This window comes from Limnohabitans sp. TEGF002, assembly GCF_055395845.1.
The window spans coordinates 112,209-219,024 of sequence record NZ_AP029224.1 but is presented as its reverse complement, the minus strand read 5'-3'; the positions used below and the strand labels follow the sequence as shown (position 1 = coordinate 219,024).

The 106,816-nt window shown below is 59.4% G+C and carries 122 protein-coding genes and 1 tRNA gene (2 of these 123 only partly in view); 78 read left to right on the top strand and 45 right to left on the bottom strand.

Annotated elements, in window-relative coordinates; translation table 11 throughout:
* The 3 genes from ACZ5SR_RS01165 to ACZ5SR_RS01155 all read left to right on the top strand — a co-directional run.
* On the top strand, window positions 1–623 hold the end of the coding sequence (locus ACZ5SR_RS01165; protein ID WP_464451131.1) for a Fic family protein. Its footprint begins 823 nt before the window's first position; 623 of the gene's 1,446 nt are visible here — the last part of the coding sequence; the start codon falls outside the window, past its left edge; the stop codon is at window positions 621–623.
* 115 nt (window positions 624–738) lie between these two features.
* On the top strand, window positions 739–2,904 hold the full coding sequence (locus ACZ5SR_RS01160) for an FAD-dependent oxidoreductase (protein ID WP_464449764.1): 2,166 nt from the start codon (window positions 739–741) through the stop codon (window positions 2,902–2,904).
* A gap of 25 nt (window positions 2,905–2,929) precedes the next feature.
* Complete coding sequence (locus ACZ5SR_RS01155; protein ID WP_464449763.1) at window positions 2,930–3,679, top strand: DUF3047 domain-containing protein; 750 nt, start codon at window positions 2,930–2,932, stop codon at window positions 3,677–3,679.
* A gap of 16 nt (window positions 3,680–3,695) precedes the next feature.
* Here ACZ5SR_RS01155 and ACZ5SR_RS01150 read toward each other — a convergent pair whose 3' ends face one another.
* The 6 genes from ACZ5SR_RS01150 to senB all read right to left on the bottom strand — a co-directional run bounded on the left by ACZ5SR_RS01150 (window position 3,696) and on the right by senB (window position 11,094).
* Entirely contained in the window at window positions 3,696–4,676 is a 981-nt protein-coding gene (locus ACZ5SR_RS01150; RefSeq protein ID WP_464449762.1) for a tripartite tricarboxylate transporter substrate-binding protein, read from the bottom strand.
* A 129-nt stretch (window positions 4,677–4,805) separates the two neighbouring features.
* Window positions 4,806–5,651 (bottom strand): hypothetical protein, encoded by an 846-nt coding sequence (locus ACZ5SR_RS01145; protein WP_464449761.1) that lies wholly within the window; start codon window positions 5,649–5,651, stop codon window positions 4,806–4,808.
* A gap of 165 nt (window positions 5,652–5,816) precedes the next feature.
* Window positions 5,817–7,013: a CaiB/BaiF CoA transferase family protein gene (locus ACZ5SR_RS01140; protein ID WP_464449760.1), complete on the bottom strand. Its 1,197-nt coding sequence runs from the start codon at window positions 7,011–7,013 to the stop codon at window positions 5,817–5,819.
* Between the two features lie 29 nt (window positions 7,014–7,042).
* Window positions 7,043–7,723, bottom strand: coding sequence for a cupin domain-containing protein (locus tag ACZ5SR_RS01135; protein WP_464449759.1), 681 nt, complete (start codon window positions 7,721–7,723; stop codon window positions 7,043–7,045).
* 30 nt (window positions 7,724–7,753) lie between these two features.
* Window positions 7,754–10,120: a selenide, water dikinase SelD gene (gene selD, locus ACZ5SR_RS01130; protein WP_464449758.1), complete on the bottom strand. Its 2,367-nt coding sequence runs from the start codon at window positions 10,118–10,120 to the stop codon at window positions 7,754–7,756.
* Complete coding sequence (gene senB / locus ACZ5SR_RS01125) at window positions 10,120–11,094, bottom strand: selenoneine biosynthesis selenosugar synthase SenB (RefSeq protein WP_464449757.1); 975 nt, start codon at window positions 11,092–11,094, stop codon at window positions 10,120–10,122. Before senB ends, selD begins: the two co-directional genes overlap by 1 nt.
* A 13-nt stretch (window positions 11,095–11,107) precedes the next feature.
* Between senB and senA the strand changes: the two genes are divergently transcribed.
* Window positions 11,108–12,379 (top strand): selenoneine synthase SenA, encoded by a 1,272-nt coding sequence (senA, locus tag ACZ5SR_RS01120; RefSeq protein ID WP_464449756.1) that lies wholly within the window; start codon window positions 11,108–11,110, stop codon window positions 12,377–12,379.
* A gap of 32 nt (window positions 12,380–12,411) precedes the next feature.
* Here the strand turns inward: senA and egtD are convergent, their stop codons facing one another.
* Window positions 12,412–13,383 (bottom strand): L-histidine N(alpha)-methyltransferase, encoded by a 972-nt coding sequence (gene egtD, locus ACZ5SR_RS01115; protein ID WP_464449755.1) that lies wholly within the window; start codon window positions 13,381–13,383, stop codon window positions 12,412–12,414.
* Window positions 13,384–13,498: 115 nt separating this feature from the next.
* On the opposite strand from egtD, the gene ACZ5SR_RS01110 reads away from it, so the two are divergent.
* Genes ACZ5SR_RS01110 through phnE form a run of 4 tightly spaced genes read left to right on the top strand, consistent with a single transcriptional unit; the run spans window position 13,499 to window position 16,947 of the window.
* A complete protein-coding gene (locus ACZ5SR_RS01110; RefSeq protein ID WP_464449754.1) occupies window positions 13,499–14,368 on the top strand; it encodes a putative selenate ABC transporter substrate-binding protein in 870 nt (289 codons plus the stop codon).
* 19 nt (window positions 14,369–14,387) lie between these two features.
* Window positions 14,388–15,227 (top strand): phosphonate ABC transporter ATP-binding protein, encoded by an 840-nt coding sequence (locus ACZ5SR_RS01105; protein ID WP_464449753.1) that lies wholly within the window; start codon window positions 14,388–14,390, stop codon window positions 15,225–15,227.
* Between the two features lie 29 nt (window positions 15,228–15,256).
* Window positions 15,257–16,117: a PhnE/PtxC family ABC transporter permease gene (locus ACZ5SR_RS01100; RefSeq protein WP_464449752.1), complete on the top strand. Its 861-nt coding sequence runs from the start codon at window positions 15,257–15,259 to the stop codon at window positions 16,115–16,117.
* Window positions 16,114–16,947 carry a phosphonate ABC transporter, permease protein PhnE gene (gene phnE / locus ACZ5SR_RS01095; protein WP_464451081.1) on the top strand — a complete coding sequence of 278 codons (834 nt, stop codon included), beginning with the start codon at window positions 16,114–16,116 and terminating at the stop codon, window positions 16,945–16,947. Before ACZ5SR_RS01100 ends, phnE begins: the two co-directional genes overlap by 4 nt.
* 12 nt (window positions 16,948–16,959) lie before the next feature.
* Here phnE and ACZ5SR_RS01090 read toward each other — a convergent pair whose 3' ends face one another.
* The 5 genes from ACZ5SR_RS01090 to ACZ5SR_RS01070 form a co-directional block, all read right to left on the bottom strand.
* The gene (locus tag ACZ5SR_RS01090; RefSeq protein ID WP_464449751.1) at window positions 16,960–17,127 is read right to left on the bottom strand and encodes a hypothetical protein; all 168 of its coding nucleotides are present in this window, start codon (window positions 17,125–17,127) and stop codon (window positions 16,960–16,962) included.
* A 10-nt stretch (window positions 17,128–17,137) separates the two neighbouring features.
* Window positions 17,138–18,211: a YeeE/YedE thiosulfate transporter family protein gene (locus tag ACZ5SR_RS01085; protein WP_464449750.1), complete on the bottom strand. Its 1,074-nt coding sequence runs from the start codon at window positions 18,209–18,211 to the stop codon at window positions 17,138–17,140.
* 9 nt (window positions 18,212–18,220) lie between these two features.
* Complete coding sequence (locus tag ACZ5SR_RS01080; RefSeq protein WP_464449749.1) at window positions 18,221–19,171, bottom strand: sulfurtransferase; 951 nt, start codon at window positions 19,169–19,171, stop codon at window positions 18,221–18,223.
* Between the two features lie 124 nt (window positions 19,172–19,295).
* Window positions 19,296–20,546 carry an MFS transporter gene (locus tag ACZ5SR_RS01075; RefSeq protein ID WP_464449748.1) on the bottom strand — a complete coding sequence of 417 codons (1,251 nt, stop codon included), beginning with the start codon at window positions 20,544–20,546 and terminating at the stop codon, window positions 19,296–19,298.
* 124 nt (window positions 20,547–20,670) lie between these two features.
* Window positions 20,671–22,203, bottom strand: a complete 1,533-nt coding sequence (locus ACZ5SR_RS01070) for a YifB family Mg chelatase-like AAA ATPase (RefSeq protein ID WP_464449747.1) — start codon at window positions 22,201–22,203, stop codon at window positions 20,671–20,673.
* Between the two features lie 197 nt (window positions 22,204–22,400).
* On the opposite strand from ACZ5SR_RS01070, the gene ACZ5SR_RS01065 reads away from it, so the two are divergent.
* The 7 genes from ACZ5SR_RS01065 (at window position 22,401) to ACZ5SR_RS01035 (ending at window position 29,189) form a co-directional block, all read left to right on the top strand.
* Window positions 22,401–23,156, top strand: a complete 756-nt coding sequence (locus ACZ5SR_RS01065; RefSeq protein WP_464449746.1) for a TorF family putative porin — start codon at window positions 22,401–22,403, stop codon at window positions 23,154–23,156.
* 28 nt (window positions 23,157–23,184) lie between these two features.
* Window positions 23,185–23,523, top strand: a complete 339-nt coding sequence (glnK, locus tag ACZ5SR_RS01060) for a P-II family nitrogen regulator (protein ID WP_019426247.1) — start codon at window positions 23,185–23,187, stop codon at window positions 23,521–23,523.
* Between the two features lie 23 nt (window positions 23,524–23,546).
* Window positions 23,547–25,085: an ammonium transporter gene (locus tag ACZ5SR_RS01055; RefSeq protein WP_464449745.1), complete on the top strand. Its 1,539-nt coding sequence runs from the start codon at window positions 23,547–23,549 to the stop codon at window positions 25,083–25,085.
* A 129-nt stretch (window positions 25,086–25,214) separates the two neighbouring features.
* Window positions 25,215–26,189, top strand: coding sequence for an SMP-30/gluconolactonase/LRE family protein (locus tag ACZ5SR_RS01050; protein WP_464449744.1), 975 nt, complete (start codon window positions 25,215–25,217; stop codon window positions 26,187–26,189).
* A gap of 77 nt (window positions 26,190–26,266) precedes the next feature.
* The gene (gene glcE, locus ACZ5SR_RS01045; protein ID WP_464449743.1) at window positions 26,267–27,412 is read left to right on the top strand and encodes a glycolate oxidase subunit GlcE; all 1,146 of its coding nucleotides are present in this window, start codon (window positions 26,267–26,269) and stop codon (window positions 27,410–27,412) included.
* A gap of 17 nt (window positions 27,413–27,429) precedes the next feature.
* Entirely contained in the window at window positions 27,430–28,674 is a 1,245-nt protein-coding gene (glcF, locus tag ACZ5SR_RS01040) for a glycolate oxidase subunit GlcF (protein ID WP_464449742.1), read from the top strand.
* Window positions 28,675–28,802: 128 nt separating this feature from the next.
* Complete coding sequence (locus ACZ5SR_RS01035; protein ID WP_464449741.1) at window positions 28,803–29,189, top strand: hypothetical protein; 387 nt, start codon at window positions 28,803–28,805, stop codon at window positions 29,187–29,189.
* Between the two features lie 45 nt (window positions 29,190–29,234).
* On the opposite strand, the gene ACZ5SR_RS01030 is transcribed toward ACZ5SR_RS01035, so the two are convergent.
* The 3 genes from ACZ5SR_RS01030 to ACZ5SR_RS01020 all read right to left on the bottom strand — a co-directional run bounded on the left by ACZ5SR_RS01030 (window position 29,235) and on the right by ACZ5SR_RS01020 (window position 31,332).
* The gene (locus ACZ5SR_RS01030; RefSeq protein ID WP_464449740.1) at window positions 29,235–29,717 is read right to left on the bottom strand and encodes a glutathione peroxidase; all 483 of its coding nucleotides are present in this window, start codon (window positions 29,715–29,717) and stop codon (window positions 29,235–29,237) included.
* Window positions 29,718–29,787: 70 nt separating this feature from the next.
* A complete protein-coding gene (locus ACZ5SR_RS01025; RefSeq protein WP_464449739.1) occupies window positions 29,788–30,684 on the bottom strand; it encodes an EamA family transporter in 897 nt (298 codons plus the stop codon).
* Between the two features lie 12 nt (window positions 30,685–30,696).
* Window positions 30,697–31,332: a DedA family protein gene (locus ACZ5SR_RS01020; RefSeq protein ID WP_464449738.1), complete on the bottom strand. Its 636-nt coding sequence runs from the start codon at window positions 31,330–31,332 to the stop codon at window positions 30,697–30,699.
* Between the two features lie 190 nt (window positions 31,333–31,522).
* Between ACZ5SR_RS01020 and alr the strand changes: the two genes are divergently transcribed.
* Complete coding sequence (gene alr / locus ACZ5SR_RS01015) at window positions 31,523–32,617, top strand: alanine racemase (RefSeq protein ID WP_464449737.1); 1,095 nt, start codon at window positions 31,523–31,525, stop codon at window positions 32,615–32,617.
* A gap of 55 nt (window positions 32,618–32,672) precedes the next feature.
* A complete protein-coding gene (locus ACZ5SR_RS01010; RefSeq protein WP_464449736.1) occupies window positions 32,673–33,596 on the top strand; it encodes a DMT family transporter in 924 nt (307 codons plus the stop codon).
* Between the two features lie 6 nt (window positions 33,597–33,602).
* On the opposite strand, the gene ACZ5SR_RS01005 is transcribed toward ACZ5SR_RS01010, so the two are convergent.
* Both ACZ5SR_RS01005 and ACZ5SR_RS01000 read right to left on the bottom strand, forming a co-directional pair.
* Window positions 33,603–34,361, bottom strand: coding sequence for a sulfite exporter TauE/SafE family protein (locus ACZ5SR_RS01005; RefSeq protein WP_464449735.1), 759 nt, complete (start codon window positions 34,359–34,361; stop codon window positions 33,603–33,605).
* A 319-nt stretch (window positions 34,362–34,680) separates the two neighbouring features.
* Window positions 34,681–36,192 (bottom strand): CoA-acylating methylmalonate-semialdehyde dehydrogenase, encoded by a 1,512-nt coding sequence (locus tag ACZ5SR_RS01000; RefSeq protein ID WP_464449734.1) that lies wholly within the window; start codon window positions 36,190–36,192, stop codon window positions 34,681–34,683.
* A gap of 139 nt (window positions 36,193–36,331) precedes the next feature.
* Between ACZ5SR_RS01000 and ACZ5SR_RS00995 the strand changes: the two genes are divergently transcribed.
* Complete coding sequence (locus ACZ5SR_RS00995) at window positions 36,332–37,270, top strand: LysR family transcriptional regulator (RefSeq protein WP_464449733.1); 939 nt, start codon at window positions 36,332–36,334, stop codon at window positions 37,268–37,270.
* A 21-nt stretch (window positions 37,271–37,291) separates the two neighbouring features.
* On the opposite strand, the gene ACZ5SR_RS00990 is transcribed toward ACZ5SR_RS00995, so the two are convergent.
* Genes ACZ5SR_RS00990 through ACZ5SR_RS00980 form a run of 3 tightly spaced genes read right to left on the bottom strand, consistent with a single transcriptional unit; the run spans window position 37,292 to window position 39,164 of the window.
* Window positions 37,292–37,927 carry a MarC family protein gene (locus ACZ5SR_RS00990; RefSeq protein ID WP_100172782.1) on the bottom strand — a complete coding sequence of 212 codons (636 nt, stop codon included), beginning with the start codon at window positions 37,925–37,927 and terminating at the stop codon, window positions 37,292–37,294.
* Window positions 37,928–37,956: 29 nt separating this feature from the next.
* A complete protein-coding gene (locus ACZ5SR_RS00985; protein ID WP_464449732.1) occupies window positions 37,957–38,418 on the bottom strand; it encodes a MaoC family dehydratase in 462 nt (153 codons plus the stop codon).
* On the bottom strand, window positions 38,418–39,164 hold the full coding sequence (locus ACZ5SR_RS00980) for an SDR family oxidoreductase (RefSeq protein ID WP_464449731.1): 747 nt from the start codon (window positions 39,162–39,164) through the stop codon (window positions 38,418–38,420). The genes ACZ5SR_RS00985 and ACZ5SR_RS00980 overlap by 1 nt, the downstream gene beginning before the upstream one ends.
* Window positions 39,165–39,245: 81 nt before the next feature.
* Between ACZ5SR_RS00980 and ACZ5SR_RS00975 the strand changes: the two genes are divergently transcribed.
* Both ACZ5SR_RS00975 and ACZ5SR_RS00970 read left to right on the top strand, forming a co-directional pair.
* Complete coding sequence (locus ACZ5SR_RS00975; protein ID WP_464449730.1) at window positions 39,246–39,848, top strand: DsbA family protein; 603 nt, start codon at window positions 39,246–39,248, stop codon at window positions 39,846–39,848.
* Window positions 39,849–39,875: 27 nt separating this feature from the next.
* On the top strand, window positions 39,876–40,565 hold the full coding sequence (locus ACZ5SR_RS00970; protein WP_464449729.1) for a dienelactone hydrolase family protein: 690 nt from the start codon (window positions 39,876–39,878) through the stop codon (window positions 40,563–40,565).
* Window positions 40,566–40,574: 9 nt separating this feature from the next.
* On the opposite strand, the gene ACZ5SR_RS00965 is transcribed toward ACZ5SR_RS00970, so the two are convergent.
* Together ACZ5SR_RS00965 and hemB are read right to left on the bottom strand one after the other, a co-directional pair.
* A complete protein-coding gene (locus tag ACZ5SR_RS00965) occupies window positions 40,575–41,720 on the bottom strand; it encodes a magnesium transporter CorA family protein (protein WP_464451080.1) in 1,146 nt (381 codons plus the stop codon).
* A 32-nt stretch (window positions 41,721–41,752) separates the two neighbouring features.
* On the bottom strand, window positions 41,753–42,757 hold the full coding sequence (gene hemB / locus ACZ5SR_RS00960; protein ID WP_464449728.1) for a porphobilinogen synthase: 1,005 nt from the start codon (window positions 42,755–42,757) through the stop codon (window positions 41,753–41,755).
* A gap of 324 nt (window positions 42,758–43,081) precedes the next feature.
* Between hemB and ACZ5SR_RS00955 the strand changes: the two genes are divergently transcribed.
* From ACZ5SR_RS00955 to ACZ5SR_RS00855, 21 genes are all read left to right on the top strand, one after another.
* Complete coding sequence (locus ACZ5SR_RS00955) at window positions 43,082–43,510, top strand: CopD family protein (protein ID WP_464449727.1); 429 nt, start codon at window positions 43,082–43,084, stop codon at window positions 43,508–43,510.
* Between the two features lie 9 nt (window positions 43,511–43,519).
* Entirely contained in the window at window positions 43,520–44,635 is a 1,116-nt protein-coding gene (locus ACZ5SR_RS00950) for a VanZ family protein (protein WP_464449726.1), read from the top strand.
* Window positions 44,636–44,660: 25 nt separating this feature from the next.
* Window positions 44,661–45,008, top strand: a complete 348-nt coding sequence (locus ACZ5SR_RS00945) for a (2Fe-2S) ferredoxin domain-containing protein (protein WP_464449725.1) — start codon at window positions 44,661–44,663, stop codon at window positions 45,006–45,008.
* Window positions 45,008–45,634 carry an alpha/beta hydrolase gene (locus tag ACZ5SR_RS00940; protein ID WP_464449724.1) on the top strand — a complete coding sequence of 209 codons (627 nt, stop codon included), beginning with the start codon at window positions 45,008–45,010 and terminating at the stop codon, window positions 45,632–45,634. Before ACZ5SR_RS00945 ends, ACZ5SR_RS00940 begins: the two co-directional genes overlap by 1 nt.
* A 46-nt stretch (window positions 45,635–45,680) precedes the next feature.
* Window positions 45,681–46,838 carry a D-alanyl-D-alanine carboxypeptidase family protein gene (locus ACZ5SR_RS00935; RefSeq protein ID WP_464449723.1) on the top strand — a complete coding sequence of 386 codons (1,158 nt, stop codon included), beginning with the start codon at window positions 45,681–45,683 and terminating at the stop codon, window positions 46,836–46,838.
* A gap of 136 nt (window positions 46,839–46,974) precedes the next feature.
* Window positions 46,975–47,352 (top strand): 30S ribosomal protein S12, encoded by a 378-nt coding sequence (gene rpsL / locus ACZ5SR_RS00930; RefSeq protein WP_011466063.1) that lies wholly within the window; start codon window positions 46,975–46,977, stop codon window positions 47,350–47,352.
* Between the two features lie 164 nt (window positions 47,353–47,516).
* Window positions 47,517–47,987 (top strand): 30S ribosomal protein S7, encoded by a 471-nt coding sequence (gene rpsG, locus ACZ5SR_RS00925; protein ID WP_019426275.1) that lies wholly within the window; start codon window positions 47,517–47,519, stop codon window positions 47,985–47,987.
* Between the two features lie 99 nt (window positions 47,988–48,086).
* Entirely contained in the window at window positions 48,087–50,189 is a 2,103-nt protein-coding gene (gene fusA, locus ACZ5SR_RS00920; protein WP_464449722.1) for an elongation factor G, read from the top strand.
* Between the two features lie 204 nt (window positions 50,190–50,393).
* Window positions 50,394–51,584, top strand: a complete 1,191-nt coding sequence (gene tuf, locus ACZ5SR_RS00915) for an elongation factor Tu (protein WP_100174243.1) — start codon at window positions 50,394–50,396, stop codon at window positions 51,582–51,584.
* 76 nt (window positions 51,585–51,660) lie between these two features.
* A complete protein-coding gene (rpsJ, locus tag ACZ5SR_RS00910) occupies window positions 51,661–51,975 on the top strand; it encodes a 30S ribosomal protein S10 (RefSeq protein ID WP_019426908.1) in 315 nt (104 codons plus the stop codon).
* Window positions 51,976–52,158: 183 nt separating this feature from the next.
* The gene (gene rplC, locus ACZ5SR_RS00905; RefSeq protein WP_100120208.1) at window positions 52,159–52,824 is read left to right on the top strand and encodes a 50S ribosomal protein L3; all 666 of its coding nucleotides are present in this window, start codon (window positions 52,159–52,161) and stop codon (window positions 52,822–52,824) included.
* Window positions 52,824–53,444: a 50S ribosomal protein L4 gene (gene rplD, locus ACZ5SR_RS00900; RefSeq protein WP_019426906.1), complete on the top strand. Its 621-nt coding sequence runs from the start codon at window positions 52,824–52,826 to the stop codon at window positions 53,442–53,444. Before rplC ends, rplD begins: the two co-directional genes overlap by 1 nt.
* The gene (rplW, locus tag ACZ5SR_RS00895; RefSeq protein ID WP_053172819.1) at window positions 53,441–53,755 is read left to right on the top strand and encodes a 50S ribosomal protein L23; all 315 of its coding nucleotides are present in this window, start codon (window positions 53,441–53,443) and stop codon (window positions 53,753–53,755) included. The genes rplD and rplW overlap by 4 nt, the downstream gene beginning before the upstream one ends.
* A gap of 2 nt (window positions 53,756–53,757) precedes the next feature.
* Complete coding sequence (rplB, locus tag ACZ5SR_RS00890) at window positions 53,758–54,582, top strand: 50S ribosomal protein L2 (RefSeq protein WP_090044295.1); 825 nt, start codon at window positions 53,758–53,760, stop codon at window positions 54,580–54,582.
* 10 nt (window positions 54,583–54,592) lie between these two features.
* On the top strand, window positions 54,593–54,871 hold the full coding sequence (gene rpsS / locus ACZ5SR_RS00885) for a 30S ribosomal protein S19 (RefSeq protein ID WP_007847809.1): 279 nt from the start codon (window positions 54,593–54,595) through the stop codon (window positions 54,869–54,871).
* 9 nt (window positions 54,872–54,880) lie between these two features.
* Window positions 54,881–55,210 carry a 50S ribosomal protein L22 gene (gene rplV, locus ACZ5SR_RS00880; protein ID WP_019426902.1) on the top strand — a complete coding sequence of 110 codons (330 nt, stop codon included), beginning with the start codon at window positions 54,881–54,883 and terminating at the stop codon, window positions 55,208–55,210.
* Between the two features lie 14 nt (window positions 55,211–55,224).
* On the top strand, window positions 55,225–56,103 hold the full coding sequence (rpsC, locus tag ACZ5SR_RS00875; protein WP_089952292.1) for a 30S ribosomal protein S3: 879 nt from the start codon (window positions 55,225–55,227) through the stop codon (window positions 56,101–56,103).
* An 11-nt stretch (window positions 56,104–56,114) separates the two neighbouring features.
* Window positions 56,115–56,531, top strand: coding sequence for a 50S ribosomal protein L16 (rplP, locus tag ACZ5SR_RS00870; protein ID WP_019426900.1), 417 nt, complete (start codon window positions 56,115–56,117; stop codon window positions 56,529–56,531).
* A gap of 17 nt (window positions 56,532–56,548) precedes the next feature.
* Complete coding sequence (gene rpmC / locus ACZ5SR_RS00865; protein ID WP_053172813.1) at window positions 56,549–56,743, top strand: 50S ribosomal protein L29; 195 nt, start codon at window positions 56,549–56,551, stop codon at window positions 56,741–56,743.
* Window positions 56,744–56,752: 9 nt separating this feature from the next.
* Entirely contained in the window at window positions 56,753–57,022 is a 270-nt protein-coding gene (gene rpsQ / locus ACZ5SR_RS00860) for a 30S ribosomal protein S17 (RefSeq protein WP_100120205.1), read from the top strand.
* A gap of 103 nt (window positions 57,023–57,125) precedes the next feature.
* Window positions 57,126–57,632 (top strand): peroxiredoxin, encoded by a 507-nt coding sequence (locus ACZ5SR_RS00855; protein WP_090044307.1) that lies wholly within the window; start codon window positions 57,126–57,128, stop codon window positions 57,630–57,632.
* Window positions 57,633–57,713: 81 nt separating this feature from the next.
* Here the strand turns inward: ACZ5SR_RS00855 and ACZ5SR_RS00850 are convergent, their stop codons facing one another.
* Window positions 57,714–58,190, bottom strand: coding sequence for a GNAT family N-acetyltransferase (locus ACZ5SR_RS00850; protein WP_464451079.1), 477 nt, complete (start codon window positions 58,188–58,190; stop codon window positions 57,714–57,716).
* 66 nt (window positions 58,191–58,256) lie between these two features.
* On the bottom strand, window positions 58,257–58,919 hold the full coding sequence (locus ACZ5SR_RS00845) for a cytochrome b/b6 domain-containing protein (protein WP_464449721.1): 663 nt from the start codon (window positions 58,917–58,919) through the stop codon (window positions 58,257–58,259).
* Window positions 58,920–59,011: 92 nt separating this feature from the next.
* Between ACZ5SR_RS00845 and ACZ5SR_RS00840 the strand changes: the two genes are divergently transcribed.
* A complete protein-coding gene (locus ACZ5SR_RS00840; protein ID WP_464449720.1) occupies window positions 59,012–59,464 on the top strand; it encodes a c-type cytochrome in 453 nt (150 codons plus the stop codon).
* A gap of 79 nt (window positions 59,465–59,543) precedes the next feature.
* Here the strand turns inward: ACZ5SR_RS00840 and ACZ5SR_RS00835 are convergent, their stop codons facing one another.
* Entirely contained in the window at window positions 59,544–60,071 is a 528-nt protein-coding gene (locus ACZ5SR_RS00835; protein ID WP_464449719.1) for a TlpA disulfide reductase family protein, read from the bottom strand.
* Between ACZ5SR_RS00835 and ACZ5SR_RS00830 the strand changes: the two genes are divergently transcribed.
* Window positions 60,060–60,758 (top strand): DUF4197 domain-containing protein, encoded by a 699-nt coding sequence (locus ACZ5SR_RS00830; protein ID WP_464449718.1) that lies wholly within the window; start codon window positions 60,060–60,062, stop codon window positions 60,756–60,758. The two genes, ACZ5SR_RS00835 and ACZ5SR_RS00830, sit on opposite strands and share 12 nt — an antisense overlap.
* A 41-nt stretch (window positions 60,759–60,799) precedes the next feature.
* On the opposite strand, the gene ACZ5SR_RS00825 is transcribed toward ACZ5SR_RS00830, so the two are convergent.
* Both ACZ5SR_RS00825 and ACZ5SR_RS00820 read right to left on the bottom strand, forming a co-directional pair.
* Complete coding sequence (locus ACZ5SR_RS00825) at window positions 60,800–61,528, bottom strand: alpha/beta fold hydrolase (RefSeq protein ID WP_464449717.1); 729 nt, start codon at window positions 61,526–61,528, stop codon at window positions 60,800–60,802.
* Window positions 61,528–62,772, bottom strand: coding sequence for a CaiB/BaiF CoA transferase family protein (locus ACZ5SR_RS00820; protein ID WP_464449716.1), 1,245 nt, complete (start codon window positions 62,770–62,772; stop codon window positions 61,528–61,530). The genes ACZ5SR_RS00825 and ACZ5SR_RS00820 overlap by 1 nt, the downstream gene beginning before the upstream one ends.
* 53 nt (window positions 62,773–62,825) lie before the next feature.
* Between ACZ5SR_RS00820 and ACZ5SR_RS00815 the strand changes: the two genes are divergently transcribed.
* The 5 genes from ACZ5SR_RS00815 to ptsP are packed head-to-tail and all read left to right on the top strand — an operon-like array spanning window position 62,826 to window position 67,132.
* Entirely contained in the window at window positions 62,826–63,374 is a 549-nt protein-coding gene (locus ACZ5SR_RS00815) for a hypothetical protein (RefSeq protein ID WP_464449715.1), read from the top strand.
* Window positions 63,371–64,648, top strand: coding sequence for an MFS transporter (locus ACZ5SR_RS00810; RefSeq protein WP_464449714.1), 1,278 nt, complete (start codon window positions 63,371–63,373; stop codon window positions 64,646–64,648). Before ACZ5SR_RS00815 ends, ACZ5SR_RS00810 begins: the two co-directional genes overlap by 4 nt.
* Window positions 64,649–64,661: 13 nt before the next feature.
* Complete coding sequence (locus tag ACZ5SR_RS00805; protein ID WP_464449713.1) at window positions 64,662–65,105, top strand: PTS sugar transporter subunit IIA; 444 nt, start codon at window positions 64,662–64,664, stop codon at window positions 65,103–65,105.
* On the top strand, window positions 65,074–65,343 hold the full coding sequence (locus ACZ5SR_RS00800; RefSeq protein WP_464449712.1) for an HPr family phosphocarrier protein: 270 nt from the start codon (window positions 65,074–65,076) through the stop codon (window positions 65,341–65,343). Before ACZ5SR_RS00805 ends, ACZ5SR_RS00800 begins: the two co-directional genes overlap by 32 nt.
* 40 nt (window positions 65,344–65,383) lie before the next feature.
* Window positions 65,384–67,132, top strand: a complete 1,749-nt coding sequence (gene ptsP, locus ACZ5SR_RS00795) for a phosphoenolpyruvate--protein phosphotransferase (protein ID WP_464449711.1) — start codon at window positions 65,384–65,386, stop codon at window positions 67,130–67,132.
* 3 nt (window positions 67,133–67,135) lie between these two features.
* On the opposite strand, the gene yghU is transcribed toward ptsP, so the two are convergent.
* The 5 genes from yghU to ACZ5SR_RS00770 are packed head-to-tail and all read right to left on the bottom strand — an operon-like array spanning window position 67,136 to window position 70,539.
* Window positions 67,136–68,008, bottom strand: a complete 873-nt coding sequence (gene yghU, locus ACZ5SR_RS00790; RefSeq protein WP_464449710.1) for a glutathione-dependent disulfide-bond oxidoreductase — start codon at window positions 68,006–68,008, stop codon at window positions 67,136–67,138.
* A 33-nt stretch (window positions 68,009–68,041) separates the two neighbouring features.
* Window positions 68,042–69,055, bottom strand: coding sequence for a lipoyl synthase (gene lipA, locus ACZ5SR_RS00785; protein ID WP_464449709.1), 1,014 nt, complete (start codon window positions 69,053–69,055; stop codon window positions 68,042–68,044).
* A gap of 47 nt (window positions 69,056–69,102) precedes the next feature.
* Window positions 69,103–69,765, bottom strand: a complete 663-nt coding sequence (lipB, locus tag ACZ5SR_RS00780) for a lipoyl(octanoyl) transferase LipB (protein ID WP_464449708.1) — start codon at window positions 69,763–69,765, stop codon at window positions 69,103–69,105.
* Between the two features lie 2 nt (window positions 69,766–69,767).
* Window positions 69,768–70,067 carry a DUF493 family protein gene (locus ACZ5SR_RS00775; protein ID WP_464449707.1) on the bottom strand — a complete coding sequence of 100 codons (300 nt, stop codon included), beginning with the start codon at window positions 70,065–70,067 and terminating at the stop codon, window positions 69,768–69,770.
* A gap of 25 nt (window positions 70,068–70,092) precedes the next feature.
* Window positions 70,093–70,539 (bottom strand): CopD family protein, encoded by a 447-nt coding sequence (locus ACZ5SR_RS00770; RefSeq protein ID WP_464449706.1) that lies wholly within the window; start codon window positions 70,537–70,539, stop codon window positions 70,093–70,095.
* Between the two features lie 160 nt (window positions 70,540–70,699).
* Between ACZ5SR_RS00770 and ACZ5SR_RS00765 the strand changes: the two genes are divergently transcribed.
* The 12 genes from ACZ5SR_RS00765 to ACZ5SR_RS00710 all read left to right on the top strand — a co-directional run bounded on the left by ACZ5SR_RS00765 (window position 70,700) and on the right by ACZ5SR_RS00710 (window position 80,033).
* Window positions 70,700–71,218 carry an ATP synthase subunit I gene (locus tag ACZ5SR_RS00765; RefSeq protein WP_464449705.1) on the top strand — a complete coding sequence of 173 codons (519 nt, stop codon included), beginning with the start codon at window positions 70,700–70,702 and terminating at the stop codon, window positions 71,216–71,218.
* A gap of 15 nt (window positions 71,219–71,233) precedes the next feature.
* Window positions 71,234–72,112: a F0F1 ATP synthase subunit A gene (atpB, locus tag ACZ5SR_RS00760; RefSeq protein ID WP_464449704.1), complete on the top strand. Its 879-nt coding sequence runs from the start codon at window positions 71,234–71,236 to the stop codon at window positions 72,110–72,112.
* 57 nt (window positions 72,113–72,169) lie between these two features.
* The gene (atpE, locus tag ACZ5SR_RS00755) at window positions 72,170–72,418 is read left to right on the top strand and encodes a F0F1 ATP synthase subunit C (RefSeq protein ID WP_019429175.1); all 249 of its coding nucleotides are present in this window, start codon (window positions 72,170–72,172) and stop codon (window positions 72,416–72,418) included.
* Window positions 72,419–72,454: 36 nt separating this feature from the next.
* A complete protein-coding gene (locus tag ACZ5SR_RS00750; RefSeq protein WP_464449703.1) occupies window positions 72,455–72,925 on the top strand; it encodes a F0F1 ATP synthase subunit B in 471 nt (156 codons plus the stop codon).
* Window positions 72,926–72,947: 22 nt separating this feature from the next.
* A complete protein-coding gene (locus tag ACZ5SR_RS00745; RefSeq protein WP_464449702.1) occupies window positions 72,948–73,478 on the top strand; it encodes a F0F1 ATP synthase subunit delta in 531 nt (176 codons plus the stop codon).
* 44 nt (window positions 73,479–73,522) lie between these two features.
* Complete coding sequence (atpA, locus tag ACZ5SR_RS00740; RefSeq protein ID WP_464449701.1) at window positions 73,523–75,076, top strand: F0F1 ATP synthase subunit alpha; 1,554 nt, start codon at window positions 73,523–73,525, stop codon at window positions 75,074–75,076.
* 27 nt (window positions 75,077–75,103) lie between these two features.
* Window positions 75,104–75,988 carry a F0F1 ATP synthase subunit gamma gene (gene atpG / locus ACZ5SR_RS00735; protein ID WP_464449700.1) on the top strand — a complete coding sequence of 295 codons (885 nt, stop codon included), beginning with the start codon at window positions 75,104–75,106 and terminating at the stop codon, window positions 75,986–75,988.
* 38 nt (window positions 75,989–76,026) lie between these two features.
* Window positions 76,027–77,430, top strand: a complete 1,404-nt coding sequence (gene atpD / locus ACZ5SR_RS00730; RefSeq protein ID WP_291912528.1) for a F0F1 ATP synthase subunit beta — start codon at window positions 76,027–76,029, stop codon at window positions 77,428–77,430.
* A gap of 70 nt (window positions 77,431–77,500) precedes the next feature.
* The gene (locus ACZ5SR_RS00725; protein WP_090044366.1) at window positions 77,501–77,914 is read left to right on the top strand and encodes a F0F1 ATP synthase subunit epsilon; all 414 of its coding nucleotides are present in this window, start codon (window positions 77,501–77,503) and stop codon (window positions 77,912–77,914) included.
* Window positions 77,915–78,033: 119 nt separating this feature from the next.
* Window positions 78,034–78,483 carry a YybH family protein gene (locus ACZ5SR_RS00720; protein WP_464449699.1) on the top strand — a complete coding sequence of 150 codons (450 nt, stop codon included), beginning with the start codon at window positions 78,034–78,036 and terminating at the stop codon, window positions 78,481–78,483.
* A gap of 4 nt (window positions 78,484–78,487) precedes the next feature.
* Window positions 78,488–79,498: a YheT family hydrolase gene (locus ACZ5SR_RS00715; protein ID WP_464449698.1), complete on the top strand. Its 1,011-nt coding sequence runs from the start codon at window positions 78,488–78,490 to the stop codon at window positions 79,496–79,498.
* On the top strand, window positions 79,491–80,033 hold the full coding sequence (locus tag ACZ5SR_RS00710) for a DUF2946 family protein (protein ID WP_464449697.1): 543 nt from the start codon (window positions 79,491–79,493) through the stop codon (window positions 80,031–80,033). The genes ACZ5SR_RS00715 and ACZ5SR_RS00710 overlap by 8 nt, the downstream gene beginning before the upstream one ends.
* Window positions 80,034–80,092: 59 nt before the next feature.
* Here ACZ5SR_RS00710 and ACZ5SR_RS00705 read toward each other — a convergent pair whose 3' ends face one another.
* Window positions 80,093–80,617: a c-type cytochrome gene (locus ACZ5SR_RS00705; RefSeq protein ID WP_464449696.1), complete on the bottom strand. Its 525-nt coding sequence runs from the start codon at window positions 80,615–80,617 to the stop codon at window positions 80,093–80,095.
* A 141-nt stretch (window positions 80,618–80,758) separates the two neighbouring features.
* Between ACZ5SR_RS00705 and ACZ5SR_RS00700 the strand changes: the two genes are divergently transcribed.
* A tRNA-Arg gene (locus tag ACZ5SR_RS00700) sits at window positions 80,759–80,834 on the top strand.
* A 54-nt stretch (window positions 80,835–80,888) separates the two neighbouring features.
* Here ACZ5SR_RS00700 and ACZ5SR_RS00695 read toward each other — a convergent pair.
* A complete protein-coding gene (locus tag ACZ5SR_RS00695; RefSeq protein ID WP_464449695.1) occupies window positions 80,889–81,500 on the bottom strand; it encodes a C40 family peptidase in 612 nt (203 codons plus the stop codon).
* A gap of 92 nt (window positions 81,501–81,592) precedes the next feature.
* Window positions 81,593–82,297, bottom strand: coding sequence for an orotate phosphoribosyltransferase (gene pyrE / locus ACZ5SR_RS00690; protein WP_464449694.1), 705 nt, complete (start codon window positions 82,295–82,297; stop codon window positions 81,593–81,595).
* 10 nt (window positions 82,298–82,307) lie between these two features.
* Here pyrE and ACZ5SR_RS00685 point away from each other — a divergent pair, with 10 nt between their 5' ends.
* The gene (locus tag ACZ5SR_RS00685) at window positions 82,308–83,099 is read left to right on the top strand and encodes an exodeoxyribonuclease III (RefSeq protein WP_464451078.1); all 792 of its coding nucleotides are present in this window, start codon (window positions 82,308–82,310) and stop codon (window positions 83,097–83,099) included.
* A gap of 66 nt (window positions 83,100–83,165) precedes the next feature.
* On the top strand, window positions 83,166–84,290 hold the full coding sequence (locus tag ACZ5SR_RS00680) for an SMP-30/gluconolactonase/LRE family protein (RefSeq protein ID WP_464449693.1): 1,125 nt from the start codon (window positions 83,166–83,168) through the stop codon (window positions 84,288–84,290).
* 10 nt (window positions 84,291–84,300) lie between these two features.
* Here the strand turns inward: ACZ5SR_RS00680 and ACZ5SR_RS00675 are convergent, their stop codons facing one another.
* Window positions 84,301–85,017 carry a class I SAM-dependent methyltransferase gene (locus tag ACZ5SR_RS00675; RefSeq protein ID WP_464449692.1) on the bottom strand — a complete coding sequence of 239 codons (717 nt, stop codon included), beginning with the start codon at window positions 85,015–85,017 and terminating at the stop codon, window positions 84,301–84,303.
* 47 nt (window positions 85,018–85,064) lie between these two features.
* Between ACZ5SR_RS00675 and ACZ5SR_RS00670 the strand changes: the two genes are divergently transcribed.
* From ACZ5SR_RS00670 to ACZ5SR_RS00655, 4 genes are all read left to right on the top strand, one after another.
* Complete coding sequence (locus ACZ5SR_RS00670) at window positions 85,065–85,253, top strand: hypothetical protein (RefSeq protein WP_464449691.1); 189 nt, start codon at window positions 85,065–85,067, stop codon at window positions 85,251–85,253.
* A gap of 213 nt (window positions 85,254–85,466) precedes the next feature.
* Window positions 85,467–85,793, top strand: a complete 327-nt coding sequence (locus ACZ5SR_RS00665) for a hypothetical protein (RefSeq protein WP_464449689.1) — start codon at window positions 85,467–85,469, stop codon at window positions 85,791–85,793.
* Window positions 85,793–86,173, top strand: a complete 381-nt coding sequence (locus ACZ5SR_RS00660; RefSeq protein WP_464449688.1) for a hypothetical protein — start codon at window positions 85,793–85,795, stop codon at window positions 86,171–86,173. Before ACZ5SR_RS00665 ends, ACZ5SR_RS00660 begins: the two co-directional genes overlap by 1 nt.
* A gap of 201 nt (window positions 86,174–86,374) precedes the next feature.
* Window positions 86,375–87,577: an OmpA family protein gene (locus ACZ5SR_RS00655; RefSeq protein ID WP_464449687.1), complete on the top strand. Its 1,203-nt coding sequence runs from the start codon at window positions 86,375–86,377 to the stop codon at window positions 87,575–87,577.
* 86 nt (window positions 87,578–87,663) lie between these two features.
* On the opposite strand, the gene ACZ5SR_RS00650 is transcribed toward ACZ5SR_RS00655, so the two are convergent.
* From ACZ5SR_RS00650 to ACZ5SR_RS00640, 3 genes are all read right to left on the bottom strand, one after another.
* Complete coding sequence (locus ACZ5SR_RS00650) at window positions 87,664–87,810, bottom strand: lmo0937 family membrane protein (RefSeq protein WP_464449686.1); 147 nt, start codon at window positions 87,808–87,810, stop codon at window positions 87,664–87,666.
* A gap of 9 nt (window positions 87,811–87,819) precedes the next feature.
* The gene (locus tag ACZ5SR_RS00645) at window positions 87,820–88,053 is read right to left on the bottom strand and encodes a glycine zipper 2TM domain-containing protein (RefSeq protein WP_464449685.1); all 234 of its coding nucleotides are present in this window, start codon (window positions 88,051–88,053) and stop codon (window positions 87,820–87,822) included.
* 163 nt (window positions 88,054–88,216) lie between these two features.
* Window positions 88,217–88,921 (bottom strand): GntR family transcriptional regulator, encoded by a 705-nt coding sequence (locus ACZ5SR_RS00640; protein WP_090047705.1) that lies wholly within the window; start codon window positions 88,919–88,921, stop codon window positions 88,217–88,219.
* Between the two features lie 160 nt (window positions 88,922–89,081).
* Between ACZ5SR_RS00640 and ACZ5SR_RS00635 the strand changes: the two genes are divergently transcribed.
* The 8 genes from ACZ5SR_RS00635 (at window position 89,082) to ACZ5SR_RS00600 (ending at window position 98,119) form a co-directional block, all read left to right on the top strand.
* Window positions 89,082–90,335, top strand: a complete 1,254-nt coding sequence (locus ACZ5SR_RS00635; RefSeq protein ID WP_090044400.1) for an ABC transporter substrate-binding protein — start codon at window positions 89,082–89,084, stop codon at window positions 90,333–90,335.
* A gap of 52 nt (window positions 90,336–90,387) precedes the next feature.
* Window positions 90,388–91,275, top strand: coding sequence for a branched-chain amino acid ABC transporter permease (locus ACZ5SR_RS00630; RefSeq protein ID WP_464449684.1), 888 nt, complete (start codon window positions 90,388–90,390; stop codon window positions 91,273–91,275).
* Window positions 91,276–91,422: 147 nt separating this feature from the next.
* Window positions 91,423–93,852 carry a branched-chain amino acid ABC transporter ATP-binding protein/permease gene (locus ACZ5SR_RS00625; protein WP_464449683.1) on the top strand — a complete coding sequence of 810 codons (2,430 nt, stop codon included), beginning with the start codon at window positions 91,423–91,425 and terminating at the stop codon, window positions 93,850–93,852.
* A gap of 41 nt (window positions 93,853–93,893) precedes the next feature.
* On the top strand, window positions 93,894–94,676 hold the full coding sequence (locus tag ACZ5SR_RS00620) for an SDR family oxidoreductase (protein WP_090044405.1): 783 nt from the start codon (window positions 93,894–93,896) through the stop codon (window positions 94,674–94,676).
* Window positions 94,677–94,685: 9 nt separating this feature from the next.
* Window positions 94,686–95,630, top strand: a complete 945-nt coding sequence (locus ACZ5SR_RS00615) for a 3-hydroxyacyl-CoA dehydrogenase (RefSeq protein ID WP_464449682.1) — start codon at window positions 94,686–94,688, stop codon at window positions 95,628–95,630.
* Between the two features lie 14 nt (window positions 95,631–95,644).
* Window positions 95,645–96,577 (top strand): 3,5-dioxohexanoate:acetyl-CoA acetone transferase, encoded by a 933-nt coding sequence (gene kce, locus ACZ5SR_RS00610; RefSeq protein WP_464449681.1) that lies wholly within the window; start codon window positions 95,645–95,647, stop codon window positions 96,575–96,577.
* Entirely contained in the window at window positions 96,574–97,350 is a 777-nt protein-coding gene (locus tag ACZ5SR_RS00605) for an SDR family NAD(P)-dependent oxidoreductase (RefSeq protein ID WP_464449680.1), read from the top strand. The genes kce and ACZ5SR_RS00605 overlap by 4 nt, the downstream gene beginning before the upstream one ends.
* A gap of 127 nt (window positions 97,351–97,477) precedes the next feature.
* Window positions 97,478–98,119, top strand: coding sequence for an MBL fold metallo-hydrolase (locus ACZ5SR_RS00600; RefSeq protein WP_464449679.1), 642 nt, complete (start codon window positions 97,478–97,480; stop codon window positions 98,117–98,119).
* Between the two features lie 47 nt (window positions 98,120–98,166).
* Here the strand turns inward: ACZ5SR_RS00600 and ACZ5SR_RS00595 are convergent, their stop codons facing one another.
* Complete coding sequence (locus ACZ5SR_RS00595; protein ID WP_464449678.1) at window positions 98,167–99,039, bottom strand: M48 family metallopeptidase; 873 nt, start codon at window positions 99,037–99,039, stop codon at window positions 98,167–98,169.
* Window positions 99,040–99,111: 72 nt separating this feature from the next.
* Between ACZ5SR_RS00595 and ACZ5SR_RS00590 the strand changes: the two genes are divergently transcribed.
* The 3 genes from ACZ5SR_RS00590 to ACZ5SR_RS00580 all read left to right on the top strand — a co-directional run bounded on the left by ACZ5SR_RS00590 (window position 99,112) and on the right by ACZ5SR_RS00580 (window position 102,718).
* Window positions 99,112–100,506 (top strand): AmpG family muropeptide MFS transporter, encoded by a 1,395-nt coding sequence (locus ACZ5SR_RS00590; RefSeq protein WP_464449677.1) that lies wholly within the window; start codon window positions 99,112–99,114, stop codon window positions 100,504–100,506.
* Window positions 100,507–100,707: 201 nt separating this feature from the next.
* Window positions 100,708–101,409 (top strand): response regulator, encoded by a 702-nt coding sequence (locus tag ACZ5SR_RS00585; protein ID WP_464449676.1) that lies wholly within the window; start codon window positions 100,708–100,710, stop codon window positions 101,407–101,409.
* A gap of 4 nt (window positions 101,410–101,413) precedes the next feature.
* Window positions 101,414–102,718, top strand: a complete 1,305-nt coding sequence (locus ACZ5SR_RS00580) for a sensor histidine kinase (protein ID WP_464449675.1) — start codon at window positions 101,414–101,416, stop codon at window positions 102,716–102,718.
* 51 nt (window positions 102,719–102,769) lie between these two features.
* Here ACZ5SR_RS00580 and ACZ5SR_RS00575 read toward each other — a convergent pair whose 3' ends face one another.
* The 5 genes in view from ACZ5SR_RS00575 to ACZ5SR_RS00555 are tightly spaced (at most 48 nt apart) and all read right to left on the bottom strand, a layout consistent with a single transcriptional unit that may run on beyond the window.
* Entirely contained in the window at window positions 102,770–102,976 is a 207-nt protein-coding gene (locus ACZ5SR_RS00575; RefSeq protein WP_464449674.1) for a zinc-finger domain-containing protein, read from the bottom strand.
* A 3-nt stretch (window positions 102,977–102,979) separates the two neighbouring features.
* Window positions 102,980–103,918, bottom strand: a complete 939-nt coding sequence (locus tag ACZ5SR_RS00570; RefSeq protein WP_464449673.1) for a branched-chain amino acid transaminase — start codon at window positions 103,916–103,918, stop codon at window positions 102,980–102,982.
* Window positions 103,919–103,966: 48 nt separating this feature from the next.
* Window positions 103,967–104,368, bottom strand: a complete 402-nt coding sequence (locus tag ACZ5SR_RS00565) for a glycerate kinase (RefSeq protein WP_464449672.1) — start codon at window positions 104,366–104,368, stop codon at window positions 103,967–103,969.
* Window positions 104,369–104,399: 31 nt separating this feature from the next.
* Window positions 104,400–105,785, bottom strand: a complete 1,386-nt coding sequence (gene radA / locus ACZ5SR_RS00560; protein WP_353247215.1) for a DNA repair protein RadA — start codon at window positions 105,783–105,785, stop codon at window positions 104,400–104,402.
* 28 nt (window positions 105,786–105,813) lie between these two features.
* Window positions 105,814–106,816 carry the 3' portion of an NAD(P)H-dependent flavin oxidoreductase gene (locus ACZ5SR_RS00555; RefSeq protein WP_464449671.1) on the bottom strand. 47 nt of this gene lie beyond the right edge of the window, so 1,003 of the gene's 1,050 nt are visible here — the last part of the coding sequence; its start codon lies off the right edge, out of view — the gene reads right to left on this strand; it ends in the stop codon at window positions 105,814–105,816.

The following is a 106,816-nucleotide window of genomic DNA, read 5'->3' as shown; positions in this document are numbered from 1 at the left end:
TGTTTCACCCCGTCGCCATGCCCCAGGTGATTGAGGACTGTTTTGAGCTGCTGCTGAGCAAAGCCGGAGCCATTCCCGATCCGTTTGAGCAGGCGTTTTTCCTCATGGTGCAGCTGCCGTATTTGCAGCCGTTTGAAGATGTGAACAAACGCGTGTCGCGCATTGGTGCCAACCTGCCGCTGATCCAGCACAACCTGTGCCCCTTGTCGTTCATCGACGTGCCCGAGCGGGCTTACATCGAAGGCACTTTGGGCGTGTACGAACTCAACGAGGTCGATTTGTTGCGCGACGTGTTTGAGTGGGCGTATGAGCGTTCGTGCCAGCGTTATCTGGCCATCACCCAAATAATGGTCGAGCCGAACCCCCTCAAAATCAAATACCGCGGGGAGCTGATTCAGGCCGTGCAGGCGGTGGTCAAGGGCCTGCAAGCGCCCAGCCCTGACGTGCTGGCCCTTGTGGTGGCGCGCATGCAAGTGCCCGCAGCCGACCAGGACGCGTTCACCCACCTGCTGGCCGAGGCGCTGCACCAGTTGCACGAAGGCAGCGTGGCCCGTTACCGGTTGCGTCGCTCTGAATACCTGGCTTGGCAGTTGGCTTGTTCGGGTGGCGACGATCACCTGTAACTTTCTGTCAAGTCGCAACGAACTGCAAGACGATCGGCGTTATGGTTCACTGTCTTTGATGGCTCCGATCTGATTCGATCTGACACGTTATTGCTTTCTCAGGAGTTCCCCTTTCATGCGCCTTCGTCAAATTGTTTTGCTGCTCCTGCTGGCGCTGGCCATCGGTGCCTTTGTCGCGCTGGACTTGGGTCGCTTCTTGAGCTTTGAGCAGCTCAAAGCCAGTCAGGCCAGTTTTGCGCAGCTGCACGCCGAGCAGCCGTTCACCGTGGCGGCGGTGTATTTCCTGATCTATGTGCTGGCGACAGCGCTGTCCATTCCGGGGGCCGTGGTCATCACCTTGGCCGGTGGGGCCATTTTTGGCTTGTGGCAGGGCTTGTTGATCGTGTCGTTTGCGTCCACCGTGGGCGCGACCTTGGCGTTTTTGGCATCGCGCTTTTTGTTGCGCGATTGGGTGGAGACACGCTTTGGTCAGCGCTTGGCCGACATCAACGCGGGTGTGAACCGCGAGGGCGGTTTTTACCTCTTCACTTTGCGGCTGATTCCGGTCGTGCCGTTCTTCTTGATCAACCTGCTCATGGGTCTCACGCGCATGAAGGTGTGGACGTATTACTGGGTCAGCCAAATCGGCATGCTGGCGGGCACGGCGGTGTATGTGAACGCGGGCACGCAGCTGGCGCAGCTCGATTCGGTGCAAGGCATTTTGAGCCCCGCGCTTTTGGGCAGTTTTGTGCTGCTGGGCATCTTCCCGCTGATCGCACGACGCATCGTGGCCGCTGTGCAAAAGCGCAAAGTCTATGCCCGCTGGGCCGACCAACGCCCCAAGACTTTTGACCGCAACCTGATCGTCATCGGCGGCGGCGCGGGCGGTTTGGTCAGCGCCTACATCGCGGCAGCCGTCAAGGCCAAGGTCACGCTGATCGAGGCGCACAAGATGGGCGGCGACTGCTTGAACTACGGCTGCGTGCCCAGCAAAGCACTGATCAAAAGCGCCAAGCTCGCGCACCAAATGCGCCACGCGTCGAACTACGGCCTGAGCGACTCGGCTCCGAGCTTCAGCTTCAAAGCGGTGATGCAGCGGGTGCACAACGTGATTGCCGCCATCGAACCTCACGACAGCATCGAGCGTTACACCGGCTTGGGTGTGGAGGTGCTGCAGGGTTACGGCAAGTTGATAAACCCGTGGACGGTGGAGATCGCGCTCAACGGCGGCGGCACCCAAAGCCTGACCGCCCGCAGCATCGTGATCGCCGCCGGCGCCCGCCCCTTTGTGCCACCCCTGCCCGGCTTGGACGACGTGGGCTACGTGACCAGCGACACGCTGTGGGACGAATTTGCCAAGCTCGATGAAGTGCCCAAGCGTTTGGTGGTGCTGGGCGGCGGGCCGATTGGCTGCGAGTTGGCGCAAAGCTTTGCGCGACTGGGTTCACACGTCACGCAAGTGGAAATGGGCGCTCGCATCATGGTGCGCGAAGACGCGGAGGTGAGCGAACTCGCCAAAGCCTCGCTGGAGGCCGACGGCGTGCAAGTGCTCACCGGGCACAAGGCGCTGCGCTGCGAACTGGTGGACGGCGAAAAGACCTTGGTGGTAGAACACAACGGCACTGAGAAGCGCATCGTGTTTGACCAGCTGCTGTGCGCGGTGGGCCGCGTGGCGCGTTTGCAGGGTTATGGTTTGGAGGACTTGGGCATCCCCACGCACCGCACCGTCGAGACCAACGAGTACCTGCAAACCATCTACCCCAACATCTACGCCGCAGGCGATGTGGCGGGTCCTTTCCAGTTCACGCACACCGCCGCGCACCAAGCTTGGTACGCGGCCGTCAACGCGCTGTTTGGCGAGTGGAAGTTGTTCAAGGCCGATTACTCGGTCATCCCGTGGGCGACCTTCATCGACCCCGAGGTGGCGCGTGTGGGCCTGAACGAGCAAGAAGCGAAAGAGAAAAACATCCCGTACGAAGTGACGAAGTACAACATCGACGACCTCGACCGCGCGATTGCAGACAGCGAAGCGCACGGGTTTGTGAAGGTGCTCACCGTACCGGGCAAAGACAAAATTTTGGGCGTGACCATCGTCGGTGCCCACGCGGCAGATTTGTTGGCCGAGTACGTGCTGGCCATGAAGCACGGCTTGGGCCTGAACAAGATCTTGGGCACCATCCACACCTACCCCACCATGGCCGAAGCCAACAAATACGCGGCGGGCGAATGGAAGCGGGCGCACGCGCCACAACGCTTGCTGGCGTGGGTCAAGAAGTACCACGCGTGGAAGCGGGGCGAGTGAGATGCTTGCGCTCAAACCAACAGCAATGCCCAACAGTCTCAAAGCAGCGGGCCTGGCCTTCGTGTTGTGCACGGCCCTGAATGCCCAAGCCACAACCCTTTCGCCGCTCATCCCTGCAGAGGGCACGCAAGCAGCTGCACCTTGGCGCGTGGTGGGTTTCCCCAAGGCCAGTGCCAACATTCCCCTGACCCGCTTTGAAGTAGCCACCGTGCAGGGCGAACGGGCCATCAAGGTCAGCACACAAGCTTCTTACGGTACGCTGGTGCACGACTTGCCCCGCACGCCAGCGGGCCGTTTGCAGTGGCGCTGGCGACTCGACCAAGCTTTGACAGGCGGCCAAGGCGTGGCCGACATTCAGACCAAAGCCGGTGACGACGCGGCCCTCAAAGTGTGTGTGATGTTTGACCACCCTTTGGCGCGTGTGCCCTTTGTGGAGCGCACCAAGCTGCGCATTGCGCGCAGCGTGAGCGGCGAAGACTTGCCAGCGGCCACGTTGTGCTACGTGTGGGACAGCGTGCACCCAGCGGGATTGCGCGGGGCCAACCCCTACACCGCACGGGTGCGTTACATCACGCTGCAAGGCCAAGGCGCGAGCGTGGCCCAGTGGCAAACCGAATCACGCGACGTGGCCGCCGACTTTGCGCAGCTGTTTGCCGACGAGCTGCCCCAAGGCGCAGCCGTGCCGCCAGTGCGCGCCGTGCTGATCGGTGCCGACAGCGACAACACCGGTAGCCGCAGTGCGGGCTGGGTCGGTGCGATGGGCTGGCAACCTTAGCGGGTGCGCTGGACGCTTAAGAGTCGGCCTTGAAGGCGAGGGCTGTCACCAAACGGCGCGCCATTTCCGAGTCATCGGCCAAGCGGCGTGTGTGTTCGGCGGTGGTGCTGGCTTCGAGGTTAGCGGCCAAGGGGGTCACAAAATCACGGATGTCTTGCTGGCCCATGGCCTGACGCAGCGCCGCATTGAGGTTTTGCTTGACCGCATCGCTGACCCCTGCAGGCGCGAAGAAACCGAACCATTCACGCACCTGCAATTCGCCAAAGCCTTGCTCGCGGTAAGTGGCCACATCGGGCGTGAAAACCGCACGATCGGGGCCGGAGGTGGCCAGAATTCGGATCTTGCCGCCTTTGTGGTGTTGCACCCAATCGCCCAGTGGCGATGACATGCCCGCGAGCTGCCCACCCATGACTTGCGGAATGGCGGGGCCAGAACCTGCGAAAGGAATGTTGGTGATTTGGAAACCGCCCAACATGGCCAAGCGACCCGCCAACAAGTGCGGCATGGAGCCCGCAGCAGGATTGCCGATGCTGGCTTTGCCTGGATTGGCTTTGGCCCATTCGACGAAGTCCTTGATGTTTTTGACCGAATCGGGCACAGCAGGTCCGACCACAAAAGCGTGGTCAGTCGAGTGCCCAATGCCGATGGGAGTCACATCGGACTGCGCGTAATTGAGCCGGGTGTAAGAGTGCGGGTAAATCGTCAGCATGGACGCGGGCGAATACAGGATGTGTGCGCCGTCAGCCGCTGCAGACTTCAAGGTGGTGACGCCGATCTGACCGCCAGCGCCGGGTTTGTTGTCCACGATGACGTTGTTGGCGTAAGTGCCTCGCATCTTCTCTGCGATCCGGCGGGCAAAGGCATCGGTCGTGCCACCGGGCGGAAAGCCCACAATGATGCGCAGATTTTCCAGGCGAGTTTGCGCAAAGTTGGGCAAATGGGCCAAGCCCAGCATGCTGGCAGCAGCGCCTTGCATCAATTGGCGACGGGTGGTCATGGATCGAAACTCCTCAAGTCGTGGAATGGAAAGAAACTCCAAGATTGAAGCACTTCAAGTCGCCTGTCCACAGAGGGTATTCACTGACACAGGGCTGAACTGGGTGCACTGAAAAGTTCACCTCACGCGTCAGTTTTTGGGCGGCTCTTCTTTTTTGTCTTCTTTGGGCTTGATGCCGCCGAGGTCCAGCACCGCATCGGTCACGATGTTTTGCGGCCCCTTCAACATCAGGATATCGAAACCAACACGTTTGTACTGGTGCTCAGCTGCAGGCGGCCCCAGCCTGAGCAAAAGTGGTGTGGGCAAGTCCTCGGGTCTTTCGGAGTTCGGCAGAGGCTGGCGGAGTTTCCAATCTCGCTCTTTGATCCGGGACTCGCACTTGTTGCCACGTTTGATCATGCCCTTCGGGCATTCTCCATTGCCTCGTTCTTCTTCGTAGTAAGCCAGAATCTGATCCTTTTGGCGTCGACCAAAAAAGGCGTCAGGCACTTCGGGTTTGTCTGGCGGCGCCCCCAAAGGCGCTTGCACAATGACGGGCTGAGATACGTTGTTGCCATTGGCAGTGGGTGCCTGCAGGCCAGCCGGAGGTGTCACCACAGGTGCAGGTGCGGGCGGTGGTTGCGTCACTTCCACAGACGCACGGGCCTCCTTGCCTTTGGAGGTGTACATGGCTGCCATCATGTCGGGGTCGTTGGCAATCTTGGCTTCGATCAAGCCATCCACATTGCCCGCCACTTCAATCGTGTCAGCTGTGCCCAACCAAGTGGCGCGGTTGGATGCGATGGCCGCCAATTGCGCCTGCGAGCAATTGGGGCCTTTTTGTTTCAGCCATGCGTTTACTTTGGTAATGCGCTCGGACACATCGTGGGTCAGCAAGGCCAGTGACCTGAATTCGGCAACCAGGCATCCCCCGGCCCGGCCCTGTGCATGGGCAGGCGCATGAACAGTCAGCACCGTTGTGACGAGGCCGATCAAGGTAAAACGCCAGTTTTTTATGAATATTGCAGGCACGGTGCATCCAAGAAAAGAGAAAGCCACATCTGAGCATCGGCATCGCCCGAGCTTTCTTGAATTCTGAAGGCAGGGACAAGCGTTCTGAGCGGCATGGAACAACCCAAGCGCAACCCGGCGATGGTGGTCTTACAGCTGGAGGCCCAGCTCTTTCAAAATGGCCTCGGTGTGTTCTCCCACTCGGGGAATGGCGTCCATGCGGTAGTCAAATGCACTTTGCCTGCCCGGTGGCAACAAGGCGGGCAAGGGGCCAGCGGGGGAGCCCACATGGGTCCAGCGTTGGCGGGCCTGCAGTTGCGGGTGAGCCCACAAGTCGGCCATGGTGTTCATGCGGGCGTTGGCAATTTGCGCCGTGTCCAGCCGCTCGGTCACCTGCGCCAAGGTCAGCGTGGCAAAAGTGTCGAGGATGATCGTTTGCAGGGCCAAACGGTGTTCGTTGCGGTGGGCGTTGCTGTCAAAACGCGGATCGTTGGCCAGTGCGGTTTGAAGCAAAACGTGCTCACAAAACAGCACCCATTCGCGCTCGTTTTGCAGGCCCAGCATGACGGTGCCGATGTGCTCGCCAGCAGTGCCCAGCTGGCTGCCCACCTGAAACGGACCGTAGGGGTAAATCGTGGCATGGGCCGCAGCGTTACGAGGTGGCGGCGTTGCGCCGTCCATCGCGTAATACATCGGAAAGCCCATCCACTCGCTCAGCGCTTCGAGCATGGACACATCAATGTGCGAGCCCTCGCCTGTTTTGTCGCGTTGCAGCAGGGCCGCCAAGATGCTGCTGTAGGCGTACATGCCAGCGGCAATGTCGGCAATCGAGTTGCCGCTTTTGCTGGGTTGCTCGGGCGTGCCGGTCACGCTCAGATAACCAGCTTCACTTTGGATCAGTAGGTCATAGGCCTTCTTGTCGCGGTAGGGGCCGTCGCCGCCATAGCCCGAGATGTCACACACGATCAGGCGCGGGTGCTGCGCGCGCAGGGTGACCGCATCGAGCCCCATGCGGGCGGTGGCACCGGGCGCCAGGTTTTGCACCAGCACATCGGCTTTGGCCAACAGGGTTTTGAGCGCAGCCAGGTGCGTGGGCTCTTTGAGGTCCAGCGCCAAACTTTCTTTAGAGCGGTTGACCCACACAAAGTGCGAGGACAGCCCGCGTGCCCGCTGGTCGTAAGCGCGTGCAAAGTCGCCAGCACCGGGCCGCTCGACCTTGATGACACGCGCGCCCAGATCGGCCAGTTGGCGAGTGCAAAAAGGAGCGGCAATCGCGTGCTCCAAAGACACCACGGTGATGTGGTCGAGGGGACGGGTTCCGGACTTGGATGCGGCAACGTTGGGCATGGTGTGGTGCGTGTGAGTCCGTCAGATGGTTACACCAGGTGACCGGTTTTCACCAGAATCAAACAACCCTCGCGGCTGAAGGGTTGGTGCTGGCTCATGTGGGGGCTGCGCAGCCAGCTGCCTGCAGGGTAGTCGCCGTGCTCGTCAGAGAACACGCCTTCGACCACCAAGATTTCCTCGCCGCCCCAATGCCGGTGCGGGTTGAAAAACGTTTGGGGTGCCCAGCGCACCAAGGCGGTGTTTTGGGTCTCAAAGGTGTTCAATGGCAAGACCTTCAGGCCCTCGACCATGCCCTGACGCCATTCGCTGCGGCGCGTGTCGATGACCAAACGCTCGTCGTCACGCGCATCCAGATGGCGCAGCTTTACAAACAGGGTGCAGCCCTCGGGTGAGGACGGTGCGTGCGCGCTGCCCACTGGGTTCTTGATGTAGGTGCCGGGGCCATACACGCCATGCTCGTCGTGCAGCGTGCCTTCGAGCACCAGAATTTCTTCACCGCCGCCGTGTGTGTGGCTGGCAAAGGCCGAGCCCGGCGCGTAACGCACGATGGACGTGGCGCGGGCCACCTCGCCGCCATCGCGCTCCAGCATGCGCCGCGAAACACCTGAAGCAGGTGAGTTCACCCAATCGAGCGAGGGGCTGTGGATGATGCAGCGCTGGGTCAGGTCGGCATTCAGCGTGATGGGGTGCGTGAGGTGTTCGGTGGTCATGAATGGCAGGCGTTGGAGGCGTTAAGGCGTTCAGGTTTTCAGCAGCACCGGCTCGATGGCCTCGCCTTGTGCGGTGATGCGGCCGATGATGGCGGTGTGCACATAGCCTGCCGCCTTGAGCGCCTGCACACAAGCTGCCGCTTGCGCTGCGGGCACGCTGGCCAAGAGGCCACCTGCAGTTTGTGGGTCGAACAACAAGGGGTAGCGCGGGTCGCCCACGAACTCGTCGGCGTTGCGCAGGGCGCGGCGCAGGCGCACATTGGCGGGCTGCAAAGAGCTGACGATGCCCGCCTGAACGCAGTCCACCGCGCCATCCAGCAGGGGCAGGGTGCTCATTTGCAGTTCAGCGTCGACGCCCGAGGGGCGCGTCATTTCCACCAGGTGGCCCAGGAGGCCAAAACCGGTCAGGTCGGTGCAGGCGGTGGCGCCGTGGGTGCGCAAAATGTCAGCACCCTTTTGGTTAGACAGCACCATCGACTGCAGCGCCGCATCGATCCAGCGGCCTTTGGCGGCGTAGCGTGCGTGCGCGGCAAACAAGGTACCGGTGCCAATGGGCTTGGTCAGCAGCAGCACATCGCCCGGCTGCATACCGCCTTTGCGCATGACGCTGTCTATCTTTTCATCGATCAAGCCGTTGATGGCAAAGCCCAAGGCCAGCTCCGCACCTTCGCCCGTGTGCCCGCCTACCAAGGCGCAGCCTGCGGCGTTCAGCACCTCGATGGCGCCGCCCATCATTTGGGTTAACAGGTCTTCGACCTTGCTCTCCAGGCCCGGCGGCACGGTGACCACGGCGGTGGCTGTTTGGGGCTCGCCCCCCATGGCAAACACATCGCCCAGCGCGTGGTTTGCGGCCACTTTGCCAAATACATAAGGGTCGTCGATGAAGGCCCGGAAAAAATCCACCGTCTGCACCACGGCCATACCCGGCGGCACGCGCACGACAGCCGCATCGTCTGGTGAATGCAAACCGATCAGCACATCGGGCCGCTCCACCGGCTTCAATTGACCCAAGGCGCGGGACAAAATGTTGGAGCCGACTTTGGCGCCGCAGCCTCCGCAACGCATGGCGATGGCCGAGATGGCTTGCAGCGATTCTTCGGATGTCAAATTCAGCCGCGTGGTGGGGGCCTTGCCTTGTGCCTGGATGTCCTTGAGGAGTTGGCCCATGGCCTGCAAGGCTTCGCGCATTTGGGCTCCGGGGGTGGCGGGCACGCCTGCCTGCTGCATGGCTGGGAACTCGGTGAAGCGGCGCATGAATTCTCGGTCGATGCGGTCTTTCCAGCGCCAGACCCAGGCCCCAGCAAAGCCCAATGAACCACGCGAAGCCACAGCAAAGCGGTTGCCGGTCGAGATCAGGGCCAGCCAGTGGTGTTGCGGCTTGTAGTCCACCAGCTTTTGGCCGCGCAAACTGCGTCGCAAATTCTCGGCCAAAGGCTTGGCCATGCGCACGGCAAACACGCCTGCTTTTTCCAGCGGGCGCTCTACAAATGAAGCAATGTCGCCCGCTGCGAACACCAGCGGGTCATTCAGGGTTTGCAGCTGGGGGTGCACCAGAATGAAGCCTTGTTTGTCGAGCGCCAGACCCGTGCTTTGCAACCAGGCAGGGCCACCGGCCTGGGTGACCCACATGGTTTCGTCCGCATCGAAGGTGCGACCGTCACGCGTGTGCAGGCAGCCGGGCGAGACCTGGACCACCTCGGCCTGGGTGTGCACCTCGACATTGCGCTCTTGCAGAACTTTGGCAAACCGCGCCCGAACGCCGGGGTTGTGCGTGGGCAAGATGGTTTCGCCTGAGCTCAGCAGAACAAATTTCAGGTCTTCGGGGCTGCGCCCCAAAGCTTTTAGCTCGTTGCGCAAACGGTATTGCATGGACAGTAAAAGTTCCACGCCCCCTGCGCCACCGCCCACCACCGCGATCGTCATGCGGCCGCGGTGCGTAGGCCATTGGCGCGCTTTGTCCAGCAGGGCCAACCAACGCTGGTTGAACTGTGCAATCGGCTTGACCGGAACGGCCAGCGTTTGCGCGCCCTCTACTTGCTGCACCTGAGGGGTTGAGCCAATGTTGATGGACAACAGGTCGTAGGCCACAGGTGGGCGGTTCTTGCAAATGACAGTTTGCGTTTTGCGGTCGATGCCGACCACGGCATCGTGGTACAGCCGCGCACCCGCAAAGGCGCACAAGCGGCCCAGGTCGATGTGCACTTCGTCAAAGCTGTAATGGCCCGAAATGTAGCCCGGCAACATGCCCGAATAAGGCGTGTCAATGTCGGTGCAGATCACCGTGATGCGAACGCCAGGCTCGGGCTTCATGGCGAACATGCGCAGCACGCCCACATGGCTGTGGCCGCCGCCGATCAGCACCAGGTCGCGCATCACGGGTTGATCAGATGGTTTCATCAATGTGTCCAGAGGTCTTGCACCCATTGGTGCAAGGCGGCACGTTCGGCCTGAGGTTCAAACAAGGGTGCGCGCAAGGCGCACTGATGCCTCAAGTGTGCCACTAGGCTGTGTCCGTTTTGCGGCGTTCTGCATGCCCGTAAAAAATGGGCCAGCGCCTGCGCATCGCCTGGCTCGAACAAGCCTTCGTAATCTTCGCCCAAAAGCCCCACATTGCCGTCGATGCGCGAGGCCAACACAGGCGTGCCGCTGCAAACGGCCTCCATCAGCACATGTGCGCCGCCTTCCATGCGACTGCAGTGCACCAGCAGGTGCGCGCGCTGGATGCGCTGCAGGGTTTGCGCGTGGGGCAAAGACCCCAACCAGTGGTAATGTGGACACGCCAGCTGCGTGGCCAGTGCGGCTTGGCCCAGCGCCGGGTCGAGCGCTGCACCAATGTGGTCAATGCGCACACCCGCGTCTGGTGGCAACAGGCGTGCCGCAGCCATGAGGGTGAGCGGGTCTTTTTCTTCTCGCAAATGACCCACCATCACCACGCGCAAGTGGCGCGTGGTTTTGTTCAGGGTCTGGCGCGTGCTGCTTGACTGAAAGATCACACGGGCCTTGGCCTGGTGCTGGCGCGGCAGGCTGCGCACCCCCAGGCCTTGCAAGACCACCAGCGAATGCGCCAGCGCCAGAGAGCGCTGCGCCTGCGGGTCGTGCCCGATGTCGCGGTAGAGGTCGGTGCCGGTCAGCACCACGCCCAAACCGCGCTGGCCGTGTTGGGCGTGCCATGCTTGCACCGAGTCGGCCGAGCGGCGGGCGTGCAGGGCCAGCATGACATCGTCACCGCCGGCCTGCGCGTCGGGCCATTGGCGCACGATGCGGGCAGAATGCGCAGACAACAGGTGTTGCCAGCGGCGCGCGGTTTGCCAGTTGCCGTTGTTGGCGTCTGACAAGGCGGGGCTGACAATCACCACTCGAAGTTTTTGCATGGGCGGTTTATACATGAATGGCAGTACCACGGCGGGGGCAGGGCAGACAGGTCCAAGTGCATCCTATGGCGTGTCTTTTTCTCACTGCCTGGGGCCGGTGCACAGCGCCGTGCGCACGGCCGATCCGGGGGCTTTGGCCCAGGCCTTGCAGCGTACCCGTGAGCGCACGCTGGGCTTGATGCAGGCTTGGCAAAACGTCATGCCCGATCTGTCGGTGCCGCCCTTGCCTGGCATGAACCCACCGCTGTGGGAGTGGGGCCACATCGCCTGGTTTCAGGAATGGTGGACAGTGCGCAACCGCCAGCGCCAGCTGGGCACCCGCAGTGCCAGCAGCGGCGCGGACTTTGACGCCTCGCTGCTGCCCGATGCCGATGTGCTCTACAACTCCAGCGAGGTCGCGCATGGCAGCCGCTGGGCGCTGCCTTTGCCGGGTCTGGCCGGAACGCAAGCCTATTTGGCGCAAGTCTTGCAGCGCAGTTTGGAGCACCTGCAAGCAGCCCAAGATGCCGGTCAAGGCGTGAGCGACGAAGACCTGTATTTTTGGCGTTTGGTGCTGCAGCACGAAGACATGCACAACGAAGCCTCGGTCTATATGGCCCAAGACCTGGGGCTGAATTTGCCACCTGCCTTGTGCTGGCGCGAACCCGCATTCGGTGATGCGGCCACTCAAACACCATCAGCTCGTTCTGGGGGCATCCTGGTGCCTGCGCAGGTTTACACGCTGGGCCATCAGGGGCCAGGCTTCGCTTTTGACAATGAGCGTCAGGCCCATGCGCAGTCGCTGGCCGCTTTCGAGATCGATGCGGCAGCCGTGACCTGGGCGCGTTACCTGCCTTTTGTGCAAGCCACGGGGCACGCCTTGCCCCCACATGTGCGCTGCACGCAAGGGGTGTGGCAAGTGCAACGCTTTGGCCAGTGGCAGGCGCTGGACCTGCAGGCTGCCGCGGTGCACCTGAATGCGTTCGATGCGCAGGCTTGGTGCGAATGGGCAGGCAGGCGCTTGCCCACCGAGGCCGAATGGGAATGCGCGGCGCAGCAGCCCGACTTTGAATGGGGCCAAGTCTGGGAGTGGACGGCCAGCCAATTTGCGCCTTATCCGGGTTTTGAGGTGCACCCCTACCGAGATTATTCAGCGCCTTGGTGGCACCACCACCGCGTGTTGCGAGGGGCCTGCGCTGCCACCTCAACGCATGTGGTCGATGTGCGTTACCGCAACTTCTTTGTGCCCGAGCGGCGTGACATCTTGGCCGGATTTCGCTCGGTGGCTCTGGGCATGGCGTGTTGAGCGTGACTGGGGAATGAATCAGCGCTGAGCGCTCAGAGTGCCTGCGCCCAGAACACCGCAAATCGATGCGCAGGGTCAGTCCAAGACTGCGTCTTGGCAAAGCCTGCTGCACGCAGCAATGCGGCAAAGTCGGGCACCGTCCATTTGCAGGCGTTTTCGGTGTGGATGGTTTCGCCCGCTGCAAACTCGCGCTGCCCACCGGGCCACTCCACAGTCACCGCGTGGCGCGCTTGCAGGTGCATCTCGACACGCGACTGCGCCGCATTGAAGCGCGACAGGTGCCGCCAGTCGCGTACGGCAAAGTTGCTGCCCACCAAGCGGTTGATGTGCAGCAACAAATTCAGGTCAAACGCGGCCGTCACGCCCAGCGCGTCGTCGTAGGCGGCTTCGAGTTCGGCCGGGTCTTTGAGCAAGTCCACGCCGATCAGCAAACCGCTGCCCGCAGCCGAACCGCAGCCCGCGTGCAGGTTACGCAAAAAGTCGAGCGCTTGTTCGGGCGTGAAATTGCCGATGCTCGAACCTGGGTAAAACAGCACACGCGGCTGCGCTGGGTCGAGTGCCAGTTCGGCTGGCAGCTGCAGGCCCCCCGAAAAGTCCACGCCCAAGCCCGCCATGGGCAAGCCGGGGTGCTGGCGCTGCAGCACATCCAGCTCCTGGCGCACAAAGTCCACCGAGATGTCCACCGCCACATAGCGGCCTGCACCCATGGGGCCGAGCAAGCGTCCGGCTTTTTCGCAGTTGCCTGCGCCCAGGTCGATCCAGCACGCGCCGCGTGGCAGCTCAGCGGCCATGCTGGCGCTGTGCAACTGCATCAATTGCGCCTCGGTGCGCGTCAGGTCGTACTCGGGCAGCTCGGTGATGGCTTCAAACAGGCGCGAGCCCAGCGCGTCGTACAGGTATTTGGGTGAGGTGTAGGCCTGAGGCGCGCTCAGGCCCTGCAAAAGTTCTTGCGCCACGGCGGTGGTGTTGTGCTGGTGCAGCTGGATGAATTGGGGCGTGGTCATGCGGCATATTAAGTCACCTCAGACGCTACAGACTTGTGCAGGTTTGGCCCCTGTCCGCTGGGGTGCAAGGATTTCGGGGTGTAATCTCCTTTGTTTGTTTTTTTGCAAAGTCACCATGTCCCACTCCTTCTTCTCCAAATTCCTGTCTTCAGCCTGTGCTGGCTTGCTGGCTTTGTCGGCCATCAGCGCCGCCCAAGCGCAAACCACGCTGCGCGTGACCACCATTCCCGAGGAGGCCGCCACCGAGCAGGTGCGCAAGTTCACGCCGCTGGCCAATTACCTGGAAAAGCAGTTGGGCATGAAGGTGCAGTTCACGCCCGTGACCGATTACCCCGCTGCGGTGGAGTCGCTGGTCAACAAGAAGGTTGACTTGGTCTGGTTTGGTGGTTTCACCTACGTTCAGGCCAAGCTTCGCTCAGGGGGCAAGGTCGTGCCCTTGGCGCAGCGCGAAGAAGACACCAAATTCCAATCCGTGTTCATCGCCAAGACCGACTCGGGCATCAAAACGCTCAACGACATGAAGGGCAAGCAAATCTCGTTTGGCTCGCAAAGCAGCACTTCGGGTCACGCGATGCCCAGGGGTGTTCTGGTCCAGGCTGGCATTAATCCTGAAAAAGACTTCAAACGCATCGCCTACAGCGGCGCGCACGATGCGACCATCGCTTCGGTGGTCAGTGGCAAGGTCGATGCAGCCGCACTCGACATCACCGTTTGGAAAAAGTTCGTGACGGAAAACAAGGTCGACACAAAGGATGTGAACGTTTTCTTCACCACGCCAACCTACTTCAATTACAACTGGTCAGTGCATGCCGACATGCCGGTTGTGTTGCAAGAAAAGATCAAAGCGGCTCTGCTCGCTCTGAACCCGGCCAATCCCGAACACGCAGAAATCTTGCGTCTGAACCGCGCAACGCGCTACATCGAAACCAAGCCTGAGAACTACAAGGAATTAGAGGCAGCCGCACGAAATCTGGGTCTGCTTTGAAGCGACGGAGCACACAGGTTTGAACATCGACCTGCAAGCCCTGGAAGCCAGGCATCCGGCAGCGCTGCCGGGTGCGCCTGCGGCTTTGCGTGCGCTGAACCTGCGCCTGGCCGCTGGCGAGCAGGTGGCCATCATCGGCCCTTCTGGCGCGGGCAAGACCACCTTGCTGCAGGTGCTGGCCTGTGCCCAGCCGCCCACACAAGGCCAACTGCAGTTGGCTGGCAAGAACCCCTGGACATTGCCCGCACGGGCCTTGCGCCGTTTGCGTGGTCAGTTGTTTCTGGCCCCGCAGGTGCCGCCGCTGCCGCCGCGCCAGCGTGTGGTGACCTCGGTGCTGGCGGGGCGCTTGCCCGGCATGGGCTTGTGGGCCAGTTTGCGTTCCTTGTTTTACCCGACGGACATTCCGGCCGCTTACGAAGCGCTGGTGCATTTTGACTTGGGCGACAAATTGTTTGACCGCGTGGACCGCCTCTCGGGCGGTGAGCGCCAGCGCGTGGGTTTGGCCCGCGCCCTGTTGGCTCCGGCGGGCTTGTGGCTGATCGATGAGCCGCTGTCGGCGCTCGACCCGATGCGCGCCCGCATGGCCATGGCTGCTTTGGTGAGCCTGGCGGCCGAGCGCCAAGTGACGCTGGTCGCGACGCTGCACCAGGTGGACATGGCGCTGGCCCACTTCCCTCGCATCATCGGTTTGCGCGATGGGCAGCTGGTGTTTGACTTGCCCGCTGCACAAGTCAGCCCTGAGCGTTTGGCGCATTTGTACGACCAGTACGAACACGAGTTGCGTGGCGAGGCGCTGCCGACGGCATTGCCAGAGGCTGAACCTGCATCGCCCGCGCCGGTGGTGATGCATTGCCGCTGACGCGGCCAGGTCCTCCCCCCGCACCGCACATGTCCGCCTCTGTGTCTCCTTTCCCTGCAGCTCGCCCACGTCCTTCTGGCCCTGGGCGGGACCCTGCTTTTGCTGCACGCGTCTTTTGGCTGAGTTTCGCTTTGGTCCTTTTGTGGCCTCTGGGTGTGGCCACCGAATTCCGTTTGTGGGTGCTCTGGGAGCCCGAGAACCGCAAAGTCACCGCCAACTTTTTGAGCAGCTTTTGGCCACTGGTGCACAACCCCGAATTCATGCAGATGGTGGTGCGCGAAACCTGGCGTACCGTGGCCATGGCCACAGCGGGCGTCGCACTGGCGCTGGTTCTGGCCGTGCCTTTGAGTTTGCTGGCCACACGGGTCTTGTCGCTCTCTGCCTTGTCCGGCCAAATGGACCGCTGGCCAGCCCTGCTGCGCTGGTGTGTGCGGGCCACTTTGATTGTGCTGCGCAGCATTCCGGAGCTGATCTGGGCGCTGGTGTTTGTGCGCGTGGTGGGTTTGGGGCCTACGGCGGGCGTGCTGGCCATTGCCCTGACCTATGGCGGCATGCTGGGCAAGGTGTACGCCGAGATTTTGGAAAGTGGCGAGAGCCACGCCACCCAGGCCCTGATGCGCAACGGCAGCGGCCGCCTGCAGGCCTTTGTGTATGCGCTGCTGCCCAGCCACGCGGCCGAGCTGGCCTCTTACATGGTGTACCGCTGGGAATGCGCCATTCGCTCTTCGGTGGTGTTGGGCTTTGTGGGCGCCGGCGGCTTGGGCCAGCAGCTGGATAACTCGATGAAGATGTTCAACGGCGGCGAAGTGGCCACTTTGCTGCTGGTGTTCATTGCGCTGGTGGCGCTGGCCGACCGCGTGAGCGCATGGCTGCGAAAGGCTTTGGCATGAAGCCTTTTTCACGCGTAGCGGCCAACCCGCCGTACAAATTGCCACCGCCGATTTTTGATGCACGCTGCCGCGCCTGCTGGTTCACAGCCGCACTGCTGGTGTTGGTGGTGGCCAGCTTTGTGTCGCTGGAGCTAGATTGGGCGGCTTTTGCGTCCATGGAAGCGGCGCGCAGCATGGGCCGCTTTGTGGCCGAATTTTTCCCGCCCGATCTGTCGCCCGTGTTTGTGACCAAGGTGGCTTGGGCTGCTTGGGAGACGCTGGCCATGTCGGCGCTGGGCACCGCCATCGCGGCGGTGCTGGGCTTGGCGCTGGCCGTGCCCGCCAGCCGCATGTCTGCCCAAGACCCTGCCTGGCTGCGCAGCCCCACGCGCTGGTTGCTCAATGCGCTGCGCGCCATTCCTGAGTTGGTGTGGGCCGCCTTGTTGTTGATCTCAGCGGGCCTGGGGCCCATGGCGGGGACTTTGGCGCTGGCGCTGCACACCAGTGGCGTGCTGGGTCGCCTGTTTGCCGAGGCCATGGAGAACATTCCCACAGGCCCCGGCGACGCCTTGCGCACCCAAGGTGTGGGGCCAATGCGTGTGTTCTTTTACGCCACTTTGCCCCAGGTCTTGCCGCAGCTCATGAGCTATACGTTGTACCGCTGGGAAAACAACATCCGCGCTGCCGCCGTGTTGGGCGTGGTGGGCGCGGGTGGATTGGGCCAATTGCTGTCCTTCCACATGGGCCTGTTCCACATGAACAAGACCGCAACCATTTTGGGTGCGATGCTGCTCATGGTGGCGTGTGTGGATGCGCTGAGTTTCGCTGCGCGGCGTTGGTTGACGCGCTGATCGGCAGTTGAGTCACTTCGCCATCGAGCAGTGTCCACCGCTCGAGGCTTGACCTGAACCCGCCGCGATGAGCGGGGGTTCGTTGCGCAAGTCCACCGGGGCCGAGACGATGAAGTCCCAACTCAAAAAGGCCGCCAGGCTCAGCCAGAAAACCGCTTGTAATTTGTGCGTGGTGCTCATGCGGCCTCCTTCAAAATTGGTAATGGCGGCGCACGCGCACACCGATCAGCGTGCCTGCAAAGGCCAGGGGCACCCAGATCCAGCCGTGCAAGCTGCCGGTGGAGATGCCGCTGAGCATGGCGCCGATGTTGCAACCAAAGGCCAAGCGCGAGCTGTAGCCCATGACAAAACCGGCCACCAATCCAATCACCCATTGCTGGGTGGTCAAGGGCTTGCTGCCCGCCGGGGCCTTGGCCGAGACCCACAGCGCACCGCCCAGAATGCCGATGCTGGTGATGGTGGTGACGTCCATGAACACGGTTTGCGTCAGGCGCTGCGCATTGCCTGCTTGGCCCCAAAAGGCGTTGGCCGTGGGGTCAAAAGCGCCCAGCGCCACCGACACCTTGGCGGCCCACAGGCCAAAGCCGTACACCACGCCCCAAGGCTGGCCCGCCAGCAGCAAGTTGAGGGTGGCCAGCACCGCCAGCGCCACAGCGCCCCAAATCCAACGTTTGTCCAGCCAGGTTTGACCCGCGCCCACCCACAGGCGCACCGCGACCAGCACGGCGGCCAGCAAAGCCAGCGTCAGGGCCAGCGCGCCGCCTGTGCCGTATTCGGCCGACAAGCTGACCGGGGCCATTTGGCCCAGCGACAGCCAGCTGTCCAGATGTACCGAGCCCAAAAAACTGCCCAGTGCAAAGAGCGGCAAGATGCCCATGTTGAGCGGCACGCCCAAGCCTGCCTTGTACAAACTGCCCGAGCCGCAGCCGTCCGCAATTTGCATGGTCAGCCCGAACACAAAAGCGCCCACCAGCAGGCTCACGCTGGGTGGCCCGAGAGCGGCGTGCAGTTCAGAAAATTGCCCCAGCAGGGGCAGCGCCGCCAAGCTGGCCAAGGCCAGCAGCAGCACTTGCCCGGCAACGCCCTGCGGGTTGCGCTGCTCAATGAGTTGACGCCAGCCCGTGGTGAAACCAAATCGGGCTCCAGCCAAAGCCGCGCCCATGCCCACGCCTACCAACATCAGCACCGCCTGGCGGATGGACACGGACAGCGCCAAAAAGATGAAAAAGGCGGCCAGCAAGGCCGCCAAAGGAAGGCGTTTCATGACCTGAATTTACTTGAAGGTTTTTTCGGCCCAGAACTTGGCGTCGATCAAGAGCTGCTTGGGGCGGCTGGGCACGTTGGCCATGGGCAGACCGCTGGCGTCTTTGGACCATTCCACCATGGAGCCCGCATACAGTTTCACGTTTTTCTGGCCCAGCACTTCGGACATGGCAAACCAGTTGGTCGCAGCCCAGTGACCGGTGTTGCAAAAGGACACGGTCTCTTTGGCCGGATCTATGGGGCTGGACGCGGCCACTTTTTGGGCCTGCTCGGTGCTCACAAAGGTGGAGGTGCCGGGGGCAAACCATTTGTCGTGCTCCACGTTCACCGCGCCTTGCAAGGTGCCAGGCACGCTGGCGGCCACGTGGCGTGTGTCGCCGTTGAAGAATTCAGCTGGGCGGGCGTCGATCAAGGCGGCGTCACCGGCTTTCACGCGGGCGACCAACTCTTCCTTGGTGGCGACCAAGCTCTTGTCAATTTGCGGCTGGAAGCTGCTGGCCGCGACTTTCACGGCTTGGTTGTTTTGTGGCAAACCGGCCGTGGTCCAGCCCTTGACGCCGCCGTTGAGCACCGACAGCTCTTTGAGGCCCAGCACCTTGAGCGTCCAGTACACGCGAGCAGAAGCGCCGAAATCGGTGGCATCCGCGCCGCTGGACACAATCACCGCGTGGGTGCTGGGCGTCAGACCCAGGCTTTGCACCAGGGTGGTCAGCTTGGGCAGGCCAGGCAGTTCGCCCGGGTTGTTGGCAGGGCCGCGCCAAGTGCCATAAGGCGCGTTCACCGCGCCAGGGATGTGGTTGGCGGCGTACGACTTGGGGTCGCGGATGTCGATCACGCGCACGTTGGCGTCAGACAGTTTGGCCTGCAACTCGGCGGGGCTGAGCAAGGGTTGGGCGGCGAAAGCGGACGCAGAGAAGGCCGTGGCCGACAAGGCCAGAACCAGGGCAGAAATGCGTTTCATGGGGTCGTTCCTGAAGGTGGTGAACAAAAGATGGTGCAATTGTGGTCAGCCGCCAAAGACATGGGAACGATTTTTTAGTTGGTTATATATGCGAAAGTAGATATAAGAAGGCGCGGAATCTGGCTCAGCGCCCGGATTTAAGGGCATAGCGTTGCGCGGCCCACAGCGCTCCAGTGCCCAGCAAACTCGCGGACAGAAGCCACCACAGCGCCAAGGTGTAGCCGTGTTGTGGCGACCACAGCAGGCCCAAGATCAGGGGCGCTGCAGCTCTGGCCAGCGCGATCGGCAAACCCAGCAAGCCATTGAGTTGCCCCACATGCGCGCGGCTCACGTACTGCGCCATGGCCGTGCCCTTGACGATGGTGTTCATGCCATTGCCCAAGCCGTACAGCAGCACAAACACCAGCGAGGCTATGGGGCTGAGCCCGCCGATCAGCAAGACCAGTACGCCCGCCGGGATCAGCGCGGGAATCCAGCGGTTGGCGGCATGCACGTCCCAGTAACGCTCAAACACAAACAGCACCAAGCGCCCCAGCACTTGAATCACGCCAATGGCCGCCGGGATGGCCAGCACCCAGGCCGGAGACAGCCCTGACTCTTGCAGCAAGGCGATCATGTGCGCTGGCAATGCCGAAGTGACCGACATGGTCAGCACCATGAACAAACCCAGCAGCCAAAAGGGTGCTTGGCGCAGGTGTTCGCGCACAGGCACGATGGGGTTTTGCGTGTCGTTAGTGCCACTCTGCTCCATTGGCCTGCGGGCGGCGTGCTTGGCTTGGGGTTGAGGTGCCCCGTGCAGCAGCCAGCCATGCAAGGGCGCGCACACCAGCAGCTGCAGTGCCGCCAGCGCCCACAGGGCTTGTCGCCAGCCCCACAATTCCATCCACCATGCAAACAGCGGAATGAACACCGTGCTGGCCAGCCCGCCCAAAAACGTGAGCGTGATGATGGCGCGGCGAAAGTCCTGGGCAAACCGCCGCGTGACCACTGCAAACGCGGGGTTGTAAAGCGTGGCCGCCATGCCTAGGCCCAGCCAAATCCAGGCGGCATAAAAGCCCACGACCGAGCTCACAAAGCTGTGGGCCAGCAAGCCCGTGCCGATCCAGACCGAGCCCAGTGTCATGACCATGCGCTCGCGCCCGGCGTCGATCCAGCGGCCAACCCTGTAAGCCATGAGACCCTCGGCCAACAAGGCCAGGCTAAACGCCAGCGAGGACTCAGCGCGTGACATGCCCAACTCGGCTTCGAGCGGTGTCATGAGCAAAGAGAAGGTGTAGAAAACGCTGCCCCAGGTGATCAACTGGGGCAGGGACAACCAGAAGCTGAAAGGACCCAAGGCCTTGGTGTCGGTGAGATGCTGGGTCGCAGTGGGCATCTGCACATTATCTGGGTTGGGGGTGATGGACCATGACGAACCCAGCGCGGTCAGGGATGGATCGCCGCTTGCCTTGCGAAGAGCTCACAAAGTTGGTTTCCATCGCCCAACACAAAAAGCTGGCTCACTGCGCCTGGAGCACCCGCCGGTATTGCACCGCCTCGGCCACATGGGGGGCGGCAATGGTGTCGCTGCCAGCCAGGTCGGCGATGGTGCGGGCCACTTTCAGACTGCGGTGGGTGCTGCGCCCGCTCCAACCCAGCTTGGCGGCGGCTTTTTGCAGCAAGGTGGTGGCGCTGTCGTCCAGACGTGAATGGGTGTCGATGGCCTGACCTTGCAGCGCTGCGTTGGCGCAGCCCTGTCGGGCCAGGGCGCGTTCGCGGGCGGCCAGGCTCCTGGCTGCGATGGTCTCGGTGCTTTCGCCGGGTGGCGCGTTCAGCAGGTTTTGTGCAGGCAGGCTGGGCACTTCGATGTGCAGGTCGATCCGGTCCAGCAGAGGGCCACTCAGCTTGCTTTGGTAGCGGCTGACCTGGTCGGGTGAGCAGCGGCAGGTTCGCGTGGCACTGCCCAGGTAACCACATGGGCAGGGGTTCATGGCCGCGATCAGCTGAAAATGTGCTGGAAACTCGGCCCGCCTGGCGGCTCGCGCGATGGTGATGGTGCCGGTTTCCAGCGGCTCGCGCAGCGCTTCGAGCGCAGCACGCGGAAACTCGGGCAATTCGTCCAAAAACAGCACGCCATGGTGAGCCAGCGAAATTTCGCCAGGGCGCGGTGGCGAGCCTCCGCCCACCAAGGCCACCGCACTGGCCGAGTGATGGGGTTGGCCCGTGGGGCGCTGCGCCCAACGCGTCAAATCAAAACGCCCCGCCAAGCTGGCAATGGCCGCCGATTCCAGCGCGTCTTCGATCGACATGGGCGGCAGCAAGCCCGCAAAGCGCTGCGCCAACATGGATTTGCCTGAGCCCGGCGGCCCGACCATGAGCAAGGAGTGGCCCCCGGCAGCGGCGATCTCCAGCACGCGCTTGACGCCCGCTTGGCCTTTCACATCGGCCAAATCCGCGTACAGCGGTGGGGCGTTCGGGGTGCTGGATGCCATGCGGGCCCAGCCGTCACCGGGTTCGGGCGGGGCTTCGTTGGAGGGCGGCAAAAACTGCTGCACCACATCGAGCAGGTGGTGTGCCCGAAACACTTCGGCATCGGGCACCAGCGCGGCTTCTTCGGCGCTGCCCGGGGGCAGCACCAGCCGTGTGCGCACTTGCTGCTGGCGCAGCACCAGGCTCATGGCCAGCGCGCCGCGCACCGGGCGAAGCTCGCCAGACAAAGACAACTCGCCTGCAAATTCATAGCCCGCCAGCTTGCCCGCGTCGATTTGACCGCTGGCCGCCAAGATGCCCAGCGCAATCGGCAGGTCCAGCCGCCCGGAGTCTTTGGGCAGGTCTGCCGGGGCCAGGTTGACGGTGATGCGTTTGTTGTGTGGAAAGTCCAGCCCGCTGTTTTGCAAGGCCGAACGCACCCGTTCGCGGGCTTCCTTGACCTCGACATCGGCCAAGCCCACCAAGGTGAAGCTGGGCAAGCCATTGGCCAAATGCACCTCGACGGTGACTGAGGGCGCCTGCAAGCCGACCAAGGCGCGGCTATGCACCAAACTGAGACTCATATTCCCTCCCTGCCCCATGCTGGTGCATGGTGTGTGTTCCTGCACGCAGACCGAGCGCACCGAACTTGTTTGAATGCCATTCAATCACGCACAGAGTGAGAACGCACTGGTAAATGCCCTTGGAAGGGGTCTTTGGTGAAGGTTGGCACGCTCCCTGCTTGATGTATTCGTCTTTTCTTCACTTTTTGGAGTTCCTCATGAAAAAAATCCTCGTTCCTTCCCTCATCGCACTGGCGATCGGCTCCTTGACTTCTGTGGCTCAAGCTCAAACCGCTCCAGCTGCGCCTGAGAGCAGCCTGTCATTCAACGTGGGCGTGACCAGCGACTACCGTTACCGTGGCATTTCCCAGTCGCGTTTGCAGCCAGCGCTGCAAGGTGGTGTGGATTACGCAGACAAGAGTGGTTTTTATGTGGGTGCTTGGGGTTCCACGATCAAGTTCATCAAAGATTCCGGAGCTGCTAAAGGCAACGTCGAACTGGACTTGTATGGTGGTTACAAAGGTACTGCCGGAGCTGTTGCGTATGACGTCGGTTTCTTGCGTTATGAATACGTGGGCAACAAGCTTGGTGAAGTTACTGGGTTTGCAAACGCCAATACCAGTGAGGTGTATGGTGCTGCCACTTTCGGTTTGGTGACGGCCAAGTACTCACACTCACTCACCAACGTCTTTGGTACCCCGAACAGCAAAAACAGCTACTACCTCGACCTGAGTGCCGCATTTGACCTTGGCAATGGTTTTACTTTGGTGCCACACGTGGGCCGTCAGATGGTCAAGAACAATGATGCCGGTACATACACCGACTACGCCCTGACGCTGACCAAAGACTTGGGCAATGGCTTGACAGCCAGCGCTGCTCTTGTGGGCACTGATGCAGACAAGGTGTTTTACACCCTCAAAGACAAATTCAACGGCAAGTCCGGCGTGACAGTCGGCCTGAAATACGCCTTCTGATCTTCCTCAATTCCAACAAGGAGCCATCATGAAACTGGTGACCGCCATCATCAAACCCTTCAAGCTGGACGAAGTGCGTGAAGCACTGTCGGGCATCGGCGTGCAGGGCATCACCGTGACCGAAGTCAAAGGCTTCGGTCGTCAAAAGGGCCACACCGAGCTGTACCGTGGTGCGGAATACGTGGTGGACTTTTTGCCCAAAGTGAAGATCGAAGCTGCCGTGTCTGACGAGCTCGTCGAGCGCGTCATTGAAGCCGTCGAAGCCGGTGCACGCACCGGCAAGATCGGTGACGGCAAGATTTTTGTGTACGACCTCGAACAAGTGGTTCGCATCCGCACCGGTGAAACCGGCGCAGAAGCCCTTTGATAGACAAGAAAGAGAGTCGATCCATGAAAAAACTACTCGCTACCCTGGCCTTGGGCCTGAGTTTGGGTCTCGGTGTGTTCGGCACGGCATCCGTTGCCACCGCACAAACCGCTGCACCTGCTGCCGTGACGGCTCCTGCCGCAGAAGCCAAGCCGGCCGATGCAGCACCAGCACCTGCAGCGCCTGCTGCCGCAGCTCCCGCTGCGGCCGAGGCTGCGCCAGCGCTGGTGCCCAACAAGGGCGACATTGCCTGGATGATGGTTTCCACCATCTTGGTGATCTTGATGGTGATTCCGGGCCTGGCCCTGTTCTACGGCGGTTTGGTGCGCAGCAAAAACATGCTGTCGGTGCTGATGCAGGTCGTGGTAACCTTCTCGATGATCACTGTGCTGTGGTTCATCTACGGTTACAGCCTGGCCTTCACCGAGGGCAATGCTTTTATTGGTGGCTTTGACCGCCTGTTCATGAAAGGCATTTGGGACAACGCAGCGGGCACCTTCGCCAATGCGGCCACCTTCAGCAAGGGTGTGGTCATTCCTGAGATCACGTTCGCCGCCTTCCAGGCCACGTTTGCAGGCATCACTTGTGCACTGATCGTCGGCGCTTTTGCCGAGCGCATCAAGTTCACTGCTGTGCTGGCCTTCATGGTGTTGTGGTTCACCTTCAGCTACCTGCCTGTCGCGCACATGGTTTGGTTCTGGATGGGTCCTGACGCTTACACGGCCAAAGAAGTCGCTGACGAAATGACATCCAAAGCTGGTCTGATCTGGCAGTGGGGTGCACTGGACTTCGCGGGCGGTACTGTGGTGCACATCAACGCCGCTGTCGCAGGCTTGGTCGGTGCTTTCATGGTGGGCAAGCGCGTGGGTTACGGCCGTGAAGCCATGGCCCCTCACAGCCTGACTTTGACCATGGTGGGTGCGTCCTTGCTGTGGGTGGGTTGGTTCGGCTTCAACGCCGGATCGGCTCTGGAAGCCAACGGTTTCGCGGCGCTCGCCTTCATCAACACCTTGGTCGCGACAGCGGGTGCGGTGCTGGCCTGGTGCGTGGGTGAAGCGCTGATGCGTGGCAAAGCCTCCATGTTGGGAGCAGCTTCGGGTGCTGTGGCCGGTTTGGTCGCCATCACGCCAGCGGCTGGCAACGTGGGCATTGGCGGCGGTCTGGTGATCGGCATCGTGGCAGGCTTTGCTTGCCTGTGGGGTGTGAACGGCCTGAAAAAGATGCTCGGTGCTGACGACTCACTTGACGTGTTCGGTGTGCACGGTGTTGGCGGTATCGTTGGCGCCTTGTTGACCGGCGTGTTCAACTCGCCCGCTTTGGGTGGCCCGAGCGCCGTGGGTGACTGGGTCACGGTAGCGATGGTGGCACCTGATGCTTATTCGATCGCTTCGCAAGTGTGGATCCAAGCCAAAGCCGTGCTGCTGACCATCGTCTGGTCGGGCGTGGTCTCGGTGGTCGCCTTCAAGATCGTTGACCTGACCATTGGTCTGCGTGTCACCGAAGAAGAAGAGCGCGAAGGTCTGGACATTGCCTCGCACGGCGAGTCGGCCTACCACGGCTAAATGCCTGACACGCCAAGTTGAATGGCAAAGGGTGGCGCAAGCCACCCCCTCATCAGCCCGCAGCGCTCAGGTTCTGCGGGCTGTTTCTTTTTAGCGGTTTGAAGTCGGGCCTCGGGCACAATGGTTTTCATGCACGCACCTGTCTTGTTGACACCTTCTTGGACCGCCATCACCACCGAGCCCGATGGCTTGGGCGAGTCGCCGTTTTGGCACCTGCAGGAGCAGCGCCTGTATTGGGTGGACATCCCCGGGCGGCGCATCGCGCGTGTGGCGGTGCAAGGCCTGCAGGCCCAAGGGCCGGTGGAGTATTGGCCCTTGACGCAAGAGCCGGGTTGCATCGCGCCGGTGCAAGGCGGCGGATTGATCATGGCCTTGCGCGATGGCATTTACCTTTCACGCGAGTGGGGTGGCCCCTTACGTCTGCTGGCGGCCGCGCCGTATGACACGAGCAAGCAACGATTCAACGATGGCAAATGCGATGCCCAAGGCCGATTTTGGGCGGGCAGCCTGTACGAACCCAAAGACCAGTCATTGGGCGTGCTTTACATGTTGGATGACCAAGGGCTGCACGCCATGGTTGGCGGCGAGAAGGACGGTGTGAACCATGGCGTGGTGACGGCCAACGGCCTGGCTTGGTCACCCGATGGCCGCACCGCCTATTGGGCCGACACTGCCGCGCACCAGGTGCGGGCGTTTGATGTGGATGCGGCCACCGGCCAATTGAGCGCCGGGCGCGTGTTCCACACCATGACACCCAAGCCCGCGGGTTGGGTTTGGGGCAGCGAGATGCCCGATATGCCCCCATATGGCGGCCGCCCCGACGGTGCCGCCGTGGACAGCGAGGGTTGCTACTGGTCTGCCCAATACGAAGGCCAGCGCCTTTTGCGCCTGTCGCCCACCGGCGAGGTGCTGACCGAAGTCGCCACGCCTGTTCCTTGCCCCACCATGCCCTGCTTTGGCGGGCCGGACCTGAAAACCCTGTTCATCACCACTTCCCGCCAAGGCCGCAGCGCTCAAGAGCTGGCGCAGTATCCTGAGGCGGGGTGTGTGTTTGCGATGCGGGTGGAGGTGGCGGGGTTGCCGGTGAATGGTTATCGGGCTTGACCCACGCAATTTCCCACAACCCCATCGTTCAAAAAATTCACACAGTCCCCCAAGGCCGGGGGTTACCATCTTGGCCCATGGAAGCTCAACTCAATTCCCTCATCGACGCCGTGCGCCAGGCCGCTGCGGATGGCCGCACTTTGCGCTTGCGCGGTGGCGGCAGCAAAGATTTTTGGGGCCAAAGCCTCACGGGTGAGGTGCTGGACACACGGGCTTACCAAGGCATCGTGAGCTACGAGCCCAGTGAGCTGGTGGTCACGGCCCGATGCGGCACGCCGCTGGCCGAGTTGGAGGCCGCTTTGGCCGAAAAAGGCCAGTGCCTGGCGTTCGAGCCGCCGCATTTTGGCCCCGGTGCCACGGTGGGCGGCATGGTGGCCGCGGGCCTGAGCGGCCCCGCCCGCGCCACCGCGGGTGCTGTGCGCGACTTTGTTTTGGGTGCCCGTTTCATCAACGGCCTGGGCGAGCACCTGACCTTTGGCGGCCAGGTCATGAAAAACGTGGCGGGCTACGACGTCAGCCGCTTGATGGCAGGCAGCTGGGGCACGTTGGGGCTGATCACCGAAGTCAGCCTGAAGGTTTTGCCGGTGGCTCCTGCTGAAGCCACACTGATGATTGCGGGCCTGGCCCAAGGCCCGGCGCTGGATTTGCTGCACCGCTGGGGTGGCCAGCCTCTGCCCTTGAATGCCAGTGCCTGGCTGCGCGATCCGACGGCCCAGCCCGTCGCCGATTATTTGTTTGTGCGTTTGCGTGGTGCGGTCGCGGCGGTGCAGTCGGCTCTGGGCAAGATGAGTGCCGACGCCTTGGCGCTGGGTGCACAAGTGCAGGCCATGGACAACGCCGAAGCCGTTCAGGACTGGCGCGCCAGCGGTGAGCAGACATTGCCATTTTTTGACGCGCCCAGCCCCGATGCTTGTTTGTGGCGACTGTCGGTGCCGCAAACAGCGCCGCTGCTGGATTTGCCGTATGGCCAATACATCGAGTGGCAAGGTGCGCAGCGCTGGCTGTGGGCACCGGCCTCGGCGGCAGCGGCCTTGCGTGAACTCGCGCAATCGGTCGGTGGCCATGCCACTTTGTTCCGGGCCAGCACTGACCATGCCGAAGTGGACAAAGCCGCCGGGGTGAACACCCCGCTGGACGCCGTTCAAGACCGCATTCAGCGCCAGTTGCAACAACAGTTCGACCCGAAAGGCGTGTTCGCCACCGGTCGCCTGCATCCCCTCTGACCGCGAGACGATCTCTTATGCAAACCAATCTCGCTCCCGAATACCAAAACACCCCCGACGGCCTGGAAGCTGAAGCCATTTTGCGCAAGTGTGTGCACTGCGGCTTTTGCACCGCCACCTGCCCCACTTACCAGCTGCTGGGCGACGAGCTGGATGGCCCGCGTGGTCGCATCTATTTGATGAAGGCAGTGCTGGAAGGCGAAACGCCCACGCGCAAAACCCAGATGCACCTGGACCGGTGCCTGACCTGCCGCAACTGCGAAAGCACATGCCCCAGCGGCGTTCAATACGGCCACTTGGTCGACATCGGCCGCAAGCTGGTGGATGCCAAAGTCGAGCGCCCTGCAGGCGAAAAGCTGGTGCGCTGGGCGCTCAAAGAGGGCTTGCCTTCGCCGCTGTTTGCGCCCGCCATGAAGATGGGCCAAATGGTGCGCGGCCTGCTGCCGGACAGCCTGAAAGCCAAAGTGCCCGCGCCGCAAGACGCCGGTGCCTGGCCCACCCGCCAACACGCCCGCAAGGTGCTGATGCTGGCCGGTTGCGTGCAGCCGAGCATGAGCCCCAACATCAACACCGCCACCGCTCGCGTGCTCGACGCCGCAGGCATCCAGACCGTGACCGCACCCAAGGCCGGTTGCTGCGGCGCGCTCAAGTTCCACCTGAACGACCACGACGGCGGCAAAGACCACATGCGCGCCAACATCGACGCCTGGTGGCCGCTGGTCGAGAGCGGCGACGTCGAAGCCATCGTGATGAACGCCTCGGGCTGCGGCGTCATGGTCAAGGATTACGGCCATGTGCTCAAAGACGACCCGCAGTACGCCGACAAAGCCGCCCGCATCGGCGAGCTGACCCGTGACCTGAGCGAGTTGCTGCCCGAGCTGGTGCCTCTGCTCAAAGACAAGCTCAAACCTGCGGCCCTGCAAGCCGCAGGCCTGCAGGCCTACCACCCGCCCTGCACGCTGCAACACGGCCAGCAACTCAAAGGTGGTGTGGAAAAGCATTTGGGCGATTTGGGCTTCCAGATCAAGGTCACGGCCAACGAGTCCCACTTGTGTTGCGGCTCAGCCGGCACCTACAGCGTGCTCAACCCCGATCTGTCCAAACAGCTGCGCGACCGCAAGCTGGGCCACCTGAACGCGCTGGAACCGCAAGGCGTCATCAGCGCCAACATCGGCTGCATCACCCACCTCCAAAGCGGCAGCGGCCTGCCGGTGCGGCATTGGGTGGAGTTGTTGGATGAGGCGCTGGCCAGCGCTTTCTGATCGCGGCAGCAAAGTCCTTTCGCCCATCCGGCAAGACCCGGGTCCGTCCGCGCCGAAATGTCCACAGAGTTAGTATTCAGCGCTGAACGGCAGACTGCGCTGGGACAGCGCGCACAAAGGACAAGACGATGGCGATACCTTGGTTGATGGCGCTCAAAGTGATTCCCTGGGGCGATGTGATCGAACATGCGCCTTCGGTGCTCAAGGCTGCGCGCAAGCTGATGGACCGCCAACCGTCTCAGCCGCCCGATCAAGCAAGCACCCCCGCCACGACCACCCCCGTGAGTGCGGTGCCGAGCCTGGGTGAACTCAAAAACGCCTTGGTCGCAGCACAAGGCCAGATCGAGCGCCAAGCCCAAACCCAGCGCGAGCTCACCGAAACCCTGGCCGATTTGGCCGAACAAAACGCACGCCTGGTCAGCGCCGTGGAAGTGCTCCGCTTGCGTACGCGGTTGTTGCTGTGGGGTGGTGCGGCAATCTTGGTTTGGTTGGTGGTACTGACTTGGAAAGTCTGAACGAACAGCGACCCGAGATAACCCAAGTCCCGTGTGCGCCTTGTGTCAAGTTGTCAGTGCCGCCTCAATGTCTTTGGCGATCTTTTCAGGCGAGTCCTGCGGCGCATAGCGCTTGATCACACGCCCATCGCGCCCCACCAAAAACTTGGTGAAGTTCCACTTGATGCCTTTGCTGCCCAAAATGCCGGGGGCTTCGGCGGTGAGCCATTGGTACAGCGGGTGGGCGTCAGCGCCATTGACTTTGACCTTGCTCATCATCTGAAAGCTCACGCCGTAGTTCTTCTGGCAGAAGTTGGCAATTTGCGCGTCATCGCCCGGGTCTTGGCTGGCGAACTGGTTACATGGAAAACCCAGCACGGCCAGGCCTTGGTCGGCGTAGGTTTTGTGCAGCTTTTCCAGCCCGGTGAACTGAGGCGTGAAGCCGCAGGCGCTGGCGGTATTGACGATCAACATCACCTGGCCTTTGTAGCGTGACAGGGCTACGGGCTGGTTGTCGATGCTTTGGGCTTCGAAGTCATAAAGGCTCATGGTGTGTGTTCCGTTGGGTGTGGACAGATGGACATCATGCCAGTGACAGCCCATGGCTGGTCAGTGCGGTTCAGTTGGCCTTGTGACCGGGCCCGACAATGGACAGCAAAGCCGCCAGCAAGATCAAGGCCCCGCCGATCAGGGTGCGGCTGTCCCAGCTGGATGCGCCCAGCAAAACAGAGGACACGCTGGCAAACAGCACCTCGGACAGCATGACCAGGGCCGTGGTGTGGGCGGCCAGGCGGGCGGCGCCGTATTGCAGCGCCAGGTTGCCCAACAAAAACGAAACGCCCAGCAGGGCCACCAGGGGCAACCAGCCCCAAGCGGGGGCCGCACCGATGACCACCACGCCTGTGGCCAATCCCGCGAATGCCGCCAGCGTTGCCATGACCGCACCGCCCCCAAACATGGCCAGGGTGCGCGACGAGCTCGGGGTGTCCTTGAGCTTAAGGAGCAAAGCGTTGGTGATGGCAAAAGTCAGACCGCCCATCAGGGCCAGCCCATCGGCCAAGCTCTCGGGCACGGGCCAGGGCGTTTCGGGGGTTTTGAGCACGATGAACAAACCGGCCAGCGCCAGCAGCAAGCGCAGCAAGGCCATGGGGGTGGGTTTTTCACCCAGCAGCCACCAAGCGACCAGCACCGACCAGGCGGGCATCAAATAAAACAGCAGCACCACGCGCACCACGTCGCCCACCGTGACGGCCCAGTTGAAGCCCACATTGGTCAGGCCCGAGGCCAGCAGCAAGAGCCAAAGCCCGGAGTGGCCTCGCCAGCTTTGCAGTTGTCCGCTGCGCCACAGCCACATGGCGATGGATACAAAGACGAAGGCGTAGACCAGTGCGGTGGCCCACAGCGGATGCAGGCCTTGGGCTTCGAGTTGTTTGAAAGGCCACCAGCACACGCCCCAAACAAAGGCGTTGAACAGGAGCCCGGCAGCCGCCAGGCTTTTGGGGGAGGTCTGGCCCATGCGTGGGGCAACTTAGGAGGCGTCGCCGGGGGCTTTGGCGGCCAGAGTTGCTTGGCGCTTGCGCCACCAGCGCCAGCCCAACCAGACAATGCCGATGCCCAGCAGGGCAAAAATACCGTGCTGGAATTGGCGCAGCACGCCAAACATCCAGTCCCAGTTTTGCGCGCCAAAGTAGCCCAAGTACACCCAGATCGGCACGCTGATCAAGGCGGCAAAACCGTCCATGAAAAACCAGGTGGCAAAGCTCACGCGCTGGCTCATGCCGGCCGAGAAGAACACTGGGGTGCGCAAGCCAGGCAAAAAGCGGGCGACGAACATGACCCATTTGCCGTATTTCTGGAATGCGTCCTGGGCGCTGGCAAAACGCTCGGGCGTGAGGATTTTGCGGAAACCTGGTAATTTGGAGATGCGCTGGCCGTACAAACGGCCCAAGGTGAACATGAGGCCGTCACCAACCATGACGCCCGCCATGCCCACGGCAAACATGGTGTGCACATCGGCGTGGCCCAAACCAGCGATCACGCCACCCGTGACCAAGGTCACATCTTCAGGCACAGGCACGCCAAATCCGCAGATCAACAGCATCACGAACACGGCCAAATAGCCGTATTCGGTGAAGATGGGCATCAAGAACTCAAAAACTTCCATGGATGACAATGTTCAGCCAGCGCCCGAACAGCTCGGGCGGAATGCGCGGGTTAACAGGCAGCGGGCCAGTGTAAATCATTTGCAAGCCCCTTCGTGAGCGGGGAAAGGGTGTGTTTACCCGATGGTTCGGCCCGCTTTGCGGGGCGATCAAGCTGGCATACTTGATTGGCACTTTTTGCCTTTGGATCCCATGCCCCGCCCCATACAAGCCACCATCCACACCACTGCGCTGCGCCACAACCTGAACACGGCCCGCCAGGCCGCGCCCGACGCCCAGGCCTGGGCGGTGGTCAAAGCCAATGCCTACGGGCACGGCATCGAGCGGGTGTTTGAAGGTCTGCGCGGGGCCGATGGTTTTGCGCTTCTGGACCTTGCCGAGGCCGAACGGGTACGGGCTTTGGGCTGGCGCGGCCCGATCTTGCTGCTCGAAGGCGCTTTTGAGGCGCGCGATCTGGAGCTTTGCTCGCGTCTGCACCTGTGGCACACAGTGCATTGCGACGAGCAGATCGACATGCTGGCGCTGCACAAGACGCACGAGCCGCACCGGGTCTTCCTCAAAATGAACTCCGGCATGAACCGGCTGGGCTTTGCACCGCAGCGCTTTCGCTCGGCCTGGACGCGCCTGAACGCCTTGCCGCAGGTGGATGAAATCTCGCTCATGACGCACTTCAGCGACGCCGATGGCCCCAAAGGCATCGCCGAGCAGATGGCCCGTTTTGAAGAAGCTACCCGCGACCTGCCGGGCGAGCGCACGGTGAGTAACAGTGCGGCGAGCTTGCGTCATGCTCAGGATGCGGCGGTCAAGGCCGACTGGATTCGCCCAGGCATTGCCGTTTACGGCAGCTCGCCCGACTTTCCTGAACACAGCGCTGCGCATTGGGGCCTGCAGCCCGCCATGAGTCTGAACGCCCAGATCATCGCGGTGCAGCATTTGCAGCCTGGTGACAGCGTGGGTTATGGCTCCAGTTTTGTCGCTGACCAAGTCATGCGCATCGGCGTGGTGGCTTGCGGCTACGCCGACGGTTACCCGCGCATCTGCCCCACGGGCACGCCGGTGTTGGTGGATGGCGAGCGGGGACGCACGGTGGGTCGGGTGAGCATGGACATGCTGACGGTGGACTTGAGCCCCTTTCCCGATGCGGGTGTAGGCAGCACCGTCACGCTCTGGGGGCAGTCGGCCCAAGGTGCCGTGCTCGGCATTGACGAGGTGGCGCAAGCCGCAGGCACCGTGGGTTATGAGCTGATGTGTGCGCTGGCTCCGCGGGTGCCGGTGGTGCAAGACTGACCATTTGCTGCGCCGGAGACATGGCCGAGTGCCATGTGGACCCACAATCCACCCCATGCCCCACAGTGTCCCCCTTCACCGCCACGACCAACGTGCCTTGCTCATGGCTTTGGTCTTGGTGGTCATCTGGGGCGGTAACTTCACACTGCAAAAGTACCTGTTTGACCTGATCACCCCCGGCGGGTTTTTGTGGGCGAGGTATTTGCTGATGCCGACCTGTGCGTTGCTGTTGATGCGCTGGCGATTTGGCCTTTGGCTACCTCCTTTGCCGCGTCAAGACTGGATGCACATGGCTTGGTTGGGTTTCATCGGACATTCATTGCATGTGGGCTTGGTCACCTATGGCATCCATTGGTCCACCGCTTTCTCCAGTTCAGTCATCTTGGCTTGCGGGCCGATTTTCACTTTGCTGATCTTGCACAAACAGGGTTTGGAGCGGCTCAGCTGGCCTCAAATCATGGGGGTGTCCTTGGCCTTCTGCGGGGTGTTGATGTTCTTGTCTGACAAGTTGCTTGGCGGCAACTGGCAAGCAGGTGGTGGTGATTTGGTGCTCTTGGTGGCGGCTGGCTTCTTTTCTTATTACACCGTGGCAGTCAAACCGGTGATGCAAAAGCATGGCCCGGTGCTGACCATGGGTTACGCCACATTGCTTGGCGGTTTGCCGGTGATGCTGCTGTCGGTGCCCGCCGGCATGGCGGCCAACTGGGCTGCGCTGGATTTTTGGGCTTGGGTGGGCTTGTTCTGGTCGATCCTGGTTTCGGCCTTCATCGGTTGGCTAGCTTGGGGTTGGATCAACAACGTCCGCGGCGTGGCCCGCACGGCCCCTTTGATGTATTTGATGCCGCCCATGGCTGGGCTCTTTGCCTGGGCTTTGTCGGGCGAGCACTACACCTGGATCAAGATTGCGGGTGCTGGCGTCACCTTGTTGGGTGTGGCGTTGGCGCAGTACGCCGTACAAATCAAGTGGCGCTTGCGCTGATTCGCCTCAACGTAGCCAAGTGTCGTAAGCGGTTTTGCAGATCAGGGCCAGAACCACCACAATGAACACATGGCGCACAAAACCCGAGCCGTGTTTCAGGGCCAATCGCGTGCCGATCAGGCTGCCCACAATGTTGGACACCGCCATGGCCAAAGCCAAGTGCCACCAAACATGCCCTTGAACGGCAAACAGTACCAGCGCTGAAAAGTTCGTGGCCACGTTGATCAGTTTGGCCGAGGCTGAAGCGTTCAAGAAGTCATAGCCCATCAGCCGCACATAGGCAAACACCAAAAAGCTGCCCGTGCCGGGCCCAAAAAAACCGTCGTAAAACCCGATGACCAGGCCAATTCCTGCTGCCATCCAAGCCTCTTGGCGGCCGATAAACCGGGGTGCATGGCTGCGGCCCAAGTCTTTCTTGGCCACGGTGTAGACCAGTAACACCGTCAACATGATCGGCAGGGCTTTTCGAAACAGGGTGGGGTCCACATGCGTCACCACCCAGGCACCCACCAAAGAGCCAACCAAACCCGCACCTGCCGCCGGGATCAGTGAGCGCCAGGGCATGACCACTTTGCGGCTGTATTGCACCGTGGCAAAGGCGGTGCCCCAGATCGAGGCGCTTTTGTTGGTGCCAAACAAGGTGGCGGGGGCCGCGCCGGGAAACGTGGCAAACAGCGCGGGCAGCAAGATCAGACCTCCACCGCCCACGATCGAGTCGATCAACCCGGCCAGCAACGAGGCCAGCGAAACAATCAGTAATTCCATGCGGGAGATTGTGGCATTGCCCAACGTCTGGTTGTTCAGGCGGCGTCCACCCAAACGGACAAGCCAAAAAAAAGCGCCGCTTGCGCGACGCTAGGAAAATCACACCTCGTTCGGATGTTGGTTCATGTTCGAATTCTTAGGGTATCGAGTTGTCTCCTCGGCCCTCGGGATGCAGATACTGCTTTGCATCGAGTGCATGAAATGTAAGGTAACAAGACCCCGGTTTCTCTCAGGGATTTCCCGATCCGGGGGAAATCCCTGATGCCCAGGGAGCGTCTTCCAGACGCGGCACTGGAGCAGTCCTGTCAACCCGCAGCCTTTACTTGGCCGTCGGCATCACAAACTCAGCACCTTTGCCGATGCTCTCGGGCCAGCGCTGCATGATGGACTTTTGCTTCGTATAGAAGCGCACGCCCTCTTCGCCATAGGCGTGCATGTCGCCAAACAGCGAGCGCTTCCAGCCGCCAAAGCCGTGCCAAGCCATGGGCACCGGAATCGGCACGTTGATGCCCACCATGCCCACTTGAATTCGACGTGAAAACTCACGCGCCACGTTCCCGTCGCGGGTGAAGCAGCTCACACCATTGCCGAACTCGTGGTCGTTGATGATCTGCACGGCGGTGCCAAAGTCGGGCACGCGCACGCAGCTCAAGACCGGGCCAAAAATCTCTTCCTTGTAGATCTTCATGTCGGTGGTCACGTTGTCGAACAGCGTGCCGCCCAGCCAGAACCCGTTGTCGCAACCCGCGCCAGCTTTGGCGCCGTCAAACTCGCGGCCGTCGACCAACAGTTGGGCGCCTTCGGCCACACCGGCGTCGATGTAACCCTTGATGCGCTGACGCGCCGCGTCGGTCACGATGGGGCCCATTTCAGCGGCCAGGTTTTCACCGTTGAGCACTTGCAGCGCCTTGGTGCGTTCGATCAGCTTGGGCAAGATCTTGTCGGCCACATCGCCCACCAGCACCGCGACCGAAATGGCCATGCATCGCTCACCGGCCGAGCCGTAGCCTGCACCGATCAAGGCGTCCACGGTCTGGTCGATGTCGGCGTCGGGCATGACCACCAGGTGGTTCTTCGCGCCGCCCAGGGCCTGCACGCGCTTGCCGTGGTGGGCACCCGTTTCGTAGATGTAGTTGGCAATCGGCGTGGAGCCCACGAAGCTGATGGCTTTGACGTCGGGGTGCTCGAGCAGCGCGTCCACGGCTTCTTTGTCGCCTTGCACCACGTTGAACACGCCGTCGGGCAAACCGGCTTTTTTCAGCAACTCGGCCATGAAGAGCGACGGTGTGGGGTCGGTTGGGCTGGGCTTCAAGATGAAGGTGTTGCCTGCAGCGATGGCGACGGGGAACATCCACATGGGCACCATGACGGGGAAGTTGAAAGGCGTGATGCCAGCGACCACACCCAGTGGCTGGCGCAGTGTCCAGTTGTCGATGCCAGTCGACACCTGGTCGGTGAAGTCGCCCTTGAGCAGCTGCGGAATGCCGGTGGCAAATTCCACGATGTCGATGCCGCGGCTGACTTCGCCCTGCGCGTCGGTGAACACCTTGCCGTGCTCGGCGGTGATCATGTGGGCCAGCTCGTCTTTGTGGGTGTTCAGCAGTTCGAGGAACTTGAACATCACACGGGCGCGGCGCAGAGGGGGTGTGTCAGCCCAAGCGGGAAACGCCGCTTGCGCAGCGGCCACGGCCTTGGCCACCTCGGCGCTGTTGGCCAGGGCCACGTTGCCGGTCACGGCACCGGTGGCGGGGTTGGTCACGGGCTGGCTGCGGCCGGAAGCGCCTGCGGCGACTTGACCGCCAATGTAATGGCCGATGTTGGAAATGCTCATGTGGGACTTTCGTTTTGAATGTGTGAGCGCGCTCCAGCGCGCGAAAGTTTTGTTCAACATGGCCAGTGTAGGCAGCCCCGGCACCCCCCACAAGCGCATAAATTTGAATTGATTGTTCAAAATAGTGAACAATACTCGCATGGAAGAGCAAAAAATCAACGCCCTGTGGACGCACCTGCATTGGCTGAGCGTGCTGGCGCAGCAGGGCAGTTACACGGCCGCCGCTGCCCGTTTGGGCGTGAGCAAGGCCGCCATGAGCCAACGCATTACCGAATTGGAGCGTGCCGCCAAAGTCACCCTGGTGCAGCGCACCACCCGCAGCCTGCGCCTGACCGAGGCGGGCCAAAGGCTGGTCGACGAGACCCGCGCATCTTTTGAACAAATCGAGCAGAGCTTTGCCCAAGTGCGTGACTTGGCTGAACAGCCCAGTGGTTTGTTGCGCGTGACGGCCCCGGTGGCTCTGGCCCGCCAGCAACTGGTGCCGCTGTTCGCCACTTTTTTGAAAGATTTTCCGGATGTGCGCATCGAGCTGGACCTCTCCGACCGCTTGAGCGCCTTGGCCACGGAAGGCTACGACTTGGCCATCCGCCACACCGCCCGCCCGCCCGACACCCATGTGGCGTGGGCGCTGTGCGCGACCGAATCGGTGCTGGTGGCCACCCGTGCTTACATGGACCACCATGGCGAACCGCAAATCCCCACCGAGCTACAAGCGCACAACTGCCTGCACTACCCCCGTTCGCAAGACACGCCCGCGTGGACCTTCGAGCCGCGCGAGCCTTCAGCAGTGGGTGAGCGCATCACGGTGCCCGTGAGCGGCAATTTCGCCGCCAACAACAGCGAGGCCCTGCGCGAAGCCGCCCTCACGGGCGCAGGTATTGCCCTGATGCCGGATTTCAGCGCCCAAGCCGAGTTGCGCAAGGGTCACTTGGTGCGGGTGCTGCCTGGCTGGAAACCCGTGGGGGCCTTTGCAGAAACCATTTATGCGATCCGGCCCTACGCGCCGCATGTGCCCCGCGCCGTGGCGGCGCTGGTGGCGCATTTGAGGGCCGGCTTGGCGGATGGGTTCGGCGTCTGAACCACGCATTTAAAGCGCAGATCAGCGACCGGCCAGCACCGGAAACAGCTTGTGCAGCCCGTCGGCCATCACTTCCACAGCCAGCGCGGCCAAGATCAAACCCATCAGCCGGGTCATGACGTTGATGCCGGTTTTGCCCAGAATGCGGGCGATGGGCGTGGCCAGCGAGAAACACAGGGCGGTGGCCAATGCAATGACCACACCGTAGCCGACCAAGGTGCCCAGTTGGGCAAAGTTCTTGGCTTTTTCGGCGTAGATCACCACGGTGGACATGGTCGCGGGGCCAGTCAGCAGGGGAATGGTCAGCGGCACCACGGCGATGCTGGCCCCCATCGCGGCTTTGGCCTCGGCGTCGTGCACCTCATCGGCATTGGCGCGGGCTTCGGCGGGTTGGGCGTTGAGCATCGACAAAGCCGCAGTCAGCAGCAACATGCCGCCGCCGACCTGAAAGCTGGCCAGCGAGATGCCAAAAAATTCCAGGATCTGCAAGCCCAGCAAGGCGCTGGCAGCGATCACCACAAAAGCCGAAAAGGAAGACACCCAAATCGTCTTTTTGCGCTGGGCAGGGCTGAAACCTTGGGTGTAGTGGATGAAAAAAGGGACGATCGCCAGAGGGTTGACGATGGCCAGCAGGGTAATGAGCGGTTTGAAGTCCATCGCGACATTGTGCCCCTTCGGGCGCTTGCTCAGGTCGCTGGGTGGCGCCTTCTGAACATGCCCCAGCCTTCCATGTGCAGCACTTTGTCGCCGTGCTGGTTGAACATTTCCCACAGGTTGCGCGTCATGCCCACATCCGGCCGCTTGCCCATGGGTTTGGTCTCGAGCATGGTGCTTTGCAGTCGCAGCGTGTCGCCGGGGTAAACGGGCTTGAGCCATTTGATGCCTTCCAGCCCCGGCGAGCCCAAACTCGAGGTTTCGCACAGAAAGTTGGTCACCATCAAGCGCATGGCCATCGAGCAGGTGTGCCAACCACTGGCCGACAGGGCCCCAAACACCGAGGCTTTGGCCGCATCATCGTCCAGGTGAAAGGGTTGCGGGTCGAACTGGGTGGCAAAGGCGATGATTTCTTCGCGCGTGGGCGTGATGGTGCCCAAGTCGCGCACTTGGCCCACCGCAAAGTCTTCCCAGTAATATTTGATTTGACCCATCACCGGCCCCCTGAGACGTCGATCAGACTCATGGTGGTGTAGCTCGCAGCATCAGACAAAAGCCAGACGATGCTTTGCGCCACCTCGTCAGCGGTACCACCGCGTTGCATGGGCACCAGGTGCTGCAGGTCTTTGACGCGGTCGGGCAGGCCGCCCGAGGCGTGAATTTCGGTGTCGATCAGGCCGGGTCGCACGGCATTGACGCGCACGCCTTCGGCCGCGACTTCTTTGGCCAGGCCCAGCGTGAAGGCGTCAATCGCCCCTTTGGCTGAGGCGTAGTCCACATATTGACCGGGTGAGCCCAGTCGCGCTGCGGCACTCGACACGTTGACGATGCTGCCGCCTTCACCGCCGTAGCGGGTGCTCATGCGGCGCACGGCTTCACGGGCGCAGACCAAGCTGCCGATCACGTTGATGTCGAACATGCGTTTCAAGCGGGCCACACTCATGTCGGCCACCCGGGCATACACATCCACCACGCCTGCGTTGTTGACGAGGCCTGACAGGCGGCCCAGCTTGGCATCGATGTGCTCGTACATGCGCATGACCTGCGCTTCGTCGGCCACATCGGCTTGTACCGTGATCGCATTGCCGCCTGACGCGCGAATTTGCCGCACCACCTCGTCGGCGGCGAGCGAGTTGGCGGTGTAGTTCACCGCCACAGACCAGCCATTTTGGGCTGCCAACAAGGCGGTGGCGGCTCCGATGCCCCGGCTACCGCCGGTCACCAACAAGACTTTGTTCATGGTGTGTCTCCTGCAAAAAATGGTGAGAACGGTTAAAACCCTTGTTTCGTTCAAAGATTACACAACACACAAGGAGACAGCATGGGTCGCACAGTGGACTATTACTTCGCCCCGCAAAGCCCCTGGGCTTACTTGGGCCACCAGCGCTTGGCCGACATGGTGCAGCGCCACGGTGCCACAGTGCGGGTGATGCCCATCGATTTGGGGGGCAAGGTATTCCCGATTTCGGGCGGCTTGCCTTTGGGTCAACGTGCCCCTCAGCGCCAAGCGTATCGGCTGCTGGAATTGCAGCGCTTCAGCCAGCACCTGAATGTGCCCCTGAACCTCAAGCCCAAGTACTTCCCCGTCGGTGGCGACGACTCGGCCCGTCTGATCATTGCCGCCGATCTGGCCCAAGGCGCTGAGGCCGCCATGAAAATTGCAGGCGCGATTTTGGCGGCTTGCTGGGCGCAAGAGCGCAACATGGCCGATGACAAGGTGTTGGCTGAGTTGCTGATCGAGCAGGGACTGCCGGCCAAGTGGATGGAGGCCTCACACAGTCAAGCCGTGCAAGAGCGCTACGAGACCTATACCCAGTCGGCCATCGATGCGGGGGTGTTTGGCGCGCCCAGCTATGTGGTCGATGGCGAAATTTTTTGGGGCCAGGACCGACTCGACTTTGTTGAGCGTGCGCTGGCCTCTTGAACATATTTGCAACTGAAAGGCAAACACATGGGAACGATGATTGAACTGCAAAGTGCAGACGGCACGAGGGTGCCCGCCTACGAAGCTCGCCCTGCAGGCACACCCAAGGGCGCGGTGGTGGTGATTCAGGAGATTTTTGGCGTCAACAGCCACATCCGCGCCGTGGCCGACGGCTATGCCGCTGAAGGTTACCTGGCGGTGGCGCCGGCCGCCTTTCACCGCGTCAAACCTGGGGTGGAATTGGGGTACACCGATGCCGACATGGGCGAAGGCTTTGGCTACAAAACATCTGCAGAGGCATTGCCCGCGCCCGGCGTGATGCAGGACATTCAAGCAGCGATTGACCATGCGGCCAAGTCTTCAGGCGGCAAGGTGGGCATTGTGGGTTATTGCTGGGGCGGTTTGCTGACCTGGCGTGCGGCCTGCACTTTGTCCGGCCTGAGCGCTGCGGCACCGTATTACGGCGGCGGCGTGACCACAGAAGCCGAAACCGCCCGTCAGCCTCGCGTGCCTGTGTTGGCGCACTTTGCCGACGAGGACAAGTGGATTCCGTTGGACACGGTCGAGACCTTTAAAAAGGCCCATCCTTCAGTGCAGGTGTTCACCTATCCCGCGCACCACGGTTTCAACTGCGACCAGCGCGGTTCATGGCATGCGCCTTCGGCCCAGCTGGCGCGGGAACGCACACTGGCGTTTTTCAAGCAGCACTTGGGCTGATCTGGCCGATCAATCGCCCGTGCGCGCCAAGTAGCGCTTGCGCCAGAACACCAGGCCCAGCGTGGCGGCAACAGCTGCCATGCCGCCCAGCGTCCACCAAAAGGCGCTGGCCTGATGCAGCCAAGGCATGAATTCGAAGTTCATGCCGAACACCGCCGCGATCAGGTTCAGCGGCAAAAAGATCGCGGTCAGCGCTGTCAGGGTGCGCATGATGTCGTTGGTGCGGTTGCCTTGGGCATTGAAGTGCATTTGCACGGCGGTTTCGGTGTTGTGCTCCAGACGCCGCACATGGTGGACCACACGGTCAATGTGCTCCAGCACATCGCGGCAGCGCACCTTGAGCAGTTCGTGTTCGCGCAGCGCGGTCGGGTCCTCGCTCACCACCCAGTCGTCCAGGGTTTCGTTCCAGTTGAGCATGGCGGTGTGCTGGTCGTCGCACAGGTCTTCGAGCTGGTGCAGGGCCAGGCGGGCTTGCAGCAAGGCGTCCCAACGTCGAAAGCGCGCACCGGGGTGAATCAGCTCGGCCTGCCAGTGGTCGAGCTGGCGGCTCAGTTCGCGGCGCAAGTCCAGGTAGGCGTCCACCATTTGGCTGACGATGCGCAGCATCATGTCGGCTGGGCTCAAGGGAATGCCCCGTGCCCCTGCCGAGCGGGGGTCGTGCGCCAAAGTCTTGTCACCCGTCGCGTTCAACAGTCGGCTGGCGTAGGCTTCGCGCACGGCGCAGTCGTCGGGGTGAACGCTCAGCAGGACCCGCTCAAACACCGCAAAACCCACCGGGCTGGTGTCGATGCGCCGCAAGATGGGCGGACCGGGTCGTTTGCCCGAGGCGTGTGCGGCTTTGGTTTCGCTGTGCCGGGGTACGGCGACCGTTTGCTGCGCCAATCGGCGAAACACCAGCAGGTCGTAGTGCGAGGTGAAGTCGTAGCGTGAGGGCAGTTGGCCGTTGAGCAGGTCCGAGACATGCAGATCCACCAGGCTTTGCCCTGTTAGTTGTTGCAGGCTGGCTTGGATGGCGGGTAAATGCTGCTCGAAATGCGAGCGGGAAAAAGCCAGCCAGAGGAAGCCTTGTTCAGGCAAGGACTCTGGCAGGACGGTGTCCAAGCCTTGCGAAGGCCCAGCTTGCACCTGGCTGCCCTGGATGCTGAACACCCGAATGCCGGGCACGCCCGCAAGGCTTTGGGCATTTTTCAATGGGAGGCGATCCAGCGTGCAGCGTCGCGGGCAAAGTAAGTCAGTACGCCATCCGCGCCAGCGCGTTTGAAGGCCAGCAGGCTTTCCATCATGACGAGGTCGTGGTCCAGCCAGCCGTTTTGCGCTGCGGCTTTGAGCATGGCGTATTCGCCCGACACCTGGTAGGCAAAGGTGGGCACCTTGAACTCGTCTTTGACCCGGCGCACGATGTCCAGGTAAGGCATGCCAGGCTTGACCATGACCATGTCGGCGCCTTCGGCCAGGTCCATGGCGACTTCGCGCAGGGCTTCGTCGGTGTTGCCGGGGTCCATTTGGTAGACCTTTTTGTTGCTCTTGCCCAGATTGCTTGCCGAGCCGACCGCGTCGCGGAAAGGGCCGTAAAACGCGCTGGCGTACTTGGCGCTGTAGGCCATGATGCGGGTGTGGATCAGGCCACGCGCCTCGAGCGCCTGGCGGATCGCGCCGATGCGGCCGTCCATCATGTCGCTGGGCGCGACCATGTCGACACCGGCTTCGGCTTGCGTCAGGGCCTGCTGCACCAGCACGGCGGTGGTTTCGTCGTTCAAGATGTAGCCGGTCTCGTCCAGCAGGCCGTCCTGGCCGTGGCTGGTGAAGGGGTCGAGCGCCACGTCGGTCATCACGCCCAGTTCGGGAAAGCGCTTTTTCAGCTCACGCACCACGCGTGGCACCAAGCCATTGGGGTTCATGGCTTCACTGCCTGTGGGGTCTTTCAGGCTGGCGTCGATCACCGGGAACAGCGCCATGACCGGGATACCCAGCTTGACGCAGTCTTCGGCCACGGGCAGCAGCAGGTCCAGACTCAGGCGCTCCACGCCGGGCATCGAGCCCACTTGCTGGCGCTGGTTCTGACCGTCCAGCACAAAGACCGGGTAGATCAGGTCGTGCGCTGTGACGCGGTGTTCGCGCACCAGATTGCGGGTGAATTCGTCACGGCGCAAGCGGCGTGGGCGGTTGGCGGGGAAGGGGGCGACTGGGTTCATGCTGAAAATTGTGCCTGAAGTCCCCGCAGATGCCAAAAGTTGCAGGATGTGGGCAGTCGCTCAGGTGGCAGTGCGGGCGTTGAATACAGCATGAGGACAATCAAATAACAAAATCAACATTAAAAATAAATACGCGCTTGTTATTGGTTTTGTTATTTGATAAATTCCAACTCGGGCAGCTTGCTGCCTCCCGCTTTTCCTCCCTGAGCGGGGCCCTGACGCGGTGACGCCAAGGGGCTTCCTGCCCTCGGCCTCAGGCCGGGGGTTTTTTTTGCCTGCACAAGCCCAAGGGCGGACCTCGCCATCACTGACTACACTTGAGCCATGCTCTGGATCAAAGCCCTTCACATCGTTTTCATCGCCAGCTGGTTTGCTGGTCTGTTCTACCTGCCGCGGATTTTCGTCAATCTGGCCATGGTCGAGCCTGGCTCAGTGGCAGAGCGGGCGCGTTTGCTGTTGATGTCACGCAAGCTTTACCGCTTCATGACCATTTTGGCGGTGCCCGCGCTGGCGCTGGGTTTGTGGCTGTGGCTTTACTACGGCATTGGCCTGGGGGGCGGGCAAGGTTGGATGCATGCCAAGCTCTTGATCGTGCTGGCCTTGTTGGGCTACCACCACAGCTGTGGTGTTTTGCTGCGCAAATTTGAGAACGGTCAGATGCAGCGCAGCCACGTCTGGTTTCGCTGGTTCAATGAGGCGCCTGTGCTGATGATGCTGGCTGCCGTCATTTTGGTGGTGGTCAAGCCGTTTTAAGAGAAGGGCATGCGCACCACCCCCTTGCGCACAACGGCCGCTTGGCCTCTGGTGTGGATCTATGCGGCCCTGATCGTCTATGCCAGTTTGTATCCTTTTGACAATTGGCGCATTCAAGGCATTGCGCCGTGGGCTTTTTTGTCAGCCCCTTTGCCACGGTATTGGACGGGTTTTGATGTCGGCGCCAACGTGGCCGGCTATGCGCCCTTTGGATTTTTGATGGCCTTGGCTTTGCATCGGACCCGTGACCGCTGGCCCGCCATTGCTGTGACCACCTTGTCCGCCGCGGCGCTGTCCTTGGCGATGGAGTCCATGCAGATGTTCTTGCCTGTGCGGGTCCCCTCCAATGTGGACGCTGCATTGAACATCTCTGGCGCTTTTTCTGGGGCTGTCATGGCCAGCGCCTTGGAGCGGGTGGGCATGCTCGACCGCTGGAGCCGATTTCGTGACCGTTGGTTTGTGTCCGATGCCAGTGGCGCCATGGCTTTGTTGGCCGTGTGGCCTGTGGCCTTGTTGTTTCCTGCTCCCGTGACGTTTGGTTTGGGGCAGGTGCTTGAGCGGGTGGAGACCGCCTTGGCTCAGGTGCTGCAAGACACGCCTTGGCTGGAGTGGTTGCCTTTGCGTGAGGTAGAGCTGCAACCCTTGTTGCCCGTGAGCGAAATTCTTTGTGTTGCCATTGGCTTGCTGCTGCCTTGTTTGCTGGCTTTCGGGGTGTTGCGCCTGTGGGGGCAGCGCATGGTTGCTGCTGCACTGTTGCTTGGTGCGGGCTTTGCTGCAAGCGCCCTGTCTGCGGCGCTCACCTATGGCCCAGCCCACGCCTGGGACTGGGTCAGCACCGAGGTGATGATGGGCTTGGCGTTGGCGCTAGCCGGTATGGTGATCCTGTCGTTTTGCGGAGCGCGCGTGTGTTGGGTGCTGGCGCTGGCGGCCTTGGTGTGGCAACTGAGTTTGCTCAACAATGCTTCGGCCGACGCCTACTTTGCCCTCACGCTGCAAACTTGGGAGCAGGGGCGTTTCATCCGTTTTCATGGCCTTAGCCAGTGGCTGGGTTGGTTGTGGCCTTATGCCTTGCTCTTGTATCTGATCAATCGCCTGTCGTCGCCCGCCCTTACGAGAGATGCGTGATCAGGTCCGGACCTAAAATTCGGACATGACCATCGAAAACTCCAGCCCACCCTATTTCAAGCGCCACATCTTTTTTTGCCTGAATGAGCGCAAAAACAACGAGGCCTGCTGCGCCCAGCAAGGGGCGCAAGAGGCCTTTGACCATTGCAAAGCCCAAGTTAAATCTCTGGGTTTGGCGGGGCCGGGGGAGGTCCGCGTCAACAAAGCGGGTTGCCTTGACCGTTGCTCGGGTGGGCCGGTGGCCGTTGTTTATCCGGAAGGCGTTTGGTACAGCTATGTGGACAAAGCCGACATCGATGAAATTGTCGAGTCACACTTGAAAAACGGCCAAGTGGTCCAGCGCTTGGTCACGCCCGAGCATCTGGGGCGCTGATGAACGCCGCCACCCAATCCTTGATTCTGCAAGGCCCGGCGGGTGCCATCGAAGCTTTGTGCGATGCCCCCGTGCAAGGGGACATCCGAGGAACCGCCGTCATTGCTCATCCCCACCCTTTGTTTGGCGGCACCATGCAAAACAAGGTGGTGCAGACCTTGGCACGCGCCTTTGTGCAGTGTGGCTGGCAGGCCGTGCGATTCAATTTTCGTGGTGTGGGGGCCAGTGCGGGCGCTTACGACGAGGGGCGCGGGGAGGCGGCGGACATGCAGGCGGTGATCGACCAAGTGGCGCCCTCTTGCCCTTTGGCGTTGGCCGGTTTTTCCTTTGGGGCCTTTGTGACCAGCCATGTCGTCCGGACACTGGCCCCCATGCGCAGCCTCGACAAACTGGTCTTGGTGGGCACAGCCGCTTCGCGCTTTGAGGTGGCTCCGGTGGCGCCCGAGCTGCACGAGCAAACCTTGGTGCTGCACGGTGAGCAAGACGATACGGTGCCGCTGGTCAGTGTGATGGATTGGGCCAGACCCCAATCCTTGCCCGTCACGGTCATTCCGGGGGTTGAGCATTTCTTTCACGGACAATTGCCCCTTCTCAAAACCTTGGTGGCCAGGCACCTTCGTGCCTGATCCCCGGCGCTGCGCAGCAGAGCGCGTCCAGACGGTAAAGACCCGCATGACAATTTCATTAAAAAAACTGGCCCTGGCTTTCTTGGCGGCCCTGACTCTGAGCGCTCAGGCGCAAATGCCGCAGCCACCCGAGGTCGCGGCCAGAGCGTATTTGCTGATCGATGTCACCGCCAACCAGGTGCTGGCGGCCAAAGACCCGGACATGGCGGTGGAGCCTGCGTCTTTGACCAAATTGATGACGGCGTATCTGGTGTTCGATGCCCTGAAGTCCCGCAAAATTGACCTCAAGCAAACCTTGCCGGTTTCTGAGCGGGCCTGGAAAATGCCGGGCTCGCGCATGTTCATCGACCCCAAAATGCGGGTGCCGGTCGAAGACCTGATCAAGGGCATGATTGTTCAGTCGGGCAACGATGCCTCCGTCGCCTTGGCCGAAGGGGTGGGCGGCAGTGTGGAGCGTTTTGTACAACTGATGAACGACCAGGCCAAAGTCTTGGGCATGAAGAACTCCACCTACCGCAACCCCGAAGGGCTGACGGAAGCGGGGCACAGCACCACCGCTCGGGATCTGGGCATCTTGGCCACCCGCCTGATGCGGGACTTTCCGGAATTTGTGCCTTATTACGCCATCAAGAAGTACCGCTATGAAGGCACACCCGCCGCCAACGACAGCAACCGCAACTTGCTGTTGTTCCGGGACCCTTCGGTGGATGGCCTGAAAACTGGGCACACCAACGCGGCGGGTTATTGCCTGGTGGCCACGGCCAAGCGCGACTTTGCCAATGTGGGCTCTCGCCGCCTTGTATCGGTCGTTTTGGGGGCGGACACCGAAAATGCACGGGCCAACGAAAGCCAGAAGCTTCTCAATTGGGGATACACCGCTTTCGATGCGGTCAAACTCTTTGAGGCCGGTCAAGCTGTGGTGAGTCCGGCCCTTTGGAAGGGCAAGTCGCCTGTCTTGAAGTTGGGGTCTTTCCAGCCCCTGGTGGTGGCGGTTCCTGCGGGCTCGGCTGCCCAGATCAAAACCCAGGTGGCCCGCCCGGACCCGCTGGTGGCGCCTTTCAGCAAGGGCCAGCCCGTGGGTACGCTCAAGGTGTTGCGCGGCGACCAGCCCTTGTTCGAAGTTCCCTTGGTGGCCTTGGAAGCCGTTGAGCAAGCGGGTGTTTTGGGCCGTGCGTGGGACGCCGTGCGTCTGTGGATCAAGTGAGATTGAGCCCGCCTCTTGGTGCAAATTGTGGATAACTTGCCATCAGTCCGCCAGGCGGTTATACTGGCGGGCTTTTCCGCTTTTGGGGCGGAGAAGTTTCTTTTGTCTTTTTAAACGTTTAGGGACGTTACAAACAATGCCAACCATCAATCAATTGGTGCGTCAGGGGCGCGAGGTCGAAACGATCAAGTCCAAAAGCCCTGCGATGCAAAACTCTCCACAGCGTCGTGGTGTCTGCACCCGTGTGTACACCACAACGCCTAAAAAGCCTAACTCCGCTCTGCGTAAAGTTGCCAAAGTGCGCTTGACCAACGGTTTTGAGGTCATCTCTTACATCGGCGGTGAAGGCCACAACCTGCAGGAGCACTCTGTTGTTCTGGTGCGCGGTGGTCGTGTCAAAGACTTGCCAGGTGTGCGTTACCACATCGTCCGCGGTTCTTTGGACCTGCAAGGCGTGAAAGACCGCAAGCAGTCTCGCTCCAAGTACGGCGCGAAGAAGCCAAAAGCCAAGTAAGCCCTTTTGGGTTGAAATTTTTCGGTGCTGTTTCCCGCGTGGCGCGGTGATCCAGCGAAGTGACCCGAAGCCCGGAATTGTCCAGGTGGGTCGAGTAAGTGAGTGTTTTGAATAACGCTCGCGGTGTCTGAAAAGATACCAACTGAAGCAATATGAGGTGAAATATGCCACGTCGTCGCGAAGTCCCTAAACGTGAAATCCTGCCGGATCCCAAGTTCGGCAATGTCGAGTTGTCCAAGTTCATGAACGTGATCATGGAAGGCGGCAAAAAAGCTGTTGCCGAGCGCATCATTTACGGTGCACTCGAAAACATGGAAAAGAAAACAGGCAAAGACCCTGTCGAGCTGTTCTCCATCGCCATCAACAACGTCAAGCCCATGGTGGAAGTGAAATCCCGCCGCGTGGGTGGTGCGAACTACCAGGTGCCTGTTGAAGTGCGCCCTGTTCGTCGCTTGGCCCTGTCGATGCGCTGGATCAAAGAAGCCGCACGTAAGCGCGGTGAGAAGTCGATGGCCCTGCGTTTGGCCAACGAATTGCTCGAGGCCAACGAAGGCCGTGGTGGTGCCATGAAAAAGCGTGACGAAGTTCACCGCATGGCCGAAGCCAACAAGGCGTTCTCGCACTTCCGCTTCTGATTCACAGGGGCTTCATCAAGAAGCCTCACACTGTCAGAAGCCAGCCCGCTGGCCCCAAAAGGGGTGGCGGGCTTTGGTACTTAATCATTGGAGAAATATATGGCTCGCATCACCCCCATCGAGCGTTACCGCAACATTGGTATTTCGGCGCACATTGACGCTGGCAAGACCACCACGACCGAACGTATTTTGTTTTACACCGGCGTGAACCACAAAATTGGTGAAGTGCACGACGGCGCTGCCACCATGGACTGGATGGAGCAAGAGCAAGAGCGTGGCATCACGATCACCTCGGCTGCCACCACCTGCTTCTGGAAGGGCATGGACGGCTCTTTCGAAGACCACCGCATCAACATCATCGACACCCCCGGCCACGTTGACTTCACCATTGAAGTTGAGCGTTCCATGCGTGTTCTGGACGGCGCTTGCATGGTTTACTGTGCTGTGGGCGGCGTGCAGCCTCAGTCTGAAACCGTGTGGCGTCAGGCCAACAAGTACAAAGTGCCACGTTTGGCTTTTGTGAACAAGATGGACCGCACCGGTGCCAACTTCTTCAAAGTCGTGGAGCAGATGAAGTTGCGCCTGAAGGCCAACCCTGTGCCGATCGTGATCCCAATCGGCGCTGAAGAAAACTTCACCGGCGTGGTCGATCTGCGCAAGATGAAAGCCATCATCTGGGACGAAGCTTCTCAGGGCATGAAATTCACCTTTGAAGAAATTCCAGCCGACTTGGTCGAAGTGGCCAAAGAGTGGCGCGAGAAGATGGTTGAAGCCGCTGCGGAAGCTTCTGAAGAGCTGATGAACAAGTACCTCGAAGAAGGCGACTTGACCGAAGAAGAAATCACGCAAGGCTTGCGCGTTCGCACCATCAACAGCGAAATCCAGCCGATGCTGTGCGGTACAGCGTTCAAGAACAAAGGCGTGCAGCGCATGCTGGACGCAGTTCTGGAATTGATGCCTTCTCCTTTGGACGTGAAAGCCATCAAGGGCTTTGACGAAGACGAAAAAGAAATCACCCGCAAGGCCGATGACAACGAGAAGTTCTCGGCATTGGCATTCAAGTTGATGACCGATCCGTTCGTGGGTCAGCTGACTTTCGTGCGTGTTTACTCCGGCGTGCTGAAAAAAGGCGACACCGTGTTCAACTCGGTGCGCGGCAAGAAAGAGCGTATTGGTCGTATCGTGCAGATGCACGCCAACAACCGTGAAGAAGTCGACGAGATCCGTGCGGGCGACATCGCCGCTTGCGTGGGCTTGAAAGACGTGACCACCGGTGAAACCCTGTGCGACCCTAACGACGTGATCACCTTGGAGCGCATGGTTTTCCCTGACTCCGTGATCCGCCAAGCCGTTGAGCCCAAGACCAAAGCTGACCAGGAAAAAATGGGCATCGCTTTGTCCCGCCTGGCTGCTGAAGATCCATCTTTCCGCGTGCAAACCGACGAAGAGTCGGGCCAGACCATCATTGGTGGTCAGGGCGAACTGCACCTGGAAATCATCGTGGACCGCATGAAGCGCGAATTCGGTGTGGAAGCCAACGTCGGCAAGCCTCAAGTGGCTTACCGCGAAACCATCCGCAAGACCGTGGACGAAGCCGAAGGCAAGTTCGTGCGTCAGTCCGGTGGTAAGGGTCAATACGGCCACGTGGTTCTGAAGGTTGAGCCCCAAGAGCCAGGTAAAGGTTTCGAGTTCGTTGACGCCATCAAGGGCGGTGTGGTTCCTCGCGAATACATCCCTGCGGTCGAAAAAGGCGTGATCGAAGCTTTGGGCCAAGGCGTGTTGGCTGGCTATCCAGTCGTTGACGTCAAAGTCACTCTGCACTTCGGTTCGTACCACGACGTGGACTCGAACGAAATGGCCTTCAAGATGGCTGCCATCTTTGGTTTCAAAGAAGGTTGCCGCAAAGCCCAGCCCGTGATTCTGGAGCCCATGATGGCTGTGGAAGTCGAGACCCCAGAAGACTACGCCGGTAACGTGATGGGCGACTTGTCCTCACGCCGTGGCATGGTTCAGGGCATGGACGACATGGTCGGTGGCGGTAAAGCCATCAAGGCCGAAGTGCCATTGTCCGAAATGTTCGGTTACTCGACCACGCTGCGCTCGATGTCGCAAGGCCGTGCAACGTACACGATGGAATTCAAGCACTACGCTGAAGCTCCACGTAACGTGGCCGAAGCCATCGTCGCTTCGCGCGCAAAATAAAAGACTGTGTGCCGGACCCAATTCGCTTGCGAATTTGCTCGGGCACCTCTGACTAAAGCAAGCGAAAAGCAAGCGATAGTCAGATCTGAAAGTTCAGAAACTGTCTGCGATCAAGTGCCACTCTGTGCCCGTGCGGAGTGATCCAGCAACCTGATGCAAACATTAAACCAACACACGGGCATTGCTCTTTTTAAGGATTGAAAAATGGCTAAAGAAAAATTCGAACGGACCAAACCCCACGTGAACGTGGGCACCATCGGTCACGTTGACCACGGCAAAACCACCCTGACAGCCGCCATCACCACCGTGTTGGCAGCCAAGTTCGGCGGTGCAGCCAAAGCGTACGACCAGATCGACGCAGCGCCCGAAGAGAAGGCTCGTGGTATCACGATCAACACCGCTCACGTCGAGTACGAAACAGAAAACCGTCACTACGCGCACGTGGACTGCCCCGGCCACGCTGACTATGTGAAGAACATGATCACCGGTGCTGCCCAGATGGACGGCGCTATTTTGGTTTGCTCCGCTGCTGACGGCCCTATGCCTCAGACCCGCGAGCACATCCTCTTGGCCCGTCAGGTTGGCGTGCCTTACATCATTGTGTTCCTGAACAAGTGCGACATGGTCGACGACGCTGAGTTGTTGGAACTGGTCGAGATGGAAGTTCGCGAGTTGTTGTCCAAGTACGACTTCCCAGGCGACGACACACCGATCATCCAGGGTTCTGCCAAGCTGGCCCTCGAAGGCGACAAAGGTCCATTGGGCGAAGAAGCCATCATGAAGCTGGCGGCTGCTTTGGACACTTACATCCCTACGCCTGACCGCGCAGTGGACGGTGCTTTCTTGATGCCCGTGGAAGACGTGTTCTCCATCTCCGGTCGCGGCACTGTGGTGACTGGCCGTATCGAGCGCGGTATCGTCAAAGTTGGCGAAGAAATCGAAATCGTGGGTATCAAAGACACTGTCAAGACCACTTGCACAGGCGTTGAGATGTTCCGCAAGCTGCTGGACCAAGGTCAAGCTGGCGACAACGTCGGTATCTTGTTGCGCGGCACCAAACGCGAAGACGTCGAGCGCGGCCAAGTGCTGTGCAAGCCAGGTTCGATCAAGCCACACACCCACTTCACGGGCGAGATCTATGTCTTGTCCAAAGACGAAGGTGGCCGTCACACGCCTTTCTTCAACAACTACCGTCCCCAGTTCTACTTCCGTACGACTGACGTGACCGGCGCGATCGAATTGCCAGAAGGCAAAGAGATGGTGATGCCTGGTGACAACGTGTCGATCACTGTGAAGTTGATCAACCCCATCGCGATGGAAGAAGGCTTGCGCTTCGCTATCCGCGAAGGCGGCCGCACGGTTGGCGCTGGCGTGGTTGCCAAGATCATCGCTTAATTCTTTTGTGGCGCAGCAGCGCAAAGGCCTGGCCTTTGCGCTGTAGCAAGCAGAACACTCACCACAAGGAATTGACATGTCATCCAAGCAAAAAATCCGCATTCGCCTGAAGGCGTTTGACTACAAACTGATCGACCAGTCCGCTGCCGAGATCGTTGACACTGCCAAGCGCACGGGTGCGATTGTCAAGGGCCCCGTGCCTTTGCCAACACGCATGAAGCGTTTTGACATCCTGCGCTCGCCGCACGTCAACAAGACCAGCCGTGACCAGTTGGAAATCCGTACGCACCAGCGTTTGATGGACATCGTGGACCCTACAGATAAAACTGTGGACGCCCTGATGAAACTCGATCTGCCCGCTGGCGTGGACGTCGAAATCAAGCTGCAGTAATGCGGTTTGGGGTGGTTGAAAAGCCATCCAAAAACTTGAAATCAGGCCCGATTTGCCAGAAATGGCGAGTCGGGCTATAATTTCAGGCTCACCTCTTTTTGGGGTGAGATTTATTAACAGTCTTTCACACACCAAACGGGGCTGCCAATTGAAGTGGCCTCGGTGGAAGTTTTGGAGAAAACAATGAGTCTGAGCAACTCCCTCGGGTTGCTGGGTCGCAAGGTGGGCATGATGCGTCTGTTCACTGATGATGGGGATTCCGTTCCTGTCACAGTGCTGGATGTGTCTAACAACCGCGTATCCCAGGTCAAAACCCAAGAGAACGATGGCTATGTCGCTTTGCAAGTGACATTTGGTGCCCGCAAGGCATCGCGCGTGACCAAGCCTATCGCTGGTCACTTGGCCAAAGCCGGTGTTGAAGCCGGTGAAATCATTCAAGAATTCCGCGTGACCGCCGACACGGCTGCCCAGTACGCCGCTGGCGCCACTGTGCCCGTGGCTGCCGTGTTTGCTGTGGGCCAGAAGGTGGACGTGCAAGGCACTTCCATTGGTAAAGGCTTCACCGGCACGATCAAGCGTCACAACTTCAAATCGCAGCGCGCATCGCACGGTAACAGCCGTTCGCACAACGTGCCCGGTTCGATTTCGATGGCCCAAGATCCAGGCCGCGTGTTCCCAGGCAAGAAAATGTCGGGTCACCTCGGTGATGTGACTTGCACCACGCAGAACCTCGCCGTCATCCGCGTTGACGAAGCCCGTGGCCTGTTGATGGTCAAAGGTGCCATCCCTGGCTCCAAGGGTGGTTTCGTGACCGTGCGTCCCGCCATCAAAGCCAAAGGAGCGAACTGATGCAGCTCGAACTCCTGAACGACCAAGGTCAAGCCGCCTCCAAAGTGGACGCGCCAGAGACTGTGTTCGGTCGTGAATACAACGAAGCCCTGATCCACCAAATCGTGGTGGCTTATCAGGCCAATGCCCGTCAAGGCACTCGCGCTCAAAAGGACCGTGAACAAGTTCACCACTCCACCAAGAAGCCTTTTAAACAAAAAGGCACTGGTCGCGCTCGTGCTGGTATGACTTCCTCGCCTTTGTGGCGTGGTGGTGGTCGGATTTTCCCGAACATGCCCGACGAAAACTTCACACAGAAGATCAACAAGAAGATGTACCGCGCTGGTATGGCTTCGATCTTTTCTCAGTTGGCCCGCGAAGGCCGTCTGGCTGTGGTGGATTCCTTCAAAGTTGAGACACCTAAAACCAAGCAGCTCGCTGCCAAGTTCAAGGCCATGAGTCTCGACAATGTGCTGGTGATCGCCGACGAAGTCGACGAAAACCTGTACTTGGCATCGCGCAACCTGATCAACATCCTGATTGTTGAGCCACGTTACGCCGATCCCGTGTCTTTGGTGAACTTCAAGAAAGTCCTCGTGACCAAAGGTGCCATGGACAAACTCAAGGAGATGTTTGCATGAGCGCCGTGAAGTTTGACGAAGGTCGTCTGATGTCCGTGTTGGTGGCTCCCATCGTGTCCGAAAAGGCCACCATGGTTGCAGAAAAATCCAATGCTGTGACATTCAAAGTGCTGCAGGACGCTACCAAGCCTGAAATCAAAGCCGCTGTGGAATTGATGTTCAAGGTCGAGGTCAAAGGCGTGTCTGTGGTGAATACCAAGGGCAAGACCAAGCGTTTTGGCAAGACCATTGGCCGTCGCGACAACGTTCGCAAGGCTTATGTCACGCTGCAACCAGGTCAAGAGCTGAACCTGTCCGGGGAGGCCGCGTAATCATGGCTGTCATCAAGATCAAACCGACATCCCCAGGCCGTCGTGGCGTGGTGAAGGTCACCCGTGACCACCTGCACAAAGGTGAAGGCTACGCTCCGTTGCTGGAACCCCAGCACCAGAAGTCGGGCCGTAACAACAACGGTCACATCACAACACGCCACAAAGGCGGTGGTCATAAGCACCACTACCGCGTGGTCGACTTCAAGCGTAACAAAGATGCGATCCCGGCGAAAGTCGAGCGCATTGAGTACGATCCAAACCGTACTGCGCACATTGCTTTGCTGTGCTACGCCGATGGCGAGCGCCGTTACATCATTGCCCCTCGTGGCATTGAAACCGGTGCCACCCTGATGTCGGGCCCAGAAGCGCCTATACGCGCTGGCAACACTTTGCCTATCCGCAACATCCCCGTGGGTTCGACCATCCATTGCATCGAGCTCAAGCCCGGTGCTGGTGCTCAGATCGCTCGCTCGGCTGGTGCTTCGGCCACTCTGCTGGCTCGCGAAGGCATCTACGCTCAGGTGCGTATGCGCTCCGGTGAAGTTCGCAAGATCCACATCGAGTGCCGTGCAACCATTGGTGAAGTCGCCAACGAAGAACACAGCCTGCGCCAATTGGGCAAGGCCGGTGTCAAGCGTTGGATGGGTATCCGCCCAACGGTTCGTGGCGTGGCCATGAACCCTGTGGATCACCCGCACGGTGGTGGCGAAGGCCGTACCGGCGAAGGCCGTCATGCAGTAGACCCGTGGGGCAACCTCACCAAGGGCTACCGTACCCGTAACAACAAGCGCACACAGGTCATGATCGTGTCGCGTCGCAAGAAGTAAGGGTTAGACAATGACACGCTCTCTCAAAAAGGGTCCATTCGTTGACCACCATTTGTTGGCCAAGGTTGAAAAAGCCGTCGCCACCAAAGATAAAAAGCCCGTCAAGACATGGTCGCGTCGCTCCATGGTTCTGCCCGATTTCATCGGTCTGACCATTGCCGTTCACAACGGCAAGCAACACGTTCCTGTTTATGTGACTGACCAGATGGTTGGCCACAAATTGGGCGAATTCGCACTGACCCGGACATTCAAGGGTCACCCTGCGGACAAAAAAGTCCAGAAGAAATAAGGAAAGACCATGGAAACACGTGCAGTCCTCCGGGGCGTCCGTTTGTCGGTCGATAAAGGCCGCCTGGTCGCCGACTTGATTCGCGGTAAAAAAGTGGATCAAGCTCTGAACATTTTGACTTTCACGCAGAAAAAAGCTGCGGGCATCGTCAAGAAGGTTTTGGAGTCCGCCATCGCCAACGCTGAACACAACGACGGTGCCGACATCGACGAGTTGAAGGTGAAAACCATCTACGTCGAACAAGGCACCACGCTCAAGCGTTTCACCGCCCGCGCCAAAGGCCGTGGCAACCGTATCAGCAAGCCCACATGCCATGTGTATGTGACGGTCGGCAACTAAGCCAGGGAAGAAACATGGGACAAAAAATCCATCCTACCGGCTTCCGTTTGGCCGTCAGCCGTAACTGGGCAAGCCGTTGGTACGCAAGCAACAAAGACTTCGCTGGCATGCTGGCTGAAGACATCAAGGTGCGTGAGTACCTCAAGGCCAAGCTCAAGAACGCTGCGGTTTCCCGCGTGCTGATCGAGCGTCCAGCCAAGAGCGCCCGCATCACCATTTTCTCGGCTCGTCCAGGTGTGGTGATCGGCAAAAAAGGCGAAGACATCGAGTTGCTCAAGAAAGAACTCGCTGCTCGTCTGGGCGTGCCTGTCGCCGTCAACATCGAAGAAGTGCGCAAGCCTGAAATCGATGCTCAACTGATCGCTGACAGCATCACCCAACAGCTCGAGAAGCGGATCATGTTCCGCCGCGCCATGAAGCGTGCCATGCAAAACGCCATGCGTCTGGGTGCCCAAGGCATCAAGATCATGTCGGCTGGCCGTTTGAACGGTATCGAAATTGCGCGTACCGAGTGGTATCGCGAAGGCCGTGTGCCATTGCACACCCTGCGCGCTGACATCGACTACGCCACTTCCGAAGCCAAGACCACCTACGGCATCATCGGTGTCAAGGTCTGGGTCTACAAAGGTGACACCTTGGGTCGCAACGATGCTCCTGCACTGGCTGAGCCACGTGCAGAAGAAGAGCGCCGCCCACGTGGTCCACGCCGTGATGCCCGTCCAGGTGAGCGCCCCGCAGGCGATCGCCGTGGTGGCCCACGTCGTCCCGCTGGCACCAACACAGCCCCCACTGACGGCAGCGACAAGCCCGCCGGTGCAGGTGGTGATGCCAAACCCGCCGTTAAGCGCGTACGCACAGTCGCCGCGCCAGCTGCAGCAGCTGACGGTCAATAAGGAGTAACAACATGCTGCAACCTGCTCGCAGAAAGTTCCGTAAGGAACAGAAAGGCCGCAACACCGGCGTCGCTACCCGTGGCAACACGGTGGCGTTCGGTGACTTCGGCCTGAAGTCCACAGACCGTGGCCGTTTGACGGCCCGTCAGATCGAAGCCGCACGTCGTGCGATTTCCCGTCACGTTAAACGTGGCGGCCGTATCTGGATTCGTGTGTTCCCTGACAAGCCGATCTCCACCAAGCCTGCTGAAGTGCGTATGGGTAACGGTAAAGGTAACCCCGAGTACTACGTGGCTGAAATCCAACCCGGTAAGGTGCTCTACGAAATCGTAGGCGTGCCCGAAGAGTTGGCCCGTGAAGCCTTCAAATTGGCCGCTGCAAAGTTGCCCTTGCGTACCACTTTTGTGGCCCGCATGATTGGCCAATAATTCAGGAGAAACAAGAAATGAACGCTGCTGAATTGCGCCAAAAAGACGTTGCTGGTGTGAAAGACGAGATCAAGGCGCTGCAAAAAGCCCACTTTGGTCTGCGTATGCAAAAAGCCACGCAACAACTCGGCAACACCGGTACGCTGAGCCAGACTCGCCGTGCCATCGCCCGTGCCAAAACCATCCTTGCCCAAAAGCAAGCCGCCAAGTAAGGAGTGACCATGACGGAAGCTAAAACATCCCTCAAGCGCACCTTGATTGGCAAGGTGGTCAGCGACAAGCGCGCCAAAACCGTGACCGTGCTGGTCGAGCGTCGTGTGAAACACGCGCTCTACGGCAAGATCGTGGCCAAGTCGAGCAAGTACCACGCGCACGACGAAACAGGTCAATACCACCTGGGCGATACCATCGAAATCACGGAAAGCCGTCCGATTTCGAAGACCAAAAACTGGGTTGCTACGCGCCTGGTTCAGAAAGCTGCTGCCGTTTAAGCCCATCCGGCCAACTGCTGCAAACTTTTTGAAAACGACCCACAATGGTGGGTCGTTTTTTTTTACCCCGGCAATATCGCCACATCACAACAAGGAGCACAACATGATCAAAGTCGGAGACACATTGCCAGCAGCCACGCTGATGGAATACGTTGAAGTAGAAGGCAACGGATGCAGCATTGGCCCCAATCCGGTGGACGTGGCCAAAGCCACAGCAGGTAAAACCATCGCTCTGTTTGCCTTGCCTGGCGCTTTCACGCCCACCTGCTCGGCCAAGCATGTCCCAGGTTATGTGGAAAACCACGATGCCTTGAAGGCGGCAGGCGTGGATGAAATTTGGTGCGTGAGCGTGAACGACGCATTCGTGATGGGCGCATGGGCCCGTGACCAGAAAACCGGCGCCAAAGTGCGCATGTTGGGCGACGGCAGTGGCGACTTCAGCAAAGCCACAGGCTTGACGCTGGACTTGACAGCGCGTGGCATGGGTTTGCGCAGCAACCGTTATTCCATGCTCGTCAAAGATGGCAAGGTCGCCACCTTGAACGTGGAAGGCCCTGGCAAATTCGAAGTCAGCGATGCGGGCACCCTGTTGGCACAAGCCAAAGGTTGAACCTTCTTCAGCTGAAACAAAAGGGGCCTTGGGCCCCTTTTTTATGCGCGCGATCCACGCCGAGACGGGTCAGCGAAACGCTCAGTCAAGGTCCACCTTGAGGTAATGCGCACCTGCATGCGGGTTATGGTAATAAGGCGGGATTTCGACAAAGCCCAAATCTTCGTACAGCGCGCGAGCGGACTCCATCTCGTCCAAGGTGTCGAGCAAGACACAGTGGTAAGCGGCAGCGCGGGCTGCATCCAAAATACCCTCGGTGAGCAAACGGCCCAGCCCCAGTCCACGGAAGGCGGGGCGAACATACAGTCGCTTCATTTCTGCGGCATTGGCATAGTCGCTGGCATCGAATGGTCGCAAAGCACAACACCCAGCCACTGCACCGTCCACCCAGGCCAAAAGCAATGCACCACGGGGCTCGGCGTACTCACCGGGCAAGTCAGCGAGTTCCTGATCGAAATTCTGAAAACACAAATCCACGGCCAGGCTGGCCGCGTACTCGGCAAAAATGGCGCGAGTGGCCAGCAGGTCTGCCGCATGAACGGGGCAACGCAGCGCAATAACAGGTGAATGAGACGATGGGTTCAAGGGCCTATTCCTCCACAGACGATCAGTGTAAAGGAGCGATCAGCCGCCAAGTGAAAGCAAGCCATAAACGGCCAAGGCGGCCAGGCCCAAAACGAACACGGCCAAAAGGCGATGACGAAACTGGTCGTGAGAGGCTGGCACAGGATGGTCGACGGTTTTGTCCCCGTGAAGCATGGCGGGCACCAAGGGCGGGTGCTTTTTGAAGCGGTACCACAGCAGGGCCAAAAGGTGAGTGATGACCAGCAGCAAGATGATCAGTTTGCCCCAGCTCTTGTGCCAAGCTGAAGCCCATGACACCCAGCTGCCAGAAACCAAGGCGGTCAAAGGCCCGGCATTGGCGATCTCGTCGTCACTGATCAAACCGGTAGAGACTTGAAACACTAAAAAAAACAACATGGCCAGAATAGACCAAGAGCCCAGGGGGTTGTGACCCGCTTGTGTCCGGTCGGTGGAGTGCGACTGCAGATAAGCCAGAACATGCCGTGGATGCAAGGGCAAACTGGACCAGCGGGACCAGTGTCCACCCGCAAACCCCCAGGCCAGTCTGAAAAGGACCAAGGTGAGCACGGCATAGCCCAAGCGGAAATGCCAAACCATGGCGTTGCCGCCCACATTGCCAGTGATGACCAAGCCCATCACACACAAGGCCAAGGCCCAGTGAAACAAACGGGTGGGTAAATCCCAAATGCGAACTGTGAACATGGTGACTTTCGTAGATGCGGGAAAGAGAAAATTATGAGAAACTGAAACAAGGATAAATCTTTTTATCCTTTAAACCATGATGGGAGTCAAACATGAAATACACCACGAGCTGCGCAAGCGCATTGTTGATCCTGGCGATGGGTCTGCCAGCCCAGGCGCAATTTGCCAAACCTGAAGATGCGATCAAATACCGCAAGGCCAGCTTCACCGTGATGGCGGCGCACTTTGGCCGAATCGGTGCCATGGCCAACGGACGTGCGCCTTATGATGCCAAAGCAGCAGCCGACAACGCTGACGTGGTCGCCACCCTGTCCAAGTTGCCATGGGCGGCGTTTGGTGAAGGCACAGACAAAGGCGACACACGCGCCAAGCCAGAAATCTGGAAAGAATCTGCCAAGTACAAAGAAGCGGCAGACAAAATGCAAGCCGAAATCGTGAAGCTCAACACCGCGGCCAAAGCAGGCAACATCGACGCCTTGAAAGCGGCATTTGGGCCTGCAGCAGCGTCGTGCAAGGCCTGCCACGACAATTTCCGCAAGGATTGAGAGATAAAAAGGCGTTGAGCCTGAGCCTTTGCACAACCGGGTCAGCGCGACCCGGTTGCCGTTTTAAGGTACGGCTCAATCAGGACGCTGCCAAGAGTTTGTCGATTAGCTGGTGAAGCTCGACAAAATCTGGCGTGCCCACAAAACGCTTGACCACTTCGCCACGCTTGTTCAACAGGAAGGTGGTGGGTGTGAGCTTCACATCGCCCCATGCGCGCGCCACACCCCCGGTGTTGTCAATCGCTACTTTGAAGGGCAACTGACGTGTCTGCGCAAAATTGACCACGTAGCTGGGTGGGTCGTAACTCATGGCCACGGCCACTGTTTCATAGCCCCGATCCTTGAACTTGTTGTAAGTGGCGATCAGTTCGGGCATTTCAGCCACGCAAGAAGTGCAACTGGTGGCCCAGAAATTGACCAAAGATACTTTTCCTTGCAATTGCTGCGTGCTCAAGGTGCTGCCGTCGAGCAAAACAAAGGAAGATTCGGGCGCACGCTCACCTGAACAGCCCCACAGGGACAGCAAAAGGCTCAGCGTGCAAGCCCCATTCAACACACGACGGCCTAGAGGCTGCAGATTCCAGGGAGTATTCAGATGTTTCTTCATCGCAGAAAGTTTAATACGTTTGCCATGTCCGCAGGCGCTTTGGTCATAGTGCCCTCGCATGCGCAGGGATTGGCCAGTCTCACATCTGACGACGCCACGAAGGGCCTCAAACTGGCCTTGGAAAAGGGGGGTGAAGTGGCCGTACAGCTGTTGGGTGCGCAGGACGGATTTTGGGGCAATGAAAAAGTGCGCATCGCTTTGCCAGACGGGATCCAAAAAGCAGGCAAGTTGCTCAAGTCCCTGGGGATGGGGCAGCAGTTGGATGAGCTGAATTTGCAAATGAACCGTGCAGCAGAAGCAGCGGTACCGAAAGCCAAAAAATGGCTAACGCAATCCATCCAAAGTATGACCGTGAAAGACGCCAAAAGTATTTTGCAGGGGGGAGATCATTCGGTGACGCAGTTTTTCGCCCACAAGACACGTGAGCCTTTGACTGTTGAGTTCATGCCAGCAATCAAGCAATCCTTGGAAAAACTTGGGGTCGTGAATCAGTTCAATGCCGTGGCCGTCAAACTCACGGGGATGGGACTGCTGGACAAAGACAAGGCCAAACTGGAGACGCACGTCACGGCCAAAACCCTTGACGGTTTGTATTTCATGATCGGCGAAGAAGAAAAGAAAATACGCCAAAACCCCGCACAAGCCGGCAGCGCGCTTCTGAGCAAAGTTTTTGGCGCACTGCGTTGATCCGGCAAACTGGCGTCAAGCCGCTGAGCTCAATGAGGTTGTCAAACGATGTTCAGCAAGAGCTTGACCAAGCCATCGGGGTCACTGACCATGGGGTCATGCCCGGTGTCCATCTCCAGCACGTGTGAGCCCGGCAGCCAAGCGCCGTCCCAGAATTTGGGGTCCACCATGCGCAGGCGGCTGACATCGATGGTGCCCAAAGGCGGCGTGGTGCAGTTGATGAATGTGCGCGGCACGCTGGCCACCCGTTGCGGATCAAAATCGAGCACTTGGGTGTAAGGTCCGCCCGGGTGCGGGGTTTGACGTCTTTGTACCCAGGCATGGTCGGCATCGCTCAGGCCAAAAACCGATGGGTCGGGCGCGGGAAAGGCGTGCAAGGGATGGGCTTGCGCCGCAGCGATGCGGGCCAGGCGCGTGGCACTGGCCTGGGTGCTGCTCCAACTTTCACCGGGTTTGGGCAGCACCGCGTCCAAATAGACCAGGTGACGCAGGCGCTCGGGTCTGCGGTCGGCCACGGCCGTGCCCAGCATGCCGGCGTACGAGTGCACCACCAGCACCACGTCGTCCAGTTCTTCGGCGTCCATGGCGGCCATCACATCGGTGATGTGGGTTTCAAGATCAATACCCGGTTGCAGCAGGTGCGCGCGCTCACCCACGCCTGTCAAGGTGACGGCATGGGCGCGGTGACCGGCACCCATCAGACCTGGCAGGACCCGCTGCCAACACCATGCGCCATGCCAAGCGCCATGCACGAGTAAAAAATGGGCCATCAGATCACTCCTTTGCCGCGCAGGGGGCCCAGTTGTTCGGCGTTCCAACCCAGTACTTCGGATAAAACTTCGGCGGTGTGCTGCCCCAGCATGGGGGGTGGCAAGTCTTGGCGCACAGGGGTGCGGCTCATTTTGATCGGGCTGGCCACCAGTTTCAGGTCGGCTTTGACCGGGTGTTGCCAATCTTGCACCATGCCACGGGCCTGGATTTGCGGGTCCACAAAAACTTCGCTCAGGGTGTTGATGGCCCCACAAGGCACCTTGGCGGCTTCGAGGGCCGCCAACCAGTCGGCTTTGGTGCGGGTTTTTAAGATGCCTTCGAGCAGAGGCACCAGGGTGTCGCGGTGGCGCACGCGTTGGGTGTTTTGGGCGAAACGCGGGTCCTGCGCCAGTTCGGGGCAACCAGCCACGGTGCAGAACTTGGCAAATTGCCCATCGTTGCCCACGGCCAAGATCAAGTGGTCGCGGGTGCCCGGTGCAGCGCCCGTTGGGGCCATGACCTCAAACACTTGGTAGGGCACGATGTTCTGGTGTGCGTTGCCTGCGCGGCCGGGGGTTTTGCCGCTGACCAGGTAATTCGAGCCCAAATTGGCCAGCATGGCGACCTGGGTGTCGAGCAACGCCATATCCACCTGTTGGCCTTCGCCTGTGCGTTCGGCGTGGCGCAAAGCCGCCAAAATGGCCACGGTGGCGTACATGCCGGTGAACAAATCCGCCACGGCCACGCCCACTTTTTGCGGGCCACCGCCCAAGTCGTCGCGCTCACCTGTCACGCTCATCAGGCCGCCGATGCCTTGCACGGCATAGTCGTAGCCCGCCCGCTCGCGGTAAGGGCCGGTCTGGCCAAAGCCGGTCACGCTGCAATAGACCAGCTTGGGGTTCAGAGCGCTCAGGCTCGCGTAGTCAAGGCCGTACCGGGCCATGTCGCCGACCTTGAAGTTCTCCACAAACACATCGCAGTGCCGAACCAGTTCGCGGATCAGCGCTTGGCCTTCGGGCTGGGCGATGTCACACGTCACCGATCGCTTGTTGCGGTTCGCGCCCAAATAGTAGGCGGCTTCGGCGGTGTCTTGGCCTTGGGCGTCTTTCAAAAAAGGCGGCCCCCAGGTGCGGGTGTCGTCGCCCGTGCCGGGGCGCTCGATCTTGATGACATCGGCCCCCAGGTCGGCCAAGGTCTGGGTACACCAGGGGCCCGCCAGAACGCGGGAGAGGTCGAGAACGCGGATGCCGTCGAGTGAATTCATGGGGCACATTGTCGCCAAAACCCAATGCGGCCGCTGATCAGGATAATCACCCCATGCGAATCCATTCTTCGGCCTTGGTGGCCTGCCTCTTTGGGGCCCTGACTTTGAGCGCTTGCAGCCCTGCCCAGAACTGGCGGGACGTGGCCTTTGAGGGCAGCGCACTCAAAGCCCAATTGCCCTGCAAACCCGACCGCACCACCCGCAGCGTCCCCTTGGGCGGCGTGCCAGTGGAACTGCAGGTTGTGGGCTGCGAAAGCGGCGCGGCCATGGTGGCGGTGATGACGGCAGCCTTGCCCGCCGGGGCCGATGCCAGCGCGGTGATGGCCGCCTGGCAAAAAGCCACCCTGGACAATGCCCGCGTGACCCAGCCCTTGGCGGCTGGGCAGCAGCAGGCTTGGCAGCGCCCAGGCCAGCTGCCCTTGGCGGCTGCTGTGCGGGTGCAAGCCCCGGGCCTGCGCGCCAATGGCGAGTCGGTGAACATGGACGCCGTGTGGGGCGCGGTGGCCGAAGGCGAGCGGGTGCGGCTGGTTCATGCCGTGATTTACGACCGCAAAATTGCAGTGGAATTGGCCAACACCTTGTTTGATGGGATCAAGCCATGAGCGCGACCACCTTGAGCGATCACAATTTGGCGCACCCCGACCACTTGCCGCGCCGCATGGCGGTGGTGGTGTTTCTGGCCTTTGCGCTGGCCTACTTTTTCTCGGCCTTGGTGCGGGCCATCACCGCCACCTTGTCGCCTACCTTGACCACCGAATTCAGTCTGAGCGCGCAAGACCTCGGCCTGCTGGCGGGCGGCTACTTTTTGGGCTTTTCGCTCACCCAACTGCCTTTGGGGCGCTGGCTGGACCAGCACGGCCCGAAAAAAGTCATCCTCGCTTTTTTGAGTTTTGCCGTGCTGGGCTGCTTGGCGTTCTCGTGGGCCGAGAGCTTCCATGGTCTGCTGGCCGCACGGGTGCTGTGTGGCATGGGCGTGAGCGCCTGCCTCATGGCCCCGCTCACAGGCTACCGGCGCTGGTTTGATGCCAGTACGCAATTGCGCACCAACTCTTGGATGCTGATGACGGGCTCTTTGGGCATGCTGGCGGCCACCTTGCCGGTGCAGTGGCTCATGCCCATCTGGGGCTGGCGCGCCTTGTTTGTGATGTTGGGCGTGATGATCGCCATCGCCATGCTCTTGATTACCTTGGTGGTGCCGGTGTGGCAAAAGACAACGCCCACAGCCGCGACAGCGCAAAAGCCGCTCGACGACGATGGCAGTTACCGCGAAATTTGGCGCAGCGCTTATTTCTGGCGCATGACACCGATCGGCTTTTTCACTTACGGCGGTATGGTGGCCATTCAGACCCTGTGGGCGGGGCCTTGGATGACCCAAGTGGCGGGCTGGACAGCGGGCGAAGCGGCCCAAGGTTTGTTCCTCATCAATTTGGCCATGTTGGTGAGTTTTTGGTTGTGGGGTTTGATCACGCCAGGCTTGGCCCGCCGGGGCATTCCGGTCGAGCGCCTGATGGCCTGGGGTGTTCCCTTGAGCTTTTTGGTGGTCGGCGCTTTGGTCTGGATGGGGCCGGCAGTGGGTTCTGGTGCTGCCATCGTCATGGCTTTGTTCTGCGTGACCAGCACCTTTGTGGCCTTGGCACAACCCGCGGTGGGCATGGCTTTTCCCTCGCATTTGGCCGGGCGCGCCCTGTCGGCCTACAACTTGGTGATTTTTGCGGGCATTTTTGTGGTTCAGTGGGGCATTGGATTGCTGGTCGACGCCGGTCTGGGCTTGGGGCTGACCAAACCCGCTGCTTACCAGGCTGCACTGGCCTGCTTTGGTGTTTGTTCCGTGCTCTCTTGGCTTTATTTTGTCCTGAAAAAGCCGGTTCAGCCCTGATAATGCAAACCTCATGATCGGTATTCTCATCATTGCTCACGCCCCTTTGGCCAGCGCTTTGCGCGACTGTGCTTTGCACGTGTTTCCCGATTGCGCTGCAGGCGTTCTGGCGATCGATGTGCTGCCAGACGACGCGCCAGAAGCCAGCCTGACGAAGGCGCGCGAAGCCATTGGTGCCTTGAACACGCCCGAAGTTTTGCTGCTCAGCGATGTCTTTGGTGCGACCCCTTGCAACGTGGCCCAGCAACTCAACGACGGCGTGCATACGCGCCTGGTGGCGGGTGCCAATTTGCCCATGTTGTTGCGCAGTGTTTGCTACCGCCACGAAAGTCTGGAGGCCTTGGCCAACCGCGCCCATGCCGGCGGGACGCAAGGGGTGATGCCCGTGGGCAGCACGGCCCCCCAAAACCAAACAGGAAAGAGACATGCCTCAAGCCACCACGACCATCAGCAATAAACTGGGGCTGCACGCCCGTGCCTCGGCCAAGCTGACCAAGCTGGCGGGCAGTTTTCCCTGTGAGGTCTGGCTGAGCAAGGGCGAGCGCCGCATCAATGCCAAAAGCATCATGGGGGTGATGATGCTGGCCGCCGGTATCGGCAGCGAAGTGTTACTCGAAACCGCAGGCGAGCGTGAGCAAGAGGCGCTCGATGCGCTGCTGGCGCTGATGGCTGACAAATTTGGCGAAGGCGAGTGACAGTGGTGCTCGCAAAAAAACGCCCCATGGAGTTCCTGCGATGACCTTCAGCATTCATGGTCTGGCGGTGGCTCGGGGCATTGCCATTGGCCGAGCTGTGCTGGTGGCTTCCAGCCGTGTCGATGTGGCGCACTACTTCATCAAGCCAGAGCAAGTGTTTGCCGAGATCGACCGCATGCGTTCAGCCCGCGATGCCGTCATCGACGAGTTGCAACGATTGCAACGCGACATGCCCAAAGATGCGCCACACGAGTTGGCTGCGCTGCTCGATGTGCACCTGATGCTGCTGATGGACGAAGAGCTCAACACCAGTGTGGTGCATTGGATCAAGGAACGGTTGTACAACGCCGAATGGGCGTTGAGCAGCCAGCTTGAGATCATTGCCCGGCAGTTTGACGAGATGGACGATCCGTACCTGCGCGAAAGAAAAGCCGATGTGGAGCAGGTCGCCGAACGGGTGTTGCACTGCCTCAAGGGCACGGGCTCGCTGGTGACCCAAGTCACCCGCCCCACTCGGCCCCAACAAGAGTTGCAGTTGGGCGATACCGACGTGCCCTTGGTCTTGATTGCCCATGATTTGTCGCCTGCCGACATGCTGCAGTTCAAGCAAAGCGTGTTCACCGGGTTTGTGACCGATGTGGGCGGCAAAACCTCCCACACGGCCATTGTGGCGCGCAGTCTGGACATTCCTGCTGTGGTGGGTGCCCGCATCGCCAGTCAGCTGATCAAGCAAGACGACTGGGTCATCATCGACGGGGATGCCGGCGTGGTCATCGTTGATCCGTCACCCATCATCTTGGCCGACTATGGTTTCAAGCAACGCCAGGGCGATCTCGAGCGCGAACGGCTGGCCCGATTGCGCCACACCCCTGCTGTCACGCTCGATGGTCAAAAAATCGAATTGCTGGCCAACATCGAGATGCCTGAAGACACCGGTGCCGCGATCACCGCGGGAGCCGTGGGCGTAGGCTTGTTCCGCAGCGAATTCCTTTTCATGGGCCGCAAGGGCGATTTGCCTGGTGAGGAAGAACAATACCAAGCCTACCGCCGCGCGGTGGACGGCATGAATGGTCTGCCGGTCACCATTCGCTCGGTTGACGTGGGGGCGGACAAGCCCATTGACGAGGCTCGCCGTGATGCCGCTCACCTGAACCCCGCTTTGGGCTTGCGGGCCATTCGTTGGAGTCTGGCCGATCCTGCCATGTTCTTGACGCAGCTGCGGGCCATCTTGCGTGCCGCAGCTCACGGCAAAGTCAATTTGCTCATTCCCATGCTGGCGCATGGCAGCGAGATTCGTCAAACCATGGGCTTGATTGACCAAGCCCGTCACGAGTTGGATCGGCGAGGCGAAGCCTATGGCCCTGTGCAGCTGGGTGCCATGATCGAAATTCCGGCCGCTGCTTTGTCCTTGCGGCTGTTTCTCAAGTACTTTGACTTTCTATCCATCGGTACCAATGACCTGATTCAGTACACCTTGGCCATTGACCGCGCCGATGAGTCAGTGGCGCACCTGTACGACCCGTTGCACCCCGCCGTGCTCAAGCTGGTGGCCGACACGATTGCCGAATGCCGAGCCCAAGGCAAAGGTGTCTCGGTGTGTGGTGAGATGGCCGGTGATGTGACCATGACCCGCTTGTTGCTGGGCTTGGGGCTGCGCAGCTTTTCCATGCACCCTTCGCAAATCCTGTCGGTCAAGCACCAGGTGCTGAGGTCAGACACCACGAAACTGGCGCTTTGGGCTGAGCAAGTCTTGGCTTCGGACGATCCCGCCAGTTGCATGAGCCCTTGAGGGTCATGCTTTGGCGATTTTGTCCTGCGTGCGCGTGTCGAAATCGCTGGCGTCGTGTCGTTCGTGCAATTGCGATTCGGGTGCACCCATCACGCGGTTGACCATGCGCCCGCGCTGAACGGCAGGGCGTTGGGCCAGCTCCTCGGCCCAGCGTTGCACGTGGGTGTATTCGTGCACCTGCAAAAACTCACCCGCTTCGTACATCAGGCCTTTGGCCAGTGCACCGTACCACGGCCAAATGGCGATGTCGGCGATGGTGTAGTTGTCGCCCGCGATGAAGCGGCTCTTGGCCAAACGCTGGTCGAGCACGTCCATCTCGCGTTTGACTTCCATGGCGAAGCGGTCAATTGCGTATTCGATCTTGACGGGTGCATAGGCATAAAAATGCCCAAAGCCACCGCCCAAATAAGGCGCACTGCCCATTTGCCAGAAAAGCCATGACAGGCATTCGGCGCGTTGGGCCGGGTCGGTGGGTACAAGGGCGCCAAACTTTTCGGCCAAGTACAGCAAGATGGCGCCCGACTCGAACACCCGCACTGGTTCGGTGCCACTGCAGTCGAGCAGCGCTGGGATTTTGGAGTTGGGGTTGACGCTCACAAAACCGCTGCTGAACTGCTGGCCCTCTTGGATGCGAATCAGCCAGGCATCGTATTCGGCCCCGGTATGGCCCAGGGCCAGCAGCTCTTCGAGCATCACGGTCACCTTCACACCGTTGGGTGTGCCCAGCGAATACAGCTGAAGCGGATGTTTGCCGCGTGGCAGTTCCTGCTCGTGCGTAGCACCTGCGACAGGCCGGTTGATGTTGGCGAAGCGCCCGCCGTTGGCCTTGTTCCAGGTCCAGATTTTGGGCGGTGTGTATGGGCTGGAATCGGTCATGGTGAGTTCAAAGCAGGAGGTGATGGAAATGCGTTAAGCGCGGTTGTCGGCCAGATTCTGGTGGGCTGAATGGGCTTGTTGATCCGCGTGGTAGCTCGAGCGCACCATCGCGCCCACAGCCGCGTGCGAAAAACCCATTTCGTAGGCCTTGGCCTCGAACATCTTGAAGGTGTCGGGGTGCACGTAACGGCGCACGGGCAGGTGGCTGTTGCTGGGGGCCAGGTACTGGCCAATGGTCAGCATTTCAATGTTGTGCGCGCGCATGTCGCGCATGACATCGAGAATTTCTTCGTCCGTCTCGCCCAGGCCAACCATCAGGCCGCTTTTGGTCGGCACATGCGGGAACAAGGCCTTGAATTTTTTCAGCAAGTTCAGCGAGAACTGGTAGTCCGAGCCGGGCCGTGCTTCTTTGTACAGACGCGGCACGGTTTCCATGTTGTGGTTCATGACATCCGGTGGGGCTGCTTTCAGGATCTCGAGTGCGCGGTCATCGCGGCCCCGGAAGTCGGGCACCAGCACTTCGATCTGGGTGGTGGGCGAGAGTTCGCGGGTTTTGCGAATGCACTCCACAAAGTGGCCTGCGCCGCCGTCACGCAGGTCGTCACGGTCGACGCTGGTGATGACGACGTATTGCAGTTTGAGCTGCGCAATGGTCTTGGCCAGGTTGTCGGGCTCGTTCACATCCAGTGGGTCGGGGCGGCCATGGCCCACGTCGCAAAACGGGCAACGGCGCGTGCACTTGTCGCCCATGATCATGAAGGTGGCCGTGCCTTTGCCAAAGCATTCACCGATGTTGGGGCAGCTGGCTTCTTCGCACACGGTGACCAGTTTGTTGGCGCGCAGCACGTCCTTGATTTCGTAAAAGCGGGTGGTGGGCGAGCCCGCCTTCACGCGAATCCACTCCGGTTTTTTCAGCACCTCGGCCTGTTCGACTTTGACCGGGATGCGCGAGAGTTTGGCCCCTGCTTTTTGCTTGGCCATGGGGTCGTAGTTTTCAACGCTTTGTGCTTCGCGCACCACTGGGCGTTCGACGGGGGTGTTGCTCATTCGTGTCTTTCAGTGGCTGCCACCACGTGGCATGCGCAGGCAGGGGTTCATAAACGGGCCGCCAGTTGCTGGGCCAGCACCTGGGCCGCTTCGTCCCAAGTGGTTTCTACACCGATTGTAGAAAGGTCCACGGTTTTCAGTCCGGCATAACCACACGGGTTGATGCGGTCAAAGGGCTCCAGGTCCATCGCCACGTTCAGCGCAGCACCGTGGTAAGTGCAATGGCGGCTGACCTTGATGCCCAAAGCGCTGATCTTGCCGAGGCCTTTGAAAGGGTCATGGGCCGGGGCAGGTCCCACCAGAGCGGCATGGCTGAACGGATCGTCCAGCCGAACGTAAATGCCAGGCGCACCGGCCACGCGGTGGCCCGTCACGCCAAAGTGGGCGAGGGTGCGGATGACCGATTCTTCGAGTTTGAAGACGTATTCTTTGACGTAGTAGCCGGCGCGCTGCAGGTTGACCAAGGGGTAAGCCATGACCTGACCGGGGCCATGGAAGGTGACTTGTCCGCCCCGGTTGGTCTGCACCACCGGAATGTCGCCAGGCATCAACAGGTGTGAGGCCTGCCCTGCCAGTCCTTGGGTGAACACGGGCGGGTGTTCGCACACCCACAGCTCATTCGGCGTCTCAGGTGTGCGTGCGGCTGTGAAGGCCTGCATGGCTTCATAGGTCGGCAAGTAGTCGACTTGCCCAAGAAGCCGGATGTCCATGCTCAAAGCACGATTTTGACCATGGGGTGCGAGGTCAGGGCGCGGTAGAGGTCGTCGAGTTGTTCGCGGCTGGTGGCCGTGATGCTGAGCGTCACGCCCAGGTAGTTGCCGCCTTTGCTGGGGCGCAGTTCGATGGTGCGGGCGTCAAAGCCAGGGTCAAACTGCAGGGCCACTTGGCACATGGCTTCGGCAAAGCCGTCGACCATGGCACCCATGACCTTGATCGGAAAGACCGAGGGGTACTCGATCAGGGTGTCCTTGCGCGGGTCGATGCCAGCAGGAGGTGTGATGGAAGCGCTCATGAAATAGTCCCTCGAGGCCACTAGCTTAACGCCAGACGACGACAGCCCAAACCGCTAGCCAGCCCAAAGCAAAATTCGTCAGCACCAAGGGGTGAATTTGTCCCAAGGCTTTGCCCGCAGCAGGCCAGTCCGAAGTGGCTACTGCAGCTTTCAAGCGGCGAAACGGCGCGAACCAAATGTGGGCAAAAATCAGGCACATCAGCAATCCCAGTCCCGACATGGCGTGCCACCCTTTAGGGGCCAGCTTCATGTCGGCCATCGACAGCATCCAGAAACCGGTGGCCAGAATCAAGGCAATCGAGACCCAAACCATGGCAAAAAATCGGGTCAGGACGTCCGACATCAGTGCGAGGCGCTCGGGTGGGGCCATTTGGGCGATGACCACCGGGCGCAGCGCCAAAATGACCAAAGCCATCCCCCCTAGCCAGACGATGGCGGCGGCCAAGTGCAAAAATTTAAACCATTCGTACATACATGAAAGTCCCTTCTCTGGCGATTGTCGCTGCTGGTATTGGCCGTGCTGGCCAAGGGCAATTGGATCTGGATCAAAAAAAGTGGGAACGCACGGGTTTCTACGTATAATCAGAGGCTTTGCAGTGTTCGCCGTTGACGTAACCCCGGTGTAATTTGAGATGACCAAAATCGCCTCATCCCTGAAAACGGGTATGCCCAGTGATACGACAGATGCTGCAGATGAAGGTATCGAGTCCGATTTCAAGCCCCTGAGCGCTGAAGAAGCGCAGGCTTGGCGGCAAAGCAATCCCCAAGCGTCGCCTTGGCGTGTGTTGCTTTTGCAGGTGGGGGTGGGCGCCTTGATGGCGCTGCTCACGGGGCTCGTCACCGGACAGCTTCATTTGGCCGCTTCTGTGGCCTGGGGGGCGGTGGCAGTGGTCATACCCGCTGTTGTGTTTGTCAGGGCTTTGAGCCGGCAAATGCGGCGAACCCAAGCGGGCTCTGCCTTGGTGGGTTTGTTTGTTTGGGAGTTGGTCAAGATTGTCTTGACGGTGGCGTTGCTTTTGGTGGCGCCCAAAGTGATTTCAGACCTGAGCTGGTTTGCCTTGGTGGCTGGCTTTGTGGTGACGATGAAGGTGTACTGGCTGGCCATGGCGCTGGGTTGGATGCAACGCAAGTCGAAACCGACTATTTTTTGAACTGATTGGTGATTTATGGCTGCTGAAAACGCTGGCGCGCACGCCCCAACGGCTGGAGAGTACATCCAGCATCACTTGCAACACCTGCAAATGAATTTCTCATTTGAAGGCGTCAAGCAAACGAGCATCGTTGACTTCAGTTTGTTCAACTTGGATTCGGTCTTTTTCTCCCTGGTTTTGGGTGTGATTGGCTGTATCGTGTTGTGGGCGGCTGCTCGCAAGGCGACTTCGGGTGTTCCTGGTCGGTTTCAGGCAGCGGTTGAAATCCTGTCCGAGATGGTGGAAAACCAAGCCAAGGGCGTGATTCACAACGCCAAGAGCCGCAAACTCATCTCTCCTTTGGCCTTGACCGTCTTCGTCTGGATCTTCCTGATGAACGCGATGGACATGTTGCCTGTCGATCTGATTCCTGCCGCCTGGCATGCCGCGGGGCCTGCTTTGGGCTTCAAGGACTACATGCGCGTGGTGCCTACGGCCGACTTGTCCACCACCTTGGGCCTGTCGTGCTCTGTGCTGTTCATTTGCTTGGTCTACAACATCAAGATCAAAGGTTTGGGTGGTTGGGCGCATGAACTGATTGCGGCGCCTTTTGGTGACCATTGGGCTCTGTATCCGATTAACTTCTTGATGCAGATGATTGAATATTTGGCCAAGACGGTTTCGCATGGCATGCGACTGTTTGGCAACATGTTTGCGGGTGAGTTGGTGTTCATGTTGATTGCCCTCATGGGTGGCGGCTGGGCATTGTCGGCAACGGGTGTTGGTTTGGCCATTGGTCATGTCATCGCCGGTACCGTGTGGACACTGTTCCACATCCTGGTCATCACCTTGCAAGCCTTCATCTTTATGATGTTGACGCTGATCTACACAGGTCAAGCGCACGACGCACATTGATGACACTTTTTCTCTCGTTTCCTGTTTCTTTTTTCCACTAACTTTTAGGAGCTTCTCATGGAAAACATTCTCGGCCTGGTGGCATTGGCATGTGGTTTGATCGTTGGTCTGGGCGCTATCGGTGCTTCCATCGGTATCGCTTTGATGGGCGGCAAATTCCTCGAGTCTTCGGCTCGTCAACCTGAGTTGATGAACGAACTCCAAACCAAGATGTTCATCTTGGCTGGTCTGATCGACGCTGCGTTCCTGATTGGTGTGGCCATCGCTTTGCTGTTCGCCTTCGCCAACCCCTTCGTTCTGAAGTAATCCACGTACCTCTTCCAACAGAAGAAGGACTGAACCGTGAACATTAACGCTACTCTGTTCATTCAGATGATCGTTTTTGCGATTCTTGTGTGGTTCACGATGAAATTCGTGTGGCCCCCGATCACAAAAGCGCTCGACGAACGGGCACAGAAAATCGCTGACGGCCTCGCTGCCGCCGACAAAGCCAAAGCCGAACTCTCCAACGCCAATGCGCGTGTCGAGTCCGAGTTGGCCAAGTCGCGCAACGAGACGGCTTCGCGCCTGGCTGACGCCGAGCGCCGTGCAAATGGCATCGTTGACGAAGCCAAAGCACGTGCCACCGAAGAAGGCAACAAGATCATCGCCGCTGCAAAGGCCGAAGCCGAGCAGCAAGCAGTCAAGGCCCGCGAAGCTCTGCGTGAGCAAGTCGCTGCCCTGGCTGTCAAAGGTGCCGAGCAGATTCTCCGCAAGGAAGTCAATGCTGGTGTCCACGCTGATCTGCTGAGCCGCCTCAAGACCGAGCTGTAAGAAGCTCCAGCCAGAGAAGACCATGGCAGAACTTGCTACCATCGCCCGCCCTTATGCCGAAGCGCTGTTCAAGGCGCAGGCATCCGATCTTGCTGGCACGGCCGCTTGGCTGGACGAACTCGCTGCAATTGCCGACAACGCGCAATTGCAGCAGTTCATCGACAGCCCCAAAGTGTCCGATGAGCAGGCATTCGAGCTGATCTCTGGCGTGGTGCGCACAGCACTGCCCGAGGCTGGCAAGAACTTCCTGCGCCTGGTGATCGAAAACCGTCGTCTCAGTGCGCTGCCTGTGGTTGCACAGCAGTACCGGGCCCTCATGAACGCGCAAGGTGGCACCGCTGATGCGGTGGTCTACAGCGCATTCCCCATCGACGCCTCGGCCTTGGCCGACTTGTCGTCCACGCTCGAAAAACGCTTTGCGCGCAAGCTCAATGTGAGCGTCGAGCTCGATGCTGCCTTGATCGGTGGCATCCGTGTGGTGGTGGGCGACGAGGTGCTCGATACCTCTGTCAAGGCCCGACTGGAACAAATGAAATCGGCCCTCACCGCTTGATGCGGATTGAGACCGGACAAATTTAAAGAAAGAAGGAAAGAGTCATGCAACTCAATCCCGCAGAAATTTCTGAACTGATCAAGAGCCGCATTGAAGGGCTGTCCGCCAGCGCCGATATCCGTAACCAGGGCACCGTGGTGTCCGTGACAGACGGTATCGTTCGCGTGCACGGCTTGTCCGATGTGATGCAGGGCGAAATGCTCGAATTCCCGGCCACCGCTGAAGGTGCAGCCACTTACGGTCTGGCCCTGAACCTCGAGCGTGACTCGGTCGGCGCCGTGATCTTGGGCGAGTACGAGCACATCTCCGAAGGCGACACGGTCAAGTGCACCGGCCGCATTCTGGAAGTGCCCGTGGGCCCTGAACTGATTGGCCGCGTGGTGAACGCGCTGGGTCAGCCGATCGACGGCAAAGGCCCGATCAACGCCAAAATGACCGACGTGATCGAAAAAGTCGCCCCTGGCGTGATCGCACGTAAATCGGTTGACCAGCCGATGCAAACCGGCCTGAAGTCGATCGACTCCATGGTGCCCGTGGGCCGTGGTCAGCGCGAATTGATCATTGGCGACCGCCAGACCGGCAAGACTGCCGTCGCGATCGACGCCATCATCAACCAAAAAGGTCAGAACATGACCTGCGTTTACGTCGCGATTGGCCAAAAAGCCTCGTCGATCAAAAACGTGGTGCGCGCTTTGGAACAAGCTGGCGCGATGGAATACACCATCGTGGTGGCCGCTTCCGCCTCTGAATCTGCTGCGATGCAGTACGTGTCTGCCTACTCAGGCTGCACGATGGGCGAATACTTCCGCGACCGCGGCGAAGACGCTTTGATCGTTTATGACGATCTGTCCAAGCAAGCTGTGGCTTACCGTCAAGTGTCTTTGCTGTTGCGCCGCCCACCAGGCCGTGAAGCCTACCCTGGCGACGTGTTCTATTTGCACAGCCGTTTGCTCGAGCGTGCAGCCCGTGTGAACGCCGACTACGTCGAAGCCTTCACCAAAGGTGCTGTGACTGGCAAGACAGGTTCTTTGACGGCTCTGCCTATCATCGAAACCCAAGCCGGTGACGTGTCTGCTTTCGTGCCCACCAACGTGATTTCGATCACTGACGGCCAGATCTTCTTGGAAACCAGCTTGTTCAACGCCGGTATCCGCCCTGCGATCAACGCCGGTATCTCGGTGTCCCGCGTCGGTAGCTCGGCTCAAACCAAGATCATCAAAGGTCAGTCCGGCGGTATCCGTACCGACTTGGCCCAGTACCGTGAATTGGCTGCGTTCGCGCAGTTCGCTTCCGACTTGGACGAGTCCACACGCAAGCAGTTGGACCGCGGTGCCCGCGTGACCGAATTGCTCAAGCAAGCCCAGTACAGCCCCCTGTCGATCAGCTTGATGGGCGCCAGCTTGTTTGCGGTGAACAAAGGCTTCATGGACGACATCGACGTTAAGAAAGTTTTGGCTTTCGAGCACGGTTTGCACGCTTACCTGAAGGATTCGTGCGCCGCACTGCTGGCCAAGATCGAAAGCTCCAAAGCACTGGACAAAGAGGCAGAAGCCGAATTGAACACCGCTGTGGCCGCTTTCAAGAAAAGCTTTGCTTAATTTCCACCTGATCAAAAGGAGCCTCTGATGGCATCGGGCAAGGAACTACGCACCAAGATCAAATCGGTGGAAAACACCAAGAAGATCACCAAGGCCATGGAGATGATTTCCGTCTCCAAAATGCGCAAAGCGCAGGAGCGTATGCGCACGGCCCGGCCTTACAGCGAGAAGATTCGCACCATTGCGAGTCATCTCGGCCAGGCCAACCCAGAGTACGTGCACCCCTTCATGCAGCGCAACGACGGCAAGTCGGTGGGCTTCATTGTGGTCACCACGGACAAGGGTCTGTGTGGCGGCTTGAACACCAACTTGTTGCGTGCGGTGACAGCTCAACTGCGTGAAACACAAGCCGAGGGCAAAACGCCCATGGCGGTGGCCATTGGTGGCAAAGGCCTCGGTTTTCTGAACCGAGTCAATGCCAAGGTGGTAGCCCATGTGACGCAATTGGGTGACAAGCCGCACCTCGAGAAGCTGATTGGCCCTGTCAAGGTGCTGCTCGATGCGTACGCTGCAGGCGAAGTGAGCGCGGTGTACCTGTGCTACAACAAGTTTGTCAGCACCATGGCACAAGAGCCCACGATCGACATGCTGCTGCCTCTGTCAGCTGCCGAGATGCAAGCCGAAACCAAAGAAGCTGGCCATACGCACGCTTGGGATTACATCTATGAACCCGATGCCCAGTCGGTGATTGACGATCTCTTGGTCCGTTACGCAGAAGCCTTGGCCTATCAGGCTGTGGCCGAAAACATGGCCTCTGAGCATGCTGCCCGTATGGTGGCCATGAAGGCAGCGACCGACAACGCCGGCAATGTGATCGGCGAGCTCAAGCTCGTCTACAACAAGACCCGTCAAGCCGCCATCACCAAAGAACTGTCGGAAATCGTCTCTGGCGCAGCCGCGATCAGCGGTTGATTCCCAGTTCTGCAAATTCAAATTATTTGGAGCGAAAAATGCAAGCCCAAGGAAAAATTGTTCAGTGTATTGGCGCTGTGGTCGACGTGGAATTTCCACGCAACCAGATGCCCAAAGTTTATGACGCACTCAAAATGGAAGGCTCCGCGCTGACCCTGGAAGTGCAGCAGCAACTCGGCGACGGCATCGTGCGCACCATTGCGCTCGGTTCTTCCGACGGCTTGCGTCGTGGCTTGATGGTGTCCAACACCGGCAAGGCGATCACCGTGCCCGTGGGCAAGGCCACACTGGGCCGAATCATGGACGTGTTGGGTGCCCCCATCGACGAGCGTGGCCCAGTGAGCCAAGAGCTCACCGCTTCCATTCACCGTAAAGCCCCCGCTTACGACGAACTGAGCCCCTCACAAGAACTGCTGGAAACCGGCATCAAAGTGATTGACTTGGTGTGCCCCTTCGCCAAAGGCGGTAAGGTGGGTCTGTTCGGTGGTGCCGGTGTGGGCAAGACCGTGAACATGATGGAACTCATCAACAACATCGCCAAGGCGCACAGCGGTTTGTCCGTGTTCGCTGGTGTGGGTGAGCGTACCCGTGAAGGCAACGACTTCTACCATGAGATGGCCGATTCCGGCGTTGTGAACCTCGAGAACCTGCCCGAGTCCAAAGTGGCCATGGTGTACGGTCAGATGAACGAGCCACCAGGTAACCGTTTGCGCGTCGCTTTGACCGGTCTGACCATCGCCGAATCCTTCCGTGACGAAGGCAAAGACGTGTTGTTCTTCGTGGACAACATCTACCGCTACACCTTGGCCGGTACCGAAGTGTCCGCCTTGTTGGGTCGTATGCCTTCTGCTGTGGGTTACCAGCCTACTCTGGCCGAAGAAATGGGCCGTTTGCAAGAACGTATCACCTCGACCAAAGTCGGCTCGATCACATCGATTCAGGCCGTTTACGTGCCAGCCGATGACTTGACCGACCCATCGCCTGCGACCACCTTCGCTCACTTGGACTCCACCGTCGTGTTGTCTCGTGACATCGCTTCGCTCGGTATTTACCCAGCGGTCGATCCACTGGACTCCACCAGCCGTCAGCTGGACCCCTTGGTTGTGGGTCAAGACCACTACGAAACAGCCCGCGCTGTTCAGGGCACTTTGCAGCGTTACCGCGAACTGCGCGACATCATCGCCATCATGGGTATGGACGACTTGGCGCCTGAAGACAAGTTGGCCGTGGCCCGTGCCCGCAAGATCCAGCGTTTCCTGTCGCAGCCTTTCCACGTGGCTGAAGTGTTCACCGGTTCCCCCGGCAAGTACGTCACCTTGGCCGAAACCATCCGTGGTTTCAAGATGATTGTGGCTGGCGAGTGCGATCACCTGCCAGAGCAAGCCTTCTACATGGTCGGCACCATCGACGAAGCTTTCGAAAAGGCCAAAAAGGCAGCCTAAAGCAGAGCCTCGGGGCGGCTGATCCAGTCTCCCCGAACTCCGCTTGAACGCACCTTTTTAAGGAGTAAACATGAACACCATCCACGTTGATGTGGTCAGTGCCGAAGAGTCCATCTGGTCGGGTGAAGCCCGCTTTGTGGCCTTGCCCGGTGAGTCTGGCGAACTGGGCATTTACCCACGCCACACGCCGCTGATCACCCGCATCAAGGCCGGGTCGGTTCGCATTGAGAAGGCTGACGGCGGCGAAGAATTCGTTTTCGTGGCCGGTGGCATTCTGGAAGTGCAGCCCGACTGCGTGACCGTGATGTCCGACACCGCGATTCGCGGCAAAGACCTCGACGAAGAAAAAGCCAACGCCGCCAAGCAATTGGCGGAAGAAGCCCTGCGCAACGCCAAAAGCGAAATCGATTTGGCTGTGGCACAGTCCGAGTTGGCAGTGCTGGCCGCCCAGTTGTCGGCCCTGCGCAAGTACCGCAAAAAATAAGAGCCACGCCAAAGCGTGGCGTCTGCTCAAAAGTGGACGTATTCAAAACCCGGCACAGCCATGTGACCGGGTTTTTTTGTGCTCCGCCGAACTGTGCACGCGTGTAGACTTCACACATCATGAAACGAGCTAAATTGCACGCCGCCATCGTGGGTGGAACCCCCGACGACATTGAACAGAGCTTTTATGAAGCGCTGCAAAACGCCGACATTGAGCAGCTCATGGATTGTTGGGCGGAAGAAGATGACATCGTGTGCGTTCACCCGGGTGGACCGCGCTTGATTGGGCCCGGTGCCATCCGTGCCAATTTTGAGGGCATGTTTGCCAATGGCAGTGTCCAAGCCCATCCAGAGAGAGTCCGCAAAATCAACTCGCTGGCCAGTGCGGTCCACCATTTGGTGGAAAGGGTTGAATTGATCACGCCGCAGGGTGCGAAACAGGCGTTTGTGCTGGTGACAAATGTGTACCACAAGACACCACAAGGCTGGCGCATGGTGGTGCACCATGCCAGTCCGGGCACACCGACCGACATGGCCGATGTGGGCGACAAGCCCGTGGTGTTTCACTGAACCCATGCAGTACAAAGCGCCGACATGGCTGCCTGGTGGGCACGCCCAGACCATTTGGTCAGCACTGTGTGCAAGAAATCGTTGGGGGCCGGCGTTGCCCAAAATTCGAGAACGTTGGAGAACACCAGATGGTGACTTCATCGATGTTGACCTGCAGCATGCAAGCCACAAAAACAGACCGATGATGGTGTTGTTTCATGGACTGGAAGGTTCATCTGAAAGCCACTACGCTCAAGCATTCGCAGATTGGGCGGCGATGAATGACCTCAATTTTGCCTTGCCACATTTTCGTGGGTGCAGTGGTGAACTCAACCATGCACCACGTGCCTACCACTCAGGTGATCACGAGGAAATTGATTGGGTGCTCAAGCGACTGCGTGATGACCACCTGGCGCAAGGAGGGCAAGTCATGGTGGCTGCAGGTGTGTCATTGGGGGGCAATGCACTCATGCGCTGGGCGGCGGAGCTGGGTAACGATGCACTGCAAAAAGCGGATGCCATTGCTTCGATTTGCTCACCGCTTGACCTCGTTCAAAGTGGCCATGCCATTGGTCGGGGCTTGAACCGACAAATCTACACCCGCATGTTTTTACGCAGCATGAAACCCAAAGCAATGGCCAAGTTGAAACAGCATCCGGGTTTGTTCGATGCGCAAAAACTCATGGCAGCGCGTGATTTGTACGACTTTGACAATGTCTTCACCGCCCCCCTGCATGGTTTCAAGGATACAGATGACTATTGGTCTCAAGCCTCAGCCAAGCCTTTGATGAAAAATATCCGTTTACCCGCATTGGCCTTGAACGCCCGCAACGATCCCTTTGTTCCGGCCAGCAGCTTACCCAAGCAGATAGAAGTTTCAAAAACAGTCACACTCTGGCAACCTGAAGAGGGTGGTCACGTTGGCTTTGCTCAAGGCAGCTGGCCCAGCCATGTGCGCGGCTTGCCAGATGCGGTCGGTGGCTGGCTGATGACGGCATCTGGCCATCCACTCATGCAGGGGGCATCACATGGATGACATCGTTCGACAAGCCATGGCCAAGTGGCCGAATGTGCCTGATTGTTACGGCTGGTTAGGTCTTGACAGTCGCGGTCAGTGGTTGATGCGGGACGACCGGGTGCAGTGTTTGGGTGCTTTTCAAAGCGGGGTGGAGGGAGCCAAAGGATCGGTGCTGCGGCATGAAAAGTTGATTGAATTCATTCACCGAAATTACGAATCCGACCATCAGGGGCGCTGGTATTTCCAAAACGGACCACAAAGGGTATACGTCGAGCTGGAAGCCGCGCCCTATGTTTGGCGCTTGAGTCCGCTATTTGAGCCCACTGCACACACCGGGCAAACAACACAGGCGTTGTCTTGTCTGGTCGATGAGCGGGGCCATGTCTATTTGGATACACCGTTGGGTCTGGGACTGGTGCACACCTCGGATGTGGCCTTGGTTGCCGACGCCATAGAAAAAGGCCATTGGGTGCCCGAAGAATGCTTGACGCAAAATTTGGCAGATCGATTTGGTTTCCAGATCAGCCCACAATCGTCACAAAAACAAGCCTAGTCGGATTGACCATAAAAAAACCGACCCTCAAGGTCGGTTTTTTGTGATGCTTGGAATGCTTACTTTTTCTCGGCTTCCGCAGCAGGAGCCTTGGGCTCTTCAAACTTGCCACCAGCACCATTGGCCAAATACACAACAGCCCGCGCAATTTCGATGTCGTTGAAATCGCCACCGCCTTGTGCACCCATCGCACCTTTGCCTTTGAGGGCAGAAGTCACCAAAGTGTCGAGACCTTGTTTGATACGAGCACCCCAAGCGCCAGCGTCAGCAAACTTCGGAGCACCCGCAGCCCCAACAGCGTGACAAGCAGCGCATTGTGCTTTGTAAACTTCTTCGCCAGCTTTCAAAGGGCGATTGGCATCACGAACTTCAACACTGCCAACCTTCTGAATGCGTTGAGCCACAGATCTCTCGGAGTCGGCGGCTCCAGGTGCAGTCTTGTTCGCAGAAGTAACATAAAAAACCAAACCGATGATGATGAACACCGGAATGATGAAAGAAGCAAGGCTCAGCAAAAGCATTTGCTTGGGCGTTTTCACCGGGCCGGTGTGTGCTTCGTGCTGATCGTGGCTGTTGTCGCTCATGAAATCCTCTTGTAGGGCTTGGCCGATGGGCTTTGGGATTGACCGGAATCAACCCAATATTATAGCGGCCCACCCTTCGCTGAGCTTGCAACAGGAAGGAAGAAAGACAAGCCGTGAGATAATGCCATCGCAGTTCACCGCGCGGCTGTAGCTCAGTGGATAGAGTATTGGCCTCCGAAGCCAAGGGTCGTGGGTTCGATCCCCGCCAGCCGCACCAAATTCAACTTCGCCACCCTTCGCGGTGGCGTTTTTGTTGCGATCAACGGGATGTTCACCGACTGGCGCTGTCTGGCGTCGTCTGTTCCTGAACGCGTCGAGCACCCGTGAAGCGTTTGGTCCAATAAGCAGCTCTCAAGTCGTCCACGCGAACAGCTTTTCCTGCACTGGGAGCATGGATGAACTTGCCATCACCAATGTAGATGCCGACATGACTGAAAGTGCGGCGCATGGTGTTGAAAAACACCAAATCACCGGGGTTGAGTTCATTGCGATCGATTTTTTCCGTGGCAACGGCTTGCTCTTCAGCGCGTCGAGGCAGCAAACGCCCGATGGATGTTTCGTAGATATGTCGAACGAATCCGCTGCAGTCAAAACCGGATTCAGCTGAATTGCCCCCCTTTTTGTAGGGTACGCCCAGCAAGGTCATGGCCTGACCCAGCATCAGATTGGTTTTTTCGCTGACGCTGGTCTTGACTTGATCACCCAGTTGAATCAAATTGAGCTTCTCGATTGCGCGCTTGCTCCCAGTCACCTGATCGTCCTCAGGGGCTGCAAAAAGCAAAGAAGAAGCCAGCAACCAACAAGTTGCAATGGCCAAGGGTTTAAATTTCACTGTATAAAAAACATCATGGGCAGCCGCACATAATAACCCTTTATGACGCATTCAGGCAATTGCACGGTTGGCGTGAATGCGGCGGGCAAACATGGCAGCTGGACGAATGAAAACGTGGGTCTTGTGAAGACCGAATGGCAGTGTCACACACCGTAACGGTCGCGGTAAGCCTGGACCTTGGGCAGGTGAAGGCCCAGATCATTGCCGCTTTGCGCCGACAGGTAGGCCAGCAGGTCGGACAGCTGAGCGATGCAGCACACGCTCATGCCCAGCGTGCCACGCACGTACTGTACGGCGCTGTGGGGGACGTCTTTGACCGAGCCATCGGCCTGCTTTTCGGTGGCCATTTCCTGGCGGTCAAGCGCAATCGCAATCGCGTGGGGTGTAGCCCCTGCGGCCTGGATCAGGGCAATGGACTCGCGGGCGGCGGTGCCTGCGCTCATCACGTCGTCTACGATCAACACACGACCTTGGAGTGGCGCGCCCACCAGCGAGCCGCCTTCGCCGTGGTCTTTGGCTTCTTTGCGGTTGTAGGCAAAGGGCACGTTCTTGCCCAGGCGGGCCAACTCAATGGCCACAGCTGCGCCCAGCGGGATGCCCTTGTAGGCGGGGCCGAAAATCATGTCGAATTCGATGCCGCTGGCCAGAAGGGCTTTTGCATAGAATTGCGCAAGCCGACTGAGCTTGGCGCCATCGTCAAACAGACCGGCGTTGAAGAAGTAAGGGCTCATTCGCCCCGCCTTGGTTTTGAATTCGCCAAAGCGCAGCACGCCCGAGTCGACTGCAAATTGCACAAATTCCTGAGCGAGCGCCTGTGTGCCGGCGCCGCTTGCCTGTCCTGTCACCATGGGGAAATCCTTGTTCAAACTCACCAGCCTCAACCTCAACGGCATCCGTTCGGCCACGACCAAAGGGGTCGCAGCGTGGCTGGCCCAAGAGAAACCCGATTGTATTTGTGTGCAAGAGGTCAAAGCCCAGGCCCCCGATGTGGCGGGCAAGTTTGAGGAACTCGCGGGCCTTAAAGGCCACTTTCACTTTGCCGAGAAAAAAGGCTACTCTGGCGTGGGCGTCTACACCCGCCACGAACCCAGCGATGTGGTTGTGGGATTTGACGGCGGCGAATTCGACGCCGAGGGCCGTTATGTGGAAACACGCTTCGACACACCGCAGCGCAAGTTGTCCATCATCAGTGTGTACTTTCCCAGTGGCTCGTCAGGCCCCGAGCGGCAAGAAGCCAAGTTTCGCTTCTTGAACAAGATGTACCCGCACCTGATGGCCCTCAAAGCCGAGCGCGACTTCATCGTCTGCAGCGACGTGAACATCGCTCACCAACAAGCGGACCTGAAAAACTGGAAGGGCAACCTCAAAAACAGCGGCTTCTTGCCTGAAGAGCGCGCTTGGATGACCCAACTCACCACCGAGGGTGGTGTGGTCGACGTGTACCGCCGCTTGAAACCGGAAGCCACCGACGATTGCTACACCTGGTGGAGCAACCGGGGCCAGGCCTACGCCAAAAACGTCGGCTGGCGTCTGGACTACCACCTGGCCACACCCGCCGTGGCTGAGAAGGCCCGCACCGAGCACATTTACAAGGGCGAGAAGTTCTCTGACCACGCGCCCATCACCATCGGCTACGAGGGTTTGCTCTGAGGACCTGACGACCTGAAGCTGTTTCAATGGCTCACTTGGCAAGTGAGGTGCCATTCAGGAGAACCTATGAAAAAGCTGTTCGGTGTTTTGGGGGTGTTGCTGCTGGCTGCCCTGGCGTATTTTTCTCTGTGGCCAGTCCCGATCGAGCCGGTCAGTTGGAACGCCCCCAAAGCGCCGGGCTATGAGGAGCCTCATGCGGTCAACGACAAGTTGGCCAAACTCAACATGATCGATCTGGGCGCCGAGGCGGGGCCAGAGCACATCGCCATTGGGCCAGACGGCAAGCTTTACACCACGGTGGAGAGTGGTCGCATCTTGCGCATGCAGCCCGATGGCACTCAGCAAGAAGTGTTTGCGCAAACGGGCGGCCGGGTGCTCGGTTTTGACTTTGACGCCCAAGGCCATTTGATTGCAGCTGATGCGGTTAAAGGCCTGCTGTCAATCGCCCCTGACAAATCGATCAAGCTGCTGACCGACAAGGTGGAGCTGAACGGTCAGCCCGATCCGATCCGCTACGCCGATGCGGTGGTGGTGGCCCAAAACGGCAAGATGTACTTGAGCGATGCGTCCACCCGCTTTGCCCCCAAGGACTGGGGCGGCACATTCGAGGCCAGTGTGCTCGACATCCTGGAGCAGGCATCTACGGGGCGCGTGCTGGAGTTTGACCCTGCCAGCGGCCGAACCCGTGTGGTGGCCAGTGGCCTGAGTTTTGCCAATGGCGTGGCGCTGAGCCAGGACGAAAAGCATCTCTTTGTGAACGAGACCGGCAAATACCGCGTCTGGAAAATCGATGTCAGCGCCCAGGGTGTGGACGTGAGGGGTCTCGATGCGAAAAAGGGCAGCGAGCAAGCCCGCGTGCTGTTTGACAACCTGCCGGGCTACCCCGACAACCTGATGCGCGGTCGGGACGGCAAGATCTGGCTGGGCTTTGCCAAACCGCGCAACCCGACCATCGACGATCTGGCGCAAAAACCGTTCCTGCGCAAAGTCACGTTGCGGCTGCCCCGCGCCTTGTGGCCCATCCCGAAGGCCTACGGCCATGTGATGGCCTTTACCGAAGACGGCAAGGTGGTCATGGACTTGCAAGACCCGAGTGGTTTGTACCCCGAGAGCACGGGCGTCACCGAGACGGCAGACAGGCTTTATATCCAGAGCCTGCACGCCAAGGGTCTGGGCTGGCTGCCGCGTTGATTTGGTGTAGTCAGCCGCGTGTGTAAGTGAGCATGCGCCCTTTGTAGGCCGCTTCGTCATCGTGCGCTGCTTGGTCCAAAACCAGCTCGTGCATGACAAAGCCCACGCGTGCCATGTGCTTGTGAAATGCGGCCCGGTTACCTCGGTTCGGGTCTACCACCCAGATCTCTGAAACCAGCGCTGCATGGGCGTTGATGAAGCTGGCCAGTGTGCCCTCATCGTCGCGCTCGTACAGGATGTCGCTGCCCACAATCAGATCAAACAACCCGCTTACGCCATCGTCCTGTGCCGAAGTCAGTACAGGCATGCCGTCTTCGCGCAAGGCTGCCGTGCCCCACAAACCATGACGGTAAGTCATCGGGGGCAGACCGTTCAAACGGGTGTTTTCATCCAAAAATGCATGCGTCAAAGGGTGGCAGTCGCTGGCCGTGACGTTGGCGCCGCGTCGGTGCGCAATCAAGCTGGACAGCCCCAAGCCGCAGCCAATTTCCAAAATACGCTCATGGGTCACGGGTCGAAGGGCCATGCGCTCTGCCATGCGCTGCCCTGAGGGCCACAACAAACCAAACAAGGGCCAAGTGGCGGAAGAAATCCCCAGATTGAGGGCTTCGTCTAAAGGGTCATGGAACTGGTTTTTGTCGAGCAGTGAACGGATCAACAAATCGTCGACACCGTGGACAGCAATGCTTTCCTGTTTGGTCAGGTAGCCGAGAGGGGTGGGTTGCAAAAAAACAATCGTTGCAGCGCAAGTGCACAAGTCGTAAAAGGCGCTGGGTGATACCACTGTACACCGCTCTTTATGTGGGCGTACTCGATTTTCTTGCCAAGAGTGTGCAGCAGGTGGGTTTGTTGGACCTGATCGTCAAGGTCAAACCGGGTGCACTGATCAGTGGCAGTGTGGACATTGACAACGCATTGCACAACGAGGTCTGTGTCATTTGGGTGATGAGTGCTTGTGTTTAACGCAGCAACAGGTGCAAAAGCGGAGCCGCGTGCTCGAAAGCGTCCAGAAGATCGGCACTGCGCATGCGAAATAAGGCCCCATCAGAAAAGACGGTGACTTTGCTGGTCGTGGACACCTTATTTGTATCCATCGGTGTGCCACACCACAGACGCATGCGTACTTGCACTTCTAAAGTGGACCTCTCCATTGGTTCCATTCATTCAAAGGCTTTTATGTCAGATCAAAAAACGGCACACGAAAAAATTTCAGCATTGGGCGCCAACATCTCCAGCAATGTGAACGAGGCTTTGCAAAGTGCTCAGCCCGCCATGAACCGCATGAGTCACCGCGTCAAAGACGAATTGCACGACCTGGAGGAATCCGGCAAAGACGCCTATTCTGACGCCAAGCACAAGCTTGAAAAAGAAGCCCATCACGTGCGCGTCACGACGGAGCACCTTATTCAGCACTCGCCTTTCAATGCGGTCCTGATCGCAGCAGGCACAGGTGCCGTGGCTGCGTTGGCGGTTTCCTGGTTCCTGCGCTCACGCCAGCATTGATGTCCACGCTGCTGAAACTGCTGTTGCTGCCGCCTGAATTGCTCAAGTCGCATGCGCAAGCGTATGCGGACTTGGCCAATGAGTTGACGGCACGGTATCTGTGCACACTCAAAAACAGATGGGTGATGTATGGGCTCAGCGCGGTGGCACTGTTGTTGGCTTTGATTTTCGGCGGCGTCGCCTTGATGTTGTGGTCTGTTTTGCCTCTTCAGAACGCCACACATCTCTGGGTTTTGCTGGCTTTGCCAGTCAGCAGTTTGGTCATCAGTGTGTTTTTTTGGTGGTGGGCTCGCAGCCTTCGCCTGCAACCCATCCTGAGCGAAATCCAGACACAAATCCAGCTGGATCTTCAGGCCTTACAGCAAGCACACACAGCATGAGCACCGGTTTGACACCTACCCAAAGGTTGGCTGTTTCGAGGGCCATGCTGGCAGACGCTTTGCGCGATCCTGCTTGGCTGATTTTGATGCGGCGTTTGCTCAGTGAAAAAGCCCAGGCGAAAGCTTCACCCCCCTCAGGCCCACGTTGATTTCGTCTCTCTTTTTGATACAGGCATTTCGCCATTTTTTGGAGTAATAGACATGAAACGATTTGACATCAAATCTCATTCGGCGTTATTGGCTTTGGCCTTTGCGGCCAGTCCGGCGTTGTACGCACAAGAGGTCGCCACCAACACAGGCGTTTACATGGGCATCAGTGCGGGTGAATCCAAGGCGCAGATTGACAATGCGCGCATCACACAAAGTTTGCTTGGAGCTGGTTTCACCACCAATGCTTTGACCATCGACCAAAAGGGCACGGGTTACAAGGCTTTCATCGGTTTTCCCATGAGCCCCAACTGGGCTGTTGAAACCGGTTATTTTGATTTGGGACGTTTTGGTTTTGATGCCAGCACCACGCCTGCTGGTACCTTGTCTGGTTCTGCCCGAATCAAAGGCCTGAACCTCGATCTGGTGGGCACCTTGCCGATCACCGACCGCTGGTCTTTGTTGGGCCGTGTGGGTGCAGCTTACGCACAAACCAAAGGCACCTTCAGTGGGACCGGCGCAGCGGCAGGAGTCGGGCCTGCAACCAGCAAGCGCGAGACCAATTACAAATATGGTTTTGGCACCCAATACGCATTCACGCCGGCGCTGACCTTGCGGCTCGAAGGTGAGCGCTATCGTGTCAATGATTCGGTGGGGCAGCGTGCCAATGTCGATTTGGTTTCTTTGGGACTGGTGTACCGCTTTGGCGGCGCAGCGCCCGCGACCAAAACGGCTTATGCCCCTTATGTGGCACCTGTGGCCCAGCCGGCTTACACGCCGCCGCCGGTGGTTGCCCAAGCGCCTGTGGCGACCCCGGCTCCAGTGGTGGCGCCCGTTGCACCACCTGCGCCAGCACCCAAGCCTTGGGTCAAAGTGAAGCTGGAGGCCGACTCCTTGTTTGGCTTTGATCAGGACAATTTGCAAGCCGATGGCAAACAAGCCTTGGACAAATTGCTCATGGAGCTCAAGACCGTGAATGTCGATGCTGTTCAGGTCACGGGTCACACAGACCGATTGGGATCCAAAGCCTACAACGACAAGCTGTCCTTGCGCCGTGCAGAGGCTGTTCGCAACTACTTGGTCCAGGTGGGCGGCATGCCCGCCGCCAAAGTGACCGCCGTTGGCGTGGGCTCCACACAGCCTGAAACCGAGTCCAGCGATTGCAAAGGCATGAAGGCAAGCCAGGCCTTGATCACCTGCTTGCGGGTAGACCGCCGCGTTGATGTGGAAGTGACCGGGTCACAACAACAGCGCTGAGTTCTGCTCAATAAAAAGCCTGCACCTCCCAAAAGGTGCAGGCTTTTTCATGCCCGGTGAGCGGTTCGTGAGCCGCCGTGTTGGCTTTAAAGACGTCGCCCTTGAATCACGCGCACCAGAACGACCACGATGGCAATGACCAGCAAAACATGGATCAATCCCCCCATGGTGTAAGACGACACCAAGCCCACCAACCACAACAGGACCAGAATGACGGCAATTGTTTCAAGCATGACTGTGCCTTACTTGGCGGGTTTGTTGACTTCGTGCCCGATCACGCCACCGACTGCCGCGCCACCCAAAGTGCCAGCTGTGCTGCCACCCGTCAGTATCGAGCCACCGATGGCCCCAACACCTGCACCAATGGCGGTGTTTTTTTCTTGTTGTGTCATGCCTGAACAGGCGGACAAAATCAGGGACGCCACAGCGAACAAGGCAATGCCTGAGTTTCGAATCAAGGGATGAGAAGTGTGCATGGAGAAACTCCTTGTCTGCAAAGACAGATCACTGGCCCATCCCCTCACCACCATGGCGCGAGCACAGCCAGAAGTCTCAAGATAGGGGAAGCGGTGACACAGGTCTGTCTGCTGCACCACAATGGCGACCGGTTGGGGTTGTCGCCCTGTGCGTTCGATCAAATCACGATGCGCCGTCAGCAGAGACAAGGACACCCACAGAAATGATGAAGTCCGCGGCACTTTGAATGTCTGACTCCAGGGCACGGCGAGCCTTGTCAGCATCGCGCCGGAGAATCGAGTCGACCATGCTGGCGTGGTGGGTCAAGGCCGTGCGCTGACCGACGCGCACCGGACCTGATCGCATGTCGTAATTCAGGATCGGTCCAATGCGCAACCACAATGCTTCGATCAATTGCATCATGACCGGCATTTGAGCGCCACGGTAAATGGCGAAATGCAGTTCCTTGTTCAGATGAATCAGCTGCGCACCATCGGGCACCTCATTGTTCATCTCCCGGATAAAGCTGTCATGCCACATGACGATCTGCTGAGTGGCCTCTTTGCTCAAGCATTGCGCCGCTGTCGCTGCGGCAAGTCCCTCGAGATTCTTGCGTATGCTGGTGATCTCCCTGAATTGACTCACGGTCATCAAAGGGACGCGCAGTGTTCTATTGGGCAACAACTCCAGCGCCTGCTCAGCTGTCAAGCGCTGAACAGCTTCACGCACGGGCATGACACTCACACCCAAGGCCTCCGCCATGCTGCGCAATGAAATTTGCTCGCCCGGCATCATGCGCCCGCTGATCAACAACTCTTTGAATTGTCCGTAGACATCTGCGCTCAAGGTTTGGCGCTTCAACGGGGTAAGAAGTTGGGTGGCTGACATGTTTTCAAGATCCATTGGGCGAGCTTAGCGCGTAAACACAGGGACACGGACAAAGGGTTATCACCGATGTTTGATCTGTGATCACAGATTATTGTGGTGCCAGGAGCCAAATTTTGTGGCTTCGATCACAACGTCCAATGGACCTACAAGGAGACAGCCCATGACTGAAAAGAAGCTTTCACCCGATCAACAAAAGCGGCGACTGGTGGTGAGTGCCGCGGCAACGGCAGCCGTCGGACTGTCGGCGCCCGCATTTGTTCGAGCGCAGCCCAGCGCCTTCAAAATCGGACACTTGACCCCCCGAACTGGATTTTTGGGACCCATGGGCGAATACGCTGTGATGGGCGCCACGCTGGCCATGGAAGAGGTCAACTCAGCAGGCGGTGTGCTTGGCCGTCCGTTTGATGTCATGTTTGAGGACAGCGTCAATCCGCAAACAGCATCGACCAAAGCCCAGCGCATGGTCGAGCGGGACAAAGTGGACTTTTTGGTGGGCGAAATCAGCTCAGCCTCTGGCCTGGCCATCTCTCAAGTGGCCACACGTGCACAAAAGATGTTTTTGCAAACAGGCTGCAACTCAGACGAACTGCGAGGCAAAAGCTGCAGCCGTTTCATGTTCCACCTGGAAGCCAACAACAGCATGTATGTGAAAACCGTTGGACGCGAAATGCTGCGCCAAAACATGGTGAAGGGCAAACGCTGGATGGCATTCACCGCAGACTATGCATTCGGTCACGACTTGTTTGAAAAGACCAAACGCTTCATGGACGAAAACGGTGCCATTTTCATCTCGAACGACATGGTGCCCACTGATGCGACGGAGTTCAGCTCATTGATTCTCAAGGTGCGTCAGCAACGACCCGACTTGGTGATGAGCAACCTAGCCGGTAACTCCACCACCAACTTCATGAAGCAATACAAGGAATTCAATCTGCCGATTCCTTTGGCTGGTGCAGACCTGAATGCTGTCAGTATTTGGGGCGCCGGAGAAGGCAGCTTCCAAGGTACATGGCCCATCATCTGGACACACCAAGTCAATGCACCGTCTGCCAAAGCATTCACCGAACGCTTCACCAAGCGCTTTGGACGCCCACCAGACAATCAGGCCGTTGCGGACTACTTGGCCATCAAGATATTGGCCAGAGCGATGCAGGAAACCAAATCGGCTGACACTCAAAAACTGATTGCTTACCTCGAAAGTGGCGTCAAATTTGATGTGTTGCGCGCACGTGAGGGCTATTTCCGTCCGTGGGACCACCAACTGATGTTTGAGATGTACACCGTCAAACCCGTGGCGGGCAAAGCGGCGAACAAGTGGGACGTCATGGAAACCAGTGCTCCAGTGCCTGGTGCCAATGAAAGCTTGGAAGTGCTGGCGCCAACACGCCAAGAAAACGCCTGCAATTTCACTTGATGGGCCACATGCTAGGCATCGGGGATGCCTAGCAATTTTTTATCCAAGGGAGATGGCTTTGGCCAATGAAATTGTGTTTTTGCTCGAGCAAGTGCTCAACGGTTTGCTGATGGGCGTTTACTACTTGCTCATTGCATTGGGCTTGTCCATTATTTTCAGCCTGGGCGGCGTGGTCAATCTTGCACATGGTGCCTTGTTTGCAATCGGCGCTTATTTCATGGTGCAAATCACCCAGATAGCCGGCTATGGTGTCGCCTTTGTGGCCGCACCGCTGCTGGTCGCAGTCTTGGGTATGGTGTTAGAACGATTGTTTTTGCGTCATTTTTACAAGGCAGATCCGGCGCTCAGTTTGCTGTTCACATTTGGATTGGCCATGGTGATCGAGCAAGGATTGCGAATCGTCTACGGAGCATCGCCTTTGCAATTCAATATCCCCGAATTCGCACGTGGACAGATGATTGCGGGAGACTTCATGTACCCCTATTACCGACTGGGCATGCTGGGTATCGCCTCTGTCGCCTTGCTGTTGACTTGGCTTCTGCTGAACAAAACACCCTTTGGCAAAGTCGTGAAGGCGGGTGTCTCTGACCCCGATATGGTCCGAGCGCTGGGCATCTCACTGGCGCCGATATTGACCGCCGTCTGTGGCCTGGGTATTGGCTTGGCCGGATTGGCTGGCGTGTTGCTGGCGCCCATCAGCGGTGTCCATCCGGCGATGGGGCACGAAATCATGACGGCAGCTTTTGTTGTGGTTGTGATTGGTGGCCTGGGCAGCTTCTGGGGTGTTGTCGCGGCCGCACTTTTGGTGGGCGTGATCCGTGGCCTGACCACTTACTTTTATCCCGCCGCCTCGGAAGCCTCGCTTTACGTCTTGATGCTGGCAGTTTTACTCTTGCGCCCACGAGGACTGATGGGTGAACGCATGGACAGGTTGGAGTAAATCATGAGCACACAGACACACTCCCTTATTTCTTCAAGTACAAGTTCTGGCGAGGGTTCAGCAGCCAGTCATGAAAGACGCGTATTCATAGGCATGCTGGCTGGGCTGGTGTTGCTTCCCTTTGCCCTCATGGCTGGAGGGTTGACGATGACCTCCGTCGTGGATTGCGTGTTGCTGGCCATGGTGGGCTTGGGCCTGAACCTGTTGTTAGGTCATACGGGTTTGGTTTCATTCGGCCATGGTGCGTGGTTCGGCCTTGGCGCTTATGCCGTTGCGCTGTTCCAAAAGCACTATTTTCCTGAATCTGTGGTCATCCCCCTGGTGCTGGCCATCGGTTTGGTGATGGGCAGCGCCGCAGTGTTGGGGGCTGTGATTTTGAGGCGCAAGGGCGTTTATTTTTCCTTGCTGACGCTGGCCTTGAGCGCCTTGACCTTCACGGTCGCCTACCGCTGGACGGCATTGACGGGAGGAGAAAATGGTTTGGGGGGCATTGAGCGCCAAGCGATCATGGGCCTCAAGTTGGACGACCCTTGGGTTTTCTACGGATTTGTGGCGGTGCTGGCTTTGCTTGTCGGTACATTCATGCTCCGGTTGATGCACTCACCGTTTGGCAAAGTGTTGGTGGCGATTCGCGAAAATGAACAGCGCACACGGTTCATTGGATACCCCATTCAGCGCTACAAACTGGTCGCGTTTGTCATTTCTGCAACGGTGACAGGACTGGCCGGTGGCCTGTTTGTTTTGAACCACCGAATCGCATCGGCCGAAATGCTGTCAGTTCAGTTTTCAGGCGAACTGTTGGCGATGGTGCTCATCGGTGGCATGCGCAGTTTTGCAGGCCCCATCATTGGTGCCATATTCTTCTTGTTGTTTCGTGAATATCTGTCGCAGTTCACAGAAAACTGGCTGCTCTACTTTGGGCTGGTTTTTGTTGGATTTGTTTTGCTCTCACCGTCTGGATTGGTGGGCATTGGTCAGCGCCTGATGCGGTGGATTCGTCCACCATTGATCACGGCGGCGGCCATGTCAGCCAGAAAAGTCCCCAGCGTTGCCCGACCCATTCCCTCGTTTTTGCCGACCCACTGCCAAGAAACATTGGTGGCCCAAGGCGTGTCCAAACATTTTGGCGGGGTACGGGCAGTCCATGAGGTCTCCTTGAGCATCAAGCCGCTGGGTTTGCATGCCCTGATTGGACCCAACGGAGCGGGCAAAACCTCATTGTTCAATTTGATCTCGGGCCTTTACAGCCTTGACACTGGATCGATCCGATTGGGCGACAAAGTGTTGGGCAAGGAAGACCCGAGCGCCACGTGTCAAGCCGGGCTGAGCCGATCGTTCCAAATCACCAACCTGTTCAAAGGCTTGAGCGTTCATGAAAATTTGCGCTTGTCGGTCATGGCCAGAGATGGCGGTCGCTTTGCCATGTTGCGGCGCGCAGACACCCTGCTGACCACGGAGCAACAGACTTCAGAGCTGATTGAGTTTTTAGGCGTGGATGGCATGCAGTTGGCCGTGGCCGAGGATCTTTCGTATGGCGGTCAGCGCCTGGTGGATATGGGCCTGGCGCTGGGCTCAGCGCCATCCATGTTGCTCTTGGATGAGCCTTTGGCAGGTCTATCCGCCAATGAGCGTGAGCGAATTGGCTTACTGATCCGCCACCTGGCCAATCACATCGCTGTCTTGCTGGTCGAGCACGATGTGGACAGGGTGTTTGAGCTGTCAGACCGCATTACCGTGATGAGCATGGGTGAGGTGCTGGTCGAAGGCACGTCTGAACAAATCCAAGCGGACCACCGCGTCAGGGAAATCTACATCGGATCGGGCACAGAAGCCTTGGCCCGGAAAGTGGTGCCTACTCGCATCGGCGAAAAAACCGCGATCCAGGTCAATGGGCTTGAGGCTTTTTACGGTAAAAGCCACATCCTTTCAGGCATTGGTTTTGAAGCCAAAGAAGGCGAGGTACTGGCGATCTTGGGGCGCAACGGTGCTGGAAAGTCCACCTTGCTCAAAAGCCTCATTGGCATGGCCAGGCTGGGTGCAGGTGAGGTGAACATTGATCAGCAATCCATTTCCACACCCGTGCCCGAAGTCATGGCCAGACTGGGCATTGCCTTTGTCCCGCAAGGTCGCCGACTTTTTCCCGGTTTGACGGTGCGCGATAACTTGATGTTGGGTCGACTCAAAAGATCCAATCATGGGAAAAACAACTGGACCGACGAACGAATTTTTGATGTCTTTCCTCGCCTGAAAGAACGCTACGACGTCAATGTCGAATCCCTGTCAGGTGGTGAACAACAAATGGTGGCCATTGCGCGAGCGCTGTCCGGCTATGTCAAGGTTTTGCTGCTGGACGAGCCCTTTGAGGGCCTGTCACCCGCGATGACCGAAGAGGTTTTCAATGCGATTTTGAAACTCAAAGGGGAAGTCACCATGCTGATCGTTGATCACAACTTGGATTTGACACTCGCCCTGTCGGATCGCGCGCTTGTGCTGGATCGTGGTCGCATCTCTCATATGGGACCCGCGCTGCCGCTGCTCAAAGACTTGGACTACCGGCGTGAAAAGCTGTGGATCTGATGCTTGCTGTTTAAACCATCACTTTTAAAACCCCAAAACCCATGCAAATTGAAACTACTCCCACCCCTCTCAAAGTCTTGATCACCGCGGGAGCCAGCGGCATCGGCTTGGTGACTGCACAAGAATTTTTGAAGATCGGCGCGAAGGTCTACATCTGTGATGTCAGTGAGTCAGCTTTGCAAAAGGCCTTGCAAGACAACCCTGGCTTGAGTGGCTGTCTGGCAGACGTGTCGATCGAAGCGCAAGTCATCCATTTGATCGAACGCGCACAAAAAGCACTCCATGGTTTGGACGTGCTGGTCAACAACGCAGGGATTGCAGGACCTACAGCGCGCATTGAAGAAATGGATCTGAACGATCTGGAGATGACACTCAAAGTCAATGTGGTCGGTCAGTTTTTATGCGCCAAGCATGCCGTTCCACACCTGCGGCGCTCGACGCAAGCCTCCATCATCAACATGTCTTCTGCAGCGGGTCATTTGGGCATGCCTGGCCGATCGGCTTATTCCGCATCCAAATGGGCTGTCATCGGATTGACCAAATCACTGGCCATTGAATTGGGCAAGGAAGGCATTCGCTGCAATGCTGTTTTGCCCGGGGCGGTGGATGGTCCGCGAATTCGCGCAGTGATCGCTGCGAAAGCCCAGATCATGAACAAGCCGCTGGCCGATGTCACAAGCGATTACGAAAACCAGTCCGCATTGGGCAGGATGGTGTCACCCCAAGATGTGGCGAACACGGTGGTGTTTGCTGCAAGCCAGGCGGCACGCAGCATCAACGGCCAAGCCCTCGCCGTGGATGGCCACACGCAAGCACTCAGCTGAAAGATCAACATGTCAAAAAAATTCAGTGTCGCCGTGGTCGGTTCTGGGCTGATTGGCCAGGCTTGGGCCCTGGTTTTTGCAAGGGCCGGTTGTGAAGTCCGAATGTGGGACGGCAATCCCAGTGCCTTAAAACCGGCCAGAGAAATGGTCGCAACCTTGGCCCAAGAGCTTCAGCAATGTGGTCTTGTCGAGGATGCCGAAGTTCTGATGTCGCACGTCCAGGTTTGCGAGGTGCTCGCTGATGCGCTGGCCAACGTGGACTACGTGCAAGAAAGTGTTCCAGAAGTCTTGGCTGTCAAGCAAGCCCTTTACGCCCAGTTGGACACCTTGACCCCAGAGCAGGCCGTGATTGGCAGCTCCACCTCCAGCATTCCGGCTTCAGCATTCACTGAAAATCTGAAGCACCGCCAGCGCTGCCTGGTCGCGCACCCTGTCAACCCGCCCTATTTGGTGCCTGTTGTTGAAATTTGTGGGGCCCCTTGGACCTCGCAGGAGGCGGTTCAATCTTGCATCGATTTGATGGATCGGGTCAAACAAAAGCCAGTACACGTGCGCCGCGAACTGGAGGGTTTTATCCTCAATCGTTTGCAAGGTGCTTTGCTGCGAGAGGCCTTCAGACTCGTTGAGCAAGGGTATGTGGATGTGGACGGACTTGACGTCACGATCCGTGAAGGCTTGGGTCTTCGATGGTCTTTCATGGGGCCCTTTGAAACCATCGATCTGAATGCACCGGGTGGCTTGGCCGATTACTGCCATCGCTACGGGGACATGTACAAGTCCATTGCCCAAGAGCAGGTGTCGACGGCTTCGTGGTCTGCGCAATTGATTGAGGACATCAATGCAGCACGCCGAAAAATGCTCCCGACAGAATCTTTAGGAGATCGACGTAACTGGCGAGATCGCCGGCTCATGGCGCTCGCATTGCACAAAAAAATGCTGGAATCTCAACCGTAAATTAGGAGTTAAACATGAGTAAACGCCGTAAAGTCATCATCACTTGCGCCCCAACTGGCGCCATCCACACACCCAGCATGTCTCCACACCTTCCGGTGACCGCGGATGAAATTGCAAAAGCAGCGATTGACGCAGCACAGGCTGGCGCGGCCATTCTTCACCTTCACGCACGCGATCCGGTCGATGGCAAACCCTCGCAAGACCCCGAGCTGTTCGTCCCCTTTTTGGAAAAGATCAAAGCCAGTACAGACGCCGTCATCAACATCACCACAGGAGGCAGTCCACACATGACGGTAGAAGACCGCATGCGCCCCGTGATGCGTTTTCAGCCCGAAGTGGCTTCGCTCAATATGGGCTCCATGAACTTTGGCCTTTTTCCGATGCTCGAGCGTTACAAAAACCTCCAGCACGACTGGGAGCGCCAGCACTTGGAAAACAGCCGTGATCTGGTTTTCAAGAACACCTACAAAGACATCGAAACGATCCTGCGCAGGGGTACGGACAACGGCACACGCTTTGAATTTGAATGCTATGACATCAGCCACCTGTACAACTTGTCCCACTTCATGGACAGAGGCTTGGTGAAAGGCCCACTGTTTGTTCAATCTGTTTTTGGAATTCTGGGCGGTATTGGTGCCCATCCTGAAGATTTGATGCACATGCGTCGCACGGCCGACCGACTGTTTGGAGATCAGTACCAATGGTCCATCCTGGGGGCCGGTAAAAATCAAATTCCGTTGGCCAGCATGGGCGCTGCCATGGGCTCTCACGTTCGGGTCGGGCTTGAGGACTCTTTGTGGATGGGCCCCGGTCAACTGGCCCAATCCAGTGCGGAGCAAGTGCGTCGCATTCGCACGGTGCTTGAGGCATTGAATCTCGAGATTGCGACGCCGGCAGAAGCCAGACAACTCTTGAACTTGAAAGGCGGCCAGCAGGTGGCATTTTGAAAATTGAGCAGCGACCGCTGTTCGGTCTGAAGGGCCGCTTGGCGTTGGTGACGGGTTCCACCCGAGGCATTGGCTTGGCCGCAGCCCAAACACTGGCCAGGCAAGGGGCGACCGTCGTCATCAACGGGCGAGATCCTTTATCGGTACAGCGCACCGTTGACAGTGGAAAGAATGAGGGCCTCGATTTCAAAGCCATGGCTTTTGATGTGGGAGACCCTGTCGCTGGTGTGCAAGCGCTGGATCGCATTGAGCAAGAGTGGGGTCCCCTGGACATCTTGTTTGCGAATGCAGGCATTCAACATCGCGCTGCGCTGCTGGGGTTCGACTTGGCCGACTTTCAGCGCGTGGTGGCATTCAATCTCACGGCGCAGTGGGCCTTGGCCCAACACGCTGCCCGGTCCATGGTGTCCCGAAAAAAGGGACGCATCCTGTTTACGGGATCCATCACGGCTGTTTTGGGGCGAGAAAACGTCAGTGCTTACACCGCCGCCAAAGGTGCACTTCATGCCTTGGTGCGCCAATGGTCCGCAGAACTCGCACCTGCAGGTGTAACGGTCAACGCCATTGCACCGGGTTATATACAGACCGAGTTAACCGAGGCCCTGTGGACCGATCCTTCATTCAATGAATGGTTGGAAAAGAGAACTCCTGCCGGTCGATGGGGCCAAGCGCAAGACTTGGCTGCAGCGGTCGCCTTCTTGGCCTCCGAAGAAGCCAGTTTCATTACCGGACAAACGCTTGTGGTCGACGGGGGTTTGTCATCGACCATGTGAATCGCCCCGGTTTTCATGGAGGCGGGTTGCTTTAAGTGGAGGCTTTGGGTTTGTGATGGTCGCTAACTTGAGCCTCTGTCGTTGGCCTGCAGCCATCCATGGGCATCACGCTCCCTATAATTTGCGGATGCTGCAATACGAAACCATTCCCGTCACACCATTTCAACAAAACTGCTCGCTGATCTGGGACGATCAGACCCTTCAGGCGGCTGTGGTGGACCCGGGTGGTGATTTGGATTTGTTGTTGGGGGCTGCCAAACGTCTGGGCCTCAAGCTCGAGCAAATCTGGATCACCCATGGTCATCTGGACCATGCGTCGGGCACCGCTGATTTGGCCGAGCAGCAGGGGGGGCTGCCGATCATCGGACCGCACCCGGCAGACCAATTCTGGATCGATGGTTTGCCTGAAGCTGCTGCGGCCTATGGTTTTCCACCTGCGCGCGTTTTCAAGCCTACGCGCTGGCTGGCCGATGGCGACACCGTCACCTTGGGTGCGCACACTTTGCAGGTGCGTCATTGCCCAGGCCACACGCCGGGGCATGTGGTGTTTTATTCGCCTGAGATCAAGCGTGCGTTTGTGGGTGATGTGCTGTTTGCGGGCAGCATTGGCCGCACCGATTTTCCGCAAGGCAACCATGAGGATTTGATTGCCAGCATCACCGAGCGTTTGTGGCCCATGGGCAATGACACGGTGTTCATTCCAGGGCACGGGCCTGAAAGCACCTTTGGGCGTGAGCGCCAGAGCAATCCCTATGTGCGTGACCGTTAAGGGGATGGATACCCGATCAAGTCGGGTATGACATTTCAAAGGGATCTTCAGCCCCGGCGGGCCTGTTCGTACAGGTGTTGGACCTTGGGCAAGTTGGCTTCAAGTTCGTGTATCCGGTTGGCGCCGCTGGGGTGCGTCGACAGGAATGAGGGGCTGCCATTGCCGCTGGCAGCTTGCATTTTTTGCCACAGGCTCACGCTGGCTTCGGGCCGATAGCCACCGCGTGCGGCAATCTCCAGGCCCACCAAGTCAGATTCGGTTTCGTCGTCGCGGCTGTATTTCAAGGTGAGCAATTGCGTGCCCAGGTTGGCCGCGACATCGCCCAAAGAGCCCAGACCCAGCAGTTGAGATGCAATGGACAGGCCGATGCTGGTGGCCTGGCTTTTGGCCAGACGCTCGCGTGCGTGTTCGCGCAGTGCGTGTGCCATCTCGTGCCCCATGATCATGGCCACTTCGTCGTCGTTGAGCTTGAGCTGGTCCAGGATGCCTGTGTAAAAAGCAATCTTGCCGCCGGGCATGCACCAAGCGTTGATTTGCTTGCTGCCAATCAGGTTGACTTGCCACTTCCAGTCACGCGAACGTGAGTTCCAGGCCGCCGTGTGCGGGATGAGTTTTTGCGCGATGGTGTGCAAGCGCTGCAGTTGTGGGTGGCCATCGGGAGCCAGGGCACCTTTGGCGCGGGCATCGGCCAGAACTTGTGTGTACTGCTGCCGTGCGGAGGTTTCCAGTGTTTCGGCGGGCACCAGTTTGCGCAAACCGGAGGAGGAACCCACGTCCACCTGCGCTAAAGCTGAGCCGGCGGCCGAGGCCCCCGCTGCCAACAGAAAGGCTCGCCGGGCTTGCCAGCGCGGCGAAGCGGTAGCCGATGCACTCGACGCGGGATCGGCAGGAGGGTTTTTGAGGTCACAGAACAAGCACATGGTTTGCAAATGATAGCGACTTGGCGAAGTTCAAGGTGAGCGGGTTCCCGTGGGGTCGACCGATAATGGCGCATGGCTGAAATCGCAACCCCTCTTGAACAAGCCCCCCCGAGCACCGTGCGCACTTGGCGCGAGGCGCTGCGCCTGTATTTGCAGCCTGCCAGCTTGCGCATGCTGGCGCTGGGTTTTGCGGCGGGCTTGCCGCTCTTGCTGGTGCTGGGCACGCTCAGCTTTCGGCTGCGTGAAGCGGGCATTGACCGCAGCACCATCGGTTACCTCAGCTGGGTGGGTCTCGCCTATGGCGTGAAATGGATGTGGGCCCCGCTGGTGGACCGCATGCCCATTCCATGGCTCACACGGCAGCTGGGGCGCAGGCGCAGCTGGCTGCTGGTGTCGCAGTTGGTGATCGCGCTCGGCCTGGTTGGCATGGCCTTGAACGACCCTTCGCAATTGCTCGGGCCCTTGGTGGCGTGTGCATTGGCCGTGGCCATCGCCTCGGCCACACAAGACATTGCGCTGGATGCCTACCGCATCGAGTCGGCCGAGGTGAACGCCCAAGCCGCCTTGGCGGCCAGCTACCAAACGGGTTACCGCTTGGCCATGATCTGGGCCGGGGCGGGTGTGTTGTGGGTGGCAGCCTGGGCCCAAGGCGAGCAAGCTACGGGGTACTCGCAATCGGCCTGGCAAGCGGCGTATCTGGTCATGGCGCTGAGCATGCTGCCGGGCATGTGGGTGGTGTTGGCCTCGCCCGAGCCGGTGCCCGCGCCCTTTGCGCCAGCGCGCAATGTGGCCGAGTGGATCAGGGGTGCGGTGGTCGAGCCCTTTGCCGATTTCTGGCTGCGTTACCGCTGGCAGGCGGTGCTGCTGCTGGCGCTGATCGCGGTCTACCGCATCAGCGACGTGGTCATGGGCATCATGGCCAACCCGTTTTATGTGGACATGGGTTTCACCAAGACCGAGGTGGCCAGTGTGACCAAGGTCTACGGCGTCATCATGACTTTGGTGGGTGCGTTTGTGGGCGGTGTGCTGTCGGCGCGGCTGGGTGTCATGCGCGTGCTCATGCTGGGTGCGGCGCTCAGTGCAGCCAGCAACATGCTGTTTGTCTGGCTCAGTGGCGTGGGCCACGATGTGCAGGCCTTGGTGTGGGTCATCTCGGCGGACAACTTGGCCAGCGGCATTGCCTCGGCCGCTTTCATCGCCTATTTGTCCTCGCTCACCAACATCAGCTACTCGGCCACGCAATATGCGTTGCTCAGCTCCATGATGCTGCTGCTGCCCAAGTTCATCGCCGGCTTTTCGGGGGAATTTGTCGATGCCCACGGCTACGCCAGCTTCTTCACGGCCACGGCCTGGCTGGGCTTGCCGGTGCTGTTGCTGGTGGCACTGGCCTCGCGGGTGCACGCCCGCCAGCTGTCACCCCGGGCTCAATCTGGCCCCAAACCCTCAAGAGCGTCACCTCGCGCTTGATCTGGCCCCAAGCCCCCAAGACTGTCACCCCGGACTTGATCCGGGGTCCATGTCTTCGGGTGCCAGTGAAGATGGATCCCGGCTCGGAGGCCGGGATGACAAGGAGGAGGCCAGGGGGGCAAAGAATTGGGCACCCATCGGATTTACCCAGATTTACACAGCCGACACGTCCAGCGCTTGCAAAAAGGCGATGATCCAACGATGCAACAACTCTTGATGATCGAAGACGATGTGCGCCTGGCGGGCATGGTGGCGGATTACCTGGGGCAAAACGGCTTTGCCGTGGCCCACGCGCCCGATGCCCGCAGCGGCTTGCAACGTTTGCAAACGCCGGGCATCGATTTGGTGATCCTGGACCTGATGCTGCCCGACATGGACGGACTGCAGGTGTGCCAACGCATCCGCGCACTGCCCGGCAGCATGGGCCAGGTGCCGGTGCTCATGCTCACGGCCAAGGGCGACCCGATGGACCGCATCATTGGACTGGAAATGGGCGCCGACGACTATTTGCCCAAGCCCTTTGAGCCGCGCGAGTTGCTGGCCCGCATCAAGGCCATCTTGCGGCGCAAAAACAATGTGAACGAGACGCCCTCGCAGCTCATGCAATTTGGCTCGCTGGAGATTGACCGCGATGCCCGCCGCGTCAGCGTCAAGGGGCAGGACTGCGAGCTGACCTCGTACCAATACGACCTGTTGGTGGCTCTGGCCGAACGCGCCGGGCGTGTGCTGACACGCGACCAGATCATGGAAGCCGTGCGGGGCCGCGAACTCGAAGCCTTTGACCGCTCGATCGACGTGCACATGGGCCGCATCCGCGCTGCCATCGAGGCCGACCCCAAAGCGCCGCAGCGCATCCTGACCGTGCGCGGTGTGGGCTATGTGTTTGCGCGTCACCAAGACTGAGCACATGTTCATTCGAAGTCTGTCACGCCACCTTTACCTGCGCATTTGGCTGGCCGTGGTGGTGGGTGTGGCGCTGCTCATGCTGGTGGTGGGCTGGGCTTGGCAGGCCACGGTCGAGCATCACGCCGCGCCACCAGCACCGCGTGAATGGCTGGTGCTGAACGCCCAAGGCGATGTGCTGGCCAGCACCACACGGGCCGGGCCAGGCGCGCCTTTGGTCTTTGAGGTGCCTTTGCCCGATGGCCAAACCCTGCCGCTGCAAGTGCAGCGCAGCGGTGAGCGTTCTGTGGACCGTTCTCGTGGCCCTGCCATGCATCGCATGCCCGGCATGGGTCCAGGCCCCGATGGCCGCATGCCGCCCCATTTGCGCAAAGACATGCCATGGTGGGCTAAGCCCTCAGGTTTCTTCTGGATGCTGGGCCTCATCGGCTTGGCCGTGGCGCTGGGCCTTTACCCGGTGGTGCGCAGGCTCACGCAGCGCCTGGAAGGTCTGCAGCGCGGCGTGCAGCGCTGGGGTGAGGGCGACTTGTCGGTGCGCGTGCCGGTACAAGGCGACGACGAGGTGGCCGATTTGTCCGAGCGCTTCAATGCGGCGGCCACGCGCATCGAAGCACTCATGGCCTCGCAAAAGTCATTGTTGGCCAACGCTTCGCACGAGCTGCGCTCGCCCTTGGCGCGCATCCGCATGGGGCTGGAGTTGATGAGCGGCCCTGCGGCTGAGCCGGACGTATTGGCGCGCAGTCGGTCCGAAATTTTGCGCAACATGGCCGAGTTGGACCAGCTGATCGACGAAATTTTGCTGGCCAGCCGCTTGGACGCGAAGGAGGCCGACATCGGCACGGTGGAGGCGGTGGACTTGGTGGGCCTGTGCGCCGAAGAGTGTGCGCGGGTCGGTGCGAGTTTTGACGTTCCCGAAGGCTTGGCACAGCTCGAAGTGTCTGGGGTGGCCAAATTGCTGCGGCGACTGGTGCGCAATCTGCTGGAAAATGCCCGCCGTTATGGGGCCGTCAGCACGGAAACTTCGCAGGACGCAGGCATCGTGCTGTCCTTGAAACGGCAAAAACAACAGGTGCACATCGAGGTCGGTGACCGCGGCCCCGGTGTGCCCCTTGAATACCACGAGCGGATCTTTGAGCCGTTTTTTCGCCTGCCTTGGGCCAGCGAGCGCGTGGGCGGCGTGGGCTTGGGGCTGTCACTGGTCAAGTCAATTGCCGAGCGCCACGGTGGGCGGGTGCGGTGCGCAGACCGCCTTGGTGGTGGGGCCTGCTTTGAGGTGAGCTTGCCCCAAAGCAAAACGGCGAACACCTGAGTGTTCGCCGTAGCTTGATCCTGCCATCGCCAGGATGGCTTGGCGCGTGCTTCAGTGGTGGTGTCCCACCACCTCACCCGCCTTCAGTTGGTAGACCGTGCCGCAATAAGGGCACTTGGCTTGGCCGGTTTTGGCCACGTCCAGATAGACCTTGGGGTGGCTGTTCCAGAGTTTCATGTCGGCTTTGGGGCTGGGGCAAAACACGCCGCCCTGGGGGTTCAGGTCGGCTGCCAGCAGTTCAACGGTTGCGTTGCTCATGGTTCAAACCTTGGTCAGCCAGTGGGCGTATTTGGGATTGCGGCCGTTGACGATGTCAAAGAACGCAGTCTGGACTTTTTCGGTGATCGGGCCACGGCTGCCCGCACCCAGCTGGATGCGGTCGAGTTCGCGAATCGGTGTGACTTCGGCGGCAGTGCCTGTGAAAAAGGCTTCATCGGCGATGTAGATCTCGTCGCGTGTGATGCGCTTTTGCACAATCTCAAGGCCCAGGTCTTTGGCGATGTGGAACACGGTGTTGCGTGTGATGCCATTCAGGGCACCGGCAGACAAGTCGGGCGTGTAGATCACGCCGTCTTTGATCACGAAAATGTTTTCGCCTGCGCCCTCAGACACAAAGCCCGAAGTGTCGAGCAACAGGGCTTCGTCGTAACCTTCGTCGGTCACTTCCATATTGGCCAAGATGGAGTTGGTGTAGTTGCTCACCGCCTTGGCTTGTGTCATGGTGATGTTGACGTGGTGGCGGGTGTAGCTACTGGTCTTGACGCGGATGCCGCGCTTCATGCCTTCTTCACCCAGGTACGCACCCCAGGTCCAGGCGGCGACCATCAGGTGGATGGTGTTGCCCTTGGGGCTGACGCCCAGCTTCTTGTCACCAATCCAGGTCAGAGGGCGGATGTAGCCGGACTCCAACTTGTTCTCACGCACCACAGCGCGTTGCGCTTCGTTCACTTGATCTTTGGTGAATGGGATCGCCATGCGCAGGATCTTGGCGCTGTTGAACAGGCGGTCGGTGTGCTCTTGCAAGCGGAAGATGGCGGTGCCCTGCTCGGTTTTGTAGGCGCGCACGCCTTCAAAAGCGCCGCAACCGTAGTGCAAGGTGTGGCTCAGCACATGGATCTTGGCATCGCGCCAATCGACCATCTGGCCGTCCATCCAGATTTTGCCGTCACGGTCTGACATGGAGGGAATGACAACGCTCATGAAAGTGTCCTTTGAAGAAGGGGCATTAAACAGTGCAAAACAGGGATTTTAAGGGCTGACCTGCTCGGGTCTGTGCAATGTCCATTCGGTCAGCTTGCCGCCCACAAAGGTACAAGTCACCACCGATTGGCTGGTGTCGGTCCAAGTGAAGACCTCCGGCTGGGTGTCTTTTTCGGTTTGCAGCAGGCCCAGAGAGCGGGTCATGGCGATCACGTGCATCAAACTGACGCCTTTTTTCAGCTTGGCATTGAGCATGACGGCACTGGCCACATGGCCAATGGGGCGGTCGGCGGCCTTTTTCAAGATGGTGACCATGCGCGTGAAGTGCAGCAGCACCCACATGACCACGCCGCCCACGGCCAGGGCGATACCCGCCCATTGAAAGGCCTGCCAGGCTCCGATGGTGAAAACAACAATGGCCAGCGGCGCGAGGATTTTGGTGAAATTCATGGGGGCAGATTGTGCCTTGCCTGAGCGGTGCTCAGTCCAGCCCCCGCACCACCTGCATGGCTTCTTCGATCCGCTCGACCGGGTAAATCGTCAAGCCTTCAAAGGACTTGTCGTTTTTCTTGGGTGCGTTGGCCTTGGGCACCACAGCCACCTTGAAGCCCAGCTTGGCCGCTTCCTTCAGCCGATCTTGTCCGCGCGGGGCTGGGCGCACTTCACCGGCCAGACCCACCTCGCCAAAGGCGATGAAGCCCTTGGGCAAGGCTTTGCCGCGCAAGCTGCTGGTGATCGCCAGCATCACTGCCAGGTCGGCGGCGGGTTCGCTGATGCGCACACCGCCCACCGCGTTCACAAATACGTCCTGGTCCATGCAGGCCACGCCCGCATGGCGGTGCAACACAGCCAACAACATGGCCAATCGGTCGCGGTCCAAGCCCACCGACAGGCGTCGGGGCGAAGGGCCGCCGCTGTCCACCAGGGCCTGAATTTCCACCAGCAATGGACGCGTGCCTTCCAGTGTCACCATCACACAACTGCCGGGCACGGGCTCGGCGTGTTGGCTCAAGAAAATAGCGCTGGGGTTGCTCACGCCCTTCAGGCCTTTTTCGGTCATGGCAAAAACGCCGATTTCGTTCACCGCGCCAAAGCGGTTCTTGATGGCGCGGATCAGGCGGAAGTTCGAATGCGTGTCGCCCTCAAAGTACAGCACCGTGTCCACCATGTGCTCCAGCACGCGGGGGCCAGCGAGCGCACCTTCTTTGGTCACATGCCCCACCAGCACGATGGTGGTGCCGGTGGATTTGGCGGTGCGTGTGAGGTGCGCGGCACATTCGCGCACTTGCGCTACCGAACCGGGGGCACTGGTCAGTTGGTCCGAATACACCGTCTGGATCGAGTCGATGATGGCAATGCCGGGTTGGCGCGATTGCAGGGTGTGCAGGATTTTTTCGAGCTGGATCTCGGGCAGCACTGGCACCTGCGAGTCGGGCAGGCCCAGTCTGCGCGAGCGCATGGCCACTTGCGCGCCACTTTCTTCGCCCGTCACATACAAGGTGTTCATGCCACTGCGTTGCAGCGCGTCCACCGCTTGCAGCAGCAGGGTGGATTTGCCAATGCCCGGGTCGCCGCCAATCAGCACCACACCGCCTTCGACCATGCCGCCTCCCAGAACGCGGTCGAGTTCGTCGATGCCGGTGGGATGGCGCTCAAAGTCGGCGGCTTCAATTTGGGCCAGCGGCAGCACTTCGGAGGTGGGGGCCAGCGAAGCGTGCACCGAGCCAAAGCGGTTTTTGCCCGCAGCGGGTTCGCTCGAACCCTCGATCAGGGTGTTCCAGGCGTTGCAGCTGGGGCATTTGCCCATCCAGCGGGCGCTGGTGCCACCACATTCGGTGCAGGTAAAAATGGATTTGTCTTTGGCCATAGGACGCAAGTGTGCCTCACGCAGGGGCTCAAGCCGCGAGCCAAGCCTTCAGAAAATCGCGGGTGATGTCGGCCGCCGCAGCGGTGCGGCAGCCGCTGGTGTTTTGGCCTGCCCACAGGGGGGTGAAGTCGCTGCTGCCTTGCGCTTCGGCCGCTGCGCGCAGTGGGGCCATGTCGGCAGTGGCCAGTGGAAAAGCGGGGACCTTTGGGGGGATGGGCCCCAACTCGCGCATGACGCGGTTCACGATGCCCCTTGCCGGACGGCCCGTGAACAACGTGGTCAGCGCCGTGTGCTCTGCCGCGCTGGACTGCAGGGCGTTGCGGTGCAGGGCGCTGGTGGTGGCCTCGTGGCTGCACAAGTAAGCGGTGCCGATTTGCACAGCCGCTGCGCCCAGCGCTTTGGCAGCAGCCACGCCAGCCGGGGTGGCGATGCCGCCGGCTGCAATCACCGGCAAATGAACGGCTTGTACGATTTGCGGCAGCAGGGCGAAGGTGCCGATTTGGGTGCTCAGGTCCTCGCTCAGGAACATGCCCCGGTGCCCACCGGCCTCCAGGCCTTGCGCAATGATGGCGTCCGCGCCATGCGCCTGCAGCCACAGTGCTTCGGCCACCGTGGTGGCCGATGACAGCACCAAACTGCCCCAGCCTTTGACGCGAGCAAGCAAATCAGGCGATGGCAGGCCAAAGTGAAAGCTCACCACCGCTGGCCGAAAGACTTCCAGCACATCGGCTGCCGCGTGGTTGAAGGGCACACGCGCCGCGCCGCTGCTGGCTGCGTTGGGCGCAAGCCCCATGGTTTGGTAATAAGGTGCCAAAGTTTGTTGCCATGCCGCCTGCATCTGCGCATCGGGTGTGGGTGGGGTGTGGCAAAAGAAGTTGACGTTGTAAGGGCGCTGCGTGGCTCGCTGCAGCGCTTGCAATTCGGTGTGCAGATCGGCCGGGCTCAACATGGCCGCTGGCAACGAGCCCAGACCGCCAGCTTCACACACGGCGGCAGCCAAGCGGTGGTTGTTGGCCCCGGCCATGGGGGCT

What these genes read in the sequence shown, in the direction of transcription:
- ACZ5SR_RS00575 (WP_464449674.1), bottom strand. Translation starts at nt 102,976, where the DNA reads ATGAGCAACGCAACCGTTGAACTGCTGGCAGCCGACCTGAACCCCCAG.
- rplC (WP_100120208.1), top strand. Translation starts at nt 52,159, where the DNA reads ATGAGTCTGAGCAACTCCCTCGGGTTGCTGGGTCGCAAGGTGGGCATG.
- ACZ5SR_RS00770 (WP_464449706.1), bottom strand. Translation starts at nt 70,539, where the DNA reads ATGTACGAATGGTTTAAATTTTTGCACTTGGCCGCCGCCATCGTCTGG.
- pyrE (WP_464449694.1), bottom strand. Translation starts at nt 82,297, where the DNA reads ATGGTGACAGGACAGGCAAGCGGCGCCGGCACACAGGCGCTCGCTCAG.
- rpsJ (WP_019426908.1), top strand. Translation starts at nt 51,661, where the DNA reads ATGTCATCCAAGCAAAAAATCCGCATTCGCCTGAAGGCGTTTGACTAC.
- ACZ5SR_RS01100 (WP_464449752.1), top strand. Translation starts at nt 15,257, where the DNA reads ATGTCCGCCTCTGTGTCTCCTTTCCCTGCAGCTCGCCCACGTCCTTCT.
- fusA (WP_464449722.1), top strand. Translation starts at nt 48,087, where the DNA reads ATGGCTCGCATCACCCCCATCGAGCGTTACCGCAACATTGGTATTTCG.
- ACZ5SR_RS00650 (WP_464449686.1), bottom strand. Translation starts at nt 87,810, where the DNA reads ATGCTTGAAACAATTGCCGTCATTCTGGTCCTGTTGTGGTTGGTGGGC.
- ACZ5SR_RS00595 (WP_464449678.1), bottom strand. Translation starts at nt 99,039, where the DNA reads ATGTGCTTGTTCTGTGACCTCAAAAACCCTCCTGCCGATCCCGCGTCG.
- ACZ5SR_RS01085 (WP_464449750.1), bottom strand. Translation starts at nt 18,211, where the DNA reads ATGAAACGCCTTCCTTTGGCGGCCTTGCTGGCCGCCTTTTTCATCTTT.
- ACZ5SR_RS00815 (WP_464449715.1), top strand. Translation starts at nt 62,826, where the DNA reads ATGCGAATCCATTCTTCGGCCTTGGTGGCCTGCCTCTTTGGGGCCCTG.
- glnK (WP_019426247.1), top strand. Translation starts at nt 23,185, where the DNA reads ATGAAACTGGTGACCGCCATCATCAAACCCTTCAAGCTGGACGAAGTG.
- ACZ5SR_RS01080 (WP_464449749.1), bottom strand. Translation starts at nt 19,171, where the DNA reads ATGAAACGCATTTCTGCCCTGGTTCTGGCCTTGTCGGCCACGGCCTTC.
- lipA (WP_464449709.1), bottom strand. Translation starts at nt 69,055, where the DNA reads ATGAGCAACACCCCCGTCGAACGCCCAGTGGTGCGCGAAGCACAAAGC.
- ACZ5SR_RS00665 (WP_464449689.1), top strand. Translation starts at nt 85,467, where the DNA reads ATGTCAGATCAAAAAACGGCACACGAAAAAATTTCAGCATTGGGCGCC.
- ACZ5SR_RS00855 (WP_090044307.1), top strand. Translation starts at nt 57,126, where the DNA reads ATGATCAAAGTCGGAGACACATTGCCAGCAGCCACGCTGATGGAATAC.
- ACZ5SR_RS00775 (WP_464449707.1), bottom strand. Translation starts at nt 70,067, where the DNA reads ATGAGCGCTTCCATCACACCTCCTGCTGGCATCGACCCGCGCAAGGAC.
- glcE (WP_464449743.1), top strand. Translation starts at nt 26,267, where the DNA reads ATGGAAGCTCAACTCAATTCCCTCATCGACGCCGTGCGCCAGGCCGCT.
- rplW (WP_053172819.1), top strand. Translation starts at nt 53,441, where the DNA reads ATGAGCGCCGTGAAGTTTGACGAAGGTCGTCTGATGTCCGTGTTGGTG.
- rplV (WP_019426902.1), top strand. Translation starts at nt 54,881, where the DNA reads ATGGAAACACGTGCAGTCCTCCGGGGCGTCCGTTTGTCGGTCGATAAA.
- ACZ5SR_RS01070 (WP_464449747.1), bottom strand. Translation starts at nt 22,203, where the DNA reads ATGAGTCTCAGTTTGGTGCATAGCCGCGCCTTGGTCGGCTTGCAGGCG.
- ACZ5SR_RS00945 (WP_464449725.1), top strand. Translation starts at nt 44,661, where the DNA reads ATGACCATCGAAAACTCCAGCCCACCCTATTTCAAGCGCCACATCTTT.
- ACZ5SR_RS00580 (WP_464449675.1), top strand. Translation starts at nt 101,414, where the DNA reads ATGTTCATTCGAAGTCTGTCACGCCACCTTTACCTGCGCATTTGGCTG.
- ACZ5SR_RS00620 (WP_090044405.1), top strand. Translation starts at nt 93,894, where the DNA reads ATGCAAATTGAAACTACTCCCACCCCTCTCAAAGTCTTGATCACCGCG.
- rpsG (WP_019426275.1), top strand. Translation starts at nt 47,517, where the DNA reads ATGCCACGTCGTCGCGAAGTCCCTAAACGTGAAATCCTGCCGGATCCC.
- yghU (WP_464449710.1), bottom strand. Translation starts at nt 68,008, where the DNA reads ATGACCGATTCCAGCCCATACACACCGCCCAAAATCTGGACCTGGAAC.
- ACZ5SR_RS00835 (WP_464449719.1), bottom strand. Translation starts at nt 60,071, where the DNA reads ATGAAGAAACATCTGAATACTCCCTGGAATCTGCAGCCTCTAGGCCGT.
- rpsC (WP_089952292.1), top strand. Translation starts at nt 55,225, where the DNA reads ATGGGACAAAAAATCCATCCTACCGGCTTCCGTTTGGCCGTCAGCCGT.
- ACZ5SR_RS00955 (WP_464449727.1), top strand. Translation starts at nt 43,082, where the DNA reads ATGCTCTGGATCAAAGCCCTTCACATCGTTTTCATCGCCAGCTGGTTT.
- ACZ5SR_RS01135 (WP_464449759.1), bottom strand. Translation starts at nt 7,723, where the DNA reads ATGACCACCGAACACCTCACGCACCCCATCACGCTGAATGCCGACCTG.
- ACZ5SR_RS01140 (WP_464449760.1), bottom strand. Translation starts at nt 7,013, where the DNA reads ATGCCCAACGTTGCCGCATCCAAGTCCGGAACCCGTCCCCTCGACCAC.
- ACZ5SR_RS00615 (WP_464449682.1), top strand. Translation starts at nt 94,686, where the DNA reads ATGTCAAAAAAATTCAGTGTCGCCGTGGTCGGTTCTGGGCTGATTGGC.
- ACZ5SR_RS00995 (WP_464449733.1), top strand. Translation starts at nt 36,332, where the DNA reads ATGGAAGAGCAAAAAATCAACGCCCTGTGGACGCACCTGCATTGGCTG.
- ACZ5SR_RS00840 (WP_464449720.1), top strand. Translation starts at nt 59,012, where the DNA reads ATGAAATACACCACGAGCTGCGCAAGCGCATTGTTGATCCTGGCGATG.
- ACZ5SR_RS00715 (WP_464449698.1), top strand. Translation starts at nt 78,488, where the DNA reads ATGCAGTACAAAGCGCCGACATGGCTGCCTGGTGGGCACGCCCAGACC.
- ACZ5SR_RS00585 (WP_464449676.1), top strand. Translation starts at nt 100,708, where the DNA reads ATGCAACAACTCTTGATGATCGAAGACGATGTGCGCCTGGCGGGCATG.
- ACZ5SR_RS00720 (WP_464449699.1), top strand. Translation starts at nt 78,034, where the DNA reads ATGAAACGAGCTAAATTGCACGCCGCCATCGTGGGTGGAACCCCCGAC.
- rpsS (WP_007847809.1), top strand. Translation starts at nt 54,593, where the DNA reads ATGACACGCTCTCTCAAAAAGGGTCCATTCGTTGACCACCATTTGTTG.
- rpsL (WP_011466063.1), top strand. Translation starts at nt 46,975, where the DNA reads ATGCCAACCATCAATCAATTGGTGCGTCAGGGGCGCGAGGTCGAAACG.
- ACZ5SR_RS00635 (WP_090044400.1), top strand. Translation starts at nt 89,082, where the DNA reads ATGACTGAAAAGAAGCTTTCACCCGATCAACAAAAGCGGCGACTGGTG.
- ACZ5SR_RS00590 (WP_464449677.1), top strand. Translation starts at nt 99,112, where the DNA reads ATGGCTGAAATCGCAACCCCTCTTGAACAAGCCCCCCCGAGCACCGTG.
- ACZ5SR_RS00935 (WP_464449723.1), top strand. Translation starts at nt 45,681, where the DNA reads ATGACAATTTCATTAAAAAAACTGGCCCTGGCTTTCTTGGCGGCCCTG.
- rpsQ (WP_100120205.1), top strand. Translation starts at nt 56,753, where the DNA reads ATGACGGAAGCTAAAACATCCCTCAAGCGCACCTTGATTGGCAAGGTG.
- ACZ5SR_RS00645 (WP_464449685.1), bottom strand. Translation starts at nt 88,053, where the DNA reads ATGCACACTTCTCATCCCTTGATTCGAAACTCAGGCATTGCCTTGTTC.
- ACZ5SR_RS01035 (WP_464449741.1), top strand. Translation starts at nt 28,803, where the DNA reads ATGGCGATACCTTGGTTGATGGCGCTCAAAGTGATTCCCTGGGGCGAT.
- selD (WP_464449758.1), bottom strand. Translation starts at nt 10,120, where the DNA reads ATGAAACCATCTGATCAACCCGTGATGCGCGACCTGGTGCTGATCGGC.
- ACZ5SR_RS01030 (WP_464449740.1), bottom strand. Translation starts at nt 29,717, where the DNA reads ATGAGCCTTTATGACTTCGAAGCCCAAAGCATCGACAACCAGCCCGTA.
- ACZ5SR_RS00950 (WP_464449726.1), top strand. Translation starts at nt 43,520, where the DNA reads ATGCGCACCACCCCCTTGCGCACAACGGCCGCTTGGCCTCTGGTGTGG.
- ACZ5SR_RS00710 (WP_464449697.1), top strand. Translation starts at nt 79,491, where the DNA reads ATGGATGACATCGTTCGACAAGCCATGGCCAAGTGGCCGAATGTGCCT.
- ACZ5SR_RS01000 (WP_464449734.1), bottom strand. Translation starts at nt 36,192, where the DNA reads ATGAGCATTTCCAACATCGGCCATTACATTGGCGGTCAAGTCGCCGCA.
- ACZ5SR_RS00625 (WP_464449683.1), top strand. Translation starts at nt 91,423, where the DNA reads ATGACCTCCGTCGTGGATTGCGTGTTGCTGGCCATGGTGGGCTTGGGC.
- egtD (WP_464449755.1), bottom strand. Translation starts at nt 13,383, where the DNA reads ATGACCACGCCCCAATTCATCCAGCTGCACCAGCACAACACCACCGCC.
- ACZ5SR_RS01155 (WP_464449763.1), top strand. Translation starts at nt 2,930, where the DNA reads ATGCCCAACAGTCTCAAAGCAGCGGGCCTGGCCTTCGTGTTGTGCACG.
- ACZ5SR_RS01005 (WP_464449735.1), bottom strand. Translation starts at nt 34,361, where the DNA reads ATGGAATTACTGATTGTTTCGCTGGCCTCGTTGCTGGCCGGGTTGATC.
- rpmC (WP_053172813.1), top strand. Translation starts at nt 56,549, where the DNA reads ATGAACGCTGCTGAATTGCGCCAAAAAGACGTTGCTGGTGTGAAAGAC.
- ACZ5SR_RS00695 (WP_464449695.1), bottom strand. Translation starts at nt 81,500, where the DNA reads ATGCGTCATAAAGGGTTATTATGTGCGGCTGCCCATGATGTTTTTTAT.
- ACZ5SR_RS01090 (WP_464449751.1), bottom strand. Translation starts at nt 17,127, where the DNA reads ATGAGCACCACGCACAAATTACAAGCGGTTTTCTGGCTGAGCCTGGCG.
- ptsP (WP_464449711.1), top strand. Translation starts at nt 65,384, where the DNA reads ATGACCTTCAGCATTCATGGTCTGGCGGTGGCTCGGGGCATTGCCATT.
- ACZ5SR_RS00705 (WP_464449696.1), bottom strand. Translation starts at nt 80,617, where the DNA reads ATGAGCGACAACAGCCACGATCAGCACGAAGCACACACCGGCCCGGTG.
- kce (WP_464449681.1), top strand. Translation starts at nt 95,645, where the DNA reads ATGAGTAAACGCCGTAAAGTCATCATCACTTGCGCCCCAACTGGCGCC.
- ACZ5SR_RS00940 (WP_464449724.1), top strand. Translation starts at nt 45,008, where the DNA reads ATGAACGCCGCCACCCAATCCTTGATTCTGCAAGGCCCGGCGGGTGCC.
- rplP (WP_019426900.1), top strand. Translation starts at nt 56,115, where the DNA reads ATGCTGCAACCTGCTCGCAGAAAGTTCCGTAAGGAACAGAAAGGCCGC.
- ACZ5SR_RS00825 (WP_464449717.1), bottom strand. Translation starts at nt 61,528, where the DNA reads ATGGCCCATTTTTTACTCGTGCATGGCGCTTGGCATGGCGCATGGTGT.
- ACZ5SR_RS00830 (WP_464449718.1), top strand. Translation starts at nt 60,060, where the DNA reads ATGTTTCTTCATCGCAGAAAGTTTAATACGTTTGCCATGTCCGCAGGC.
- phnE (WP_464451081.1), top strand. Translation starts at nt 16,114, where the DNA reads ATGAAGCCTTTTTCACGCGTAGCGGCCAACCCGCCGTACAAATTGCCA.
- senA (WP_464449756.1), top strand. Translation starts at nt 11,108, where the DNA reads ATGAATGGCAGTACCACGGCGGGGGCAGGGCAGACAGGTCCAAGTGCA.
- ACZ5SR_RS01055 (WP_464449745.1), top strand. Translation starts at nt 23,547, where the DNA reads ATGAAAAAACTACTCGCTACCCTGGCCTTGGGCCTGAGTTTGGGTCTC.
- rplD (WP_019426906.1), top strand. Translation starts at nt 52,824, where the DNA reads ATGCAGCTCGAACTCCTGAACGACCAAGGTCAAGCCGCCTCCAAAGTG.
- ACZ5SR_RS00845 (WP_464449721.1), bottom strand. Translation starts at nt 58,919, where the DNA reads ATGTTCACAGTTCGCATTTGGGATTTACCCACCCGTTTGTTTCACTGG.
- ACZ5SR_RS00655 (WP_464449687.1), top strand. Translation starts at nt 86,375, where the DNA reads ATGAAACGATTTGACATCAAATCTCATTCGGCGTTATTGGCTTTGGCC.
- atpB (WP_464449704.1), top strand. Translation starts at nt 71,234, where the DNA reads ATGGCTGCTGAAAACGCTGGCGCGCACGCCCCAACGGCTGGAGAGTAC.
- glcF (WP_464449742.1), top strand. Translation starts at nt 27,430, where the DNA reads ATGCAAACCAATCTCGCTCCCGAATACCAAAACACCCCCGACGGCCTG.
- ACZ5SR_RS00810 (WP_464449714.1), top strand. Translation starts at nt 63,371, where the DNA reads ATGAGCGCGACCACCTTGAGCGATCACAATTTGGCGCACCCCGACCAC.
- ACZ5SR_RS00800 (WP_464449712.1), top strand. Translation starts at nt 65,074, where the DNA reads ATGCCTCAAGCCACCACGACCATCAGCAATAAACTGGGGCTGCACGCC.
- ACZ5SR_RS00660 (WP_464449688.1), top strand. Translation starts at nt 85,793, where the DNA reads ATGTCCACGCTGCTGAAACTGCTGTTGCTGCCGCCTGAATTGCTCAAG.
- ACZ5SR_RS01020 (WP_464449738.1), bottom strand. Translation starts at nt 31,332, where the DNA reads ATGGAAGTTTTTGAGTTCTTGATGCCCATCTTCACCGAATACGGCTAT.
- atpE (WP_019429175.1), top strand. Translation starts at nt 72,170, where the DNA reads ATGGAAAACATTCTCGGCCTGGTGGCATTGGCATGTGGTTTGATCGTT.
- atpD (WP_291912528.1), top strand. Translation starts at nt 76,027, where the DNA reads ATGCAAGCCCAAGGAAAAATTGTTCAGTGTATTGGCGCTGTGGTCGAC.
- ACZ5SR_RS01075 (WP_464449748.1), bottom strand. Translation starts at nt 20,546, where the DNA reads ATGCCCACTGCGACCCAGCATCTCACCGACACCAAGGCCTTGGGTCCT.
- ACZ5SR_RS00975 (WP_464449730.1), top strand. Translation starts at nt 39,246, where the DNA reads ATGGGTCGCACAGTGGACTATTACTTCGCCCCGCAAAGCCCCTGGGCT.
- ACZ5SR_RS00680 (WP_464449693.1), top strand. Translation starts at nt 83,166, where the DNA reads ATGAAAAAGCTGTTCGGTGTTTTGGGGGTGTTGCTGCTGGCTGCCCTG.
- ACZ5SR_RS00970 (WP_464449729.1), top strand. Translation starts at nt 39,876, where the DNA reads ATGGGAACGATGATTGAACTGCAAAGTGCAGACGGCACGAGGGTGCCC.
- ACZ5SR_RS00570 (WP_464449673.1), bottom strand. Translation starts at nt 103,918, where the DNA reads ATGAGCGTTGTCATTCCCTCCATGTCAGACCGTGACGGCAAAATCTGG.
- ACZ5SR_RS00745 (WP_464449702.1), top strand. Translation starts at nt 72,948, where the DNA reads ATGGCAGAACTTGCTACCATCGCCCGCCCTTATGCCGAAGCGCTGTTC.
- ACZ5SR_RS00985 (WP_464449732.1), bottom strand. Translation starts at nt 38,418, where the DNA reads ATGGGTCAAATCAAATATTACTGGGAAGACTTTGCGGTGGGCCAAGTG.
- senB (WP_464449757.1), bottom strand. Translation starts at nt 11,094, where the DNA reads ATGCAAAAACTTCGAGTGGTGATTGTCAGCCCCGCCTTGTCAGACGCC.
- tuf (WP_100174243.1), top strand. Translation starts at nt 50,394, where the DNA reads ATGGCTAAAGAAAAATTCGAACGGACCAAACCCCACGTGAACGTGGGC.
- ACZ5SR_RS01150 (WP_464449762.1), bottom strand. Translation starts at nt 4,676, where the DNA reads ATGACCACCCGTCGCCAATTGATGCAAGGCGCTGCTGCCAGCATGCTG.
- ACZ5SR_RS00640 (WP_090047705.1), bottom strand. Translation starts at nt 88,921, where the DNA reads ATGTCAGCCACCCAACTTCTTACCCCGTTGAAGCGCCAAACCTTGAGC.
- ACZ5SR_RS00765 (WP_464449705.1), top strand. Translation starts at nt 70,700, where the DNA reads ATGACCAAAATCGCCTCATCCCTGAAAACGGGTATGCCCAGTGATACG.
- radA (WP_353247215.1), bottom strand. Translation starts at nt 105,785, where the DNA reads ATGGCCAAAGACAAATCCATTTTTACCTGCACCGAATGTGGTGGCACC.
- ACZ5SR_RS00820 (WP_464449716.1), bottom strand. Translation starts at nt 62,772, where the DNA reads ATGAATTCACTCGACGGCATCCGCGTTCTCGACCTCTCCCGCGTTCTG.
- ACZ5SR_RS00980 (WP_464449731.1), bottom strand. Translation starts at nt 39,164, where the DNA reads ATGAACAAAGTCTTGTTGGTGACCGGCGGTAGCCGGGGCATCGGAGCC.
- rplB (WP_090044295.1), top strand. Translation starts at nt 53,758, where the DNA reads ATGGCTGTCATCAAGATCAAACCGACATCCCCAGGCCGTCGTGGCGTG.
- ACZ5SR_RS00600 (WP_464449679.1), top strand. Translation starts at nt 97,478, where the DNA reads ATGCTGCAATACGAAACCATTCCCGTCACACCATTTCAACAAAACTGC.
- ACZ5SR_RS00565 (WP_464449672.1), bottom strand. Translation starts at nt 104,368, where the DNA reads ATGAATTTCACCAAAATCCTCGCGCCGCTGGCCATTGTTGTTTTCACC.
- alr (WP_464449737.1), top strand. Translation starts at nt 31,523, where the DNA reads ATGCCCCGCCCCATACAAGCCACCATCCACACCACTGCGCTGCGCCAC.
- ACZ5SR_RS00990 (WP_100172782.1), bottom strand. Translation starts at nt 37,927, where the DNA reads ATGGACTTCAAACCGCTCATTACCCTGCTGGCCATCGTCAACCCTCTG.
- ACZ5SR_RS01025 (WP_464449739.1), bottom strand. Translation starts at nt 30,684, where the DNA reads ATGGGCCAGACCTCCCCCAAAAGCCTGGCGGCTGCCGGGCTCCTGTTC.
- hemB (WP_464449728.1), bottom strand. Translation starts at nt 42,757, where the DNA reads ATGAACCCAGTCGCCCCCTTCCCCGCCAACCGCCCACGCCGCTTGCGC.
- ACZ5SR_RS00630 (WP_464449684.1), top strand. Translation starts at nt 90,388, where the DNA reads ATGGCTTTGGCCAATGAAATTGTGTTTTTGCTCGAGCAAGTGCTCAAC.
- ACZ5SR_RS00725 (WP_090044366.1), top strand. Translation starts at nt 77,501, where the DNA reads ATGAACACCATCCACGTTGATGTGGTCAGTGCCGAAGAGTCCATCTGG.
- ACZ5SR_RS01160 (WP_464449764.1), top strand. Translation starts at nt 739, where the DNA reads ATGCGCCTTCGTCAAATTGTTTTGCTGCTCCTGCTGGCGCTGGCCATC.
- atpG (WP_464449700.1), top strand. Translation starts at nt 75,104, where the DNA reads ATGGCATCGGGCAAGGAACTACGCACCAAGATCAAATCGGTGGAAAAC.
- atpA (WP_464449701.1), top strand. Translation starts at nt 73,523, where the DNA reads ATGCAACTCAATCCCGCAGAAATTTCTGAACTGATCAAGAGCCGCATT.
- ACZ5SR_RS01110 (WP_464449754.1), top strand. Translation starts at nt 13,499, where the DNA reads ATGTCCCACTCCTTCTTCTCCAAATTCCTGTCTTCAGCCTGTGCTGGC.
- ACZ5SR_RS01065 (WP_464449746.1), top strand. Translation starts at nt 22,401, where the DNA reads ATGAAAAAAATCCTCGTTCCTTCCCTCATCGCACTGGCGATCGGCTCC.
- lipB (WP_464449708.1), bottom strand. Translation starts at nt 69,765, where the DNA reads ATGGACATCCGGCTTCTTGGGCAAGTCGACTACTTGCCGACCTATGAA.
- ACZ5SR_RS01050 (WP_464449744.1), top strand. Translation starts at nt 25,215, where the DNA reads ATGCACGCACCTGTCTTGTTGACACCTTCTTGGACCGCCATCACCACC.
- ACZ5SR_RS00805 (WP_464449713.1), top strand. Translation starts at nt 64,662, where the DNA reads ATGATCGGTATTCTCATCATTGCTCACGCCCCTTTGGCCAGCGCTTTG.
- ACZ5SR_RS01010 (WP_464449736.1), top strand. Translation starts at nt 32,673, where the DNA reads ATGCCCCACAGTGTCCCCCTTCACCGCCACGACCAACGTGCCTTGCTC.